Origin of the sequence: Variovorax sp. 679 (assembly GCF_003952185.1) — a bacterium.
Taxonomy (GTDB): Bacteria; Pseudomonadota; Gammaproteobacteria; order Burkholderiales; family Burkholderiaceae_C; genus Variovorax.
The window spans coordinates 110,297-220,948 of the sequence record NZ_RXFS01000005.1 but is presented as its reverse complement, the minus strand read 5'-3'; the positions used below and the strand labels follow the sequence as shown (position 1 = coordinate 220,948).

General features: G+C 67.2%; 106 protein-coding genes and 2 tRNA genes (1 of these 108 running past the window's edge). 58 read left to right on the top strand and 50 right to left on the bottom strand.

Annotated elements, in window-relative coordinates:
• Positions 1-90: 90 nt before the first annotated feature.
• The gene (gene frc / locus EJO71_RS14280) at positions 91-1,368 is read right to left on the bottom strand and encodes a formyl-CoA transferase (protein WP_125949435.1); all 1,278 of its coding nucleotides are present in this window, start codon (positions 1,366-1,368) and stop codon (positions 91-93) included.
• A gap of 32 nt (positions 1,369-1,400) precedes the next feature.
• Positions 1,401-3,230, bottom strand: coding sequence for an oxalyl-CoA decarboxylase (oxc, locus tag EJO71_RS14275; protein ID WP_125949436.1), 1,830 nt, complete (start codon positions 3,228-3,230; stop codon positions 1,401-1,403).
• A 155-nt stretch (positions 3,231-3,385) separates the two neighbouring features.
• On the opposite strand from oxc, the gene EJO71_RS14270 reads away from it, so the two are divergent.
• A complete protein-coding gene (locus EJO71_RS14270; protein WP_125949437.1) occupies positions 3,386-3,994 on the top strand; it encodes a Crp/Fnr family transcriptional regulator in 609 nt (202 codons plus the stop codon).
• Positions 3,995-4,041: 47 nt separating this feature from the next.
• On the opposite strand, the gene EJO71_RS14265 is transcribed toward EJO71_RS14270, so the two are convergent.
• The 4 genes from EJO71_RS14265 to EJO71_RS14250 all read right to left on the bottom strand — a co-directional run bounded on the left by EJO71_RS14265 (position 4,042) and on the right by EJO71_RS14250 (position 8,109).
• Entirely contained in the window at positions 4,042-4,878 is an 837-nt protein-coding gene (locus EJO71_RS14265; RefSeq protein WP_125949438.1) for a cytidylate kinase family protein, read from the bottom strand.
• Positions 4,879-4,895: 17 nt separating this feature from the next.
• Positions 4,896-6,428 (bottom strand): tripartite tricarboxylate transporter permease, encoded by a 1,533-nt coding sequence (locus tag EJO71_RS14260; protein ID WP_125949439.1) that lies wholly within the window; start codon positions 6,426-6,428, stop codon positions 4,896-4,898.
• Positions 6,429-6,459: 31 nt separating this feature from the next.
• The gene (locus EJO71_RS14255) at positions 6,460-6,981 is read right to left on the bottom strand and encodes a tripartite tricarboxylate transporter TctB family protein (protein WP_125949440.1); all 522 of its coding nucleotides are present in this window, start codon (positions 6,979-6,981) and stop codon (positions 6,460-6,462) included.
• 105 nt (positions 6,982-7,086) lie between these two features.
• Positions 7,087-8,109, bottom strand: a complete 1,023-nt coding sequence (locus tag EJO71_RS14250) for a tripartite tricarboxylate transporter substrate-binding protein (RefSeq protein WP_125949441.1) — start codon at positions 8,107-8,109, stop codon at positions 7,087-7,089.
• Positions 8,110-8,363: 254 nt separating this feature from the next.
• Here EJO71_RS14250 and EJO71_RS14245 point away from each other — a divergent pair.
• From EJO71_RS14245 to EJO71_RS14235, 3 genes are all read left to right on the top strand, one after another.
• Positions 8,364-8,438 (top strand) — tRNA-Arg (locus EJO71_RS14245).
• A gap of 174 nt (positions 8,439-8,612) precedes the next feature.
• Positions 8,613-9,833, top strand: coding sequence for an integrase arm-type DNA-binding domain-containing protein (locus EJO71_RS14240; protein WP_125949442.1), 1,221 nt, complete (start codon positions 8,613-8,615; stop codon positions 9,831-9,833).
• 75 nt (positions 9,834-9,908) lie between these two features.
• Positions 9,909-10,724 (top strand): hypothetical protein, encoded by an 816-nt coding sequence (locus EJO71_RS14235; protein WP_125949443.1) that lies wholly within the window; start codon positions 9,909-9,911, stop codon positions 10,722-10,724.
• 95 nt (positions 10,725-10,819) lie between these two features.
• Here the strand turns inward: EJO71_RS14235 and EJO71_RS14230 are convergent, their stop codons facing one another.
• The gene (locus EJO71_RS14230) at positions 10,820-11,311 is read right to left on the bottom strand and encodes a hypothetical protein (protein ID WP_125949444.1); all 492 of its coding nucleotides are present in this window, start codon (positions 11,309-11,311) and stop codon (positions 10,820-10,822) included.
• A 732-nt stretch (positions 11,312-12,043) separates the two neighbouring features.
• Between EJO71_RS14230 and EJO71_RS14220 the strand changes: the two genes are divergently transcribed.
• The 7 genes from EJO71_RS14220 (at position 12,044) to EJO71_RS34335 (ending at position 17,034) form a co-directional block, all read left to right on the top strand.
• A complete protein-coding gene (locus EJO71_RS14220) occupies positions 12,044-12,361 on the top strand; it encodes a hypothetical protein (protein ID WP_125949445.1) in 318 nt (105 codons plus the stop codon).
• 12 nt (positions 12,362-12,373) lie between these two features.
• A complete protein-coding gene (locus EJO71_RS14215; protein WP_164546830.1) occupies positions 12,374-12,682 on the top strand; it encodes a S24 family peptidase in 309 nt (102 codons plus the stop codon).
• Between the two features lie 42 nt (positions 12,683-12,724).
• Entirely contained in the window at positions 12,725-14,410 is a 1,686-nt protein-coding gene (locus tag EJO71_RS14210) for a hypothetical protein (RefSeq protein WP_125949447.1), read from the top strand.
• Between the two features lie 114 nt (positions 14,411-14,524).
• The gene (locus EJO71_RS14205) at positions 14,525-14,731 is read left to right on the top strand and encodes an AlpA family phage regulatory protein (RefSeq protein ID WP_125949448.1); all 207 of its coding nucleotides are present in this window, start codon (positions 14,525-14,527) and stop codon (positions 14,729-14,731) included.
• Positions 14,728-15,054, top strand: coding sequence for a helix-turn-helix domain-containing protein (locus tag EJO71_RS14200; RefSeq protein ID WP_125949449.1), 327 nt, complete (start codon positions 14,728-14,730; stop codon positions 15,052-15,054). Before EJO71_RS14205 ends, EJO71_RS14200 begins: the two co-directional genes overlap by 4 nt.
• A 566-nt stretch (positions 15,055-15,620) precedes the next feature.
• Positions 15,621-16,355, top strand: coding sequence for an aspartyl/asparaginyl beta-hydroxylase domain-containing protein (locus EJO71_RS14190; RefSeq protein ID WP_125949451.1), 735 nt, complete (start codon positions 15,621-15,623; stop codon positions 16,353-16,355).
• Positions 16,348-17,034, top strand: a complete 687-nt coding sequence (locus EJO71_RS34335) for a hypothetical protein (RefSeq protein WP_164546831.1) — start codon at positions 16,348-16,350, stop codon at positions 17,032-17,034. Before EJO71_RS14190 ends, EJO71_RS34335 begins: the two co-directional genes overlap by 8 nt.
• A gap of 192 nt (positions 17,035-17,226) precedes the next feature.
• Here EJO71_RS34335 and EJO71_RS14180 read toward each other — a convergent pair whose 3' ends face one another.
• A complete protein-coding gene (locus EJO71_RS14180; RefSeq protein WP_137860828.1) occupies positions 17,227-17,928 on the bottom strand; it encodes a hypothetical protein in 702 nt (233 codons plus the stop codon).
• A 380-nt stretch (positions 17,929-18,308) separates the two neighbouring features.
• Positions 18,309-18,734 (bottom strand): phage protein NinX family protein, encoded by a 426-nt coding sequence (locus EJO71_RS14175; protein WP_125949454.1) that lies wholly within the window; start codon positions 18,732-18,734, stop codon positions 18,309-18,311.
• Between the two features lie 392 nt (positions 18,735-19,126).
• On the opposite strand from EJO71_RS14175, the gene EJO71_RS14170 reads away from it, so the two are divergent.
• On the top strand, positions 19,127-22,225 hold the full coding sequence (locus tag EJO71_RS14170) for a hypothetical protein (protein ID WP_125949455.1): 3,099 nt from the start codon (positions 19,127-19,129) through the stop codon (positions 22,223-22,225).
• Between the two features lie 349 nt (positions 22,226-22,574).
• Positions 22,575-24,245: a methyl-accepting chemotaxis protein gene (locus EJO71_RS14165; protein ID WP_240651399.1), complete on the top strand. Its 1,671-nt coding sequence runs from the start codon at positions 22,575-22,577 to the stop codon at positions 24,243-24,245.
• 31 nt (positions 24,246-24,276) lie between these two features.
• On the opposite strand, the gene EJO71_RS14160 is transcribed toward EJO71_RS14165, so the two are convergent.
• Entirely contained in the window at positions 24,277-24,597 is a 321-nt protein-coding gene (locus tag EJO71_RS14160) for a hypothetical protein (RefSeq protein ID WP_125949456.1), read from the bottom strand.
• Positions 24,598-24,795: 198 nt separating this feature from the next.
• On the opposite strand from EJO71_RS14160, the gene EJO71_RS14155 reads away from it, so the two are divergent.
• Positions 24,796-26,304 carry a hypothetical protein gene (locus tag EJO71_RS14155; protein WP_125949457.1) on the top strand — a complete coding sequence of 503 codons (1,509 nt, stop codon included), beginning with the start codon at positions 24,796-24,798 and terminating at the stop codon, positions 26,302-26,304.
• Between the two features lie 77 nt (positions 26,305-26,381).
• On the opposite strand, the gene EJO71_RS14150 is transcribed toward EJO71_RS14155, so the two are convergent.
• The 6 genes from EJO71_RS14150 to EJO71_RS14125 form a co-directional block, all read right to left on the bottom strand.
• Positions 26,382-27,128: a lysophospholipid acyltransferase family protein gene (locus EJO71_RS14150; RefSeq protein ID WP_125949458.1), complete on the bottom strand. Its 747-nt coding sequence runs from the start codon at positions 27,126-27,128 to the stop codon at positions 26,382-26,384.
• Between the two features lie 142 nt (positions 27,129-27,270).
• Positions 27,271-28,557, bottom strand: a complete 1,287-nt coding sequence (locus EJO71_RS14145; RefSeq protein WP_125949459.1) for a dihydroorotase — start codon at positions 28,555-28,557, stop codon at positions 27,271-27,273.
• Between the two features lie 139 nt (positions 28,558-28,696).
• Positions 28,697-29,659 (bottom strand): aspartate carbamoyltransferase catalytic subunit, encoded by a 963-nt coding sequence (locus tag EJO71_RS14140; RefSeq protein WP_019656265.1) that lies wholly within the window; start codon positions 29,657-29,659, stop codon positions 28,697-28,699.
• Complete coding sequence (pyrR, locus tag EJO71_RS14135; RefSeq protein ID WP_125949460.1) at positions 29,659-30,156, bottom strand: bifunctional pyr operon transcriptional regulator/uracil phosphoribosyltransferase PyrR; 498 nt, start codon at positions 30,154-30,156, stop codon at positions 29,659-29,661. The genes EJO71_RS14140 and pyrR overlap by 1 nt, the downstream gene beginning before the upstream one ends.
• On the bottom strand, positions 30,153-30,596 hold the full coding sequence (ruvX, locus tag EJO71_RS14130; RefSeq protein WP_125949641.1) for a Holliday junction resolvase RuvX: 444 nt from the start codon (positions 30,594-30,596) through the stop codon (positions 30,153-30,155). The genes pyrR and ruvX overlap by 4 nt, the downstream gene beginning before the upstream one ends.
• A gap of 11 nt (positions 30,597-30,607) precedes the next feature.
• Complete coding sequence (locus EJO71_RS14125) at positions 30,608-31,207, bottom strand: YqgE/AlgH family protein (protein ID WP_125949461.1); 600 nt, start codon at positions 31,205-31,207, stop codon at positions 30,608-30,610.
• On the opposite strand from EJO71_RS14125, the gene EJO71_RS14120 reads away from it, so the two are divergent.
• Complete coding sequence (locus EJO71_RS14120) at positions 31,208-32,707, top strand: deoxyribodipyrimidine photo-lyase (RefSeq protein ID WP_125949462.1); 1,500 nt, start codon at positions 31,208-31,210, stop codon at positions 32,705-32,707. It abuts the gene before it with no gap.
• Positions 32,708-32,764: 57 nt separating this feature from the next.
• On the opposite strand, the gene EJO71_RS14115 is transcribed toward EJO71_RS14120, so the two are convergent.
• The 6 genes from EJO71_RS14115 to EJO71_RS14090 form a co-directional block, all read right to left on the bottom strand.
• A complete protein-coding gene (locus EJO71_RS14115) occupies positions 32,765-38,860 on the bottom strand; it encodes an Hpt domain-containing protein (RefSeq protein WP_125949463.1) in 6,096 nt (2,031 codons plus the stop codon).
• Positions 38,861-38,892: 32 nt separating this feature from the next.
• Positions 38,893-41,202: a methyl-accepting chemotaxis protein gene (locus tag EJO71_RS14110; protein WP_125949464.1), complete on the bottom strand. Its 2,310-nt coding sequence runs from the start codon at positions 41,200-41,202 to the stop codon at positions 38,893-38,895.
• 45 nt (positions 41,203-41,247) lie between these two features.
• Positions 41,248-41,781, bottom strand: a complete 534-nt coding sequence (locus EJO71_RS14105; protein WP_125949465.1) for a chemotaxis protein CheW — start codon at positions 41,779-41,781, stop codon at positions 41,248-41,250.
• A 19-nt stretch (positions 41,782-41,800) separates the two neighbouring features.
• The gene (locus EJO71_RS14100; RefSeq protein ID WP_081271090.1) at positions 41,801-42,166 is read right to left on the bottom strand and encodes a response regulator; all 366 of its coding nucleotides are present in this window, start codon (positions 42,164-42,166) and stop codon (positions 41,801-41,803) included.
• Positions 42,166-42,564: a response regulator gene (locus EJO71_RS14095; protein WP_019656274.1), complete on the bottom strand. Its 399-nt coding sequence runs from the start codon at positions 42,562-42,564 to the stop codon at positions 42,166-42,168. The genes EJO71_RS14100 and EJO71_RS14095 overlap by 1 nt, the downstream gene beginning before the upstream one ends.
• 84 nt (positions 42,565-42,648) lie before the next feature.
• Positions 42,649-42,819: a rubredoxin gene (locus tag EJO71_RS14090; RefSeq protein ID WP_007838397.1), complete on the bottom strand. Its 171-nt coding sequence runs from the start codon at positions 42,817-42,819 to the stop codon at positions 42,649-42,651.
• A gap of 111 nt (positions 42,820-42,930) precedes the next feature.
• Between EJO71_RS14090 and EJO71_RS14085 the strand changes: the two genes are divergently transcribed.
• From EJO71_RS14085 to EJO71_RS14075, 3 genes are all read left to right on the top strand, one after another.
• The gene (locus EJO71_RS14085) at positions 42,931-43,893 is read left to right on the top strand and encodes a bifunctional hydroxymethylpyrimidine kinase/phosphomethylpyrimidine kinase (RefSeq protein ID WP_125949466.1); all 963 of its coding nucleotides are present in this window, start codon (positions 42,931-42,933) and stop codon (positions 43,891-43,893) included.
• A 123-nt stretch (positions 43,894-44,016) separates the two neighbouring features.
• Positions 44,017-45,303 carry a glutamate-1-semialdehyde 2,1-aminomutase gene (gene hemL / locus EJO71_RS14080; RefSeq protein WP_125949467.1) on the top strand — a complete coding sequence of 429 codons (1,287 nt, stop codon included), beginning with the start codon at positions 44,017-44,019 and terminating at the stop codon, positions 45,301-45,303.
• Positions 45,304-45,306: 3 nt separating this feature from the next.
• Complete coding sequence (locus EJO71_RS14075; protein WP_125949468.1) at positions 45,307-45,789, top strand: hypothetical protein; 483 nt, start codon at positions 45,307-45,309, stop codon at positions 45,787-45,789.
• An 18-nt stretch (positions 45,790-45,807) separates the two neighbouring features.
• Here the strand turns inward: EJO71_RS14075 and EJO71_RS14070 are convergent, their stop codons facing one another.
• Complete coding sequence (locus EJO71_RS14070; RefSeq protein WP_125949469.1) at positions 45,808-46,251, bottom strand: hypothetical protein; 444 nt, start codon at positions 46,249-46,251, stop codon at positions 45,808-45,810.
• A gap of 131 nt (positions 46,252-46,382) precedes the next feature.
• Here EJO71_RS14070 and EJO71_RS14065 point away from each other — a divergent pair, with 131 nt between their 5' ends.
• Positions 46,383-47,099 carry a TetR/AcrR family transcriptional regulator gene (locus EJO71_RS14065; RefSeq protein ID WP_125949470.1) on the top strand — a complete coding sequence of 239 codons (717 nt, stop codon included), beginning with the start codon at positions 46,383-46,385 and terminating at the stop codon, positions 47,097-47,099.
• Between the two features lie 36 nt (positions 47,100-47,135).
• Here the strand turns inward: EJO71_RS14065 and purH are convergent, their stop codons facing one another.
• The 3 genes from purH to dusB are packed head-to-tail and all read right to left on the bottom strand — an operon-like array spanning position 47,136 to position 50,078.
• Complete coding sequence (gene purH, locus EJO71_RS14060) at positions 47,136-48,743, bottom strand: bifunctional phosphoribosylaminoimidazolecarboxamide formyltransferase/IMP cyclohydrolase (protein WP_125949471.1); 1,608 nt, start codon at positions 48,741-48,743, stop codon at positions 47,136-47,138.
• A gap of 16 nt (positions 48,744-48,759) precedes the next feature.
• The gene (locus EJO71_RS14055) at positions 48,760-48,996 is read right to left on the bottom strand and encodes a Fis family transcriptional regulator (RefSeq protein ID WP_007838304.1); all 237 of its coding nucleotides are present in this window, start codon (positions 48,994-48,996) and stop codon (positions 48,760-48,762) included.
• Between the two features lie 17 nt (positions 48,997-49,013).
• Positions 49,014-50,078 (bottom strand): tRNA dihydrouridine synthase DusB, encoded by a 1,065-nt coding sequence (gene dusB, locus EJO71_RS14050; protein WP_125949472.1) that lies wholly within the window; start codon positions 50,076-50,078, stop codon positions 49,014-49,016.
• Between the two features lie 175 nt (positions 50,079-50,253).
• Between dusB and EJO71_RS14045 the strand changes: the two genes are divergently transcribed.
• Positions 50,254-50,724: a YqaA family protein gene (locus tag EJO71_RS14045; protein ID WP_125949473.1), complete on the top strand. Its 471-nt coding sequence runs from the start codon at positions 50,254-50,256 to the stop codon at positions 50,722-50,724.
• 18 nt (positions 50,725-50,742) lie between these two features.
• Here the strand turns inward: EJO71_RS14045 and EJO71_RS14040 are convergent, their stop codons facing one another.
• From EJO71_RS14040 to ychF, 4 genes are all read right to left on the bottom strand, one after another.
• On the bottom strand, positions 50,743-51,417 hold the full coding sequence (locus EJO71_RS14040; RefSeq protein ID WP_125949474.1) for a glutathione S-transferase: 675 nt from the start codon (positions 51,415-51,417) through the stop codon (positions 50,743-50,745).
• A 97-nt stretch (positions 51,418-51,514) separates the two neighbouring features.
• Complete coding sequence (locus EJO71_RS14035; protein ID WP_125949475.1) at positions 51,515-51,700, bottom strand: hypothetical protein; 186 nt, start codon at positions 51,698-51,700, stop codon at positions 51,515-51,517.
• On the bottom strand, positions 51,697-52,218 hold the full coding sequence (locus tag EJO71_RS14030; protein ID WP_125949476.1) for a zeta toxin family protein: 522 nt from the start codon (positions 52,216-52,218) through the stop codon (positions 51,697-51,699). Before EJO71_RS14030 ends, EJO71_RS14035 begins: the two co-directional genes overlap by 4 nt.
• A gap of 25 nt (positions 52,219-52,243) precedes the next feature.
• Positions 52,244-53,335 (bottom strand): redox-regulated ATPase YchF, encoded by a 1,092-nt coding sequence (ychF, locus tag EJO71_RS14025; protein WP_125949477.1) that lies wholly within the window; start codon positions 53,333-53,335, stop codon positions 52,244-52,246.
• 211 nt (positions 53,336-53,546) lie between these two features.
• Between ychF and EJO71_RS14020 the strand changes: the two genes are divergently transcribed.
• The 6 genes from EJO71_RS14020 to rbsD all read left to right on the top strand — a co-directional run bounded on the left by EJO71_RS14020 (position 53,547) and on the right by rbsD (position 59,684).
• Positions 53,547-54,500, top strand: coding sequence for a sugar ABC transporter substrate-binding protein (locus tag EJO71_RS14020; protein WP_125949478.1), 954 nt, complete (start codon positions 53,547-53,549; stop codon positions 54,498-54,500).
• A gap of 119 nt (positions 54,501-54,619) precedes the next feature.
• On the top strand, positions 54,620-56,215 hold the full coding sequence (locus tag EJO71_RS14015; protein ID WP_125949479.1) for a sugar ABC transporter ATP-binding protein: 1,596 nt from the start codon (positions 54,620-54,622) through the stop codon (positions 56,213-56,215).
• Positions 56,212-57,207, top strand: coding sequence for an ABC transporter permease (locus EJO71_RS14010; RefSeq protein ID WP_125949480.1), 996 nt, complete (start codon positions 56,212-56,214; stop codon positions 57,205-57,207). Before EJO71_RS14015 ends, EJO71_RS14010 begins: the two co-directional genes overlap by 4 nt.
• A 31-nt stretch (positions 57,208-57,238) precedes the next feature.
• Positions 57,239-58,330 carry a substrate-binding domain-containing protein gene (locus tag EJO71_RS14005; RefSeq protein ID WP_125949481.1) on the top strand — a complete coding sequence of 364 codons (1,092 nt, stop codon included), beginning with the start codon at positions 57,239-57,241 and terminating at the stop codon, positions 58,328-58,330.
• On the top strand, positions 58,327-59,292 hold the full coding sequence (gene rbsK, locus EJO71_RS14000; RefSeq protein ID WP_125949482.1) for a ribokinase: 966 nt from the start codon (positions 58,327-58,329) through the stop codon (positions 59,290-59,292). Before EJO71_RS14005 ends, rbsK begins: the two co-directional genes overlap by 4 nt.
• On the top strand, positions 59,289-59,684 hold the full coding sequence (gene rbsD, locus EJO71_RS13995) for a D-ribose pyranase (RefSeq protein WP_125949483.1): 396 nt from the start codon (positions 59,289-59,291) through the stop codon (positions 59,682-59,684). Before rbsK ends, rbsD begins: the two co-directional genes overlap by 4 nt.
• Positions 59,685-59,706: 22 nt before the next feature.
• Here the strand turns inward: rbsD and EJO71_RS13990 are convergent, their stop codons facing one another.
• The gene (locus EJO71_RS13990) at positions 59,707-60,588 is read right to left on the bottom strand and encodes an MOSC N-terminal beta barrel domain-containing protein (protein ID WP_125949484.1); all 882 of its coding nucleotides are present in this window, start codon (positions 60,586-60,588) and stop codon (positions 59,707-59,709) included.
• A 181-nt stretch (positions 60,589-60,769) separates the two neighbouring features.
• Between EJO71_RS13990 and EJO71_RS13985 the strand changes: the two genes are divergently transcribed.
• Genes EJO71_RS13985 through EJO71_RS13975 form a run of 3 tightly spaced genes read left to right on the top strand, consistent with a single transcriptional unit; the run spans position 60,770 to position 64,496 of the window.
• Positions 60,770-61,897 (top strand): FAD-dependent monooxygenase, encoded by a 1,128-nt coding sequence (locus tag EJO71_RS13985; protein WP_125949485.1) that lies wholly within the window; start codon positions 60,770-60,772, stop codon positions 61,895-61,897.
• A gap of 50 nt (positions 61,898-61,947) precedes the next feature.
• A complete protein-coding gene (locus EJO71_RS13980; protein WP_125949486.1) occupies positions 61,948-62,670 on the top strand; it encodes a DsbC family protein in 723 nt (240 codons plus the stop codon).
• Positions 62,670-64,496: a M61 family metallopeptidase gene (locus tag EJO71_RS13975; RefSeq protein ID WP_125949487.1), complete on the top strand. Its 1,827-nt coding sequence runs from the start codon at positions 62,670-62,672 to the stop codon at positions 64,494-64,496. Before EJO71_RS13980 ends, EJO71_RS13975 begins: the two co-directional genes overlap by 1 nt.
• Here EJO71_RS13975 and EJO71_RS13970 read toward each other — a convergent pair.
• Complete coding sequence (locus tag EJO71_RS13970; protein ID WP_125949488.1) at positions 64,493-65,083, bottom strand: DUF2325 domain-containing protein; 591 nt, start codon at positions 65,081-65,083, stop codon at positions 64,493-64,495. The two genes, EJO71_RS13975 and EJO71_RS13970, sit on opposite strands and share 4 nt — an antisense overlap.
• Before the next feature lie 65 nt (positions 65,084-65,148).
• Positions 65,149-65,484 (bottom strand): SMR family transporter, encoded by a 336-nt coding sequence (locus EJO71_RS13965; protein WP_125949489.1) that lies wholly within the window; start codon positions 65,482-65,484, stop codon positions 65,149-65,151.
• Positions 65,485-65,581: 97 nt separating this feature from the next.
• Here EJO71_RS13965 and EJO71_RS13960 point away from each other — a divergent pair, with 97 nt between their 5' ends.
• Complete coding sequence (locus EJO71_RS13960; protein WP_125949490.1) at positions 65,582-66,361, top strand: enoyl-CoA hydratase; 780 nt, start codon at positions 65,582-65,584, stop codon at positions 66,359-66,361.
• A gap of 16 nt (positions 66,362-66,377) precedes the next feature.
• Here the strand turns inward: EJO71_RS13960 and EJO71_RS13955 are convergent, their stop codons facing one another.
• Entirely contained in the window at positions 66,378-67,754 is a 1,377-nt protein-coding gene (locus EJO71_RS13955; protein WP_125949491.1) for a hypothetical protein, read from the bottom strand.
• Entirely contained in the window at positions 67,751-68,422 is a 672-nt protein-coding gene (locus tag EJO71_RS13950; protein WP_125949492.1) for a sigma-70 family RNA polymerase sigma factor, read from the bottom strand. The genes EJO71_RS13955 and EJO71_RS13950 overlap by 4 nt, the downstream gene beginning before the upstream one ends.
• 135 nt (positions 68,423-68,557) lie before the next feature.
• Here EJO71_RS13950 and EJO71_RS13945 point away from each other — a divergent pair, with 135 nt between their 5' ends.
• From EJO71_RS13945 to EJO71_RS13920, 6 genes are all read left to right on the top strand, one after another.
• Positions 68,558-70,063 carry a VWA domain-containing protein gene (locus tag EJO71_RS13945; protein ID WP_125949493.1) on the top strand — a complete coding sequence of 502 codons (1,506 nt, stop codon included), beginning with the start codon at positions 68,558-68,560 and terminating at the stop codon, positions 70,061-70,063.
• Between the two features lie 55 nt (positions 70,064-70,118).
• Positions 70,119-70,195 (top strand) — tRNA-Met (locus EJO71_RS13940).
• Between the two features lie 81 nt (positions 70,196-70,276).
• The gene (locus EJO71_RS13935) at positions 70,277-70,672 is read left to right on the top strand and encodes a DUF2946 family protein (protein ID WP_125949494.1); all 396 of its coding nucleotides are present in this window, start codon (positions 70,277-70,279) and stop codon (positions 70,670-70,672) included.
• A 127-nt stretch (positions 70,673-70,799) separates the two neighbouring features.
• Positions 70,800-71,411 (top strand): SCO family protein, encoded by a 612-nt coding sequence (locus EJO71_RS13930; protein ID WP_171022516.1) that lies wholly within the window; start codon positions 70,800-70,802, stop codon positions 71,409-71,411.
• A 33-nt stretch (positions 71,412-71,444) separates the two neighbouring features.
• Positions 71,445-71,924, top strand: coding sequence for a copper chaperone PCu(A)C (locus tag EJO71_RS13925; RefSeq protein ID WP_164546833.1), 480 nt, complete (start codon positions 71,445-71,447; stop codon positions 71,922-71,924).
• A gap of 267 nt (positions 71,925-72,191) precedes the next feature.
• Entirely contained in the window at positions 72,192-72,695 is a 504-nt protein-coding gene (locus tag EJO71_RS13920) for a hypothetical protein (RefSeq protein ID WP_240651853.1), read from the top strand.
• A 63-nt stretch (positions 72,696-72,758) separates the two neighbouring features.
• Here the strand turns inward: EJO71_RS13920 and EJO71_RS13915 are convergent, their stop codons facing one another.
• Both EJO71_RS13915 and EJO71_RS13910 read right to left on the bottom strand, forming a co-directional pair.
• Entirely contained in the window at positions 72,759-73,073 is a 315-nt protein-coding gene (locus EJO71_RS13915; protein ID WP_125949496.1) for a hypothetical protein, read from the bottom strand.
• A gap of 464 nt (positions 73,074-73,537) precedes the next feature.
• Positions 73,538-75,178 carry a 3-(methylthio)propionyl-CoA ligase gene (locus EJO71_RS13910; protein WP_125949497.1) on the bottom strand — a complete coding sequence of 547 codons (1,641 nt, stop codon included), beginning with the start codon at positions 75,176-75,178 and terminating at the stop codon, positions 73,538-73,540.
• A gap of 122 nt (positions 75,179-75,300) precedes the next feature.
• On the opposite strand from EJO71_RS13910, the gene EJO71_RS13905 reads away from it, so the two are divergent.
• From EJO71_RS13905 to EJO71_RS13885, 5 genes are all read left to right on the top strand, one after another.
• Positions 75,301-75,972 (top strand): nitroreductase, encoded by a 672-nt coding sequence (locus EJO71_RS13905; protein ID WP_125949498.1) that lies wholly within the window; start codon positions 75,301-75,303, stop codon positions 75,970-75,972.
• Between the two features lie 57 nt (positions 75,973-76,029).
• Positions 76,030-76,824: a phosphodiesterase gene (locus EJO71_RS13900; RefSeq protein ID WP_125949499.1), complete on the top strand. Its 795-nt coding sequence runs from the start codon at positions 76,030-76,032 to the stop codon at positions 76,822-76,824.
• A 73-nt stretch (positions 76,825-76,897) separates the two neighbouring features.
• Positions 76,898-77,143, top strand: coding sequence for a hypothetical protein (locus tag EJO71_RS13895; RefSeq protein ID WP_125949500.1), 246 nt, complete (start codon positions 76,898-76,900; stop codon positions 77,141-77,143).
• Between the two features lie 32 nt (positions 77,144-77,175).
• On the top strand, positions 77,176-77,973 hold the full coding sequence (locus EJO71_RS13890) for an AraC family transcriptional regulator (protein WP_125949501.1): 798 nt from the start codon (positions 77,176-77,178) through the stop codon (positions 77,971-77,973).
• Between the two features lie 36 nt (positions 77,974-78,009).
• Positions 78,010-78,888 (top strand): DMT family transporter, encoded by an 879-nt coding sequence (locus tag EJO71_RS13885; RefSeq protein ID WP_125949502.1) that lies wholly within the window; start codon positions 78,010-78,012, stop codon positions 78,886-78,888.
• Between the two features lie 9 nt (positions 78,889-78,897).
• Here EJO71_RS13885 and EJO71_RS13880 read toward each other — a convergent pair whose 3' ends face one another.
• The 4 genes from EJO71_RS13880 to EJO71_RS13865 form a co-directional block, all read right to left on the bottom strand.
• Positions 78,898-80,067, bottom strand: coding sequence for a GGDEF domain-containing protein (locus EJO71_RS13880; protein WP_125949503.1), 1,170 nt, complete (start codon positions 80,065-80,067; stop codon positions 78,898-78,900).
• Positions 80,068-80,133: 66 nt separating this feature from the next.
• Positions 80,134-80,955, bottom strand: a complete 822-nt coding sequence (locus EJO71_RS13875) for an enoyl-CoA hydratase-related protein (protein ID WP_125949504.1) — start codon at positions 80,953-80,955, stop codon at positions 80,134-80,136.
• Positions 80,956-80,957: 2 nt separating this feature from the next.
• A complete protein-coding gene (locus tag EJO71_RS13870; RefSeq protein WP_125949505.1) occupies positions 80,958-82,136 on the bottom strand; it encodes an acetyl-CoA C-acetyltransferase in 1,179 nt (392 codons plus the stop codon).
• Between the two features lie 47 nt (positions 82,137-82,183).
• A complete protein-coding gene (locus EJO71_RS13865) occupies positions 82,184-82,966 on the bottom strand; it encodes an SDR family NAD(P)-dependent oxidoreductase (RefSeq protein WP_125949506.1) in 783 nt (260 codons plus the stop codon).
• 102 nt (positions 82,967-83,068) lie between these two features.
• Between EJO71_RS13865 and EJO71_RS13860 the strand changes: the two genes are divergently transcribed.
• The 4 genes from EJO71_RS13860 to EJO71_RS13845 all read left to right on the top strand — a co-directional run bounded on the left by EJO71_RS13860 (position 83,069) and on the right by EJO71_RS13845 (position 88,295).
• Positions 83,069-85,741 (top strand): LuxR C-terminal-related transcriptional regulator, encoded by a 2,673-nt coding sequence (locus EJO71_RS13860; protein WP_125949507.1) that lies wholly within the window; start codon positions 83,069-83,071, stop codon positions 85,739-85,741.
• A 226-nt stretch (positions 85,742-85,967) separates the two neighbouring features.
• Positions 85,968-86,783, top strand: coding sequence for an AP2 domain-containing protein (locus tag EJO71_RS13855; protein WP_240651400.1), 816 nt, complete (start codon positions 85,968-85,970; stop codon positions 86,781-86,783).
• 221 nt (positions 86,784-87,004) lie between these two features.
• A complete protein-coding gene (locus tag EJO71_RS13850) occupies positions 87,005-87,832 on the top strand; it encodes an AP2 domain-containing protein (protein WP_240651401.1) in 828 nt (275 codons plus the stop codon).
• Between the two features lie 85 nt (positions 87,833-87,917).
• Positions 87,918-88,295, top strand: a complete 378-nt coding sequence (locus EJO71_RS13845; protein ID WP_125949508.1) for a hypothetical protein — start codon at positions 87,918-87,920, stop codon at positions 88,293-88,295.
• A gap of 15 nt (positions 88,296-88,310) precedes the next feature.
• Here the strand turns inward: EJO71_RS13845 and EJO71_RS13840 are convergent, their stop codons facing one another.
• From EJO71_RS13840 to EJO71_RS13820, 5 genes are all read right to left on the bottom strand, one after another.
• Positions 88,311-89,459, bottom strand: coding sequence for an acyl-CoA dehydrogenase family protein (locus EJO71_RS13840; RefSeq protein ID WP_125949509.1), 1,149 nt, complete (start codon positions 89,457-89,459; stop codon positions 88,311-88,313).
• A gap of 41 nt (positions 89,460-89,500) precedes the next feature.
• Positions 89,501-91,120, bottom strand: a complete 1,620-nt coding sequence (locus EJO71_RS13835; RefSeq protein WP_125949510.1) for a long-chain-fatty-acid--CoA ligase — start codon at positions 91,118-91,120, stop codon at positions 89,501-89,503.
• Positions 91,074-92,204, bottom strand: a complete 1,131-nt coding sequence (locus tag EJO71_RS13830; protein ID WP_125949511.1) for a CaiB/BaiF CoA-transferase family protein — start codon at positions 92,202-92,204, stop codon at positions 91,074-91,076. The genes EJO71_RS13835 and EJO71_RS13830 overlap by 47 nt, the downstream gene beginning before the upstream one ends.
• Positions 92,205-92,283: 79 nt before the next feature.
• Entirely contained in the window at positions 92,284-93,423 is a 1,140-nt protein-coding gene (locus EJO71_RS13825; RefSeq protein WP_125949512.1) for an acyl-CoA dehydrogenase family protein, read from the bottom strand.
• A gap of 9 nt (positions 93,424-93,432) precedes the next feature.
• Complete coding sequence (locus EJO71_RS13820; protein ID WP_125949513.1) at positions 93,433-94,632, bottom strand: acyl-CoA dehydrogenase family protein; 1,200 nt, start codon at positions 94,630-94,632, stop codon at positions 93,433-93,435.
• Positions 94,633-94,875: 243 nt separating this feature from the next.
• Here EJO71_RS13820 and EJO71_RS13815 point away from each other — a divergent pair, with 243 nt between their 5' ends.
• Positions 94,876-95,121 (top strand): hypothetical protein, encoded by a 246-nt coding sequence (locus EJO71_RS13815; protein ID WP_125949514.1) that lies wholly within the window; start codon positions 94,876-94,878, stop codon positions 95,119-95,121.
• Positions 95,122-95,142: 21 nt separating this feature from the next.
• On the opposite strand, the gene EJO71_RS13810 is transcribed toward EJO71_RS13815, so the two are convergent.
• Entirely contained in the window at positions 95,143-96,012 is an 870-nt protein-coding gene (locus tag EJO71_RS13810) for a UDP-2,3-diacylglucosamine diphosphatase (protein ID WP_125949515.1), read from the bottom strand.
• A gap of 94 nt (positions 96,013-96,106) precedes the next feature.
• Between EJO71_RS13810 and EJO71_RS13805 the strand changes: the two genes are divergently transcribed.
• On the top strand, positions 96,107-97,864 hold the full coding sequence (locus EJO71_RS13805) for a lysoplasmalogenase family protein (RefSeq protein ID WP_125949516.1): 1,758 nt from the start codon (positions 96,107-96,109) through the stop codon (positions 97,862-97,864).
• Here EJO71_RS13805 and dmeF read toward each other — a convergent pair.
• Positions 97,861-98,820, bottom strand: coding sequence for a CDF family Co(II)/Ni(II) efflux transporter DmeF (gene dmeF, locus EJO71_RS13800; RefSeq protein WP_125949517.1), 960 nt, complete (start codon positions 98,818-98,820; stop codon positions 97,861-97,863). The genes EJO71_RS13805 and dmeF overlap by 4 nt on opposite strands.
• Before the next feature lie 6 nt (positions 98,821-98,826).
• Positions 98,827-99,891, bottom strand: a complete 1,065-nt coding sequence (ruvB, locus tag EJO71_RS13795; protein ID WP_125949518.1) for a Holliday junction branch migration DNA helicase RuvB — start codon at positions 99,889-99,891, stop codon at positions 98,827-98,829.
• Between the two features lie 88 nt (positions 99,892-99,979).
• On the opposite strand from ruvB, the gene EJO71_RS13790 reads away from it, so the two are divergent.
• The 7 genes from EJO71_RS13790 to EJO71_RS13760 are packed head-to-tail and all read left to right on the top strand — an operon-like array spanning position 99,980 to position 106,460.
• The gene (locus tag EJO71_RS13790) at positions 99,980-100,603 is read left to right on the top strand and encodes a CDP-alcohol phosphatidyltransferase family protein (RefSeq protein ID WP_125949519.1); all 624 of its coding nucleotides are present in this window, start codon (positions 99,980-99,982) and stop codon (positions 100,601-100,603) included.
• Positions 100,600-102,366, top strand: coding sequence for a bifunctional alpha/beta hydrolase/class I SAM-dependent methyltransferase (locus EJO71_RS13785; RefSeq protein ID WP_125949520.1), 1,767 nt, complete (start codon positions 100,600-100,602; stop codon positions 102,364-102,366). The genes EJO71_RS13790 and EJO71_RS13785 overlap by 4 nt, the downstream gene beginning before the upstream one ends.
• 31 nt (positions 102,367-102,397) lie before the next feature.
• Positions 102,398-103,747: a phosphatase PAP2/dual specificity phosphatase family protein gene (locus EJO71_RS13780; RefSeq protein WP_125949521.1), complete on the top strand. Its 1,350-nt coding sequence runs from the start codon at positions 102,398-102,400 to the stop codon at positions 103,745-103,747.
• Entirely contained in the window at positions 103,737-104,183 is a 447-nt protein-coding gene (locus tag EJO71_RS13775; protein WP_125949522.1) for a hypothetical protein, read from the top strand. Before EJO71_RS13780 ends, EJO71_RS13775 begins: the two co-directional genes overlap by 11 nt.
• A 47-nt stretch (positions 104,184-104,230) precedes the next feature.
• Positions 104,231-104,917, top strand: a complete 687-nt coding sequence (locus EJO71_RS13770) for a lysophospholipid acyltransferase family protein (protein WP_125949645.1) — start codon at positions 104,231-104,233, stop codon at positions 104,915-104,917.
• Positions 104,914-105,870 (top strand): phosphatidate cytidylyltransferase, encoded by a 957-nt coding sequence (locus EJO71_RS13765; RefSeq protein WP_125949523.1) that lies wholly within the window; start codon positions 104,914-104,916, stop codon positions 105,868-105,870. Before EJO71_RS13770 ends, EJO71_RS13765 begins: the two co-directional genes overlap by 4 nt.
• Complete coding sequence (locus EJO71_RS13760; RefSeq protein WP_125949524.1) at positions 105,867-106,460, top strand: YdeI/OmpD-associated family protein; 594 nt, start codon at positions 105,867-105,869, stop codon at positions 106,458-106,460. Before EJO71_RS13765 ends, EJO71_RS13760 begins: the two co-directional genes overlap by 4 nt.
• Positions 106,461-106,469: 9 nt before the next feature.
• On the opposite strand, the gene EJO71_RS13755 is transcribed toward EJO71_RS13760, so the two are convergent.
• Positions 106,470-107,084 carry a Crp/Fnr family transcriptional regulator gene (locus tag EJO71_RS13755; protein ID WP_125949646.1) on the bottom strand — a complete coding sequence of 205 codons (615 nt, stop codon included), beginning with the start codon at positions 107,082-107,084 and terminating at the stop codon, positions 106,470-106,472.
• On the opposite strand from EJO71_RS13755, the gene EJO71_RS34330 reads away from it, so the two are divergent.
• The 4 genes from EJO71_RS34330 to EJO71_RS13740 all read left to right on the top strand — a co-directional run.
• Positions 107,083-107,238 carry a hypothetical protein gene (locus tag EJO71_RS34330; protein ID WP_164546834.1) on the top strand — a complete coding sequence of 52 codons (156 nt, stop codon included), beginning with the start codon at positions 107,083-107,085 and terminating at the stop codon, positions 107,236-107,238. The genes EJO71_RS13755 and EJO71_RS34330 overlap by 2 nt on opposite strands.
• 138 nt (positions 107,239-107,376) lie before the next feature.
• Entirely contained in the window at positions 107,377-108,441 is a 1,065-nt protein-coding gene (locus EJO71_RS13750; RefSeq protein WP_125949525.1) for a porin, read from the top strand.
• Positions 108,442-108,460: 19 nt separating this feature from the next.
• Positions 108,461-110,572 carry an acetate--CoA ligase family protein gene (locus tag EJO71_RS13745; protein WP_125949526.1) on the top strand — a complete coding sequence of 704 codons (2,112 nt, stop codon included), beginning with the start codon at positions 108,461-108,463 and terminating at the stop codon, positions 110,570-110,572.
• A 67-nt stretch (positions 110,573-110,639) separates the two neighbouring features.
• Positions 110,640-110,652, top strand: partial view of a tripartite tricarboxylate transporter substrate binding protein gene (locus tag EJO71_RS13740; RefSeq protein ID WP_240651412.1) — the 5' end (the start) only. 932 nt of this gene lie beyond the right edge of the window; 13 of the gene's 945 nt are visible here — the first part of the coding sequence; its start codon is at positions 110,640-110,642; the stop codon falls past the right edge of the window.

Sequence of the window (110,652 nt, the reverse complement as noted above, 5' to 3'; positions counted from 1 at the left end):
GCGGAACCGGCTCCGCCGGGCCGCAGGTGTCGCCCCCTCGAAGGGGGGAGGCGCTGCCACACGAAGTGGGCAAGCCTGGGGGTGAGCCTTTTACACGGCCTTGGCTTCGCGCAGGTTGGAGATCTGGTCCTTGCTGTAGCCCAGCTCCGCCAGCACTTCTTCGGTGTGCTCGCCCAGGAGCGGCGAAGCGGTCACTTCGGGCTTGAGGTCCGAGAACTTGATCGGGCTGCCGATGGTCCAGTAGCTGCCGCGCTCCTTGTGCGGGACTTCGACGATCGATCCGCTCTTGCGCAGCGACTCGTCGTGCAGCAGTTCCTTCATCGACAGCACCGGGGCGCAGGGAATGTCGTACTTGCGGAAGATGTCCACCGCCTCGAACTTGGTCTTGTCCTTGATGAAGTCTTCGATGGTGGCGAAGATCTGCTCGATGTGCGGCTGGCGGGCCTTGGCCGTCATGTAGTCGGGATCGGTCTTCCACTCGGGCTTGCCCAGCGCCTCGCAGATCGGCTCCCAGGCGTGGCCCTGAACCGTGAAGTAGATGTACGCGTTCGGGTCGGTCTGCCAGCCCTTGCACTTCAGGATCCAGCCGGGCTGGCCGCCGCCGCCGGCGTTGCCACCGCGCGGCACGACCTTGTCGGCGAATGCGCCCATGTCGTGCGGGTACTGCGGGTATTCCTCGAGGTAGCCCACGCTGTCCAGGCGCTGCTGGTCGCGCATCTTCACGCGGCACAGGTTGAGCACCGCGTCCTGCATCGAGCAGGCCACCTTCTGGCCCTTGCCGGTCTGCTGGCGGCCGATGATGGCCGTCAGGATGCCGATGGCGAGGTGCATGCCGGTGTTGGAGTCGCCCAGCGCGGCCGCCGAGATCGTCGGGACGGAGTTCTCGCCCTTCCACCAGCCGGTGGTGGAGGCGGAGCCGCCGGCGCACTGCGCCACGTTCTCGTACACCTTCAGGTCCTCGTAGTGGTGGCCTTCGCTGAAGCCCTTTACCGACGCGACGATCATCTTGGGATTCAGCTCCTGCAGGCGCTCCCAGGTGAAGCCCATGCGGTCCAGCGCGCCGGGGCCGAAGTTTTCCACCAGCACGTCGGATTCGCGGATCAGCTTTTCCAGCACGATCTTGCCCTCGGGCTTCTTCGTGTCCAGCGTGATCGAGCGCTTGTTGCTGTTGAGCATGGTGAAGTACAGGGCGTCGACATTCGGGATGTCGCGCAGCTGGCTGCGGGTGACGTCGCCGGCGCCCGGGCGCTCGACCTTGATCACGTCGGCGCCGAACCAGGCCAGCATCTGCGTGCACGCGGGACCGGCCTGCACGTGCGTGAAGTCGATGATCTTGATGCCGCTGAGTGGTTTGTTGTTGCTGCTCATTTGGGTATCTCCTTGAATGATGGAAACGCGGGTTACTTCTTCTTCGCCGTGGCGGGGTTCAGGCTCGTGATGCGCCCGCTCTCGGTGCCGGCGGTCTCGTCGATGACGGCGTTGATCAGGGTCGGGCGGCCCGAGGCGACGGCCTCGGCCAGGGCCTTCTGCAGTTCGTCGGCGGTGGTGGCGTGCACGCCTACGCCGCCGAAGGCTTCCATGAGCTTGTCGTAGCGCGCGTTCTTGACGAACACCGTGGGCGCCACGTCGCTCGTGCCGCTCGAGTTCACGTCGGTGCCGCGGTACACGCCGTTGTTGTTGAAGACGATGACGCAGACTGGCAGGTTGTAGCGGCAGATGGTCTCGACCTCCATGCCGCTGAAGCCGAAGGCGCTGTCGCCCTCGATGGCGATCACCGGCTTGCCGGTGACCACGGCCGCGGCCACCGAGAAGCCCATGCCGATGCCCATGATTCCCCAGGTGCCCACGTCGAGGCGTTTGCGCGGCTCGTACATGTCGACGATGCTGCGCGCGAAGTCGAGCGTGTTGGCGCCCTCGTTGACGACGATGGCATCGGGCCGCGCCTTCACCTGGTCGCGAATCACGCTGAGCGCGCTGTGGAAGTTCATCGGCGAAGGCCGCGCGGCCAGCGTGGCGGCCATCTTCGACAGATTCTTGTCCTTGCGGTCGGCGATCGCGCCGGTCCAGTCGGCCGGCGGCTTGGCCCACTTGGCGTCGATGCCGCCCAGCAGCGCGGCAACGCAGGAGCCGATGTCGCCGATCACCGGCGCCTCGATGGCGACGTTGCTGTCGATCTCGGTCGGCGCGATGTCGATCTGGATGAAGCGCTTGGCGCCTTTCTCCTGCGCCCAGGTCTTGCCCTTGCCGTGCGAGAGCAGCCAGTTGAGGCGCGCGCCGATCAGCACCACCACGTCGGCTTCCTGCAGCACGTAGGAGCGCGCCGCCGCCGCCGACTGCGCGTGCGTGTCGGGCAAGAGGCCCTTGGCCATCGACATCGGCAGGTAGGGAATACCCGTCTTCTCGACCAGCGCGCGGATGTCGGCATCGGCCTGCGCGTAGGCGGCGCCCTTGCCGAGCAGGATCAGCGGGCGCTTGGCGTCCTTGAGGATGTCGAGCGCGCGCTTGACGGCATCGGGGGCGGGGATCTGGCGCGGTGCCGGGTCGATCACCTTGATGAGCGACTTCCTGCCGGCAGCCGCATCCATGGTCTGCGCGAAGAGCTTGGCGGGCAGGTCGAGGTAGACGCCACCGGGGCGGCCCGACAGCGCGGAGCGGATGGCGCGCGCGATGCCCACGCCGATGTCTTCGGCGTGCAGCACGCGGAAGGCGGCCTTGCACAGCGGCTTGGCGATGGCGAGCTGGTCCATCTCCTCGTAGTCGCCCTGCTGCAGGTCGACGATCTCGCGCTCGCTGGAGCCGCTGATGAGGATCATCGGGAAGCAGTTGGTGGTGGCGTTGGCCAGCGCAGTGAGGCCGTTGAGGAAGCCCGGGGCCGACACTGTCAGGCAGATGCCGGGCTTCTGCGTAAGGAAGCCGGCTGCGGCGGCCGCGTTGCCGGCGTGCTGCTCGTGGCGGAAGGAGATGACGCGCAGGCCTTCTGCCTGGGCCATGCGCGTGAGGTCGGTGATCGGGATGCCGGGCAGGCCGAAGATGGTGTCGATGTCGTTCAGCTTGAGGGCATCGATGACGAGATGGAAGCCGTCGATGGTCTCGGCTGCCGGCGTGTCTTCCGCCAGGTTCTTGATGGCGCGGACCACCGATTCGCCACCATCGGCATCACGGCTTTTCGCAGGCTTGAGGGCTTCGTCCAGCGTGGTGGTTGCCTCTTTCTCTGTTCTGACTGAAGACATGTCTCTCCTTCTGCATGGGTGAATGGCCAAGGCCCGAGCCAAGACTATGATTCGGGCTCAAGCTTTCGGCCGTTGACCTCGGTCAACTTTCCCGAAAACGGCGCCACCCCCGATGACCACCGGCGCTGGCAGCGAAATCGAGCAAGACGGTGACCATGACGTTGTTGGAAAACCATCCGGAGAAGAACATCATTCGCGCCCAGCTCCGGCAGAACGTCCTGCTCAAGGACCTGAGCGAAGCGGACCGCGCCGAACTGGAAGCCCACCTGGTGATCGTGGACGGCAACAAGGGCGAGTTCCTGTTGCACCAGGGGGTGCGGGAGATGGAGCAGTACTTCATCCTCGACGGCATCCTCAAGCGGGTGGTGAGCAACCCGGAGGGCAAGGAAATGATCCTCCGCTTCGCCGACGAGAACGACATGGAGACGAGCTATGCCGCGCTGCGGCTGGGCACGCCGACGCCCTACGGCATCGTCTGCGTGACGAAGGCAAGGGTCGCGAGCCTGCCGCTGAAGGAGTGGATCGCCTTCCTGAACAAGCATCCGCAGACGAAGGAGCTGTTCGAGTTCCTGGTGATGCGCGGGATGAGCGAGATCATGGCGCACACGATCACGCTGCACCTGCTCGATGCGGCCGGGCGCGTGCATCGGTTCATGCGCAAGCACCCGGAGTTGGAAGACCGGATTCCGAGCAAGGAGCTGGCGTCCTATCTGAATCTGTCAGCGGAAACCCTTAGTCGGCTTCGCAAGCGCGGGAAGATCTAGCGCTCCTGTTTGCCCGCGGCGTTTGGCCGGGTGCGTGCGAACGAAACCTACGTCTGCTTGGCAGAAGCAAAGCGCCGAGTACTGGCCATCAACCTCAGCTGGTTGTGGACGCCGCTGACACCGGACACCTCCGCCGCAACCGCCTCGGTCTGCGCCCTCTCGTCGGAGTTGAGCACGATGCCGCGCAGCAGCACCTCGCCATGGTTCGCGGCGATCGTCACGTTGATGTCCCGCGTCGCCTCGTGCTCCTTCAGTGCCGCGCGCACGCGCGCCTCCAGCGCCATGTTGGCAAGCAGCGCGCGTGACGCCGGTGTCTCTGCGAACTCGGGGCAGTTCACCATCAGCCGGATCTGCTCGACGCAACTCTCGACCGACAGGCGATCGGTGTTGAGCACAAGGTCGTAGAGCACCGGATCGCCCCACGTCACGCCGAACTGCGCATGCATGCGCGCTGCGTGCGCCTGGTCGCTGCGGCGGATCTCGGCTTCGGCGAAATCGGCGTCATCCGTTTCGAGATCGGCCATCAGCCACTCGACCCGCTTCTTCAGCGAGCGCGTGATGCGCACGCACACCACGTGCGGCACCGGCCGCAGCAGGCAGGTGGCGCCCCAGCCGCGCAGCACCACGTTGCCGCGGTCGGCGAGTGCGAACAGCTCCTCGGCCGTGTAGAGCGCCACGCTGCGCCTGTCGGTGGTCAGGCGCTCCACCAGCCCCGCCTTGCCGCTACGCAAACGGCCGATCAGGCTGGTGGAGACCTGCATGCGGTCGGCCACGTGCTCGATGACCTCGTGGCGCATCACGGCGAGGCCGAGGGTTTCGGCGAGCTTCAGCGAAACATCCTTCGCGAGGGAACCCATCTCCTGGGTCAGTGCGATCACTGGCATGTGCTTGCCTCCTTCCTTCAATCCACCGGCCGCTCGACCGCGAACTCGTCGGTCTTCTTCGGCTTTTTCACGAAGGCCAGGGCCTTGGAGATCAGCGGCCAGAAGAGCAGCACCAGCGCCAGCGTGGTGATGCTGCCGACCAGCGGGTTCGAGAACATCACCATCACGTCGCCCTGCGACACCAGCATGGCCTGGCGGAAGGAATCTTCCGCCTTGTCGCCGAGCACCAGCGCAAGCACCAGCGGAGCGAGCGGGAAGTCGAGCTTCTTGAACAGATAGCCCAGCACGCCGAAGCCGAGCATGAACCAGATGTCGAGCATCGCGTTGTGCACGGTGTAGGCGCCGATCGCGCAGATCACGATGATCACCGGCGCGATGATCGAGAACGGAATGCGAAGGATCGACGCGAACAGCGGCACGGTGCTGAGCACCACGATCAGCCCGACGATGTTGCCGAGGTACATGCTGGCGATGAGGCCCCAGACGAAGTCCTTCTGCTCGACGAAGAGCAGCGGCCCGGGCTGCAGGCCCCAGATCAGCAGGCCGCCCAGCAGCACCGCGGCGGTGGGCGATCCGGGGATGCCCAGCGCCAGCATCGGCAGCAGCGCGCTCGTGCCGGCCGCGTGCGCGGCGGTCTCGGGTGCGACCACGCCCTCGGGTTCGCCGGTGCCGAACTTGGCGCCCTTCTTAGACATCTTTTTGGCGAGGCCGTAGGCCATGAACGAGGCCGGCGTGGCACCGCCGGGCGTGATGCCCATCCAGATGCCGATGAGCGAGCTGCGCAGCGAGGTCACCCAGTACTTGGGCAACTGCTTCCACGTTTGCCACACCACCTTGGGATCGATCTTCGCGCTCTTGCCCGAGAACTTGAGGCCCTCTTCCATCGACAGCAGGATCTCGCCGATGCCGAACAGGCCGATCACCGCGATCAGGAAGTCGAAGCCGCGCATCAGCTCGGGCTGGCCGAAGGTCAGGCGCAGCTGGCCGGTGACGGTGTCCATGCCCACGCTCGCGAGCGCGAAGCCCAGCGCCATCGACGCGAGGATCTTGAAGGGCGAGCCCTTGCCCATGCCGACGAAGCTGCAGAAGGTCAGCAGGTACACCGCGAAGAACTCGGGCGAGCCGAACTTGAGCGCGAACTTCGCGACCAGCGGCGCAAGGAAGGTGATCATCACCACCGCGAGGAAGGCGCCCACGAACGAAGAGGTGAAGGCCGTCGTGAGCGCCGCGCCGGCCTGTCCGTTCTGCGCCATCGGGTAGCCGTCGAAGGTGGTGGCCACCGACCACGGCTCGCCCGGGATGTTGAACAGGATCGAGGTGATGGCCCCGCCGAAGAGCGCACCCCAGTAGATGCACGACAACATGATGATGGCCGAGGTCGGCGACATCGTGAATGTCAGCGGCAGCAGGATCGCGACGCCGTTGGCGCCGCCCAGTCCGGGCAGCACGCCGATCAGCACGCCGAGGATGATGCCGATGAACATCAGGCCGATGTTCATCGGCGAGAGGATCACCGAGAAGCCCTGCATCAGGGCACTGATTTCTTCCATTTCGCTTGTGCTCCGTGAGTGTTGGGTTCGGTCAGTAGCCGAGGAACCGAAGCGGATCGAGCGCGCCCTTGAAGAGCGGCACCTTGAACCAGACTTCGAACATGCAGAAGAAGAGCGTGTTCACGGCCAGCGCGGCGAACACGCTCTTGAGCCACGCGTACTTGCCCAGAATCACCATGAAGAGCGCGATGTAGATCGCCGACGCCACGTAGATGCCGAGGATGGAGATCGCCAGCACGTAGACCGTGGCCGGCACCAGGACCGACAGCACGCGCTTGAGCTGCACCGAGTCGACGAAGACCGCGGTGTTGCGGTTCTTGCCTAGCAGCGACTGGTAGAGGATGCCGGCGCCCGAGATCGTGATGATCACGCCGATGAAGAACGGGAAGTAGCCGGCGCCGGGGCCGTCGGTGGTCCAGCCCGCGCCCAGCTTGCGTGCCTCGAAGACCACCACCAGGCCGATGACCAGCAGCGCCACCGCGACCGCTGCCTCTACGAGGTGGGTGGAGATGCCCGTGCGCGCCGGGCCCTCGGATGTTTCGTCGTGCTCCATGGAGCCCCCATCGTGGTTGTTTGGAAGAAGGAAATCGGAGTGCGCTCGCGGCGCACTCGCCCGCTGCCGCAGGGCGCGGCAGTCGGTCACCGGCGGTCTGCCGGCTTACTTGTTGCTCGCGAGGAAGCCCGCGTCGGACATCAGCGTGCGGTGCGTGGCCTCGGCCTCGGTGAGCCATTTCGCGAAGGCGTCACCGGTCATGAAGGTCGGGTTGAAGGCGCCCTTCTCCATGTACTCCTTCCACTCCGGCGTGGCGGCCACCTTGGTCAGCAGGTCCTTGTAGAAGGCGAGCTGGTCGGGCGTGACGCCGGGCGGCATGAAGATGCCGCGCAGCATCGTGTACTTCGTGGGCACGCCCGCTTCCTTGCAGGTGGGGATGTCGTTCCACGACTGGGTGTCGGTGACCTTGGCCTTGAACGGCATGCGCTCGTCGTCGAACACGCACAGCGCGCGCAGCTTGCCCGCGCGCCACTGCGCCACCGCCTCGATCGGGTTGTTGACCGTCGATTGAACGTGCCCGCCCACCAGCTGCACCGCTACCTCGCCGCCACCCTTGAAAGGCACGTAGATGAACTTGGTGCCGGTGGCTTTCTCGAGCGCGACCGTGATGATCTGGTCTTCCTGCTTCGAGCCGGTGCCGGCCATCTTGAACTTGTTCGGCCCCGCGGCCTTCACGGCGGTGACGTACTCGCCGGCGCTCTTGTAGGGCTCGGACGCGTTGGTCCACAGCACGAACTGGTCGAGCGCCAGCATCGCGACGGGCGTCATGTCCTTCCAGTTGAAGGGCACGCCCGTGGCCATCGGCGTGGTGAACAGGTTCGACAGCGAGATGACGATCTTGTGCGGATCGCCCTTCGCCTCCTTCACCGCCAGGAAGCCCTCGGCGCCCGCGCCGCCGGACTTGTTGACGACGATCAGCGGCTCCTTCATCAGCTTGTACTTGATGACGATGCCCTGCAGCAGGCGTCCCATCTGGTCGGCGCCGCCGCCGGTGCCGGCGGGAATCACGAACTCCACCGGCTTGGTGGGTTCCCATGCGAAGGCGGGCGCGGCAGTTGCTGCCAGCGCTAGAGCGGTCGCGGCAACGACCTTCGTTCTGCCCGGAAAGAGCGAGGCGATCTTCTTCATCAGGTTGTCTCCTGTGTAGTGTTTCGCTCTTTTTTGTTCTTGGATCTGAGCAGAGATACGAACGGGCACGATGGTGCGCGCCGCCGATTCGAGCGGGCTTGATCGCGGTCAACTTTTCGCGGATTTCGTATTCGGGTTAGCCCGCGCTGGCGATTGCTGCCGGCTTGTCCGCAGGCCCCGCGCGAACTGTCATCGCGAACCCTATAAAATCGCGGGCGCGCTGCAGGCCCCCCGCCTCCTGGCGCCTCCATCCGGTCTTCGTAGTTCAATGGATAGAACGGGGTCCTCCTAAGACTCAGATACAGGTTCGATTCCTGTCGAAGGCACCAAACACCAGCATTACAACGTCTCATCCAATCGCAAAACCCGCGTGCTTCCTGGGCACAGCGGGTTTTTCTTTGTCCTGCGGCCTCTCACGGCGTAGCATCCCATCTCACAGAAATACCGTTACTTTCGCCGGTATCTCAGAAGTTCCCGGTTCGGCATACCGTCAAGGAGTGAGGATGGCACTGACAGACACGTTCGTTCGGAAGGTGAAGGCTACAGAGAAGGCCATCGGCAACAAGTACGCGGACGGTGGCGGCATGTACCTGCTGGTGAAACCGGCTGGCAAGTACTGGCGAATGGACTATTCATTCAGCGGCAAGCGCAAGACGCTGGCGCTAGGTACGTATCCTGAAATCTCTCTTGCAGTGGCTCGGGATCGACGAGCTTCCGCCAGGAAACTGCTTGCGGAAGGTGGAGATCCGAGTGCGGCCAAGCGGGACGAAAAGAAGGCCCGGGTCGATGCTGCAGCCAACACCTTCGAAGCCGTGGCTCGCGAATGGTTGGCAAAGACTGCAGCCAAGCGAGCAGACGGCACGCAGCTCAAGGTCAAGACTTGGCTGGAAAAGGATGTGTTCCCTTTCATAGGCAAGATGCCCGTGTCCGCAATTGGCCCCCGAGATGTCCTGGAGCGAGTCGTGCGCAAGCTGGAAGCCCGGGGAGCCATCGATACCGCCCATCGAGTGAAGCAGCTTTGCGGGCAGGTGTTTCGCTTCGCCGTGGTGTCAGGGCTGGCAGAGCGGGACGTGACAGCCGACCTGAGCGAAGCCCTAGCCTCGAAATCGAGCAGGCACTTCGCTGCCATCACAGAACCGAAACAGGTTGGTGATTTGATCCGGTCAATCAGTGCCTACAGTGGCCATCCCGCCACCGTGGCGGCCCTAAAGCTTTCCCCCCTGCTATTTGTCCGACCAGGTGAGTTGCGCACGGCGGAATGGTCGGAGATCGACCTGGACGCGGCCGAGTGGCGCATCGACGGGTCAAAGATGAAGATGAAGGTCGATCACATCGTGCCCCTAGCGACTCAGGCCGTAGAGATATTGCGCAACCTCCATCCCATCACAGGCCACGGGCGCTTCGTCTTCCCCAGCATTCGCACGGGTGAGCGTCCGATGAGCGAAAACACGATCAATGCCGCACTACGGGGCATGGGCTACAGCGCAGAAGTCCACACGGCCCACGGCTTCAGGGCCACTGCACGGACCATCATGGATGAGGTGCTGGGTGAGCGGGTGGACTTCATCGAGCATCAGCTCGCTCACATGGTCAAAGATGCCAATGGTCGAGCCTACAACCGCACTGCACACCTGCCAGCTCGACGGGAAATGATGCAGCGTTGGGCTGACTACCTAGACAAACTTGCTGAAGGCGCCGAGATCATTCAACTCAGAGCGGCGTGACAGCGAGCCCCATTGCCGAAAGGCGCCAACCTATTGGCACATGCCTTTCGAGAAAACAATCGAGAGGAGAAGACAGTGCCAGTCCAAATCACCGAGCGGGACGACAAGGCCATCGAATGCGTCCTCGAAGATGGAACGAAGAGGACTTATTACCCGGGTTGGCGAGTCATCGTCGATGTCCATGACGTCCAGGAAGTCGTAGAGCTGGAGCACGACCCCGAACTAGGCCCGACTGTCAAACGCTTTCTTGCTGGCACCGCTGTGCTCCAAGATCGTGACGTCTCGATCATCGGCGAGCCCGAGAAGAAAACTAAGACGCTGCGCTTGGCAGTCTTCGACCGCGAAGTGCCGGTTACGAAGGATGGCGAAGCTTTTTGGCTCCATTCGCCGTTGGGCTTTGCAAACTTGGGCTTCAATCGTGCTGATTGGGAGAGCGGCACAGACGATCAGTGGTACGTGTCCCTCTACCTACCGAAAGCTGCTTTCGATCCGCTGCGAGGGCTGGTCGCAGAGGGCAAGGCAGCCAGCATGCGCTTGAGTCTGCATTTGGCGATCTACACAATGAATCACCCAATGGCGCCGACCGGCCGGCGGGAGAATCTATTTCTGCGGCCTGCCGCACCCGATGATTCGCTTGATTGGCCCAAACCCGCGAATGGACACATTATCAATGTGGCAATCACAAAAACAAAAGTTGATCTGGCTTCGGCGAATCCAGCCGCGCGCGAGGAGTCAGAACCCCCGGAAATACAGGCTTCTGCCTCGCCTTCTACCGATGCGGTAGCCAGTTCGATCGCAGCCTTGGCCAACAGCATGGAGAAACTGCTGACAACCATGAGGTGGGGTATCGGCATCATCGCCATGGTGCTGCTGCTGTTTGTCGGAAAGTGACAAATGCGGCCATCTTGATAGCGGTCTCATGACGGCTGCACACGTCGCTCTTTAGGCTGGGGACAATACTGACGCACCTTCAGGCCTGATGCGACTCAAGACTCAGCGCCCCCGTCATCTTCCCCTTCCACCAGCCTGCGACCTTCGTCGATAACTTCCTTAGGCGCTGTTAGATACACGATCTGATGAGCAATCAGCGTGAAATCCTCTCCATCAACGTCCGTGAACGTCACCTTTTCCAGGCCTAGTTCCAACTCCCAAAACAGCGTATAGACGTCCTTTGAATCTTCGCTAGGCCACTCTGAAATCACCTGTCTTCCGCGAAGTGCAATCCGCATGTGATCGTCAGCGCTGACCCGCGAATCCGGCGGTGCCGGCGCAACGTCCCACAGATACCTCGCGCCCTGGAGATATGCGAGGTTCACGAGCACGCTCCGGCCATCGATGGTATCGAACCAGAACATCAGATCGGCCCAATTTTCACCGGCAAGAATCCGCTTCAACCTGTCGGCCTCCGACTTTCGAACCTCATAGATGAGGTCGTCCTGTCCTTCCAAAAGCAGTCGCAGGTGAAACGTCTGAGCCATGTCTATCCGAAGTACGGTGGTAGTTCCAAGCAACTCTACACACAGTCTGGCGCCAAACAATCTGAGAGGGACGCTCGGCGCTCTTTATGCATTACATAAAGTCCTTGATCAGATCGACTTTACGCATTACATTTAGTCCCATGACGAAGCAAGAACGCGAAGCTCTGGCCAAGATGGGGCGACCGCCACTCCCAGAGGAAGAAAGAAAGGTGAACGGTTCGGTGCGTTTGACACCTGCTCGATGGGCGAAGCTTCGTCGCTTGGGAATGGGATGGCTGAGCAAGGCCGTTGACCGGGCCAAGGAGCCGGCAAAGGAATAGGCGCCGCGCGGCAGAGCGCATCACGGTCGCATCGCCCGGCCGTGAGGATCTGACGCACAAAAAGCGACGGCCCAAGGTGTTGGAGCACCAAGGACCGTCTATCCACAACGTGCTCACCTGAAAGGACTGCACATCATGGCTCTTCCCGATTCTAAGACTGATGGCGCCGGTCGAAATCACCCGTCCACTAGTTCCGAGTGGTCACTTGAGACCGCCATTTCCCGGCATGTAAGCCGTAGTGCGGACGGTCGATGGCGTGTCAAAGGAAAGATCGTCCGCTGCAGCCTAGGCGGCCATGAAAGCAAGGCGCGCTGCCAAGCGATGGCGCTCGCTTTGAGCGATCGCTTGAAGCAGATGAGCCCAGAGCAGCGCAGGTGCTTCATCGAGAAATTCAACCGTACCGGAGGAGACCATGACTAAGCGACTTGCTACCGTTGACCAGCACCGGAAGTACAGGTTGATTGGAAAAAGGCTTGCGTGGACCCTTTGGGGACTCGCCTCCGCAGAGGGCGGAAGTGACGCCCGGCGCCTGTTCAATCTGGAACTGAGCGAAGATGGCGCCAGGGAGCTTGGCGAAGCGATAAACAAGATCTGGTCGATCTTCGATCAGGATTCATTGCGCGAGGTATCGCCCATGCGGTCGGCAGCAATTGCCGCTGCGGAGGACAAGAGGTTTCAGGACTTTCTTGAGGCTCAATGCATTCCGCATTCGCCTCAAGTTACGAAATGAATGGAGGGTGCAATGAATTATCCGATCTCAATGTTTCGCGTCATTGATGCAAGCATGACCAGCCCCGATTCTGAAGCGCAATACTCGTTCCCGGAGGGAACGGTTCTCTTGGTCGATCCCAACCGATCTGTTGATCCTGGCGACTTTGTGATTGCCAAGGATGTAGACACCCAACAAGCCACCTTCAAGAGACTCGCATACGACGGTGGCCGCTGGTATCTTCGCCCTCTCAATCCGAACTTCAAGACGGTTGAGATCGACGACCCAAAGCTCCGGATCATTGGTCGAGTGACTGAGTATCAATGTGTAGGGAGGCTGTAGGGGCCATTTAGGCAGGATCACAAGATCGGAAGGCGCTAGGGGTTGCTCCCGAACATCCGTTTCCCTGACGGTCTGCGCCGGCCTTTTCTTTCGGGGCTGCACTTCGGGAGTGCTATGAGCTTGAGTAAGGAAAGTGCGGATGCAATGCGCGAGTGCATTCGCATCTTGGCGCCCTTATATGACGCCGCCAAACGCAAGCAAATGGCGTTGAATGCGGAGAGCTATATCCAGAAGGGGAAGTGGATACCAGCATTCACACGGAAGCAGATTCCTCCGCTTTTCTATCCTACCAACCAAGCAAAGGCCGATGCCCTTCGAGCGCTGATGGACGAAGCAATCAAGGCGGGCGAACTGCATGTCCTAGAGTCGAATGACGGTTTTCTTCCAAGCCATCTTGCTGGTTGGCCAGACTGCCCATCTGTTCCATTAGATTCTCCGCTCCGATTTTGGCTTCCGGAAAGCATGCACGAGCGTAGTCTAGGAAATGTCGATCAGGCGGTCACTCCAGCTATCGTCCGCTACCTGGAAGTCCATGAGGCAAGACCTATTCCTTTTGGAGAGCTTCCGCACATGATGGCGAATGCGATGTGGCCAGATCGTGGCAATGCCGACAACCGCATGTCCTATGGCGTTGCCCGCGTCAATCTTGAGGCGGAATTAAAGCAATCTGTTCTGGATGGAAGGCTCACTGTACGTAATGCCTCTACCTTAAAGAAAGAAGTGCAACTTTTCGGGGAAGGCCTCGAAAGGTCGGTGGTTCTGCCCATTGATGACTTGGCGCCCTTTCTCCGGGAGCGAGGAGGTATTGAGCTTCATCTCATCCCGTATGGGAGCGGCCCGACCCATTGGACGATTGAGAATGCGTCGTCTGCAATAGCAGAACAGGAGGGATGGCATGCGGGCTCGCGCGATGCACTGAAAAAGCGCATGACAAACGCCGCGATGAGTGGCGAGTTGACCGTTCGTGATCCGCAAACGGATTTGCCGTACCGTCCAGATCGCGTTCGTGACTTCTGGGATCTGGTTTCCCCGCTCGACGTTAACGCATGGCTTCAATCTCAAGGCGTGCTGTATCGATGGAATTTGAGAGCAAGGCTTGAAGCCAAAGATACCTTCCGTAAATTTGATCCGCTACAGCGGTATGCCGACGAAGCGTCGAACAACGAATACACATTGGCGTGGTGGGATCTCACGCTGAATGCATCAAGGTGGTGGGGGTACTCAAGCGTCAAACCCAAGGAAGCTGCCCTGCTTCTATGCGGGCTTGATCCACACGACCCGACGTCGAATGGCGAGTTGTTGGCGACCGAGGGCGAGCCCAATGCAATGGACTACAGAAGCATGCTTCGTGGCTTCGAAGATGCTGCGCTTGATGGCAATGCTCGCACTTTGCGGCAATGGGTGGATATCGCCGCTGGTCAACGGCTAAAACATCACAGCTGGATAGATGAGTGGATTGCTGCGGTGCCCCAAGGAGAAAGCGAGGCACCCTCCTCCGATCACACGAATATCGCAAAGCCCCTACAGCGAAGCGCCGCGCATGATTCCAACGTTCTCACCGCACTGCGTAGTTTGGGCTTTGATCCCAAGCGCCTACCAAAGGCACCGCCAGGAAAACCGTCGGAGGCCAAGACGGCCGCGAAGTCGGCGCTGCCGGGTATGAGCAATGAAGTCTTCAGAAAAACATGGCAACGCTTGCGGAATACCGGGGAGATCGCCGATGCGTGACCTTGCGCCATAGCCTTGCTCCAAACTGGCCCATGGCCCAACCTTGAATGGCCCAGGGCCAACCGCAGACATTACTCCCACGCCGTGCCACGGCGATTTACAAAGGAGTTGCAAATGTCAAAGCGAGTCATCAGGGTTGCCGAATTAGCAACCACCAAGGGCAAGGATGGCCTTTTGCCTGTCAGCCCGGCCACAGTGTGGCGATGGGTCCGTGAAGGGAAATTTCCCAAGCCTTTCAAGCTTGGCGATTCCGTCACAGTGTGGGATGCAGCGGCGGTGGAAGACTTCATCGCCAATAAAGCGGAGGCTCAAACACAATGACCTCCCAAAAGAAAACCCCATCGGTTGCAGCCGTGGGGTCTCTCAAGAAAACGCAGTCGAGCCTGAAGTTTAGCGACAAGAGCACCAAGACGGAAGCCCAACAACGCCGCATCATCGCCGCCCTTCGAAATGGCCCCAAGACCACCGACGAACTGCGAGCGCTGGGCTGCTATCAGACAAGTGCCAGGATCTGGGGATTGCGTGCCCAGGGCTTCAACATCATCACTGATCTGTTTGATGGGTACGCCGCCGACGGCTATTCCCATGCACGGATGGCTCGGTACACGTTGATTGAAGAGCCGGATGGCCAACAGCCGCAATAGCGGCAGGCGGGGCGATTCTGGGCGCGATTCTGGCGGATTCGTAGCCCTACCCTGGTCCGTGCTCGATAGCCCAGCCTACGCCGCTCTAAGCCATCCTGCGCGCTCCCTGCTGCTGGAGATCGCCAGGCAGTTCGTTCGCGACAACAACGGTCGATTGCTGGCCTCAGCCGCCTACCTCTCAAAAAGAGGATGGAAGAGTGCAGACGTGATCACCCGTGCCAAACGCGAACTGTTGGCGGCCGGCTTCATCCACGAAACCGTGATGGGCCACCGCCCCAACAAGGCCAGTTGGTACGCCGTTACGTGGCGCACGCTAGACCGCTTGCCCGGCTATGACGAGGGCGCGGCGAAGGCGTTTGTACGTGGTGCCTACCAAAACGCGGAGCTTAGACCGTCTCACGGCGTAGAGGGGCGCCCCATTGCACCGTCTCACGGCGCAGGGAAGGCACGCTCTATACCGTCTCACGGTGCTATCCGGCCCATTTTTCAGGGCCTCTCTACACCGTCTCGCGGAAACCATCTAGAGAAGCCATCTCCTGTGCTTGAGACCACGCATTGAGGTAGCCATGAATCAATCTCTCACACAGGCCGCTCCGCATCTGCAGATCGAAGCTCTGCTCAACCCCCATTTGAAAGTGAGTCCAATGAAGAACTTCTTGAAGATCGCCGAAGGCTGCGATGTCATGCCGTTGATGTGTGCCTTGGCGTATCGGCCGGACCTCTGGAACCAGAACACGCTGCGCACCGCCATCCCGGGCACACCTCATTCCCAGGTCTCCGACATCTGGCTACGTTTCAACGACATGGAACGAGCTAACAGGACGGGCGATGCGTCGTATGTTTTCGACGAGCACGAGTCCATTGATTACCCCGCCTTCGGCCAGTTGCCTCAAGCACGACCGCTCATCTTCGGCCTGATGGCGAGAGTTGGTGGCGAACGTTTGGGGCGTTGCTTGATCACCAAGCTTCCACCGGGTGGCCACATAACACCCCATGTTGACGGCGGATCGCATGCCGCCTACTACGAGCGCTTTCACATTGTCCTGAATGCCAAGGCAGGATCGCGATTCCGCGCCGGGGATGAAGTTGTCGAGATGAAGACTGGCGAAATCTATTGGTTCGACAACAGCCAGGAGCACGAGGTGTTGAACGCCAGCAGCGATGATCGGGTGCACCTGATCGTTGATGTGCGCTGCAAGACACCGGCAGTGGCTAGGAGCGCCGAGTCTTCCCACGTAATCACGCCGGATGGGCTGTGGTGGGTAGAAACATCCCCCGCTGAGCAGGGTTGCCATGGCTAAGACAAGCGTCAGCAAGGGCGTTTCCACGAGCACCGATCCAAAGACATTGCAGCTCGTCCGATCCCCGGAAGAGACGTTGCCGCAGGCGGTTGGTCGCATTGCTCCCGATCCTGCTGTCAACGCCGGCACAGTGATGCAGTCGTATGGCGGGCACCTCGGAAGGGAGGTGGACCTCATGAGCATGATCAACGCGATCCAAGGCACAACCCAGCGTGTCAAGGCCGGCGATTTGTCAGACTTGGAGGCAATGCTGGTCTCACAGGCAACGGCGCTCCAAACCATCTTCACGAACCTTGCACGGCGCGCGCAGGGTCAGGAGTACCAACGCAACTTCGAGGCCTTCCTTGGCTTGGCCTTGAAGGCGCAGGCGCAGAGCCGGTCCACCATCTCCGCGTTAGTTGAACTGAAGTATCCGAAGACCACGGTGATCGCCAAGCAAGCGAACGTCGCGAACGGCCCGCAGCAGGTGAACAACGGCAATTTCGAGACCAGTACGCCCGCCTGCGCGCACGCGGCAGAAAACCGGATCCAGAAATTCAAAGAATTGGAGGCAAGCGATGGCAAATGGCTGGACGCCCGAACGCAGGGCGCGGCAGGCGGAACTGATCCACATCTGGCGACCGTGGGAAAAGGCGACGGGACCAACGAGCCCCGAAGGAAAAGCCCGGGTCTCCCGTAATGCTTACACCGGCGGACATTGGCGAACGCTGCGGCAGATGACCAAGGCAATGAGGGAGATGCTGAAGGACCGAAACGAAGTCACCTAGGGGCCAGTTGCTGCGAACTTCGAGCACCTTTTGCGTGACCGCCCTCCGGAGGTGGCAGAACGAGAAGCCACTTAGAACGAGATAGATGATCGCGCCACCGGATTTCAGGCTGGATTCTCTTCTAGGAATCTAACGACATTTGCCCTGGCACTCTCGTCGCCAAACTCCTCCTGTTCTTCCCCCAGCACTTCCTCGCTGCGGCTGAATGTCTCCGGGTGGAGCTTGCGAATCCTGCGATCCCGTTGTACAGACTTCAGATCAAATTCTGCTTGCTCAAGGGTGCTTTCCGCGGAACCTTTTGCGTTCCACACATAGCCTAGACCCATGAACAGGCCCAGCATTCCGCCTGCAATTGCGCCCGATGTACCCTTGCTGTACTCGCCGACGCCAAAGCAAAGTAGCGCGATGAATGCGCCCGTACCCCATGGCAAACGTCGAAGGGCTACCTTTGCTTTGCTGACTTCTGACGCCGCCTCACCAACATCTCGGTCCAACAGACTTTGATGGGTAGCTTCCAATGTTCTTACCGTTTTGATTAGCTCTCGGCGTAACTCTGCATCCTGGACCGAGAAATACGCCAGCCGGATGCCACGCCGCGTGTAGTCGGCCTCATCAGCAAAGTACTCTTGCGGGTCAACCTTATCGCCATCGATGCCGAGAGGAAACATAGAGCCTTCGCGTGCTCGATCCGCCTGCTCCCCGATGCCTGCCTTCTGCTCAAGCTCAGCCAACTTGGTCCTATAGGGGTCGAGTACCTTATCAATCTCACTGAACAGCATGTTTAGCGCCCCGGCCAACTGTGCCAATGCGCGCGCCTAGATACCGCAGCCTGTGCACTTAAGCCCTTTGTGCCGCTCCTCTTCTCATCGGCCATAGCCTCTACTCCTCGTTCGGGTTCGAGTCTCCAAATGCTATCGCCCGTGTCGGCTGAAGGCATTAGCGGACCGCAAGATGATGAACCAGGCGTGGATCTGTCGCAAACGGACCACATCAACGAATTTGCCGGTACTTTTTCCGGTATCTTTCTCTCCTAAACTAAAAAAACTCAGTATTCATGCGGGTTACATAGGGGTTTTCGATTCCTGTCGAAGCACCAAAAAACAAAGCCGTTGAGTTCATCAACGGCTTTTTTTGTTTGTGCGCACGTGGCGCATGACGAGAATCCCCCGGCTTCAGGCCCTCGTGATCAGCACGAGCCTTCCCGGGCGAGCTTGACCGGGTGCAATTCCAGATCGCCGAACTGGTCGATCACGACGGCTCTCATTGCCGCGACAAGAAGAGTCTCGCCATTCGCCTCGACGGTTCTGAAGCCCTGCTTGACGGCGACACACCATCTGGTCGCTCCGGAGCCGGCCCATCGGAAGCTGATTCGCTCTCTGTCGATGATCGGGCCGCCATCGGCCCATGTCGAAGATGGAGCAAAGGAAAACGCTTCGCTCTTCGCAGGAATCACAAAGCACGACGGCCTGCCCTGTGGCCGCAGGATGGTCGGCATCATGCCAAGCGCACGCGCCACCCAGTAGTCAAGTTCCACCCCGTTTGTTTCTGAAATTCTCATGGCGAGCCATTCTTCCGGGAAAGACCACATGGCCGGCGCCAGGAACGCCTGCATTCGTGACGTTTTGCTTCGAATGCGCTGAAAGCTTCCTGCCTTTCCCCAGGCTGACGCAGAGAGAAGGTAAGGCCAAACGATTTCCTTCGACCTATACCCAACCTGGATCGCCGGGATGCAAAGCGCTTACAAATTTGCAGGTTCGCTTGCCGTCGCCAGCAACAGGTACCGGGGCCGGGACTGTTACGGGCAGGGCATGTAACAACGCTACGTAACAAGCGCCGAAGTGCGCTCGCTGGAGAGTCCTCTCGCAGACTCTGCCAACGCCTTGCCCATTGAAATAATCAATAAAATCAACAACTTGCACACACTCCAGTGCAACGCCGCAAGCTGCCCGAAAAAGCGGCACACAAGTTGCCCCGTCAGTCAGTCCCACCACCGAGGAGGCTGCCATGACGAATGCCAATGCATCGACTTCTTCGATCGCCGGAGGCGCCGACAGCGGTGCCGCGCCGGTGATCCTCGCGCAATCGACAGTGATGCCGATCGCCCCCATGGGCGCGGCGGCCGCCACGGTACCGCCTGCCGCGACAGCCGGTGTCGGATCGCTGTCCAACGCCACGCCCGGCACTGTCGTCATGCGCGACGGCGTCGCGATTCCTGTCTCGGGCAGCCAGACGCTGATGGCCGGCGACCGCGTGATCGTTCCGCAGGACGGCCACGCCAATGTTCTCTTTCCCGGATCGGCCACCAACAAGGCCCCGCTCGCCGGCGTGTTCACCGGCGGCACCGACGCCACCATCAGCTCGACCAAGCTGGCCACCGGGCTCGAACAGGTGAACGTGGATGTGGCCAAGGGCGACCTCGAAGTGACCGCGCCCGACAGCGACGCCGAAGCCGCCGCGCTCGCGGTGAGCAAGAAGACCGCCGCCGGCAGCGGCATCGGGCTGGGTGAATTCGCGCTCGGCGCCCTGGGCGCCGCCGGGCTCGCCGCGGCACTGGGCGGTGGCGGTGGCAGCGACAGCGCGGTTCCCTTCTTCATTCCCGGCATCGGCGAAAGCGACGCGGATGCCGATGCGGACGCAGATGCCGACGCCGATGCGGACGGCGATTCGGATGCGGACGCCGATGCCGACGCTGATTCGGATGCCGACTCGGATTCCGATGCGGACTCGGATGCAGACTCCGACGCCGATGCGGACGCCGACCATCTGCTCGATCCGGGTGACGGCGCCGTCGGCCATCTGGTCGGCGCCCTCGACAACCTGCTCGGCCTGGGTGGCGGCGGCGGTACGGCAGCAGCCGCCCGCAGCGCCGCGGTCACGCACTCCGCGGGCACGCTGGCGTCGCTGCTGCCCACGGTCGACGGCCTCACCGACCTGGTGGACAACGTGCTCTCCCCGGTCGCGGGCAACGAGTTCAGGCCCAACGATCCGAACGGGTTCGACCCGCTGGACAACACCGTCGGCAACATCACCACCGACCTCGGCGGCGTGCTCACCCCCGTGGTGGACGGCCTGCTGGGCAACGGACTGACCGACGCGCTCATCGGATCGCTGAACGGCCAGGTCGACTACCTGACCGACGCGCTCAACAACATCCTCGAGAACGTGCTCGGCAGCAACGGCCTGCTCGGCGGCGTGACCACCGGCCTGGGCATCGACGGCCTCGTGGACGGCCTGATCGGCAACGACGGCGTGGTCAGCCAGGTGCTCGAAGGCCTGCTGGGCGACGGCAGCCTGGTGGGCAGCGTGCTCGGCGAAGGCGGACTGGTCGGACAGTTGCTGGGTGATGGCGGGCTCCTCGGTGGCGTGCTGGGAGACGATGGCCTGCTGGGCGGTTTGCTCGGTGGCGACGGTGGCCTGCTCGGCGGTGTGTTGGGAGACAACGGCCTGCTGGGCGGCTTGCTCGGTGGCGACGGTGGCCTGCTCGGCGGAGTGCTGGGAGACGGCGGCCTTCTGGGCGGTGTGCTCGGTGGCGACGGTGGCCTGCTCGGCGGAGTGCTGGGAGACAACGGCCTGCTGGGCGGCTTGCTCGGTGGCGACGGCGGCCTGCTCGGTGGTGTGCTGGGAGACGGCGGCCTTCTGGGCGGCGTGCTCGGCGGCGACGGTGGCCTGCTCGGCGGTGTGCTGGGAGACGGCGGCCTTCTGGGCGGCGTGCTCGGCGGCGACGGTGGCCTCCTCGGCGGTGTGTTGGGAGACGGCGGCCTTCTGGGTGGTGTGCTCGGCGGCGACGGTGGCCTGCTCGGCGGCGTACTCGGTGGCAGCGGCTCGCTTGCCGGCCTGCTGGGCAGCGAAGGGCTTACCGGTGGCCTGCTCGGCGGGGACGGGCTGGTCGACAGCCTGCTCGGGCCTGATGGCGTGGTCGGTGGACTTCTGAGCGATGGGCCCCTGGCCGGTCTGCTTGGAGGTGAGAACGGGCTGCTCGGCGGTGTGCTGGGCGACAACGGCCTGGTCGGTGGCCTCCTCGGTGGGGACGGCCTGCTGGGTGGCGTCCTGGCTGACGATGGCCTCCTCGGTGCCGGAGGCCCGCTGGGTGGACTGCTCGGCGGTGACGGCGGCCTCCTGGGAGGTGTGCTGGGCGGCGACGGCCTGTTGGGTGGTCTGCTCGGTGGCGACGGCGGCCTGCTCGGCGGCGTGCTGGGTGACGACGGCCTGCTGGGAGGCGTACTTGGCGGTGACGGTGGACTGCTCGGCGGCGTGCTCGGCAGCGTAACGGGTGGCGACGCCGGCGGTCTGGTCGATGGTCTGCTCGGTGAGCATGGCATCGTCGGTGGCCTGCTCGGCGGCGTGACCGGTGGCGACGCCGGCGGCCTGGTCGATGGTTTGCTCGGCGAACATGGTCTCGTCGGCGGCCTGCTCGGCGGCGTGACTGGTGGCGACGCCGGCGGTCTGGTCGATGGCCTGCTCGGTGAGCATGGCATCGTCGGTGGCCTGCTCGGCGGCGTGACCGGTGGCGACGCCGGCGGTCTCGTCGATGGTCTGCTCGGTGAACATGGTCTCGTCGGTGGCCTGCTCGGCGGCGTGACCGGTGGCGACGCCGGCGGTCTCGTCGACGGCCTGCTCGGTGAGCATGGCATCGTCGGCGGACTGCTCGGCACCGTGACCGGTGGCGATGCCGGCGGTCTCGTCGATGGCCTGCTCGGTGAGCATGGCATCGTCGGCGGACTGCTCGGCACCGTGACCGGTGGCGATGCCGGCGGTCTGCTCGGTGGCGTACTGGGCGCGGACGGTCTCGTCGGCCGCCTGCTCGGCTCGCTGGGTGGCGACGGCCCCGTGGCCAACGTGCTGCAGTCGGCGACTAGCGATGCGGTCGCTCCCGCAGCCCATGCAGCCTCTGGCGCTGCAGCCCCGGCAACCGACATCCTGGCAGGCGCTGCCGGTACCGTGGCGCCTGTCGTCCAGACGGTGGCCCACGTGGTCGAGGGCACGGTCGGTGCCGCCGGCGCGGGCGTGAGCGAGGTCGTGGCGCCGATCACCAGCCAGGTCGAGCAGACGGTGAGCCATGTCGTGAGCCCGGTCACCAACATCCTGCACGGCCTGCTCGGCTGACCGAAACGACGGGCAGGCGGGTCCGGGTTGCTGCTGTAGGCAAGCGCCCACGCGCCCGGCCTGCCCTGTCCCGCAGTCACGGGCCGCGCACGCGGCCAATGTAGAGGCCTGAATGTCTTCGACGGAAGAAATTCCATTCTCCGAACGGACTTCGGTTCCTCCTCGCGGCGCTTTATCGCGTCGTTAAGCGCTCCCTCGAGGAGCGCTTTTTTTCGCCTTGCGTTTCGCGTTCGCGATGGAGCCTCGGCGCAGTCAATGCACCGTAACAAGGCGCCGATGTAATCAGGCTTGTAAACATCCCAAGCCCTCACCCTCCCCCGCCGAACACGGCGGGAGAAACCGATCTCCCGTGACCTCCGACCTCCACACTCCCCGCTCCACCAACGTCCTCGGCCGCCGCCTGCTCGCCACCTTCGGCGTCGTCCTGCTGCTGACGCTCGCCGGCTCCGGCATCGGCATCCGCTCGCTGTCCAAGGTGGACGAAGCCACGCGCGAAGCCATCCAGCAGCATGGCGTGTCCGAGCGCATGGTGGTGGACGCCTACCGCCTGCAGTCCATCAACGCCGAGCGCTACAAGGCGATGGCGTTGAGCTCCGAACCCGAAGTCGGCGAGATCCTGGCGGCGGACATCCAGGCGACCGAGTCGAAGTACGACGCGCTGCTGCAGCAGGTGTCGCAGCGCCTGCAAAGAGACTCCGACCGGGAGCTGCTCGAACGGACGCAGGCTGCCGGCAAGGACTTCAGGATCGCCGTCAAGGAACTCGTCGCGGCACGCGACTCCGGCCTCACCGAGCGCATCCGCACGGTCTACGCGCAGCGCTTCCAGCCCGGTTCGGCGGCCCTGCTGGAGGCGCTGTCCCGGCTGGCTTCGGCGCAGCGCGAAGCCATCGATGCAGCGGGCAGCCGCGTCGAGGCGCTGAGCGCCTCCGGCCGCCTGGCGCTGATTGTGTTCAGTGTGGCGGCCCTGCTGCTCGGCGCCGTGCTGGCGCAGTGGCTGGTGCGCAGCATCAGCCGGCCGATCCGCTCGGCCGGCGAAACGGCCCGCCGTGTCGCCAGCCTCGACCTGCGCCATGACATCGAAGGCCATTCGCGCGACGAGGCCGGACAGATGCTGCTGGCGCTGGGCGCGATGCAGGGCGCGTTGCGCGAGCTGGTCCTGCGCGTGCGCGAATCGGTGCAGAGCGTGCGCGTGGCGGCCAACGAGATCGCGCACGGCAATTCGGACCTGTCGGCGCGCACCGAGGAAGCCGCGTCCAGCCTGCAGCAGACCGCCGCGGCGCTCGAGCAGGTGATGCGCAACGTCGAGCAGTCGAGCCAGGCCGCGAACCGCGCCGAGCAGATGGCCGGCGCCGCGGCGGCCGTGGCGGCGCAGGGCGGAGAGGTGGTAACGCAGGTGGTCGGCACCATGCAGGACATCCACCGCGCCTCGCGCAAGGTGGCCGACATCACCGGCGTGATCGACGGCATCGCGTTCCAGACCAACATCCTCGCGCTCAATGCCGCCGTCGAGGCTGCGCGCGCCGGCGAGGCGGGACGGGGCTTCGCGGTCGTCGCGTCGGAAGTGCGGCAACTGGCCACGCGCTCGGCCTCGGCCGCGCGCGAGATCAAGGGGCTGATCGACGACTCGGTGCAGCGCATCGAAGCCGGCACCGTGCTGGCCGACGGCGCGGGCCAGACCATGGAGCGCATCGTGGCGTCGATCGGGCAGGTTGCCGACACCGTGGGCGCGATCACGGCGGCCACCCGCTCGCAGACGCACGACATCGCGCAGATCAACACCGCCGTCGCGGGCCTGGACCGGATGACGCAGCAGAACTCGGCACTGGTCGAGCAGTCGGCCGCGGCATCGGAAGGCCTGCGCGACCAGGCGCGCAGCCTCGATGCGCTGATCAGCCAGTTCGTGCTGCCGGGCGACGGGGAAATGACACAGGACGCGCGGCGGATGCCGGTGCCCGCGGAGCCTTCGGCCCGCGCGGTGCGGCTGGCCGCGACGTCGGCAGACCGCCTGCTGCCGGTCTGAATTAGCCGCCGCTCTGTTGCCCCGGTCCGCGTCAGCGGATCAGGCTCATAGGCGCGATCTGCGGCGAGACCTTCGCCTCGGTCGCGGTCAGCAACTGGCCGTTCGATTCCTTCCAGCACATGAGGTTGGTGATGCCCGAGCCCGCCGGACCCGGGGCCTGAATCGACACCGCCTTCCAGCCCTTGCACGCGCCGCCCACGGTGGTGGGCCGGTCGAGAAACACGTAGTCGGTGCCGGCGTCGATGCGCATCACGCCCACCACGCCGGGCGGGAAAGGCTTGCGCGTCTGGGCCGATACCGCGAATGCAGCGGCCGCCATGACGATGCCCAGGAAGAAGATGCTGCGCCCCATGCGTGCTGCTCCGGTGTTGCCGAGGGGCGATATTACTTTTGCGATTCCGGCCGGCGCCGCCGTGCGCGCAGGTCCTTCGATCTCCCCAATTTCGGTGATGGATGCCGGGCACCAAAGCCGCTCCAATCGGCGCCTCGTGGCCGCGATCGGCGCGCCGCGCTGGAACAGTCTTCAGAAGAATCAACGAGGAAATCGATCATGGACCGGAGAAGGTTTGCACTCACCGCGGTGAGCGTCGCGGTGCTGAGCGGGTGCGGCGGTGGCGGCAGCGGAGGCGGCGGATTCGCCTTCCCGCCGGTCGGCACGCCACCCGCCCCCGCTCCGGGCGAGCCTCCGGCGCCGCCTGCACCGCAGCCGCCGGCCCCGCCCGCGCCCAATCCACCGGCACCGGCTCCCAGCCCCGAGCTTGCGACGCCGACCTCGCTGCCGGCGGCGACGATCCTCACGCAGAGCATCGCCAACCAAGACAAGGGCATCAACGCGGCCGTGGGCCCTGGCCAGGCGAATTTCTGGGACCTCACGCCCGACTTCTCCATCGGGAACGGCTGGGACAACCAGTTCGCGGGTTCGGGTGTAGGCGCAGGTTCGGGCGCATTGACCTTGGGTGTGACCGTGGGTGGCGGCTTCGCGGGCTTCAAGGCCACCCAGACCTTTGCCGAACTGACGCCACTGGGCCCCGAGATGACGGAGGCCGACGGCCTGAAAGTGGTGTCGATCACGACCGACCCACAGTTCCAGTCGAACGGTGTCGCGGCGTTCCTGCACGCGGTGCCCGACGCAAGGCTGCAGCAGACCCTGGACCTGCGGCAGACCACCGGCCAGGTGAGCCTCGGGTGGACCGGCAAGCCGGGCGTGGAGCGCGGCAACTTCCGCGACGAACTGGCGTTCATGCAGGTGGTCGTGCGCGACACGAGTGGCGGGCTGCTCAGCACGCTGTTCAGGACCGACCGCAGCGGCCCGACGGGCACGTGGGGGTTCGCCTGGCTCACGTCCTTTTCCGGCCAGGTGGTCGTGCTGTCGTTCGAACAGTGCAACCGCGGCCAGGGCACGTCGATCGAGCTGGTGTCGGTGGACGACGATGTGCGCAGCTTCATCGTCAACGGCGACTTCAGCAAGGGACTGACAGGCTGGACCGTGTCGCAGACGCGCGGCGCGCAGAACATCCGATCCGGCGTCAGGACACTGCGCGGCCTCGAAGTGCAGCGCACCTTCTACGCGCAACCCAACCAGTCGTGGGGACGCATGACGGACACCTTCCACAACCCCTCGGCATCGCCCATCACGGCAAAGGTGACGTACGCCAGCTTCCTCGGCTCCTACGGCGCGGGCGTGATCTACCCGCCGGCAGGCGCGCCGCAGAAGGCGCTGGCGGTTTGGGACGGCCTGGGCAAGGGCCGCGACGCGGGCTTCGTCTTCGGCGCGGCGGACCACGTGGACTACGCCTCGACCTCGGCGCTCAACGCTTCGGACGGCAGCAACGTGGTGACGATGGATTTCGACATCACGGTGCCGGCCGGCGGCACGGTCACGCTGGCGAATTTCCTGATCCTGGCGGGTACGAACACCTGGATCGGCGCCGCGAGCACCGCGGCCCGCGCCACCGATGTGGACGCGCAGGCCGCTGCGATCGCCACGAACTTCCGCACCAATGTGCTGTACCAGCGCGGCCTGACGCAGCTGCAGCTCGACACGCTGAAGAACTTCTGAGCGCGGGGCAGCGCAGCCGCTTCAACAAGGAAAAAGGCGCTTCACGAAGCGCCTTTTCCTTTGGTTCCGGGGAACGGTCAGTGCGTCTCGCGGCGCAGCTGCTGCACGTCCTCATGCAGCGACTGCGCCCAATCGCGGCGATCGCGGCCGTGCGGATCCTGCGGCTCGCCGAAGCGCACGATGGCCAGCAGCGGGGGCGCGCGCAACGTGTTCCACAGCGACATGACGAGGCTGTCGTCGTCGATGTAGCGCGGTGCCTGGCTGGTCTCGCCGGTGGCGGCGTCGGCAAAGCGCAGCGCGGCGGGCAGCACGGGCGCGCCCGAGGAGATCGACGCCTGCAGCAGGTTCGCATGAAAGGGCAGCAGGCCGCGGCCATCGCTGGTCGTGCCTTCGGGGAACACGCCGATCAGGTCGCCGTTGCGCAGCGCCTCGGTCATGTGATGCACCACGCGCAGTGCGTCGCGGCGGCGTTCGCGCTCGATGTAGAGCGTGCCCGAGCCGTTGGACAGCGTGCCGATCAGCGGCCAGCTCTTCACGTCCGACTTCGAGACGAAGCGCACATGGCGCGCGGCATGGATGGTGGTGATGTCGAGCCACGAGAGGTGGTTGCAGATCAGCAGCACCGGCCCGCCCGGCGGCGGCGTGCCCTGCACCACGAGCGTGATGCCCATGAGCTCCAGCATGCGCCGGGACCATGCCTGCACGCGCGCGTTGCGCTCGGCCTGCGAGAGGCTCGGGAAGGTGAAGCGGATCGTCCACCAGCCCGAGGCCGCGTGCGCCACGGCACGCGACAGGCGCCAGCAGGCTTTCAGCGAATGAAGCATCGGACGAGCGCCCTTTCGGCTGCCCCGATGAATGTTCGCGGAACACCGCGGAACCGGCTTTGCCGGGCCGCCGGTGTTGCCCCCTGCAAGGGGGTTGGCGAAGCGACACGAAGTGCGCGAAGACTGGGGGTGTGCGTCATTTCTATCCGTGGACGACGCGACCAGCGACCAGCGTGTGGCGCGCGCGGCCCTGCAGCGGATAGCTTGCGAACGGCGTGTGCTTGCCCTGGCTCCTGAGCGCATCGGGCAGCACCTGCCATTCGAGCGCGGGGTCGGCAATGCACAGGTCGGCGACGCCGCCTTCCTGCAGGCGGCCGATGCCGGTGCCCGCGTCGGCGGCGCTCAGCAGGCGCGCGGGCGCGGAGGTGACGACCTCGATGGCGCGCGCAATGCCCGCGCCGCTGCGCTCGCCCCACTGCAGCGCGAGCGGCAGCAGCAGTTCGAGCCCGGTGGCGCCCGCCTCGCTCTCGGCGAAGGGCAGCGTCTTGGCGTCGGCCTCGACCGGCGTGTGGTCGGACACCAGCGCGTCGATGGTGCCGTCGGCCAGCGCGGCCGAGAGCGCGTCGCGGTCGCCCTGCTGGCGCAGCGGCGGGTTCAGGCGCGCGCGGCTGTCGAAGTAGCCGATGTCGGTGTCCGCCAGATGCAGCGAGTTGATGCTGACGTCGCAGGTCAGCGGCAGGCCCTGCGCCTTGGCTTCGCGCACCAGCGCCACGCCGCGCGCGCTGGAGATGCGACACAGGTGCACGCGCGCGCCGGTGGCCTTCATCAGCTCGACGATGGTGAAGATGGCGATGGTCTCGGCCAGCACGGGCACGCCCGCGAGGCCCAGCCGCGTGGCCAGCGGGCCGCTGGCGGCGACGCCCTTGCCGAGGTCGCGGTCCTGCGGACGCAGCCATACGGTGTAGCCGAAGGTGCTGGCGTACGACAGCGCGCGCTGCAGCACCTGCGTGTCGGCCAGCGGCACGTCGGCCTGGCCGAAGCCGATGCAGCCGGCCTCGGTGAGTTCGGCCATCTCGGTCAGCACGCCGCCGGCCAGGCCGCGCGTGAGCGCGCCCAGCGGGAACAGGCGTGCGGCCTGCAGCTTCTCGGCGCGGAACTTGAGCATCTCGACCAGGCCGGGCTCGTCGAGCACCGGATCGGTGTCGGGCGGGCACACGAGGCTGGTGACGCCGCCGGCGATGGCCGCGGCCATCTCGCTCTCGAGCATGCCTTCGTGCTCGTAGCCAGGTTCGCGCAAGCGTGCGGCCAGGTCGACGAGGCCTGGGACGACGATGCAGCCCGTGGCGTCGATGGTGCGCTCGGCCTTGAAGCCGGCGGGAATGCTGTTGCCGATGCCGGCGATCTTCCCGTCGGCGACGGCGATGTCGGCCTTCCTGTCGGTGCCCGACGCGGGATCGACGACGCGACCGTTGGTGATGTGGATGTTCATGCGTCTGTACTTCCAGTGACGGTCATGGCCTTTTCGGGAAACACCGTGGAACCGGCTGCGCCGGGCCACTGGTGTTGCCCCCGACAGGGGGTTGGCGAAGCGACACGAAGTGCGCGAAGACTGGGGGCGAGCAACATTTCTATGCTTCGTTACCTGCGACGATGCTCATCACCGCCATGCGGACGGCGATACCGAAAGTGACCTGCGGAAGGATCACGCTCTGCTTGCCGTCGACCACGGCGGAGTCGATCTCCACGCCACGGTTGATGGGGCCGGGGTGCATCACGATGGCGTCTGGCTTGGCCAGCTGCAGCTTTTCCTGCGTGAGGCCGAAGGTCTTGAAGAACTCCTGCGACGAAGGCAGCAGCGCGCCGCTCATGCGCTCGTTCTGCAGGCGCAGCATGATGACGACGTCGCAGTCCTTGATGCCTTCCTCGAGCGTGTGGCACACGCGCACGCCCATGCCGGCCATGTCGCCGGGCACCAGGGTCTTCGGGCCGACCACGCGCACTTCGGCGCAGCCCAGCGTGGTGAGCGCATGGATGTCGGAGCGCGCCACGCGCGAATGCAGCACGTCGCCGACGATGGCGACCGTGAGATTCGAGAAGTCCTTCTTGTAGTGGCGGATCGTGTACATGTCGAGCAGCCCCTGCGTCGGGTGCGCGTGGCGGCCGTCGCCGGCATTCACCACGTGCACGTGCGGCGCGACGTGCTGCGCGATCAGGTAGGGCGCGCCCGACTCGCTGTGGCGCACCACGAACAGGTCGGCGGCCATCGCGCTCAGGTTGGCGATGGTGTCGAGCAGCGACTCGCCCTTGGTGGCCGAGGAGCGCGCGATGTCGAGGTTGATGACGTCGGCGCTCAGGCGCTTGGCCGCGATCTCGAAGGTGGTGCGCGTGCGGGTGCTGTTCTCGAAGAACAGGTTGAACACGCTCTTGCCGCGCAAGAGCGGCACCTTCTTCACCTCGCGGTCGCTCACGCTCGTGAAGTTGGCGGCCGTGTCGAGGATGTGCGTGACGATGTCCTTGGGCAGGCCCTCGATCGACAGCAGGTGGATCAGCTCGCCGTTCTTGTTGAGCTGGGGGTTTCGCTTGTAGAGCATTACTTGCTTTCCTCCACCTTGAGGCTGAATGCGCCGTCGGCTGCGCGGGCCAGGGCCAGCAGCTGGGAATTCGGCAGCGTGAGCGTCGTCGCGGCGAAATCGGCGGCCACCGGCAGCTCGCGGCCGCCGCGGTCCACCAGCACCGCGAGGCGCACGCTGGCCGGGCGGCCGAAGTCGAACAGCTCGTTGAGCACCGCGCGGATGGTGCGGCCGGTGTAGAGCACGTCGTCGAGCAGCAGCACGTCGGCGCCGTTCACATCGAAGGGCAGCGCGGTCTGCGCGCTGGCCGAGAGGCCGCGGCGCGAGAAGTCGTCGCGGTGCATGGCCGAGGAGATGATGCCGGGCGCACCGGGCAGGCCCAGGTCTTTCTGGAGCCGCTCGACCAGCCAGGCGCCGCCGGAGGTGATGCCCACCAGCTTGGTCTCAGGGCGCATCAGCGGCCTTACGCCGGCCAGCAGCTTCGTGTAGAGCGCTTCGGCGTCGGGAATTGAACTCACGGAATACTCCTCAGGAATTGCTCCAGGATGATGCAGGCCGAAGCCGCGTCGGCGTCGCGCGCGCCCGAGGCCAGCGCCTCGGTGGTGCTGTAGCGCTCGTCGACCTCGAACACCTGGAGATTGAAACGGCCACGCAGCTGGCGCGCGAACTTCTGCGCGCGGCGGGTGTTCTCGTGCTCCGCGCCGTCGGGGTGGTACGGCACGCCGATCACCAGGGCGTCGGGCTGCCACTCCTTGATGCGCGCCCCGACCTGCGCGAAGCGCGCATCGCCCTCGGCCTTGATGGTGGGTTGCGGGGTGGCGGTGCGCAGCAGCCGGTTACCGCTGGCCACGCCCGTGCGCTTCAGGCCGAAATCGAAGGCCAGGAAGCTCTGGAAATGGGCGGGGACGGGAACGGCGGGAACGGGGGAAGAAACGGCGGGGGCAGGAGCGTCGGGCATGACGGCTGCGCTCATGCGTGGCCCGCGTCGGGCGACAGCTTCCAGGCCTCGAGGCCCAACAGCAGCAGCGCCTTGTCGTAGCGCTGCTCGATGGGGGTGTCGAAGATCACGGCCGGGTCGGCGCCGACGGTGAGCCAGCTGTTCTCGGCCAGTTCGGACTCGAGCTGGCCCTCGCCCCAGGCCGCGTAGCCCAGCGAGACCAGCACCTTGCGCGGGCCGGCACCGGTGGCCAGGGCCTCCAGCACGTCCTTGGACGTGGTCATCTCGAGCCCGCCGGGAATGGTCATGGTCGAGGCGTAGACCGATTCCTCGGGCTTCTCGGCCTGGGCGAAGACCGGCTCGTGCAGCACGAAGCCGCGCTCGGTCTGCACCGGGCCGCCCTGGAAGACGGGGGCCTCGCCCAGTTCGGGGCGGGCCAGGTGGAGTTCGATCTTCTCGAACAGCACCTTGAGGTTGATGTCGCTGGGCTTGTTGATCACAAGGCCGAGCGCACCGCGCTCGCTGTGTTCGCAGAGGTATACGACGCTGCGGTTGAAAGTTTTGTCTTCCATCCCGGGCATCGCTATCAAAAAGTGATGCGTGAGGTTCATCGGGGCAGAATCGGCGGCCATATGCCCCCGATTTTACTGGCCGTCGACAAGACCTATCCCAAAGGGCTCATGTGGTTCCGCCGCGACCTCCGCGTGGACGACAACGCCGCCCTCTACCGGGCGCTGCGGGCCTGCCGGCAGGTGCTCTGCGTCTTCGTGTTCGACAAGGCGATCCTGGACGCCCTGCCCACCGTCGACCGCCGGGTGGAATTCATCCGCGAATCGCTGGTGGAGCTGGAGGCCGAGCTGCGCGCACTGGGCGGCGGGCTGATCGTGCGGCACGCCGTGGCGGCGCAGGAAATCCCTGCCCTGGCGCGCGAGTTGGGCGTGCAGGCCGTGTTCGCCAACCGCGACGACGAACCCGACGCGCTGGAACGCGACGCCAAGGTGTTCGGCGCCCTGGCCAATGCCGGCGTGACCTTCCACACCTACAAGGACTCGACCGTCTTCGACCGCGACGAGGTCATGACCAAGACCGGCCAGCCCTACACAGTGTTCACGCCCTACAAGCGGGCCTGGCTGGCGAAGCTCGATTCGTTCTTCCTCAAGTCGTACCCGGTGCGCGGCCACGCCGAAGCGTTTGTGCCCCCGCCGCAGGCCTACGGTGAGCCGGTGCCGGCGCTGCGCGAGATCGGCTTCGAGAAAAGCAACCTGTCGACGCTCGAGATTCCCACCGGCACGAGCGGCGCGGGCCAGCTCTTCGAGGACTTCTTCGAGCGCATCGACCGCTACGACCAGGCGCGCGACTTCCCCGCCGTGCGCGGCCCCAGCTACATGGGCGTGCACCTGCGCTTCGGCACGGTGTCGATCCGGCAGATGGCGAGCCTGTCGCACCAGCTCTCGCTGCAGGGCAACACCGGCGCGGCGACCTGGTTGAGCGAGCTGATCTGGCGCGAGTTCTACTTCCAGATCCTGGCGCACTTCCCGCACGTGCACACCGGCGGCAAGTCGAAGAGCTTCCGGCCCGAGTACGACAAGATCGCCTGGCACCACGGCAAGCACGCCGACCAGCTGTTCGACGCCTGGTGCCAGGGCCGCACCGGCTATCCGCTGGTGGATGCGGCCATGCTGCAGATCAACCAGAGCGGCTACATGCACAACCGCCTGCGCATGGTGGTGGCGAGCTTCCTGAGCAAGGACCTGGGGCTGGACTGGCGCCGCGGCGAGGCCTATTTCGCGCTGCACCTCAACGACTTCGAGCTGGCGTCCAACAACGGCGGCTGGCAGTGGGCCAGCTCCAGCGGCTGCGACGCGCAACCCTACTTCCGCATCTTCAACCCGGTGACGCAGAGCGAGCGCTTCGACCCCGAGGGCAAGTTCATCCGCCGCTACCTGCCGCAGCTGGCGGGGCTGTCGAACGCGGCCATCCACGCGCCGTGGATGGCGTCGCCGGTGGAGCTGGAGGCGGCCGGCATCAAGCTCGGCGAGACGTACCCGAAGCCGGTGGTGGACCACGCGGAGGCACGCGAGAAGACGCTGCAGCGCTACGGGGTGGCGCGGGCGAAGGCGCTGCAGAAATAGGAAATGAGAAAGGGGCCCGAAGGCCCCTTTTTCCATCGCTACCCGGAAGCGAACGCGTCAGGCGGCAGCCGCCAGCGTCGGTTCGCTCGTGTACGCACGCACCAGGCGCAGCAGTTCCTCTTCCGAGTACGGCTTGCCCAGGTAGTGGTTCACGCCCAGCGTGCGCGCGTAGTCGCGGTGCTTCTCGGCGATGCGCGAGGTGATCATGATGATCGGCAGCTCGGCCAGCGCGGCGTCCGCGCGGATGTTGCGGGCCAGGTCGAAGCCGTCCATGCGCGGCATCTCGATGTCCGACAGCACCACCGCCGGGCGCTCCTGCTGAAGGCGCTCGAGCGCCTGCAGGCCGTCGGCCGCGAGCGACACGCGATAGCCTTCGCGCTGCAGCAGGCGCTGCGTGACGCGGCGCACGGTGATGGAGTCGTCCACCACCAGCACCAGCGGAATCTGCGGCGCCACAGGTGCCAGCACCTGCACCGGTTCCTGCGGTGCGCCGTGCTCCGCCGGGGCGCTCGCGGCAGGTGCCACCAGCGCAGCGGCCTGGCGCTCGCGCGCCTGTTCGCCGTGCACCGCGGCCAGTGCCACGGGGTTGTAGATCAGCGCCACCGCGCCCGAAGCCAGCACCGAGATACCGGCCAGGCCGGGCAGCCGCGCGAGCTGCGGGCCGAGGTTCTTCACCACGACTTCCTGGTTGCCCAGCACTTCGTCCACGTGCAGGGCCACGCGCTGCGCGGCGCTTCGCACGACGACGATGGTGTTGTTCTTGGCCGCCGCATGCTCGCTGCGGGTCGAGGACTGCAGCAATGCGCCGGCCCAGTAGAACGGCACCTGCTCGCTGCCGAAGGGATGGCTGTTGTGCAGGTAGGCCGCCTCGAGATCGGTCCCGCCCACGCGCTGCACCAGTTCGACCAGGTTCGACGGCACGCCGATGGACACCTCGCCCGCGCGCAGCATCACCACGTGCGTCACGGCGGTGGTCAACGGCAGCACCAGCTTGAAGGTGGTGCCCTCGCCCTGGGTGCTGTGCGTCTCGATGCGGCCGCCGAGCGCCGCGATCTGCGCGCGCACCACGTCCATGCCGATGCCGCGGCCGGCCAGTTCGGAGACCTGGCCCGCCGTCGAGAAGCCGGGCTTGAAGATCAGCTCGGTGGCCTCCTCGGCCGACAGTTCCTGGTCATGGCCCAGCAGGCCGAGGGCGCGGGCGCGCTCGGCGATGCGCTTGTTGTCCAGCCCGGCGCCGTCGTCGCGGAAGCTCACCGAGACGTCGTTGCCTTCATGATGCAGGTCGATGACGATCAGGCCGCTGGCGTCCTTGCCGGCCTTCTCGCGCACGGCCGCATCCTCGATGCCGTGGGCCACGCAGTTGCGCAGCAGATGCTCGAAGGCGGGCGTCATGCGGTCCAGCACGCCGCGGTCCATTTCGATGGAGCCGCCGACGATGTCCAGGCGCACCTGCTTGCCGGTGTCCTTCGAGGCCTGGCGCACCACGCGGTAGAGGCGGTCGGAGATGCCTTCGAACTCCACCATGCGCGTACGCAGCAGGCCGCGCTGCAGTTCGCGCGTCTGGCGCGCCTGCACGCTGAGGTCGTCTTCCGTCGCCTGCACCGTCTTCTGCAGCGTGCGCTGCACGGTGGCCACGTCGTTCACCGACTCGGCCATCATGCGCGTGAGTTCCTGCACGCGGGTGAAGCGGTCGAACTCCAGCGGGTCGAAGCTCTGCTGCGAGTCCTTGGCCTGCGCGAGGCGCGACTGCATCTGGCTTTCGGCCTGCACCTCGATGTCGCGCAGCTGCTGGCGCAGGCGGTCCAGGTTGCCCGTGAGGTCGGACAGCGAACCGCGCAGCTGGCCCAGCTCGGCCTCAAGGCGCGAACGCGTGATGATGACCTCGCCGGTCTGCGCGACCAGGCGGTCGAGCAGCTGGGTGCGGATGCGCACAGCCTGGCCCGTCGCGGCGCGCAGGGGCGTGAGCAGTGCGGGCGCGGGACGCGGCTGCAGCGTCGCGGGTGCGTCCGGTGCTGCTGCCGCTGCGTCGGGTTCGTCCACCAGGCTCGCCACGGGAGCGACGGTTTCGTCGTTCGCTGGCACACCGGCTTCGGGCGCCGCCTGCGACACCTGGATGACGGGCGATGTCGCGGTGGCCGCGGCCACGATCTGGGCCAGCTCGACCTGCGTGGCGTCGTCGGCCGCGCGCAGCGCGTCGAAGGTGGCCTGGAGCGCGTCGAGGCGAGTCAGCAGTTTCTCGATGTCGGAGCGCTCGGCCCCCTGGGAGCCCAGGATTTCGATCTCGGACTCCATGCGGTGCGCGCGCTCGCCCAGGCGCATGGCGCCGGCCAGCCGGGCGCTGCCCTTGAGCGTGTGCAGCGTGCGCAGCACCGAGGCGCGCGGCGCGCTGTCGTCGGGGTGGTGCGCCCACTGGCGCAGCGCCTCGCCGAGCTGGGGCAGCAGTTCGGCCGCCTCTTCCTCGAAGATCGGGAACAGGTCGACGTCGACCGCGTCGGCCAGGTCGATGGCGTCTTCGGAATCGTCCAGCGCCACGTCGGCGACGGGTTCGCTCACCACCACCTGCTGCAGCGGCCGGATTTCGGCACGCATGGCGACTTCGGTCGGCATCGGCGAGTTGGCGATGTCGCGCAACGCCTGCAGCGTGCCTTCGGCCGGATCGCGCAGGAAGCCGACCGCGAACTGGTGCAGCAGACGGCGCAGCTCGTCGGCGGCGGCCACCAGCACGGTGCCCTGCTCGCGCGTGCCGCTGCCCTGCATCTGCAGGTGCTGCAGCGCGGCCTCGAACAGGCGGGCCATGCCGGACAGGCTGTGGAAACCGACCGTGGCCGAGCTGCCGGCCAGCGAATGGGCCAGCGCAACGGTCGAGTCGGACAGGCGCTCATGCGACTCGAGTGCCCACTCGCCCACGTCGGTGGCGAGCTGGCGGGACCATTCATCGGCCTCGTTGAGATAGACGTTGTAGAGCTGGATGCCGATGCGCAGCGGGCCGATGACCTTGACCTGGTCCTCGGCGCTTTCCTGCGGCGCGGCGGCCTCGACCGGCTCGGGCTCGGCTGCCGTGGCGGGTTCTTCGGGCACGGCATCGGCGACGAGGATCTGCGCTTCGGCGGGCACGGCCGGCGCCTGGAAGATGGGCACGACCACTTCCTCGACGGCCACCGGGGCGGGCTCGGGCTCGGGCTCGGCGACCGGCTCTTCCACGTGCACCGCATGCAGCGGCTCCGGCGCGGCCTCGACCACTTCAGGTTCGGCGGCAGCCTGCACGGGCAGCGGTTCGGGCTCCCACTGCAGATCGGGCTCGCCGGCCGTGGTCGGCACGGTGGCGGGAATGGCTTCGGCGGCAGGAGCTGGCGGCTCCACAGGCTCCGACTTCAGCTCCACCACCGCGGGCGTTCTCGCGGGCGGCGCCAGGAAGTCGAACATCTCGCCACTCGGCAGCACCAGCGGCGGGGGTTCGTCGGTCTGCTTCGCCTCGAAATCGATGAAGTCGGTCGACGCGAAATCGTCGTCCTCCGGCGTCGCGGCCTTCACGGGCTCCGGCTCCTGCCAGGCCACGGTCTCGAGCGACGGCGCCTCGGGGGCAGCGACCGGTGCTGGTGCCGGTGCCGGTGCCGGCTCTTCCGTCGTCAGCGACAGATCCGGCAGGTCGGGCAGCTGCAGGGGCGGCAACTCGGCCGCCACCGGCGCAGGTGCAGCCACCTCGAGCGGCTCGGGTGCGTACGTCGGCGGCTCGGCCGCGATGTGGCGCGCGGCGACCGCCAGGGCCTCCGCATCGGCCACGCGCACCGGCGGAGGCACGGGCTCGCCCGCCAGCAGCGCGTTGGCCACGCTGCTGAACGGTGCGGACTTCCAGCCATGAGCGGAGCCGGCGGCGATGGCCTCGACCCACTCGCCGAACTCCTTCATCGTGCGCTCGGTGCCTGCCAGCAGTTCCGGCGTGGCGGCGCGCTGGTCGGCCAGCCAGGTGTTGAGCACCTGTTCGAGCGACCACGCGGCATCGCCGAACTCGGTGAGGCCGACCATGCGCGAGCTGCCCTTGAGCGTGTGGAACGCGCGGCGCAGGATCGTGAGCTCTTCGGTGTCGTCCGGGTAGCCGGCGAGTTCGGCAATGGCGGCCAGGCCGTTCTGAACCACCTCGCGGGCCTCGTCGAGGAAGATGTTCTGCAGGTCGTCTTCTTCGAGCTCGGTGACCTCGGTGTCGGGCAGCGCGGTCGGACCGGAGATCTTGTGGGTCCAGCTGTCGGCCTTGCTGCTGAATTCCTCGATCGGCGAGGGCTTGGTCTTGGGCGCGGCGAGCGCCGCGAGCTTCGAGGCGATCTGGGCGTCGACTTCCTCGATGCTGAGCACCGGGGCGGCCGGCGCCTGGCTGGGCGCTGCGCCCTCGGCGGCCGTGGCGTCGGCGGCCTGGCGGCCCATCAGCGGCTTGAGCTCGCCTGCATCGGCGTCGAACACGAACAGGCGCTTGGCCAGCGCAGGCTGGTAGCCCAGCATGTCGATCAGGAAGCCGAGCGCGCCGAGGTTGTTGCCGAGCGCGTCGAAGCCGGCCATTTCCTCGGCCGGCGAGGTGCTGACGAGCATCGCCTCGACGTCGTCGCGCATGCGCTGCACGGTGAGCGCGGCCTGGTCGAGGCCGAGCACGGAGAACACGCCGCGCATCTGCATGAGCTGCGTCGGCACGGTGCGCAGCAGGCCCTTTTCGGCCGGGCGGCGGAAATACTGGTCGAGCGACTTCTCGAGTTCGCTCAGGTGGCTGCGCAGCTCGTCGACCACGGTGCCCATGGTCTGGCGGTCGCTCACGCGGCGGTAGAGATCCTCCATCCACGGCTCGAGCGGCTCGGAATGGCCGCCGGCGCGAACGCGCTCGATGCGGCCCGCCAGCTGCAGCGTGCGGGCGGTGAGCTGGGGATCGCTCGGGTCGAGGTCTTCGAGGGCGGCTTCCAGGTAGAGCACCGAGGTGGCGACTTCCATCGCGAGTTCGGTGCCCGGCGCCTGGCCGGAACGCACGGAAGCTTCGACCGCATGGGTCAGGGCCTGCACCATCGGCAGGCTCGGCGGATGCAGCTTCTGCAGCGATTCGCCGAGCTGCGCGAAGGTGTCGGCCACCTGGCGCGTGCGGGTGATGTCGCCGCCCGAAAGCGCCGACCACATTTCCTTGGCGGTCTCGATGCGCTTGCGCGCCTGTTGCAGCACGAGCGGATCGAAACGGCCGAACTGCTCGGCGTTGTAGTCGATGCGCTGCTCGCCGGAGATGCCCCACGCGAGGCGCACGGTGCGCAGCGTGGCTGCGTCGTCGCCGGCGGCGGGTACGGCCTGCGCGCAGAAGAAGAGCAGGTCTTGCCCGAGGCGGTCGGACACGAGGCTGTCGCCGCGCGCAAGCGTGGCGTACTGCAGCAGCACGCGCGAGGCGGCGCGCTTGACGTAGGCGTCGGGCGTGATCAGCCCGGTGGCCAGGGCTTCGAAGAAGCCGGCGGCCAGGGTCCAGAAGCTGGCGACGCGGGGCAGCAGAGCGCCACGGCCGAGGCCCAGGCACAGCGCATGCAGCCGGCGCGCGGCCTGCGTGTCGCCGCTCTTGACCAGCTGCAGCACCTCGCGGTCGAGCCGGGAGCGCACGGCCGGGTCGTAGGCGACGGCCGCCTGCGTGACCGCCGGCTTGATCTCGACCCAGCGCCACGCGGTGCTCCAGAGGTCCGCCGGATGCACGCGCTCGTTGCCGACCAGTTCCAGCACGTCGCGGTACTGGGGAAAGAGCGCGACCGACGAGACCGGCTTGCCAGCCAGCAGCGCGCCGAGGAAATCGGTGACGGCAAAGCCGGCACGCTCGATCTTGTGCACCGCAGCCTCAGTGCAGCGCTGCGGCTCGGCGATGAAGCCTTGCACCGCGAATTCGATGGCGCCCAGCACCAGCGCCGGCGAGGAATGCCCCACCATCTGGAGCGCGCCGACGGCCTGGTGAAGTTGCTGGCGGGCCATCTGCAGCGGCCCGCTCTCGGGCTCGCTCGCGGCATCCACCTCGCGCACGAAGCGCCGCAACGACTTGCCTACACCATCAAGGGATTTCTGGATTTCTCCCAGCACCCAGGCCAGCGGCCCGAGGTCTTCGGTGACCGGCGTGTTGCCGGCGTGAGGGGCCGTGGCAGGGGTTTGAATCGACACGTTGGATGCTCGCCGTTCTTATCTATCTGTTGTCAGGCAATCTTGAAACGGGCCACCGAGCGGCGCAGTTCTTCGGCCATCTGCGACAGTTCGCGCACCTGCTGGGCCGTGGTACGCGTACCTTCTCCGGTCTGCTCCGTCACCGCAAAAATGTGCTGGATGTTCGCGGCCACCACGTTGGCCGAATCGGCTTCGCGGGAGGCGGATTGCGAAATCTGCTCGATCAGGTCGGCGAGTCGGCGCGACACGCGGTCGATCTCGGACAGCGCGGTACCCGCGTTGTCGGACAGCTTGGCCCCTTCGACCACACCCTGCGTGGAACGCTCCATGGCGCCCACCGCGTCCTGCGTGTCGGTCTGAATCGCCTTCACCAGCGCCGAGATCTGGCGCGTGGCGTCCGCGGAGCGTTCGGCCAGCCGCTGAACTTCTTCCGCCACCACCGAGAAGCCTCGGCCGGCTTCACCCGCGGACGCGGCCTGAATGGCAGCGTTCAGCGCCAGCACGTTCGTCTGTTCGGTAATGTCCGAGATCAGCTCCGTGATTTCACCGATCTCCTGCGAGGATTCGCCCAGGCGCTTGATCCGCTTGGAGGTTTCCTGGATCTGGTCGCGGATGGAGTTCATACCGCCGATGGCGTTCTGCACGGCCTGCAGGCCCGAGGATGCAGCCTGCAGCGACTGGCGCGCCACCGTGGCGGACTCTTGCGCCTGCGTGGACACGCCGTTGATTCGCTCGGCCATGGTCAGCACCGACTGGCCGGTTTCGCGAATCTCGCGCAGCTGTTCGGTGGATGCGGCGAGCAGTTCGGTCGAGGTGCTTTCCACCTGCGACGTCGTCTGTGCCACGCGGGTCGCCGTGTTCTGCACGTTGCCCACCAGCAGTCGCAGTTCTTCCACCGTGTAGTTCACCGAGTCGGCGATGGCGCCGGTGATGTCCTCGGTCACGGTGGCTTCCTGCGTCAGGTCGCCTTCGGCCACTGTCTGCAGTTCGTTCATCAGGCGAAGAATGGCGGCCTGGTTGGCGTTGTTCACGCGGCCAGCTTCGTCGGAAGCCTGTTCGGCAGCCAGACGCTCGCGTTCGGCGACGGCGGCACGTTCGCGGCCTTCGCGCACCTGCACGAAACCGATGGCGCCCGCGAGTGCCAGGGCGGCCAGCGACAGCACGAACAGCAGCACGATGGTGCCGGCGCCGAGACCGGTGCGGGCGGAGAGCTTTTCCTGCAGGTCGCCGAGCGACTTACGCAGCGGCTCGCTGTCGGTCAGGATCGAGGCCTGCGCTTCGCGCGCCGCCACCAGACCCTGCAGGTTGCCCAGAATGGCCGAAGCCTGCGTGCGCATCTGCTCGTAGGTCTTCAGGATGGCCTCGAGCTGCTGGCGCGTCTGCGGGTCCTTCGAGCCGGGGAAGCGCTGCTGCGCATTGCCGTCGAGCAGGCCGCGCGTGGTTTCCTGGAAGGTGTTCAGGTCCTTGCCCAGCAGGAACACGGCGTCGGGGTTCACACCCTCGACCGTGAAGAACTCGTTGGTCGACTTGCCGATGCGCTGCGTCAGCATCACGAGCTGGCCGGCGGCGGAGATCTCGGGCAGCGTGGCGTTCTGCTGCATCTTCAGCGAGGCGACAGTTTCCGTCATCTCGAGCAGCGTGGACGACTGCTGGTTGATGTCGCGCAGAGCGGCGCCCACCTGCGTCAGGATCTGGCGCTGGGCCAGCACGGACTTGGCACTGGCCTCGGCGCGGGTGACGAGGGGGTTGATCTTGTTCATTTCCTCGTCGTACTGGTTGCCGACGGCCTCCAGACGCAGGGAATCGTCACCGTTGGTCAGGCCCTGCACGCGGCGCGAGAGGTCGTCCGCGCTGTCCTTCACTTCGACGAACGCCGAGGGGCTGCCGACGAGGGCCTGCGAGATCGACTTGGCGAGACGCTGCGACTGCATCAGCGACTGGCCGGTGGCAGCCACCTGCTGCGCGAGGCGTTCGGCGCGAAGAATGGCGGAGCCGGCTACCAGCAGCAGCAACAGCACCACGATCGCCAGCATGATGGCCAGGATCCGCTGCTGCTTCGCGGGGCTGGAGCCCGCACGGCCGCCGCTAGCATCGGGCGCCGCTTCGGCCATTGCCGCGCCGGGCTCGTTGGCGGCATCGCCGCCACCGGGCAGGTCGACATCGCCGAAGCTGGTGTCGGCGGGCTCGGAGCCCTTCTTGGCGAGGCGCACGGTTTTCTCGTCCGGAACCTGGACGGTGTCGACATCGTCGATCGATATCGAACCGGAGCCATCGACGCGGGCCTTGTCGTTCCCGCTGTTCGCGGGGAGTAATTTCTTGAACTTGTCGGCGATCGAGCTCACGGTCGGTCCTTCAGGTGGTTTCCGGTACGGCGTGCGGGGGCACTGCTACGCACCAATACTCAAAAACTGGGGTTGCTGCGAAAGCGCCTGCAGGTTGACTTCCTGCCAGCGCTCCCCCGCCGCGTCGGTAAACAGATGCCCATGCCAGGCAGGTGCTTCTGCGCCAGGAGGCTCGGACGCCGTGAAGGCCTCCGCCCCCCGCAACCCCGCCAGTCGATCGACCAGCAATGCGCAGTTGACTTCGAGCAGCTCGTTGAATGCAACGAGCCGCGACTGGATGCGCGCCGCCTCGGTGGCGGCCAGCGCGACTGGAACGCCGGTGGCGAACGCCGAAAGCTGCACGACGCCGTAGAGGCCGCCGCGCAGGTTGGCAACGCCGAGGAACCACGGCTCCGTGTAGGGCACGGGCTGCGGCGGCGTCCAGGGAAAGATCTCGCCGGCGTGTCCCAGCGGAAAGAGGTATTTGCCCTCGCCCGCCTCGACCGCCAGCCACGTGGCGGCCACGCCCGTCGTACGAGCGGCCTGCAGGCGGCTCGCCAGCCGGGACTGGAAGGCTCTCAGAGCATCGCGATTCGCCATGGACTCGGCAGGCTTTCGCTCAGTTCAGCGCGCTGATCTTGGACATCAGGTCGGCTGCGTTGACCGGCTTCACGATGTAGTCGCGCGCGCCCTGGCGCATGCCCCACACGCGATCGGTTTCCTGGTTCTTGCTCGTGCACAGGATGATCGGGATGGCCGCGTACTTCGGGTCGCGGGCGATGGCGCGCGTGAGCTGGAAGCCGTTCTGGCCGGGCATCACGACGTCCATGAGGATGAGGTCGGGATGCTCTTCCTCGAGGCGGCGCATGGCGTCGTCGGCGTTTTCGGCCGTCTTGACGGCAAAGCCGTTCTTCTGGAGGAGGTCGGTGAGGAACACCAGTTCCGTCTTGGAGTCGTCGACGACGAGGATTTTTCGAATAGGCATTACTGCGCTTCCTGTTGAACGGTGCCAAACTGCTGCACGGCCTGCAGCAGCTGGTCTTTGGTGAAAGGCTTGGTCAGGTAGTCCTGGGAACCGACCATTCGGCCGCGTGCCTTGTCGAATACACCGTCTTTCGAAGACAGCATGACGACCGGGACGTTGGAAAAGTGGGCGTTGCGCTTGATGATGGCGCAGGTCTGATAACCGTCGAGGCGCGGCATCAGGATGTCGCAGAAAATCAGATGCGGCTTGTGGTCGTTAACCTTGGAGAGCGCGTCGAAGCCGTCTTCGGCAAGAAGAACCTCATGCCCACCCTGCTTCAGAAAAATCTCGGCACTGCGCCGGATGGTGTTGCTGTCGTCGATGACGAGCACCTTGTAACCTGATCCATTCGGGCCCATTGCAAACGCTCCTGCTCATGAGACTTGGAAGCCCGCCGCGCCGAACATCGACGCAGACCGCGTAGCTCTATCTATGCCATGCTTTCAGATTTCAACCATTTCGAAGTCTTCCTTGCGCGCACCGCACTCAGGACAGGTCCAGTTCATCGGCACATCGGCCCAGGCCGTGCCTGCCGCGATGCCGTCTTCCGGTACACCAACCGCTTCGTCATAGATCCACCCACAAATCAGGCACATCCAAGTTTTCGTATTCATCGGAGCTTAAAGTCCTTGTTCATTAAATGCAACGAGTGTATCTATGCGTATCTCACTGGCAGACCGTAAACGTCGCGCCTATGCCACCATCCAGGGGATTCCGCACGGCGTATGACCATCTACTTACTTCCAGCAGACAGCGCCCGCAAACCGGGCGATCTTAACGACCCCTCGCAGGACGACGGCGAACTGGCCGAACGCGACCTGAATCCCCCCTGCGTGCTGGTCTTCAATGCCAGCGATCCCAGCGGTGCGGGCGGCCTGGGGGCCGACGCCCTGGCCATGGGGTCGGTAGGCGCACACATCCTGCCGGTCGTCACGGGCGCATATGCCCGCGACACGGCAGAGATTTTCGACCACTTCCCCTTCGACGAGGAAGCCATTGCCGAGCAGGCGCGCTCGATCCTGGAGGACGTGGAAGTCCAGCTGATCAAGGTGGGCTTTGCCGGCACCACGGAGGCCCTGAGCACCATCGCGGAAACCGCCGCCGACTATCCGGAGGTGCCCGTGGTGGCCTACATGCCCAACCTGTCGTGGTGGGACGAGAACCTGATCGAGCCCTATCTGGACGCTTTCCGGGAGCTGGTTCTGCCCCAGACGACAGTGTTGGTTGGAAACCACAGCACCCTCTGGCGCTGGCTTCTTCCGGACTGGAACGGCGACCGCCCGCCCGGCGCGCGCGACATCGCCAAGGCCGCCGGCGAATTCGGCGTGCCCTACACGCTGGTAACCGGCTTGGTGCTGCCCGACCAGTTCATCGACAACGTGCTGGCCTCGCCGCAGTCGGTGCTCGCCAGCGAGAAGTACGAGCGGCTCGAGGCCGTCTTCGCCGGCGCCGGCGACACCCTGTCGGCCGCGCTGGCTGCCCTGCTCGCGAGCGGCACCGACCTCGTGGCCGCGACCACCGAGGCGCTGGCCTACATGGACCGCTGCCTCGACGCGGGCTTCCGCCCCGGCATGGGCCACGTGCTGCCCGACCGCCTGTTCTGGGCCGAGCCCGAGGACGACGAAGACGGCGAAGACCCCGACACCCCGCCCGATTTCGCCCTCCCCCCCCACGACACCCGACACTGAGATGTTTGCTCGCCCCCAGGCTACCCGCACTGCGTGTCGGTCCGCCTACCCCCTACCGGGGGCGGGCCGGCCGCTTCGGGCGGCCGTGCGCGGCGGCCCTCACTGAAAAAATCCTTGAACCTGATGCCACACACTGACCGCAACGACATTCTTTTCGAGCGCGCCCGCGCCGTGATCCCCGGGGGCGTCAACTCGCCCGTGCGCGCCTTCAAGGCGGTGGGAGGCACGCCCCGCTTCATCCAGCGCGCGCAGGGCGCCTACTTCTGGGACGCCAACGACAAGCGCTACATCGACTACATCGGCTCCTGGGGCCCGATGATCCTCGGCCACGGCCACCCCGCCGTGGTCGAGGCCGTGCAGAAGGCCGTGCTCGAGGGCTTCTCGTACGGCGCGCCGACCGAACGCGAGATCGAACTGGCCGAGGCCATCCTCGCCCTGGTGCCGTCGATGGAGATGGTGCGGCTCGTGAGCTCGGGCACCGAGGCCGCGATGAGCGCGCTGCGGCTGGCGCGCGGCGCCACCGGCCGCAAGAGCATCGTCAAGTTCGAGGGCTGCTACCACGGCCACGCCGACGCGCTGCTGGTGAAGGCCGGCTCCGGCCTCGCCACCTTCGGCAACCCGACCTCCGCCGGCGTGCCGCCCGAGGTGGTACAGCACACCATCGTGCTCGAGTACAACAACCTGCAGCAGCTCGAGGAAGCCTTCGCGCTGCACGGCAAGGACATCGCCTGCCTGATGATCGAAGCCATCGCCGGCAACATGAACTTCGTGCGCGCCACGCCCGAGTTCGCCAAGCGCTGCCGCGAGCTCTGCACGCAGCACGGCGCGCTGCTGGTGTTCGACGAGGTGATGACGGGCTTTCGCGTCGGCCTGCACGGCGCGCAAGGCGTGCTGGGCATCAAGCCCGACCTTACCGTGCTGGGCAAGGTCATCGGCGGCGGCATGCCGCTGGCGGCCTTCGGCGGCCCGCGCGCGATCATGGAACAGCTCGCGCCGCTGGGCCCGGTCTACCAGGCCGGCACGCTGTCGGGCAACCCGGTGGCCACCGCCTGCGGTCTCGCCACGCTGAAAGAGATAGCGAAACCCGGCTTCTACGAAGCGCTCGGCAAGAAGACGCGCTCGCTGGTCGACGGCCTGAAGGCCGCGGCGAAGGCCGAAGGCCGGCCCTTCAACGCCGACAGCGAAGGCGGCATGTTCGGCTTCTTCCTGATGAACGAGCTGCCGCAAAACTATGCCACCGTGATGACAACCGACAACGCGAAATTCAATGCGTTGTTTCACGGTTTGCTGGATCGCGGCGTGTATATTGCCCCCGCGCTTTACGAGGCAGGCTTCGTGAGCGCAGCCCACAGCGATGACGACATCGCCGCCACCATCGAAGCAGCACGACAAATCTTCAGGACACCCTAGCCCATGAACTCCCTGCGCACGTTGCCGGTCTTGAGCATCGCTCTCCTCATTCCCGGCTTCGCGGCAGCGCAGGAGTCCTTCGACCCGAATAACATCTGGATCAACCCGGGCTTCTATTCGGCTCACTTCGACGGCGGCAAGGGCCTGGAGAACGTCAACCAGGGGCTGGGCTTCGAGTACCCGCTGAACGACACCTTCCGTGTCACCGCGGGCACCTTCCGCAACAGCGATCGCCGGCAGTCGAACTACGTGGGCCTGTACGCGCTGCCCTTCGAGTTCTATGGCGTGAAGTTCGGTGCGGTGGTGGGCGGCTTCGACGGCTACCCGAACTACCGCAACGGCAACTGGTTCCCGGCCATCCTTCCGGTGGCGGCCATCGAAGGCAAGAACTGGGGCCTCAATATCGCCTACGTGCCGACGATCAAGAACCGGCTGTACGGTGCGGTCACCTTCCAGCTCAAATACCGCTTCGGCACGCACGAGTAAGCCCCAGCGGGCTGGCGCCTAGCGGGTCGTGACCTTCACGAGCCGCGTCACGGGCTTGCCGTCCACAAGGATCGGCCTGTGGTGATCATCGGCCAGCAGGATTCCGATCACGTGTTCCCCCGTCGGTGACGGGCACGGGCCGAAGCGCGCCTTGATCAGCTCTCCACCGAAATCGCTGTTCATGCTGTTGTAGGGACGGCCCGGCAGGTTGCAGGTGTCGCCCTCGGGATCGATCTTCATGTGGATGTGGCCGCAGCGCCTGTCGCTGCCGCACTGCCCGGCCGCCAGCAGCCTGTAGTTGCTCTGCACGACCACGCCGATGGCGCGCTCGGCATCGCTGCCCAGTTGCACGGTGGAGCCCTCGGGCGGCCAGACGATCTGCAATGTCGGCGCGGATTCCTGGGCCGATGCCGCACCTGCCCAGAGGGCCGCGGCGAACAGAAAAGCAAGACGGATGCGCATGGAAACTCCAGTCGAAATGATGAGTGAAGAAATCGGATTGCCGCATCATGTAATCAATGCATACATCGCGGCGAAGCGCAGTCTAGCGCAAAATAAGCATTGATTACATGGACTGATGCAAGCTCCACCGCATGGCCACCCGCTCTTCTTCTCCGCCCGCCCCCGAAACCCGCGCCTATCACCACGGCAACCTGCGTGAAGCTCTGATCGAAGCAGCCGTGGAGCTGATCGAACGCGACGGGCTCGACAAGCTCAGCGTGCGCGAGGCCGCCAAGCGCGCAGGCGTGTCGCCGGGCGCGCCCTTTCGGCACTTCGCCACCAAGACCGCGCTGCTGACGGCGGTGGCCGAGCAGGCGACCCAACGGCTGCGCGCGCATGTGGAAGAGGCTGTGGCGACCGCGGCCGACGCACCGCCGCTGGTGCTCTTCGGCGCCATAGGCCACGCCTACATCGAATGGGCGCGCACGAACCCGACGCACTTCCGTGTCATCAGCGAACGCTCGCTGATCGACTACGACAGCTCACCGAGCCTGCGCAGCGACAACGAAACGATCCGTGCGCAGATGCGCAAGCTGTTCGACGAAGCCTTCGCACAGAACGGCAATGCGTCGAGTGCCGATGCCGCGCATGCGCAGATCGCCGCGCGCGCGCTGGTCTACGGCCTGGCGCGCATGGCGGTGGATGGTCACTTTCCGGAATGGAGCCTGTCGCGCCAGTCGACCGCGAAGACGATGGCGGGCACGCTGGACTTCTTCATGTCGCTGCTGGCGGGCGCCGCGCAGGCTGGCGACGAGGCCGTACCGGCCAAGAAAAAAGCCGGGTCGCGTACGCCAGCGGCAAAACGCTAGCGAACGGCCCGGCCGCACCGCTTCAGCGGCGGGATCTCAATGGCGGAAGTGGCGCACGCCCGACAGCACCATCACCACGCCGCGCTCGTCGGCGGCGTCGATCACTTCCTGGTCTCGCATCGAGCCGCCCGGCTGAATCACGCAGCTCGCGCCCGCATCGACCACCACGTCGAGGCCGTCGCGGAACGGGAAGAAGGCGTCGCTGGCCACGGCCGTGTCCTTCAGCGACAGGCCTGCATGCTCGGCCTTGATGCTGGCGATGCGCGCCGAATCGAGGCGGCTCATCTGGCCCGCGCCCACGCCCATCGTCATGCCGTTGGCGCAGAACACGATCGCGTTGCTCTTCACGTACTTCGCGACCTTCCATGCGAACAGCAGGTCCTGCAGCTGCTGTGGTGTGGGCTGCTTCTTGCTGACCACCTTGAGGTCGCTCGCCGCGAGTTCGTGGTTGTCGGCCGTCTGGATCAGCAGGCCCGAGCCGACGCGCTTCACGTCCATCGCGTTGCGGCCGTTGTCCCAGTCGGTAGCTCCGCCCTTGGGCAGCGCGATCTCGAGCACGCGCACGTTGAGCTTGGCCTTGGTGGCCTGGAACACTTCGAGCGCCTCGGGCGTGTAGCCCGGCGCCATCAGCACTTCGACGAACTGCTTGGCGATTTCCTGCGCGGTCGCGCCGTCCACAGGGCGGTTGAAGGCGATGATGCCGCCGAAGGCCGAGGTCGGATCAGTCTTGAAAGCCTTCGAGTAAGCCTCGGCCGCATCCTTGCCGATGGCAACGCCGCAGGGATTGGCGTGCTTCACGATCACGCAGGCCGGCACGTCGAAGCTCTTCACGCATTCCCACGCCGCGTCGGCATCGGCGATGTTGTTGTAGCTCAGCTCCTTGCCTTGCAGCTGCTTCGCCGACACCAGCGAGCCGGGCGCCGGGTACAGGTCGCGGTAGAACGCGGCCTGCTGGTGCGGGTTCTCGCCGTAGCGCAGGTCCTGCACCTTCACGAAGCGGCCATTGCTCTGCGCCGGGAACAGCGAGCGCTTGGGCGCGGGCTGGCCGATGCTGGCGTCGAAGTCGATGGCAGAGAGGTAGTCGCTGATCGCACCGTCGTAGTCGGCGATGCGGTTGAACGCGGCCACCGAGAACGCGAACTTGGTCTTGTCGCTGAGCTTGCCGTCGGCCTTCAGTTCGGCCAGCGCCACCGCGTATTGCGACGCGTCGGTCAGCACGCCCACGTCCTTCCAGTTCTTGGCCGCGCTGCGCACCATGGCCGGACCGCCGATGTCGATGTTCTCGATCGCGTCTTCCAGCGTGCAGCCGGGCTTGGCCACGGTGGCCTCGAACGGATACAGGTTGACCACCAGAAGGTCGATGGTGTCGATGCCGTGTTCCTTGATGGCGGCCACGTGCGCGGGCAGGTCGCGGCGCGCGAGCAGGCCGCCGTGGATCTTCGGGTGCAGCGTCTTCACGCGGCCGTCGAGCATTTCGGGAAAGCCGGTGTGGTCGGCCACCTCGGTGACGGGCAGGCCGGCATCGGCCAGCAGCTTGGCGGTGCCGCCGGTGGACAGCAACTTGATGCCCAGCGCATGCAGCGCCTGGGCGAATTCGAGAATGCCGGTCTTGTCGGAAACGGAGATGAGTGCAGTCTGGGCCATTGGATATGCCGTGGAGTTATTTCAAAAGTTTGTGCTCGACCAATTTCTTGCGGAGCGTATTGCGATTCAGGCCCAACCACTGCGCGGCCTTCGACTGGTTGCCCTCGGCGCGCGTCATCACGACATCGAGCAAGGGTTTCTCGACCACGCGCACGAGCATTTCGTACATGCCGTCGGGTTCGGTGCCGCGCAGATCGCGAAAGTAGCTGTCCAGACTGGTGCGCACGCAGTCCTCGATATGTTTCTTGCTCATTGCTTCTTCTCTTTTTTTCAATCGACGGCGCAGGCCGCCTCCTCTTCACCCGGCGACGCCTCTTCGTCCGCCAGGTGCTGCACGGGCATGCGGTCCATGCGGTCCGCAAGCCCGTCGAAATAGTCGCCGACCGCGCGCAGCTGCTCGGCACAGTCCTCGATGAGATTCATGCGTGCGCGGAACGCTTCGCCGTCGGGCAGCGTGCGCACGTACCAGCCGATGTGCTTGCGCGCCGTGCGCACACCGCTGTAGTCGCCGTAGAGCGCATAGTGCTCCACGAGATGGTCGAGCAGCAAGCGGCGCACTTCCACCACCAGCGGTGGCGCGCGATGCGTGCCGGTTTCCAGGAAGTGCGCAATCTCGCGGAAGATCCACGGGCGGCCCTGCGCAGCGCGGCCGACCATCACGGCGTCGGCGCCGGTGGCCGCGAGCACGTCGCGCGCCTTCTCGGGCGAGCGGATGTCGCCGTTGGCCACCACCGGAATGCGCACCGCGGCCTTCACGGCGGCAATGGTTTCGTATTCGGCAAAGCCCTTGTAGCCCTGCTCGCGCGTGCGCCCATGCACGGTGAGCATCTGCACGCCGGCCGATTCGAAGTCGCGCGCGAGCTTCACCGCGTTGCGGTGTTCTTCGCTCCAGCCGGTGCGCATCTTGAGCGTGACCGGCACGCCGAAGGGCTGGGCGGCATCGACCACCGCCTGCACGATCTCGAGCGCCAGCGGCTCGTCGCGCATCAATGCAGAGCCCGCCCATTTGTTGCAGACCTTCTTGGCCGGGCAACCCATGTTGATGTCGATGATCTGCGCACCGCGCTCGATGTTGTAGACCGTAGCCTCGGCCATCATGGCCGCATCGGTGCCTGCGATCTGCACCGCAATGGGGCCTGGCTCGCCATCATGGTTCGCGCGGCGCGATGTCTTGAGCGAGCCCCAGAGCTCCTTGCGCGACGTGACCATCTCGCTGACCGCATAACCGGCGCCGAGCTCGCGGCACAGCATGCGGAAGGGCCGGTCCGTCACGCCGGCCATGGGCGCGACGAACAGGCGGTTTTCCAGCGTGTGGTTGCCGATCTGCAAGGTCATTTTGAAAGGGGAGCGTGCGCGTTCGGCTGCTGAAAAATGAGGCACGATTGTAGCCACGCCGCATTTCAGCGACTGAAACGATTTGCGCCCTGGGTACCCGTACAAACACCGGTGCGTTCCGGGGCTTTCTCCAGTGCGGTTGCAGCACCGCCGCTGCCTATACTGCGCCGACCTTATGGAAGCCTGGCTCGATTCACTCTTGGCGCTGCTGGCATTGCCGCAGTACGGTCTCTCGACCTTGTTCGTGGCGGCGTTCGTCTCGGCCACGCTTCTGCCGGTGGGCTCCGAGCCCTTTCTCTTCGGGTTGCTCAAGCTCAACCCCGAGATGTTCTGGCCAGCCATCGCAGTGGCGACCGTAGGCAACACGCTGGGCGGCGCAGTCGACTGGTGGATGGGCTACGGCGCGCACAAGGTGGCCGACAAATACTCGCACTCGAAACACCATGTGCGCGTTCTGGGCTGGCTCGAGAAGCTCGGCCCGAAGGCCTGCCTGCTGAGCTGGCTGCCGCTGGTGGGCGACCCGCTGTGCGCGGTGGCAGGCTGGCTCAAGCTGCCCTTCTGGCCTTGCGTGGCCTACATGGCCATCGGGAAGTTCCTGCGCTACGTCACGATGACGGTTGCGCTGCTGTACGTGTTCCCGTCCTGAGGCCCGGACTCCGGCCCCTCAGTTCAGCAGTTCGTAGGGCCCGCCACGTTCGAGTGCGCGCTTGTACGCGGGACGCGCATGGATGCGCTCCAGGTACGCCAGCAGCTTCGGCCGCTTCGCATCGAGCCCGCCGCGCGCCCGGGAGGCCTCGACCACGAAGCTCATCTGGATGTCCGCGCCGGTGAACGCGTCGCCCGCGAACCACTCGCTCTTGCCGAGCTCGGCTTCCATGTAGTTCAGGTGGCTCGCGATGTTCGGATTGATGAACGCCGACTTCGTCTTTGCCGCGATGGCCTTGGCGATCGGCTTCGCGAAGAAGGGCATCTTTGCAGTCTCGAGGCGATCGAACACCAGCTTGAGCAGCAGTGGCGACATCGCGGTGCCTTCGGCGAAATGCAGCCAGTAGCGATAGCGCAACGCGTCCGGCGAATCTGCTGCAGGTGCAAGGCGACCGTTACCGTAGCGCTCGATCAGCGTCTCGATGATCGCGCCCGATTCCGCGAGCGTCTGTCCGTCATCCGTCGTGACAACCGGTGACTTTCCCAGCGGATGAATGGCCCGCAGCGAAGCGGGCGCCAACATGGTTTGAGGATCGCGCTGGTAGTGAACGATCTCGTAGGGCAACTCCAGCTCTTCGAGCAGCCAGAGCACGCGCTGCGAGCGCGAGTTGTTGAGGTGGTGGACGGTGAGCATGTGTGTGGGACTGGCAAGGAAAGTCGGGGCGCGCGGAGTCTATCCAACAAACCGGCGCAGCCACCGGGCCAGCAACAGCAGGTGCCGGCGTCCCGGCCTACTTCACTCCGGCCTTGCGCAGTTCTTCGGCCGTGATGCGAACCGGCTTCTGGCCTCGCTGCACCACGATGGCAGTGTTGGTGCGCACCGCGGCTTCACGCGCCGCCCGCGCGGCACGCCGGATCGCGATCAGCGAAGCTGCCAGATCCTTGTCCTTTGCTTTCGCAAGTTGATCACTGATCACGATGCTTCTCCCCATTCGATGAGAGCCGGCTCTTCGCCGGCGTTGTCGTAGAGCGCCCACGCATCCACTGCGGCACGATAGCTGTCTTCGAAGTTGCGACGCCCCGCATCGAAGCGGCGACGAATCACATCTTCAGGGATGTGATGCCCGCCCTGCCGGACACGCTCCGCCACGCGCGCTATTGCGAATTCTGCAGTCGGGAGAGCCAGAAAGAAAAGGCTCACGTGATAGCCCGACGCCTTCCACGCACCGATGTGACGCAGATAGCTCAGACCCGCCAGCGTGGTCTCGAATGCAAAGCTCTCCCGGCGCCGGACGCACTCTGCGATCTCTTCCAGCATCAGGCGACCGGCCTTGATTGCTTCCGCTTCCGGAGCGAAAGGCGAAAGCCCCGCGGCAATGAGGTCGGCGTTGATGAAGCGCGAGACCTGCGCCTCCTGAGGAAGGAAGGCGCGGGCGAAGGTGGTCTTGCCCGCGCCGTTGGGGCCCGCAATGATGACGATCTTGGGACTGCTCATCAGCGGGGCATTCTCCCGGCGGGAATCAGGAGCTGAAAAGGAAGTTCATCACGTCGCCATCCTTGACGACGTATTCCTTGCCTTCCGAACGCATCTTCCCCGCGTCCTTCGCGCCCTGCTCGCCCTTGAAGGCGATGTAGTCCTCGAACGCGATGGTCTGGGCGCGGATGTAGCCCTTCTCGAAGTCGCCGTGGATCACGCCGGCGGCCTGCGGGCCGGTGTCGCCGATGTGGATGGTCCAGGCGCGCACTTCCTTCACGCCGGCGGTGAAGTAGGTCTGCAGGCCCAGCAGCTTGAAGGCGGCGCGGATCAGGCGGTTCAGGCCCGGTTCTTCCTGGCCGATTTCGGCGAGGAACATCTTCTTGTCCTCATCGTCCATCTCGGCCAGGTCGGCTTCGATCTTGGCGCAGATGGCGACCACGGGCGCGCCCTGCTTGGCCGCGTATTCGCGCAGGCGGTCGAGGTACGGGTTGTTCTCGAAGCCGTCTTCCGCCACGTTGCCCACGAACATCGCGGGCTTGGCGGTGATCAGCGTGAAGCTCTTGACCAGCGGCTGTTCTTCCTTGGTGAACTCGAGCGCGCGCACCGGCGTGTTCTCGTTCAGCGCGGCCTGGCAGCGTTCGAGCAGGCCGACGAGCTTCTGCGCGTCCTTGTCGCCCGAGCGGGCCACCTTGGTGTGGCGGTGCAGCGCCTTCTCGACCGTGGCCAGGTCGGCCAGGCACAGCTCGGTCTGGATCACTTCGATGTCGGAGATCGGGTCGACCTTGCCGGCCACGTGCACCACGTTCTCGTCGTCGAAGCAGCGCACCACGTTCACGGTGGCATCGGTCTCGCGGATGTGGGCCAGGAACTTGTTGCCCAGGCCTTCACCGGTGCTGGCGCCGGCCACCAGACCGGCGATGTCGACGAACTCGACGATGGCGGGCACCACGCGCTCGGGCTTGACGATCTCGGCGAGCTGGTCGAGGCGGGGGTCGGGCACTTCCACCACGCCCACGTTGGGCTCGATGGTGCAGAAGGGATAGTTTTCCGCCGCGATGCCGGCCTTGGTCAACGCATTGAAAAGGGTGGATTTACCGACATTGGGCAGGCCGACGATGCCGCATTGCAAACTCATGGGAGGTCCTCTTGGGTAACCCGCAATTTTAGGCGAGCATGTCTCCATGCCCGTTCGACAGGTCTTCGAGCCGCCGCAAACCGCCTTCGTCGATCAGGGTTAGCACCGACTGGCAAACGTTTGCGCAAACGTTTCCGTCAGTTAACATCGGCGCCCCGGCCAAGACCGGCGCACCGTTGTTCCGATCAACCAATCCCAGGAGACATTCACCATGAAGTTCACCCGCCGTACCCTGCAAAGCGCTGCCGCACTGACGCTGCTGGGCGCCATGGCCGGAACGCCCGCCTTCGCCCAGGACAAGCCCAAGGTCGCGCTGGTCATGAAGTCGCTGGCCAACGAGTTCTTCCGCACCATGGAAGACGGCGCCAAGGCGCACCAGAAGGCCAACGCCGCCCAATACACGCTGGTGGCCAACGGCATCAAGGACGAGACCGACACCGCCGCCCAGATCAAGATGGTCGAGCAGATGGTGGCGCAGAAGATCAACGCGCTGGTCATCGCGCCGGCCGATTCGAAGGCGCTGGTGCCGGTGGTCAAGGCGGCCATCGACAAGGGCATCCTGGTGGTCAACATCGACAACCAGTTCGACGCCGCGGCACTGAAGGAAAAGGGCATCCAGGTGCCTTTCGTCGGCCCCGACAACCGCGCCGGCGCCAAGCTGGTGGGCGACGCGCTCGCCAAGGAGCTGAAGGCCGGCGACAAGGTCGGCATCATCGAAGGCGTGTCGACCACCTTCAATGCGCAGCAGCGCACGCTGGGTTATCAAGATGCGATGAAGGCCGCTGGCGTGACGGTGGTGGGCGTGCAGTCGGGCCAGTGGGAAATCGACAAGGGCAACACGGTCGCCGCCGGCATGATGCGCGAGCACCCCGACCTGAAGGCGCTGCTCGCCGGCAACGACAGCATGGCGCTGGGCGCCGTGGCCGCGGTCAAGGCAGCCGGCAAGACCGGCAAGGTGCTGGTCGTTGGCTACGACAACATCGGCGCCATCAAGCCCATGCTGAAGGACGGCCGCGTGCTCGCCACGGCCGACCAGTTCGCCGCCAAGCAGGCCGTGTTCGGCATCGAGACCGCGCTGAAGGCCATCGCCGACAAGAAGAAGCAGTCGGAGATGCCCGCCGAGGTGAAGACCGACGTGGTGCTGGTCACCAAAGATTCGAAGTAGATGTTGCTCGCCCCCAGGCTTCGCGCACTTCGTGTCGCTTCGCCAACCCCCTACCGGGGGCAACACCAACGGCCCGGCAAAGCCGGTTCCGTGGTGTTTCTGGAATAAGGTTGCCATCGATGGCTAACAACAATCGCAGCGCGCCAGTGCTTTCGCTCACCAACATCGGCAAGGACTATGCGGCGCCGGTGCTGGACGACGTCTCGCTCGTGCTCAACGCTGGCGAAGTGCTGGCCCTCACGGGCGAGAACGGCGCCGGCAAGAGCACGCTGTCGAAGATCGTCTGCGGCCTGGTGCAGCCCACGCGCGGCCAGATGCTGCTCGACGGCAAGCCTTTTGCGCCCGGCTCGCGCCGCGATGCCGAGCGGCTGGGCGTGCGCATGGTCATGCAGGAGCTCGGCCTCGTCACCACGCTGTCGGTGGCCGAGAACCTGCTGCTCGACCGCCTGCCCAACAAGACCGGCTGGATCCGCCGCGCCAAGCTGCACGAGCTGGCCGCGCGCCAGCTCGCGAAGATCGGCATGGAGAACATCGACCCGGCCACGCCCGTGGCGCGGCTGGGCATCGGCCAGCAGCAGATGGTGGAGATCGCGCGCAACCTGCTGGACGACACGCGCGTGCTGGTGCTCGACGAGCCCACCGCCATGCTCACCCCGCGCGAAACCTCGCACCTGTTCGAGCAGATCGACCTGCTGAAGGCGCGCGGCGTGGCCATCGTCTACGTTTCTCACCGCCTCGAAGAGCTTCAGCGCATCGCCGACCGCGTGGCGGTGCTGCGCGACGGCCGGCTGGTGGACGTGCGCGCCATGGCCGGCGTGCGCGAATCCGAGCTGGTGCAGCGCATGGTCGGCCGCGAGGTGCACGAGCACGAGGGCCGCGACCGCCGCGTGGCGGGCCCCCTGCTGCTGAGTGCGCGCGGCATCGGTCGGGCGCAGGTCGTGCGCGACGTCGACATCGACCTGCACGCGGGCGAAGTCATGGGCCTGGCCGGCCTGGTCGGCTCGGGCCGGACCGAGCTTGTACGGCTGCTGTTCGGCGCCGACCGCGCCGATCGCGGCGAGATCACGCTCCATGAAAACAACCAGCCCGTGCAGCACGCGCGCAAGGGCTGGCGCTCGCCGATGCAGGCCATCCGCGCCGGCATCGGCCTGGTCACCGAAGACCGCAAGTCGCAGGGCCTGCTGCTGCCGCAATCGATCCGCGTCAACGCCACGCTGAGCGACCTGGGCGCGATCTCGCACGCAGGCTGGCTGCAGCGCGCAAAGGAACGCGGCATCGCGCAGAAGCTGGTGGAACTGCTGCGCATCCGCTCGCGCAGCATCGAGCAGCCGGTTTCCACGCTCAGCGGTGGCAACCAGCAGAAGGTGGTTTTCGCGCGCTGGCTGCATCGCGAATGCAAGGTGCTGCTGCTCGACGAACCCACGCGCGGCGTGGACGTGGGCGCACGCGCCGACCTGTATGCCGAACTCGACCGCATGACCGACGCCGGCAAGGCCCTGCTGATGGTGTCGAGCGACCTGCGCGAGCTGATGGCCATGTGCGACCGCATCGGCGTGATGAGCGCCGGCCGCCTCGTCGCCGTGTTCGAGCGCGGCGAGTGGACCGAGCAATCGCTGCTAGCCGCAGCATTCAGCGACGCGACAGGACGCGCCGCCAACCCGCCGACGGTATCTCCCGTTTCCGTTCCGACCCCGGTCACCGCCGACACACCATGAACGCTGCCGCCCCCCCAACCTCCACCCCGAAGCCCTCGCCTTCCGCGCTCAAGGGCCAGCTCGGCACCTACCTGGGCCTGACGGTCGTGCTCGTGGGCATGATCGCGCTCTTCGGATCGCTCAGCGAATACTTCCTGACGCGCGAGACCTTCGTCTCCATCGCGAACGAGATTCCCGCGTTGGCCGTCATGGCGGTCGGCATGACCTTCGTGCTGATCATCGCGGGCATCGACCTGTCGGTGGGCTCGGTGCTGGCGCTGAGCGCGGCCGTCACGGCGGCCGCCATCCTCGAATGGAAGCTCTCGGTGCCGCTGGCCGCGGCGCTCGGCCTGGCCACCGGGCTGGTCTGCGGCACGGTCACCGGCGCGGTGTCGGTGGCGTGGCGGCTGCCGAGCTTCATCGTGTCGCTGGGCATGCTCGAGGCGGTGCGCGGCGGCGCCTACCTCGTGACCGATTCGCGCACGCAGTACGTGGGCGACGCCATCTCGGGCCTGGCCGCGCCGTGGGTCGGCGGCATCTCGGCGGCCTTCGTGCTGGCGGTGCTGCTGGTGATCGCCGGGCAGATGGTGCTCACGCGCACCGTGTTCGGCCGCCACGTGGTGGGCATCGGCACCAATGAAGAAGCGATGCGCCTGGCGGGCGTCGACCCGCGCCCGATCCGCATCATCGTGTTCGCCGTCACCGGGCTGCTGGCCGGGCTCGCGGGCCTGATGCAGTCGGCGCGCCTCGAGGCCGCCGACCCGAACGCCGGCGTCGGCATCGAGCTGCAGGTGATCGCGGCCGTGGTCATCGGCGGAACCAGCCTGATGGGCGGGCGCGGCTCGGTCATCAACACCTTCTTCGGCGTGCTGATCATCGCGGTGCTGGAAGCAGGCCTTGCGCAAGTCGGGGCGAGCGAACCGAGCAAACGCATCATCACCGGCGCGGTGATCGTCGTGGCCGTCATCATCGACACGCTGCGCCAGCGCCGCGCGGAACGCCGGCTGGCCTGACGACGCCCCTCATCCAGGAACAGGAAAGAACATGGCCACCATCAAGGACGTCGCGCTGAAGGCGGAGGTGTCGGTCACCACCGTCTCGCACGTGGTCAACGACACCCGCCACGTGAGCGCCAAGGTGCGCGAGCGCGTGGAGCTCGCCATCCGCGAACTGGGCTACGTGCCCAACGCAATGGCCCGCAGCCTGAAGAGCAACACCACCTCGACGCTGGGCATGCTGATTCCCAACAGCTCGAACCCCTACTTCGCCGAGATCGTGCGCATCGTGGAAGACCGCTGCTTCGGCGCCGGCTACACGCTGGTGCTGTGCAACACCGACGACGAGCCCCACCGCCAGAGCGTGTACCTGCAGGTGCTGGCCGAGCGCCGCATCGACGGGCTCATCGTGGTGTCGACCGGCACCGGCGACGAAGACTCCCTGATGAAGCAGCTGCGCGGCCTGCGCATGCCGACCGTGCTGGTCGACCGCGAGATTGCCGACACGGCCTGCGACCTGGTGGAAACCGCGCACATGCAAGGCGGCCTGCTCGCAGTGCGGCACCTGCTGTCGCTGGGCCACAAGCGTATCGCCTGCATCGGCGGTCCGGTGGGCGTGATGCCCAGCGAGCAGCGCATCGAAGGCTGGCGCATGGCGCTGGCCGAGGCCGGCGCCGCGCCCGGCATCGCCAATACCGATACGCTGCTGTGGCGCGGCGGCTTCACCAGCCAGGGCGGCTACGAGGCGATGCACGCCATCCTGCGCACCGAACAGAAGCCCTCCGCCGTCTTCGTCTGCAACGACCTGATGGCCATCGGCGCACTGCGCGCCGCGCATGAAAGCGGCGTGCGCGTGCCCGACGAGCTCTCTATCGTCGGCTTCGACGACATCGAACTCTCGGCCTACACCAGCCCTGCGCTCACCACCGTGGCGCAGCCCAAGGAACGCATCGGCGCGCTGGCGGTCGACATGCTGCTCGAGCGCGTCGGCGGCAAGCGCCGCGACGCGCGCAAGGTGGTTCTGCAGCCCGAGCTGTGCGTGCGCGCTTCGACCGCGCGGCACGCGAGCTTCCGCGAGCCCGCCGCCCCTGCCCCGACCGAAACGCCGTCCACGCAAACCCGAAAGTCCCGCACCCCGTGAGCCTGAAGCCTTCCTCCAGCAGCCCAGCCCAGGCACCGCGCATCGTGGTGCTCGGCAGCCTCAACATGGACCTGGTGCTGCGCGTGCCGCATGCGCCGGCCGCTGGCGAAACCCTGCTGGGCCACTCGATCGCCACCATTCCCGGCGGCAAGGGCGCCAACCAGGCCGTGAGCTGCGCGCGCGAAGGCGGCCGGGTCCGGATGATCGGCTGCGTAGGCGACGACGCGCACGGCACGGCCCTGCGCGATGCGCTGCAGCGCGACGGCATCGACACCGCCGCGCTGCGCACCGTGGCCGGCGAGCCCACCGGCACGGCGCTGATCCTCGTGGAGGACGGCGGCCAGAACCGCATCGTGATGATCCCCGGCGCCAATGCCCGGGTAGAGGTCGACGAAGCCTCGCTGAGGCAGCAGGTGCAGGGCGCCGCCTTTCTCGTGGCGCAGTTCGAGACGCCCATGGAGCAGGTCGCGCGCGCCATCGCCGTGGCGCACGGCGCGGGCTGCAAGGTGCTGCTGAACCCGTCGCCCGTGCAGGCGATTGCCGAGCCGCTGTGGCCGCTGATCGACACGCTGGTCGTCAACGAGATCGAGGCGCAGACGCTGTGCGGTCAGTCCGCCGACAGCCCGCAGGAGGCGGCGCAGGCCGGCCAGGCGCTGCGCGCCAAGGGCATCGCGCGCGTGGTGGTCACGCTCGGCTCGCGCGGCGCGGTGGCGGTCGATGCCGACGGCGCGCGCCATCATCCCGCGCCGAAGGTGCAGGCGGTCGACACCACGGCCGCCGGCGACACCTTCCTGGGCGCGCTCGCGGTTGCGCTGGGCGAAGGCCAGTCCTTCGACGAGGCCGTGCGCCTCGGCATACGCGCCGCCGCGCTGTGCATCCAGCAGCCCGGTGCCCAGCCATCCATTCCGCAGCGCGACGCCGTTCTGCGCAGCCCCATGCCTCCCGACTGGATCAAGCTGTGAAACGCTCTCCCCTGCTGCACGCGGAACTGTCCCACGTGATCGCCTCGCTGGGCCACGGCGACATGCTCGTGCTCGGCGACGCCGGCCTGCCCATTCCCGACGGCCCGCGACGCATCGACCTTGCGGTGGCGCGCGGCGTGCCGCTGCTGAACGACGTGCTGCAGGCCGTGCTGTCGGAAATGCAGGTGGAAGGCATCGTCGTGGCCGACGAAGCACTGGGTGGCGATACGAAGAAGCTGCCGGACTGGTATCCGCAGTCGCTGGGCATCGAGCCGCAGACGGTGTCGCACGAGGAATTCAAGCGCCGCACGGCCAAGGCACGCGCCATGGTGCGCACGGGCGAGTGCACGCCCTACGCGAACATCATCCTGGTCGCTGGGGTGAAGTTCTGAGGCGCCGGCAGGGCGCCGCCGATCATTCGAACTTGTAGTTCGCGCCCACGGACTGCCCCACCTTGAGCGTGTGCTCCACGCCCTGGATCACGATGCAGTTCATGCCGAAGGTGATGCCGCCATCCACCCGCGCGTCGGCGCGGTAGGTGCGCAGCGTGTTGCCGACCTCGGGGCTGCTGAGAGCCGTGGCCGGGTCGATATCGGGAATCGGGCAGCGCGTGCAGGGCTTGACGGGGCGAAGCTCGGCCCCGCCTTCGCCGGTGGAGATGTGCAACGCGTCGACCCGGTCCTCGTCGTGCGACTCGATGCCGGCCAGCACGATGTTGGGACGGAAGCGCTCGATGCCCACGGCGCCATGGCCCTGCGCGGCGAGGCGGTCGTTGAGCTCCGCCAGCGAGCCTTCGCTTGCCACCAGCAGCGGGTAGCCGTCGGCGAACTGGTTTTCCGCCTCGACGCCGTCGGTCCACTTCATGCTCGACAGGCGCTTCTGCTCGGGGTCGAAGCGCACGAGGCGCAGGGTCTGCGGCTTGCCTGGCTCCGAGAGGAAGTCACTGAACCACTGCGCGGCGATGTCGCCCATGTCGTAGGCGGCCACCTCGTCCTTCCACACGCGCACCCGCACCGGCTTCTCGACGCGGTCGAAGGCCAGGTGCAGCGCCAGCATGCCGGGCGCGCGCAGCACCACTTCCGTGTGCTTCATCTGCGGCTTGATGAGCACCATGCGCGGCAGCTGCCGCTGCGTGACGAATTCACCCTGCGCGTCGACCACCATCCAGGCCCGGTCGAACTCCAGCCCCGTCTCGGTCAGCAGCATTTCGGGGAGCTCGACGCCGGCGCAGGACTTGACCGGATAGACGAACAGGCGCGAGATGGTGGCTTCGAGGTCGAAAGCAGGCTGGGACACGGTGGGGGTTCCTTGGAATTCGGCCGCGATTGTCCCGCAGCTTTCGAAAATACCCGGTTCCTTCCAGGGATGCCGCGGAACCGGCTTCGCCGGGCCGCTGGTATCGCCCCCGTGAGGGGGTTGGCGAAGCGACACGAAGTGCGCGCAGCCTGGGGGTGGGCGTAATCCATACAATCCTTCGATGGCCCTCCCCCCAGAAGTTTGCATTCGCGGCGCCGGCATCGTAGGCCGCACGCTGGCCCTGCTGCTCGCACGCGAACGCGTGCGCGTCGCGCTGGTGGTGCCGCCGGCCACGCAGGGCAAGGAAGACATCCGCGCCTACGCGCTCAACACCGCCTCCCGCACGCTGCTCGAATCGCTGCGCGCCTGGCCCGACGCGGCCCACGCCACGGCCGTGCGAGAAATGCTCGTGCATGGCGACGAAGGCGGTCGGGTCCAGTTCAGCGCCGTGCGCCAGAAGGTCGAGGCGCTGGCCTGGATCGTCGACGTGCCCGCGCTCGAGCGGCAACTGGCGGACGCGGTGCGCTTCCAGCCGCTCATCGAAGTGGTGGCCGAGCCCGTGGCCGCCCCGCTCACCGTGGTGTGCGAAGGCAAGGCCAGCACCACGCGCGAGACCCTCGGCGTGAGCTACGAAGTCACGCGCTATCCGCAGCATGCGATCGCGGCGCGAATGGAAGCCGCGCAGACGCACGACGGCATCGCGCGCCAGTGGTTCAACGACAAGGGCGAGGTGCTCGCGCTGCTGCCGCTCGACGGCACGCATGGCAAGACGGTCGCGCTGGTGTGGTCGGTCGACCAGCTGCGCGCGCCCGAGCTGCTCGCGCAGGGCGCCGACGAATTCGGCGCCGCGATCACCGAAGCCAGCCACAACTCGCTCGGCGCGCTCAAGCTCGTCAGCGAGCGCGGCGCCTGGCCGCTGGCCCGCGCCATCGCCGACCGATGGACCGGCGCCATGCCCGGACAGCCCAACCGCTCCTGGGCGCTGGCCGGCGATGCGGCCCACACGGTGCACCCGCTGGCCGGCCAGGGCCTGAACCTGGGCCTGGCCGATGCCGCCGAGCTGGCCGACGTGATCAAGAACCGCGACTACTGGCGCAGCGTGGGCGATGCACGCCTGCTGCGCCGCTACGAACGCGCCCGTCGCGCCGACGTGCTGCAGATGAGCCTCGCGACCGACGGATTGCAGCAACTCTTCGCGCACAACCTGGGCCCGCTGCCCGCGTTGCGCAACTGGGGCATGCGCGGCTTCGACCGCACGCGCCTCGTCAAGCGCTGGATCACGGCCCAGGCCATGGGCCTGAAAGCCTGATGCCTGCGCCGCATTTCTCTATCTTCAGAACCGGACCAACGGATCTCCCGATGACACTCGTACGCAACCTTCTACTCGCCGCCTGCACGCTGGGCGCGGTCGTGGCCGCCACCGCCGGCGAAGCCGAGATCCGCAAGAACCTGCCCTCGCGCATTCCGCAGTTCCCCGCCATCGACGAAGTGTCGAAGTCGCCGATTCCGGGCGTCTATGAAGTGCGCGTGAACGGCTCGCAGATCTTCTATACCGACGAGCAGGGCAACTACCTCATCCAGGGCAACATGATCGACGTGAAGGCGCGCAAGAACCTGACCGAGGAGCGCATCGAGAAGCTCAGCGCCGTCGCCTTCGACCAGCTGCCGCTGAAGGACTCGATCAAGATCGTGCGCGGCAACGGCAAGCGCAAGCTCGCGGTGTTCGAAGACCCGAACTGCGGCTACTGCAAGCGCTTCGAGAAGGACATGAAGACGGTCGACAACGTCACCGTGTACCTGTTCCTGTACCCGGTGCTCGGCCCCGATTCGAACGTCAAGTCGCGCGACATCTGGTGCAGCAAGGACAAGGGCAAGGCCTGGAGCGACTGGATGGAAGCCAGTACCAAGCCGGCCACCGCGCCGGGCAGCTGCGACGTGACCGCGCTGCAGCGCAACGTCGAATTCGGCCGCAAGTACAACATCACCGGCACGCCCACGCTGATCTTCAGCGACGGCACGCGCACGCCGGGTGCCATTCCCGCGGAGCAGGTCGAGAAGCAACTCGCGGCTTCGTCCAGCTGATGGCGACGAAGGCTCCAACGCAGCACGTGGCGGGCGTGCGCTACCGCGTCGAATGCGCCGATCCGCATGCGCACCTGTTCGCCGTCACGCTCACCATCGACGCGCCCGCCGCACAGCAGCGCGTGTCGCTGCCGGTGTGGATTCCGGGCAGCTACCTGGTGCGCGAGTTCGCCAAGAACCTGCAGGGCCTGCGCGCCACCCAGGGCCGCCGCAAGCCGGCGCTGACGCAGCTCGACAAGTGCAGCTGGCTCGTCGAATGCACGCCCGGCCAGCCGCTGGTGCTGAACTACCAGGTCTGCGCGTACGACAACTCGGTGCGCACCGCCTGGCTCGATGCCGAGCGCGGTTTCTTCAACGGCACCAGCGTGTGCCTGCGCGTCGAGGGCCAGACCGAGACGCCGCATGCGCTGGAGATCGTCGCGCCCGCGCTGGCCGACGACGCCGCGCGCTGGTCGTGCGCCACCGCGCTCGCGCCGCTGAAGGCCGACAGGCACGGCTTCGGCAGCTACCAGGCCTCGGGCTACGACGAGCTGGCCGACAGCCCGGTCGAGATGGGCGCCTTCTGGAGCGCCGAATTCGAAGCCTGCGGCGTGCCGCACCGCTTCGTGGTCGCAGGCGCCGCGGCCTCGTTCGACGGCGACAGGCTCATCGCCGACACCAAGGCCATCTGCGAAGCCGAGATGCGCTTCTGGCACGGAGACAAGGTCGGCAAGCGCGGCGGGCCGAAGCCGCCGATCGACCGCTACGTGTTCATGCTCAACGCGGTCGACGACGGCTACGGCGGGCTCGAACACCGCCACTCCACCGCGCTGATCTGCAACCGCCGCGACCTGCCCCAGCGCGGCGAAAAGAAGAAGCAGCCCGACGGCTACATCACGCTGATGGGCCTCATCAGCCACGAGTACTTCCACACCTGGAACGTCAAGCGCATGCGGCCGGCCGAGTTCGCGCGCTACGACTACAGCCAGGAGAACTACACGCAGCTGCTGTGGTTCTTCGAGGGCTTCACCAGCTACTACGACGACCTGCTGCTGCGGCGCGCCGGTCGCATCGACGACACGGCCTACCTGCGCCTGCTGAACAAGACCATCAACCAGGTCATGCAGACGCCGGGCCGGCTGGTGCAGCCGGTGGCCGACGCGAGCTTCGACGCCTGGGTCAAGTACTACCGCCAGGACGAGCAGACGCCCAACAGCACGGTGAGCTACTACACCAAGGGTGCATTGGTGGCGCTGTGCTTCGACCTCACGCTGCGCCATGAAGGCAAGGGCTCGCTCGACGACGTGATGCGCCGGCTGTGGACGAAGAGCGACGGCGGGCCCATCTCCGAGGACGACGTCGCCGCCGCGCTCGAAGCCATGGGCGGCCGCTCCTACGCGCTGGAACTGGCGCGCTGGGTTCATTCGACCGAGGAGCTTCCGCTCTCGCAACTGCTGCGCGTGCATGGCGTGGCCACGCTCGAAGACCCGTCGCAGCAGGCGCAGGCTCTCGGCCTGCGCGTGGCCGAGGCCAACGGCGGCGTACAGGTGAAGGTGGTGCTGCGCGGCGGCGCGGCCGAGAAGGCCGGTTTTTCCGCGAACGACGAGTGGATCGGCATCGAGCTGCCCGCCGCCGGCAAGAAGGGCCAGCAGCGGCCTGCGCAGGCATGGCGGATCACCAAGCTCGACGACCTGGCGCTCTACCTGGGCGACGCGACGAAGTGCACGGCCATCGTCGCGCGCGACCGCAAGCTGATCAGGCTGCCGCTGGTGCTGCCGACCGGTGCGACCACCTGGCGCCTGTTCTCGCACGACGCAGGCAAAGTGACGAACTGGCTGGCCGGCTAGGCGTTTTCCGCTGCCGCGGCCGGATGCCGCACAAAAAGCATCGGCTGCGGCTCGCCCACCAGCACGCAGGGCTTGCCGGTGCGCCGGCAGTGGTCCTGCACGCGCCAGTAGGCGTCGTGGCTCACGCAGCCGGTCTGGCAGATCACGAGGTCGGCCGCGCGCAGGCTGGCTTCCAGCGCGGGATCGTCCGCATCGTCGCCGCCGTCGTGGTGCAGGTAGCGGCCGCCGGCAATCTCGACCAGCTGGCGCGCGAGCGAAGGCGCTTCTTCTTCATGGCCGACGCACAGCACGGCCTTCTCGCGCAGGTCAGCAGTCGCCTGCGACTGCGGCGGGATCGCCAGATGACGCCTGCTGCCCGGCGACAGCAGCGCACTCAGCCGCTTGGGCAGCGCACCGCCCGCCGAGGCGCGGGCGGCAAGCTCCTCGCGCACGATGGCAATGGCCGAATCTCGCGCCACCAGCGCACCGCGCAAACGCACGATCTGCGCTTCGAGCCTTTCGACGAGCGCGGCCTGTTCGACCAGCAGGCGCGAGCAGCGCTCCTGCACGCGGGCATAGGCCCGCAGCAACACGGCATGTTCTTGCATCGGGAACTCCATGGCGGGCATTCTAGATGAGAGCAATTCTCAACTTGAGCACCCACCCTTGCCGCTCAGTGGGAAACCGACTTCGAGAACACGTTCACCACCACCACGCCCGCGATGATCAGCCCAAGCCCCGCGATGGCCGGCGCGTCGAGCTTCTGGCCGAACCAGAGCCAGCTCACCAGCGAGATCAGCACGATGCCCACGCCGGACCAGATCGCGTAGGCGATGCCGGTGGGAATCGTGCGCAGCGTCAGCGAGAGAAAGTAGAACGCAGTGACGTAGCCCGCCACCGAAGCCAGCGTGGGCCACAGCCGCGTGAAGCCTTCGGAGCTCTTGAGGAAACTGGTGGCGATCACCTCGGCCACGATGGCGACGAACAGGAAGCCGTAGTTGGAGTTCATGGCGGGCACTCTATGGGAACCCGCAATGCCCCCGCACCCGCGGCGGCCATGCTGGGTATAGTGAAGCGCGTTTTTCTTCCCCTTCCCCGGAGACACCATGAGCTACGAAAACATCGAAGTGCGGACCGAAGCAGGCAAGGTCGGCATCATCACCCTCAACCGCCCGAAGGCACTGAACGCGCTCAACGACGCGCTCATGACCGAGCTGGGCCAGGCGCTCAAGGCCTTCGATGCCGACGACGCCATCGGCTGCATCATCCTCACGGGCAGCGAGCGCGCCTTCGCGGCCGGCGCCGACATCGCCGCGATGGCCAAGTACAGCTTCATCGACACCTACAGGGGCGACTACATCACGCGCAACTGGGAAACCATCCGCTCGATCCGCAAACCGGTGATCGGCGCCGTGGCCGGCTTCGCGCTGGGCGGCGGCTGCGAGCTGGCGATGATGTGCGACTTCATCATCGCGGCCGACAACGCCAAGTTCGGCCAGCCCGAGATCAAGATCGGCGTGATCCCCGGCGCCGGCGGCACGCAGCGCCTGCCGCGCGCGGTGGGCAAGAGCAAGGCCATGGACATGGTGCTCACGGCCCGCATGATGGACGCGGCCGAAGCCGAGCGCGCCGGCCTCGTGAGCCGCGTGGTGCCCTTCGAGAAGCTCGCCGACGAGGCACTGGGCGCGGCGCTGATCATCTGCGGCTTCTCGCAGATCTCGGTGATCGCGGCGAAGGAGTCGGTCAACCGCGCCTTCGAGAGCGGCCTGAGCGACGGCGTGATGTTCGAGCGCCGCCTGTTCCACGCTCTGTTCGCCACGCAGGACCAGAAGGAAGGCATGGACGCCTTCCTGACCAAGCGCCAGCCCGACTTCAAGAACGCCTGACCGGATCGGTCTGCCGTCAGCGCTGCAGCAGCGAACGCAGCGCGTCGAGCGCCTGGGCCGGCGGGGTGCCGACCACCGATGTGCCTCCGGGCAGCGAAGTCCAGCGCACCTGGGCGCCGGCAATTTCCAGCACGGCGACCGGTGTCTTGCCCCGGTAGAGCTCCAGTCGCGCCTCGACGGGCGCGGCCAGGGGCTCGTCGGGTGTGGTGGCCGAGCGCGCCACGGTGCTCATCAATGCCGGCAGGCCTTCGATGTCATCGCGCTCGTGGCGCACGCTGGTGCCTGCGCGCGCGAAGCTGAAGGAAGTCCAGCGATCCAGCGCCGTGAAGGATGCTGCTGTCGTGCTTCGCAGCCTTGCGACCTTGGCTGAGGCCGCGCCCGGCGCGCTCGGGCGCAAGGCGCCTGAGGCAGCTTCGGCGCTGGCGTTGTCCTGATTGGCGAGAGCTGGCGCGGAGTCTTGCTGAAGCTCGCGATGCGGCGGCGCCGCAGCCGGAGCTGGAGCCACCGCCGGTGCCGGCAAAGGTGCAGGGGCTGCCGCGACGGCTGGTGCCGGTGGAACCGGTGCGACCGTGGCAGGAGCCCCCGCTGCATACGCGCGGCGTTGCTGTTGTTCGTCTCTCGCATACGCCTCGCGACGCTCGTCGCGCGTGACGGGCGCCGGCGCGGCCTGCTCGGCCACGATCGGCGGCGCCGCTGACGCAGCGGCTGGAGCAACCGGCTCAGCGGGCGCGGCAGGGGCAGCCGGAGCAGCCAGCCCGGCTGATGGCGCCGGCTTTGCAGCTTGCCGGACGACGTCCGTATTCGCGGCCTTGGCGGTCTTCTCGGATTCCGTTGCGGACAAGGAAGAAGAATCGCGCGAAGCCCTGGCGCGCTGCTCTGCCTCCGGCGGCACCGCAGGCGCTCGTGCGACAGCCGACGGTGTCGGCGCTGCGGCAGGCGCCTGCGCCACAGCCGGCGGAGCGGCCTCCACGGAAGGCTGTGCGGGCGCCGATGCAGGTGCCGGCGGCGCGGTCGGCGCTGGCGCAGTCGTCGCTCCACCCACCCGCGCCTCGCCGTCGAGCCGCGCATCGGGCACGGGCTCGCGATGCCAGAGCACCGTCACGAAAGCGGCCACCAGCACCGTGGCGAATGCTGCGTTCCACGGCATGCGCGCACGCGGTTCGCCGCCGCCGAACAGGCGTCGCCACCAGGGCAGCGCATTCGCGTTGTTGGCGGCCTGGCTCGCAGCAGCCTGCACGGGCGCGAGGTTGTGCGCCATCTTCAGGATCGCCTCGCGGGTGCGCGGATGCGGCGTAGCCTCGCTGTCAGGCGCGTGGTCGAGCGCGCGACGCAGCGCCGGGTCGCGCAGGTCGTCGCGGTCGTCGCCGTATGCGGTGGTGTCGTTGCCGCTCATGCCTGCTTCTCCAGCACCGACAGGTAGCGCTCCATGCAGCCGCGCAGCTTCTGCAAGCCGTAGCGCAGCCGGCTGCGCACGGTCTCGAAGCCGATCTCCAGGCTCGTGGCCAACGCTTCGACGGTCAGGCCGTCTTCGTGATGCAGCAGGAACGCCGCGCGCTGCTCGGCCGGCAATTCGTCGAGGCAGGCCAGCAGGCGACGGCCCGCGGCACGCCAGAACGCGAGCTCTTCGGCGGACGGATGCGCCGCCGCATCGGCAGCGGCCCCACGCACGCCGCGTTCGAGCGTGGGCACGGGATCGCTGTCGTCGTCGTTCGCATGCGCGTCGAGCGCCACTTCGCGCCCGCTCACGCGCAGGCGGTCCATCGCAAGGTTGTGCGCGATGGTGAAGGCCCAGGTGCGCCACGTCGCGCCCTGCGGCGAAAAGCTCTCGCGCGCCGAGATGATGCGTACCCAGGTGTCCTGGAACACCTCGTCGGCCTGAGCCACCAGCCGTGCGCCCAGCAGCCGCTTGACGAAGCGGAACAGCCCGCCTTCGTGGCGCGCATAGAGCACGTCGAACGCGGCTGCGTCGCCCTGCGCGTAGGCCAGCATCAACTGGTCGTCGGGCATGGCCTGGCGCTCGGGGGCGTTCTTGGCTGAAGGGGCGCGGGGAAGCGCGGACATCGGAGGATTTTCACCCGAGCTTGTACGGGCGACGAACCGCATCGGGGTTCGGGGCGGCAAAAAAGTTACACGACTCAAACCCCGCTGGCGGCGCCCGGCCGTATCAGCCTGCACCCAACCACCCGGAGTGCTTCCATGACCCAGCCTTTCGTCCCCCGGTTCCGCCGCCCGCTCGTCGCACTGCTGTGCGCCCAACTGCTGCTGTCCGCCTGCGGCGCCACCGAAATAGCAGCCACTGGCAGTTCAGTGTGCTGGCCGACACCCGCGCCCGACAACCTCGTGCAGGCAGCGCAGACGATGCCGAACTTCGAAGCACCCTCAGCCACGAACTGCGCGAGGCCGGTCCGAACCTATGAGACGCCGGGCATGCCGCGCGTCGCCGATGCCCGACGCGAACTCTCGAGCTCCGACGCATTGAAGGACTATTCGCTGCGCCGGCCCGTGGCGCCCTCGGTCGCGGCGGCGAAGTCCGTGCCGGCGACTCCCGCCATGGAGGCCCGCGCCGACTCTGCCATCGCGGAAGCCCCGCCGGTGACGGCCTCGCCCGCGCCACGCGTGAGCGGCGGGCTCCAGCCGCCCGCCCAGGCCCCGCGCCCTGCCAACGAACCCGTCACCGCCGGCATGGTCGACGACAACGCCGACTTCAGCGAATACCTGGCTTTCCACGGCCGCACGCAGGTCGTGCACCGCGAGCGCGACATCAGCGCGCGCTACCTGCTGCAGGTGCGCGACGCGCGCGGCGCCGTCGTTCCCGACGCCGAAGTGGCCGTGCAGGCCGCCAACGGCGCCGCCATGTGGGCGCGCACCGATGCGGGCGGACGCGCCTGGCTGCACCCGAACGCCTTCGACAAGGCGCAGAGCCCGGTGTACGAAGTGACGGTGCGCAAGAACGGCCGCCAGAGCACCGTCTTCCTGCAGCGCGGCCAGAAGAACGCGGTCGACGTGGTGCTCGGCGGCAAACCCGGCGCCGTACCCGCACGTGCCAGGCTCGACCTGGTCTTCCTGATCGACGCCACCGGCTCGATGGACGACGAGATCGCCAAGCTCAAGGCCACCCTGCGCACCATTGCCGACCAGGTCGCAAGGCTGCCGAGCCGTCCCGACACCTGCTTCGGACTCGTGGCCTATCGCGACCGTGGCGACGAGTTCCTGGTGCGCCGCCACGACTTCACCAACGACCTCAACGCCTTCCAGGGCGTGCTCGACGCGCTGCGCGCCGCGGGCGGCGGCGACTACCCCGAGGCGATGAACGAGGCGCTGAACGAAACCGTCCACAAGCTGAGCTGGCGCGGCAACGACACCACGCGCCTCGTGGTGCTGTTGGCCGACGCGCCACCGCACCTCGACTACGGCGGCCCGCAGTACGACGACGACATGGTCGCCGCGCTGGGCAAGGGCATCAAGGTGTTCAGCGTGGGCGCCTCGGGGCTCGACAAGCAGGGCGAATACATCCAGCGCCAGATCGCGCAGTACACGGGCGGGCGCTTCGTGTTCCTGACCTACAAGGAGGCGACGAACCCGGCGAGCGGCCCGGGAACGCAGACGGTGCACGACGTCGGCAACTACTCGGTGCAGACGCTGGACAAGCTGATCGTGCGGCTCGTTTCCGAAGAATTGGGCAAGTTGCCGTCGGGTGGTTGAGCAACGCGTTCGGAGTGGGCTATAATCTTGGGCTCGGTGTGCAACGCCACCGAACGGCTCTTTAGCTCAGTCGGTTAGAGCGATGGAATCATAATCCACAGGTCCGCGGTTCGAGTCCGTGAAGAGCCACCAACAAAACGAAAAAGCCTTGCAGGTCAACGACTTGCAAGGCTTTTTTCTTTGTGGCGCGAGGCTGGCCGATAATCGCCGCCGATGCCCGCACCGTCCCACGCCACCCCGAATCGGCCCGCCGGCCTGCGGCGTCCGGGCGTGAGCCTGATCCGCTGGGTGCTGCTGTGGTTTGCGCTGTCGCTCGGCGTGGCCGTCGCTTCGCCGGTCGTGCATCCACAGACGGTGGAACTGGTCTGCTCGAACGCCGGTTCGGTGAAAGCCATCGTCCACACCGACGATGGTGCGCAGGAACTGGGCGCGGGCCACATGGACTGCCCGCTTTGCGTGCTCAACGCAGCCCCGCCTGCGACGACGCCGGCCGTCGAACTGCCGGTGCTGGTGCCGCTGGCGCGCGCGGTCCAGTCGATTCCGTCTACGCGCATCACCGTAGCCACCGCCGCGCCTTTGCCGGCACGCGGGCCTCCCCCGCTCATCTGACGCTTCTTCTTCAGCTTCCGCGCGCGTGACGCATGCGGCCTCCAGGCGAGGCTCGTTTGCCGCGTGCGCTCCTGCAGCAATGAATCGGCATCCGCCTGCACCGGTGCCGGAAAGAGAGATTCTTCAGATGAACCGCATTCCCCATCCAACCCGGCGCCGCCTGCTGCTGTCCGGCGGCAGCATCGCCGCGCTCTCGGCACTCGCAGCCTGCGACAAGGTGCTGCCCGCCAGCTTCAACGGCGTCGACATCACCGGCGCCAACTACGCGAACGACTTCCGCCTGACCGACGCCGACGGCCGCGAACGCACGCTGGCCGACTTCAAGGGCAAGGCCGTGATGATGTTTTTCGGCTTCACGCAATGCCCCGACGTGTGCCCCACCGCGCTCGTACGCGCGGCCGAGATCAAGCGGCTGCTAGGCGCGGACGGCGATCGCCTGCAGGTGATCTTCGTCACCGTCGACCCAGAGCGCGATTCGCCCGTCGTGCTCAAGGCCTACACGCAAGCCTTCGACCCGAGCTTCATCGGCCTCTACGGCGACATGCAGCGAACCAGCGAGACGGCGAAGGACTTCAAGGTGTTCTACAAGAAGGTGCCGACCGGCTCCTCGTACACCATGGATCATTCGGCCTTCAGCTACGTGTTCGACCCCAAGGGCAAGATCCGTCTCGTGCTGCGCCATGAACAGGGCGCGCAGGAATGCGCCGAAGACCTCCGCAAGATCCTGCAGTCCGCCTGAGCTTCATCGTTCCAACCCAAGGAGATTCCATTCATGAAAAACCGTATCGCACACATCCTCGCCATCACCAGCGCCGCATTGCTCACCGCGCACGCCGCGAACGCGCAGGTCACCGTCAAGGACGCATGGGTGCGCGCCACCGTGCCCCAGCAGAAGGCCACCGGCGCGTTCATGCAGCTCAGCGCCGCGAAGGACACGAAGCTGGTCTCGGCCAGTTCGCCGGTCACGCCGCTGGTCGAAGTGCACGAGATGGCCATGCAGGACAACGTGATGCGCATGCGGCAGGTTCCCGCGCTCGACCTGCCCGCCGGCAAGACCGTCGAGCTCAAGCCCGGCGGCTATCACGTGATGCTGCTCGACCTCAAGCAGCAGGTGAAGGAAGGCGACACCGTGCCGCTCACGCTCGTGTTCGAAGGCAAGGACGGCAAGCGCGAAACGGTCGAGGTGAAGGCGCCAGTGCGGGCGCTGAACGCCTCGGCGCAGCCTGCGGGGCATGGCGGCCACAAGCACTGAGCGCCCCGAAGCCGCCCCCTCCGCGCGACTGAAACTGGCCGGAGGAAATACCCTGTTTCGGTGATGGCGCCGGTCCCCCGGACCCACAAGAATTGTTGACAAACATTCACAATTCATCCCCTCCCCGGCCGGCCCGTTCATGGAACGGATCGCACCGGGGCTCATGAGTTGTCCAGGAAGCCGGAAGGCGTTCTCGCCGTTCCGGCTCCGGCTGGGTAGCTCTGCGCGGCATCGACGGCCGAGGGAGGTGCACACAGGGGTTTTTCGGTGCCGCTCAGTTACCTCCTCCATCTGGAGCACGCTCGCCTGCCGATGCACGTGACCGACGCGCCGGACGTGCGACGTGTCTCCGTCCTGAAGGCAACCGGCCTCATCGAGGCCTCCATCGACCCGGCCTACGACACCGGGCACGGCAGCTACAGACTGGCGCAGGCCGCGCTGGTGGTCTGCATCACCGAGGAGGGGCACGCCGAGATCGACCGGCTGCGCGGCCGCGACGGCATCGATGCGTCATCGAGGAAAGCATCGAAGGCGAAGAACCTCGAGCCGCTCGACTACCTGCGCGGCATAGAACGTTCGTCGTTCCCTCTTCGCGTGGAAGACCGGCAGGAGATCGGCTGTGTCGAGGCGCTGAAGCAGGCCGGTTTCGTCGACGCGGCCATCAGCCCCGCGCTGGCACGCAAGGGCGGTGGCGAGCCGCAGGAGCTGGCGGTGATCCGCCGCATCACGCCATTCGGACGAGCGCAGCTTGCGCGCGGCGCCACCAGGTAATTCCGCGGCATCTGGAATTTCCATGGACCGGCCCCACGACCGGGCCCGTTCCGCAACGCCCGCCTACTGCCGCGCCATGTCGAGCGCTTCGCACTGCCCTTCGATGCCGGCGTGCAGCATGCCCAGCGAAGCAATCAGCAGGCGCTGGATCGACGCGCGATGAACTTCGTCGAGCAGCGGCTGCGTTGCATCGCGGCGCTCTTCGTCCCATGCGAGCAGTTGCATCAGCGTGTGCGCGCCGTCGATCACGTCGCGCGCGTCGTTGAGGAACAAGGCACGCCGTCGCTCCTCGGGATCGAGCCCGTGAACGGAATTCCAGGCGAACGGCTTGAACTCCGCGCTTGTTGTTTGCGCGGTACTTGATGATGAATCGGCCATGTCGGCCCTCCCTGTCGGTTCAGCTTTGCTGCAACCGTCGCATCCGCTGTCAAACGAAGGCGGCGGCTCGAACAGGTTGACAGACCGGGAACCGCTAGGCGAAACCGGCAGGGCGCGAGCCCTCCCATCCGAGCCGCCTGAAAAGGGAAGCCGGAATGGCAAAAGCCGCAAACCAATTGCGGTATGCGGCTTTCACCGCGGTTCTTTCAGGCTGTCAAACCCGGCCTCGCTGGTCGCGAAGCGGTCTGGAATGTAGCCGTCCGTTCTACCCCCGTCAATCGACGCCGACGGACCTGTGCCCGGCCCGGTTTGTATACATTTGCGCCCGACTCCATCCTGTGCGAGCCGCTGCCTATTCAACAGGCAACGTGGTGGGAAGCCACGCCAGTTCTCGCTCTGCCTCCCTGCCTCCCCCTACAACTCACAGAGTTGTCCACAGAAAAATCGAACAAGTCATCAAAACGTCAAACAGATGTCGTCGCAACGTAACCTTTGAACTGTTCGCGCAGCTTTGTCTTCAGCAACTTGCCGGTGGCTGTATGCGGCAGGCTGTCGACGAAGACCACGTCTTCCGGTAGCCACCATTTCACGACGCGCTCCGCGAGGAATGTGAGCAGTTCCTCGCGCGTCGCTTCCATGCCCGCACGCTTCACCACGATGAGCAGCGGCCGCTCCTGCCACTTGGGATGCGCGATGCCTATCACCGCCGCTTCGGCCACTGCAGGGTGCAGGCTCGCCGTGTTCTCGAGGTCGATGGAAGAAATCCATTCGCCGCCCGACTTGATGACGTCCTTCGCGCGATCGACCAGTTGCACATAGCCGTCCTCGTCGATGTTGGCCACGTCGCCCGTCGGAAAGAAACCTTCCGCATCGAGCACCGGGCCACCCTCGCTCTTGAAGTAACCGCTCGCGATCCACGGCCCGCGCACGTGCAGGTGGCCGAACGCCTTGCCGTCGTGCGGCAGGCGCTGGCCGTCTTCGCCGACGATCTTCAGCTCCACGCCCCAAACGCCACGGCCCTGGCGCATCTTCACGCGCAGCTGCTCTTCCTTCGGCATCGACAGGTGCTTGGGCAGCAGGTTGCCGATCACGCCGATGGGGCTGGTCTCGGTCATACCCCAGCCCTGCACGAAGTCGGCGCCGAAGTCGCGCTCGAAGCGCTCGATCATGCTGCGCGGCGTGGCCGCGCCGCCCACGCCGATACGCTTGAGGCCTATGGCGCGCGTGTCGATCTCGGGATGCGCATCGAAGTACTGGAACAGCATCAGCCAGATGGTGGGCACGGCCTGCGAGAAGCCGACCTTCTCGTCGCGCATCAGCTCGTAGAGGCTCTGGCCGTCCATGTGCGGGCCGGGCATGACGAGCTTCATGCCGGTCATCGCGGCCGCATACGGCATGCCCCATGCGTTGGCGTGGAACATCGGCACCGCGAGCAGCAGCGTCATCTGCGAGTTGACGCCGAAGGTGTCGGGCGCGCACTCCATCAGCGAATGCAGCACGGTGGAGCGATGCGAATACAACACGCCCTTCGGATTGCCCGTGGTGCCCGACGTGTAGCAGAGCGACGAGGCGGTGCGCTCGTCGAACTCGGGCCACTCGTACTGCTCGCTCTGCGAGCCAACGAGCTCGTCGAAGCACAGCAGGTTGGGCACGTCGATGGCCGGCATGTGCGCGCGATCGGTCATCGCGATGAACGCGCGCACCGACTTCAATCCGGGCGCGAGCTTCTCGACCAGCGGCGCGAAGGTGGTGTCGAAGAACAGCACCTTGTCTTCGGCGTGGTTGACGATGTAGTCGATCTGCTCAGGAAAGAGCCGTGGGTTCACCGTGTGCAGCACCGCGCCCGAACCCGACACGCCGAAGTACAGCGCGAGGTGGCGGTATGTGTTCCACGCGAGCGTGCCCACGCGGTCGCCGGGCTCGATGCCGAGCGTCTTCAACGCATTGGCCACCTGCTTCGCGTGGCGCTGGACCTCGGCGTAGCTGGTGCGGTGCACCGGCCCCTCCACCGTTCGGCCCACGATCTCCGCGCGCGGGTGGAAGGTGGCCGCGTAGTCGATGAGCGACGAGATCAGCAGCGGGCGGTCTTGCATCAATCCGAACATGTCTTGTCTCCTGTACGCTGGCCGGATGCTAGGCAGCGGCCATGCTCCGCGGCATCGTCGGAACGGACGATTGAGGCCACCCGAGGGTTGCCCCTAGCATCAATCCCCAAGAGGACTTTTGCATGAACGTTCAGGACGCCATCGCCACCCGCCGCTCGGTGCGCGAATTTCTCGACACACCCGTGCCTGGCGACGTCATCCGCCGCGTGCTCGCGCAGGCGCTGCGCGCGCCCTCCGGCGGCAACCTGCAGCCGTGGCACCTGCATGTGGTGGGCGGGGAAAAGCTCGCCGAACTCAAGGCGATCATGCGCACGCGCGTGCAGGAAGCACCCACCGGCGAAGGCAGCGAGTACGACATCTACCCGCGCGAACTCGTCGCGCCGTACCGCGACCGCCGCTTCGCCGTGGGTGAGGCGATGTATGCGCGCCTGGGCATTCCGCGCGAGGACAAGGCCGCGCGCCGCGAATGGTTTGCGCGCAACTACCAGTTCTTCGGCGCGCCGCTTGCGCTCTTCTGCACTGTCGACCGCCGCATGGGCCCGCCGCAGTGGTCCGACCTCGGCATGGTGCTGCAGAACGTGATGCTGCTGCTGCGCGGCGAAGGGCTCGACAGCTGCCCGCAAGAGTGCTGGGCGATCTACCCGCAGACCATCGGCCGGTTCATTGCGCTGCCGCCCGAGCGCATGCTGTTCACGGGCATGTCCATCGGCTATGCCGACCGCAGCCGGCCCCTCGATGCGCTGGTGACCGAGCGCGCGCCGTTGTCGGAAGTGGCGGAGTTCTCCGGCATCTGACGGCGCGGCGGAACGGATCGTGCTTGCTGCCGTGGCAGCAGCAACCACAGGCCACGCATGCTCATCGCACAGATCTCCGACCCTCACATCCGCCCCGCCGGCCAGCTCTACCAGGGCGTGGCCGACTCGAATCGCATGTTCGAGGAAGCCATCGACCACCTCCACGCACTCGACCGCCGCCCCGACCTCGTGTTGCTGACGGGCGACCTCGTCGATGAAGGGCGGCCCGAGGAATACGCACAGGTACGGCACCTGCTCGCAAAGCTGGAGATTCCGTACCTCGTGATCCCCGGCAACCACGACCATCGCGAGAACTTCCGCGCGGCCTTCGCGGACCACGCCTACCTGCCGGCCGAAGGCGGGCTGCACTACTGCATCGACGACCATCCGGTGCGCGTCGTTGCACTGGACTCATGCATTCCGGGGTTGCATCACGGCGATGTCGACGCGCAGGGCCTCGCATGGCTGCAACGCACTCTGGAAGCTGATCGCATCAAGCCGACGCTGCTGATGCTCCATCACCCGCCATTCGTCAGCGGCATTCCCTACATGGACACGTACCGCTACATGGACACGACCCCGCTCGAAGCCATCGTGCGCGACGCACCCAACATCGAGCTGGTGCTGTGCGGCCATGTGCATCGCACCATGCTGCGGCGCTGGGCGGGCACGGTCGTTTGCTCGTGCCCGAGCAGCACGACAGAGATCGCCCTGCAGCTCGCGGCCGGCGCGGCGCCGGCCTCCTTCATGGGCCGACCGGGCTGCATGCTCCATCTGTGGAGCGAGGCGCACGGCATGGTGAGCCATGTGAGCCACATCGGGAAGATGGAAGGGCCCTATCCGTTCGCGTGAGACAGGGGCTCAGCATCTCTTCAGACGAAGCGGACAGAATCCGGGACTCGATGTCGATCGACGAGGAGATGCAATGCAGAAGCAGCCCTACTGGTTTCCCGCCAAGCGCTACGGCTGGGGCTGGGGTCCACCCACGTGCTGGCAAGGCTGGGCGGTGGTCGTCGTGTACGCCGTGCTGGTGGCGGCGGCGGTGCTCACGTTGCACCCCGAGCGGAAGCCGCTGCTGTTCTTCGCGGCCATCTCGGGACTGAGCGCGTTGCTTGTCGTGGTCTGCTGGATCAAGGGCGAGCCGCCGCGCTGGCGCTGGGGCGGGAAGTAGCCGGCGTTCACAGGCACGCGCAGAATCCCGCCATGCCCCAGGAACGCACCCTGCTCTACGCCGGCCGCGAGTTCACGGTGGAGCATGTGCGCTCGCTTGCGCATCACGGCCCCGGCTGGAGCGGGCCCTACACGCTGGAGTCGCGGCGCATCATCTTCCCGGTCGGACGCACGGTGCTCGATGTGCGTTCGGGTAGCGGCACCTGGCTGGTCGACGGCCTGACCGCCATGCAGTTCGACGACGCCATGGTCTATCAGCTGCGTCCCTCGACGCATGCGGTGCGGCGCAGCGTGGTCGTCCGACCGCATCACCACCCCTCTCGCTCGGACACTGCTCCGGCCTTCTGCCTGCTGTCGCCACGGTCGCTGTACCGGGTTCATGCCGCGCAACGGCACCTGCTTGCAGGCGATGCCGGAGCCGATGCGGCCATCGCCGGGCTGGTCGATGAACTCGGCACCATCCGACGCCAGGTGCCGCTCACCGGCACGGTCGCACGCGCAAGACGGCTGCTCGCCCAGACCGCCGACCGCGAAGCGAGGCTGTCGATGCACGAGGTGGCCGATGCAGTCTCGCGCTCACCGTTCCATCTGGCGCGCAGCTTCCGGCACGAGACCGGCCTGAGCCTTCATCAGTACCGCCAGCACCTACGGCTCGCGGCAGCCATGGAACGGCTGGCCGACGGCGACGGCGATCTCGCCGGCATCGCTCACGACCTCGGCTACTGCAGCCAGAGCCACCTGGGCGCGGTGTTCCGGCGCGAAACGGGCGTGACGCTCGGCGAAGCCCGCCGCGTGCTGGCGGGCACCAGCAGCACCAGCGCACGAATTTGATAGCCGTATCGCGGCGCGGTCGCGAGACTCGCCGCGATGCCCGATCGCAATCTCCTCGCCGGCCTGCTTGCCGCGCTCGCCGCCGCTTTCATCGGCAGCGCATGGCAACTCGTCTCGCGCCACGGCGTGACCACCACGCTCGGGCCGCTGGACCTCGCGCTGATGCGCTACGGCATTCCCGCGCTGCTGCTCGCGCCCCTATGGTTCGGCAGCAAGCGCATCGCGCCGAAAGCCTCGCGGCTGGTGCTCGCGCTGCTCGTCGTCGGCGGCGGCCTGCCCTTCGGCTTGCTGGTGCTGGCCGGCGCTCAATGGGCACCCGCGAGCCACATGGGCATCTTCATGGCGGGCAGCCTGCCGCTCTTCACGGCCATCGGCGCGTGGCTTCAGAAGGGTCAGCGAATCGAAGGCATCAGGCTGGCGGGACTGGCCTGCATCGCCATCGGCATGGCGCTGTTCGCCGTGGGGAGCATTCGCAGCGGCTCGCTCGACTGGCGCGGCGACCTGCTCTTTCTTGCGGCGGCCATGCTGTGGGCCGTGCACTCGCTCGCGTTCGCGCATTGCGGCCTCACACCATGGCAGGGCGCGGCGTTCGTGAACGGATGGTCGGCGCTGATGCTGCTGCCCCTGCTGCCGATCGCCGGCACACCGCGATTGCTCGGCGCACCGTGGCCCGATATCGCACTGCAGGCAACGACGCAAGGCGTGGTCGCCGGGCTGCTCGGACTGGTGGTCTACATGGTGGCTGTCGCCCGGCTGGGCGCGCCGCGCGCATCGCTTTCCGCAGCGCTGGTGCCGGTGCTGACCACGTTGGGCGCGGCGGCATGGATGAACGAGCCGGTCACCGGCGCGGTGCTGCTGGCCCTGGCGCTTGTGGTGCCGGGGATCGTGCTGGCGAGCGGTGTGGTGCGACGCTGACAACGGCCCTCAAGCCGCCGCAATCACCCGATCCCGCCCCATCTCCTTCGCCCGGTACAGCGCCGCATCGGCCAGCGCCAGCACTTCGTCGATGTCCGCTCCGCCGGTGCTGTCCTCGCCGGCCGCCACGCCGATGCTCACCGCCATCGAGCCGACGGCGGCCATCGGCGAATCGGACGGGAAGGGCTCGCCGACGGCCTGCCTGAGGCGGGCCGCGATTTCCATCGCCTCGGCCTTGCCGGCGTCGGGCAGCAGCACCACGAACTCTTCTCCGCCGTAGCGCCCGAGCAAGCCCGTGTCGCCGACGGCGCGCTGCATGCGGCCGACCGCCTCGCGCAGGACGGCGTCGCCCATCTGGTGGCCGAAGCGGTCGTTGATGCGCTTGAAGTGGTCCAGGTCCACCATCAGCAGCGCGCCGCGGCGCTCGCCGGAGGCGAACGCGCCATGGCAGGCGTCGAGCAGCGCACGGCGGTTGAGCGCGCCGGTGAGCGGATCGCGCGTGGCCAGGTATTCGAACTCGGTGTGCACGCGGTCGGTGGCCATCAGGATGACGGCGATGGACAGCAGCAGCACGGTGAACGTGTACATGCTGATGTAGAGCGACTGGATCCAGCTGCCCTCCATGAGCCCGCTGCCCGCAAGCCCCGCGACCACCGACACGAAGCGCAGCCCCGCCACCAGCGCCTGCGCCAGCAGCAGCCCGATCATCAGCCGCTTGCCGAACACAGGGCCCGCGTGGCGCATGTACAGCAGCGCGTGCCGGAAGAACAGCACGGACACCGCCAGCGTGACGAACAGCAGGCGCGTCTCGAAATCGGGCCTCACGATGCCGAACCAGAACATCGCCAGTGCCAGGGCGCCGTTGAGCGCCGTCCAGCCCCGGGTGTCGCTGTGGCCGAGCAGGAACTTCTGGCTGCCGGCGTAGTACAGGATGCAGGCCTGGAACAGCACGAAGTTGGCGACCACGATGGTCAGGAAGTCGGGGAAGAACCCGCGCGCCGCGAAGAGCAGCGTGCTCGCGAACGCCACCAGCGGCGCCCGTGCCCACTCCCCCAGGCCCTGGATGCTGCGCGGATAGCTGCGCTGCATGAAGAACACCACGAGCGCCATCATGACGCCCATGATGCCGGCGAGCAGGATGACGGAACGGGGATCGAGGATGGATGGCGAAGCGCCCATGGAGCCCGATTATGTTGGCATCCGCCGGGCTGCGCCCTCCCGGGAAAGAGCTATGGACGAAGCAGCTCAGTCCCGGCGGAACACCGGCTCGCGCTTCTCCATGAACGCCTTCACGCCCTCGGCGAACTCGGGCCGGTCCAGCAGCTCGCGCTGGCGCGCGGCCTCGTGGCTCATCTGCGCGACCAGCGACTGGCTCGCGGCCGACTCGTACACCGCGCGAATCTCGCGGGCCGCGTGCGCAGGCAGCCGCGCCAGGCGGTGCGCCACAGACACGGCCTGCGCGCGCAGTTCGGCATCGTCCACGCAGGCCCACACCAGGCCCCACTGCGCGGCCTGCTCGGCCGGAAGCCGCTCGCCGAGCAGCGACATGCCCACGGCCCGGGCTCGGCCCACCAGCCGTTCGAGAAACCAGGTGGTTCCCAGGTCGGGCACCACGCCCAGCCGGGGCATGAAGGGCAGATAGAAATAGGCAGAGCGCGCCGCGATCACGATGTCGGCAGCCAGCGCCAACCCCACGCCGGCACCCGCCGCCGGCCCGTTGATGGCGTTCACCACCGGAAAGGGCATGCCGCGCAAATCCTCGACGAGCCGGTTCGACAGCGACTCCATGGCGTCCGCTGTGCGCTGGCCCACGCTGCCGCCGGAGTCTCCGGAGGGGCCCATGCTCGAAAGGTCGGCCCCCACGCAGAAGGATTTGCCGACACCGGTCAGGACCAGCGCGCGCACGGTGCCCGCCTCGGCTTCCTCGCGCAGCTGCGCGAGCCTTGCGCGCAGGGCCTGCTGAAGCTCCACCGTCAGCGGATTGAGCCGCCTCGGAATGTTGAAGCTGAGGATCTCGACGTCGCCGTCGCGCTCGCACAGCAGCGGATCTTCGTCAGCGCCGCTCATGCTCACAGCCGCTCGACGATGGTCACGTTGGCCATGCCGCCGCCCTCGCACATGGTCTGCAGGCCGTAGCGCTTGCCGCGCTGGCCGAGCGCGTGCACGAGCGTGGTCATCAGTTTGGTGCCCGACGCGCCCAGCGGATGGCCCAGCGCGATCGCGCCGCCGTTCACGTTGAGCCGCGCCGGGTCGGCATCGAGCGTCTGCAGCCAGGCCAGCGGCACGGGCGCGAAGGCCTCGTTGACTTCGTACAGGTCGATGTCGGAGATCTTCATGCCCACCTTCTTCAGCGCGCGCTGCGTAGCGGGGAGCGGAGCCTCCAGCATGATCACGGGGTCGTGCCCCATCACGCTCAGGTGGTGAATGCGCGCGAGCGGCTCCACGCCCAGCGCCTTCAGGCCGCGCTCGTTCACCACCATCAGTCCGCTCGCGCCGTCGCAGATCTGGCTGGCGGTGGCGGCAGTGCAGCGCCCGCCCTCGGCGATGAGCTTCACGGCAGCGATGCTCTCCAGCGTGGCGTCGAAGCGGATGCCTTCGTCCACGGTGTGCTGCTCGCCGGGCTCCGTGCCGTCGGCCATGCGCACGGTCACCGGCACGATCTCGCGCTCGAAATGGCCGGCCTGCGTGGCGGCGATGGCGCGCTTGTGGCTTTCGAGCGCGTAGCGGTCGAGCTCGTCTTTTTCAATGCCGTAGTTCCTTGCGATCATCTCGGCGCCGGTGAACTGGCTGAACTGCACATCGGGATAACGCTTGGCCATGAGCGGGCTCACGTAGAAGCCCAGCCCGTTCTTCAGCGGCAGCGTGACGGGCATGCCCATGGGCACGCGCGTCATGCTTTCCACGCCGGCGGCGATCACGATGTCCATGGTGCCCGACATCACCGCTTGCGCCGCGAAGTGCAACGCCTGCTGCGACGAGCCGCACTGCCGGTCGACCGAGGTGGCCGGCACCGATTCGGGCAGCTTCGACGCCAGCACTGCGTTGCGCGCGATGTTGGAAGACTGCTCGCCGGCCTGGTCGACGCAGCCCATGATGACGTCCTCGACCAGTGCGGGGTCGGCGCCGGTGCGCTCCACCAGGGCGTTCAGCACCTGCGCGGCGAGGTCGGCCGGGTGCCAGCCGGCGAGGCGGCCGTTGCGGCGGCCGCCGGCGGTGCGCGCGGCGGCGACGATGAAGGCTTCGGGCATGGGGTTCTCCTGTCTGTTCCGTGTCTGTGTGGGTGCGAGGGTTCGTGTCAGCGCGGCGCCATGCGGATGGCCCCGTCGAGCCGCACGCTCTCGCCGTTGAAGTAGCCGTTGGTGATCATCAGCTCCGCCAGCGTCGCGTACTCCGCCGGGTTGCCCAGCCGCTTCGGAAACGGCACCGACGCCGCCAGCGCGGCCTTCACGTTGTCGGGTGCTCCCTGCAGCAGCGGCGTGTCGAAGATGCCCGGCAGGATGGTGTTCACGCGGATGCCCTCGCTCATGAGGTCGCGCGCAATCGGCAGCGTCATGCCGACGATGCCGGCCTTCGAGGCGGTGTAGGCCGCCTGGCCCATCTGCCCATCCTGCGCAGCCACCGAGGCGGTGTTGACGATGGCGCCGCGCTCGCCGTCCTGCAGCATGTCGAGCGTGAGCATGCCGGCGGCCGACTTGGCGATGCAGCGGAAGGTGCCGACCAGGTTGATCTGGATGATGCGGTCGAAATTCGCGAGCGGAAAGTGCTTGATCTCGCCGGTGGCCTTGTCGCGGCTCGCGGTCTTCACCGCGCTGCCGGTACCGGCGCAGTTGACCAGCACGCGCTCCTGCCCGTGCGCCGCGCGCGCCTTCGCGAAGGCCGCGTCCACCTGTTCCTCGGAGGTGACGTCGACCTTGCAGAAGACGCCGCCCAGCTCTTTCGCCAAAGCCTCGCCCTGCTCGGCGTTGAGGTCGAACAGCGCGACTTTCACGCCATGGCCCGCGAGGCGGCGCGCGGTGGCGGCGCCGAGGCCCGATGCGCCGCCGGTGACGACGGCCGCAATGCTGGAATCGAGTTGCATCTGCTGGTGTCCTTGAGGTGTCTTGAGTGGTTTGTCCACATCCAGTTTAGGAAGCAGAATCGGCCGCACACATCGTCGGAAACGACGGGATTTCAGCGCCGCATGCAGTCCCCCACACCCCGGATCCTCGAAACCAAGCTCAATCCCCCGGCCTTCGTCGCCACGCAGGTGCCGCGCACCGCGATTCGGGAAGAGGTCGCCGCGGCGGCCGTGAAGCTGGTGCTCGTGCGCGCTCCGGCCGGCTTCGGCAAGACCACCGCCATGGCGCAGATCCGCGAGCGCATGGAGGCCCAGGGCATCGCCACCGCGTGGCTCACGCTGGACCGCGCCGACAACGACGTCTCTCGCTTCCTCGACTGCCTGGCCGAGGCCGTGCAGCGCCTGGGCGTGGAAGACCCGCGCGGCAACAACGGCCCGTTCGACGCGGTGGCTGCGCTGGCCGCGCACGAATCGCCCTTCACGCTGTTCCTCGACGACTTCGAGCGGGTGCAGGAGCCGGCCGTGCTGGGGCTGATGCGCGAGATCGTCGAGCACCTGCCGCGCCGGGGGCAGATCGTGATCGGCTCGCGCAGCCTGCCCGACCTGGGCCTGGGCCGGCTGCGCGCACGCGGGCAGCTGACCGAGATCGACACCGACCGGCTGCGCTTCAGCCTCGAGGAAACCAGCGCCTTCCTCGGCCTGCGCCAGCCGCAGGCGGCCCAGGCGCTGCCGGCCGACACGCTTTCGCTGCTGCACCGCAAGACCGAGGGCTGGGTGGCCGCGATCTGGCTCGCCTCGATGGCGCTGGAGCGCCACGGCAGCGCCTCCGGTTTCGTCGAGCGCTTCTCGGGTTCCGACCGCGCTGTGGCCGACTACCTGGCCGAGGACGTGCTCGCGCACCAGCCGAAGGAGATCCGCGACTTCCTGCTGCGCACCAGCATCCTGCGGCAGCTCGACGCGTCGGTGTGCCAGGCGCTGTGCCCGCGCGTGGACTGCGCGGCCATCCTCGAGCGGCTGGCCACGTCGAACCTGTTCCTCACGCCGGTGAGCGGCGATGGCGATGCGTGGCGATACCACAGCCTCTTTGCCGACTTCCTCCGCGCGCAGCTCGCGCGTGAACTTCCCGGCGAGCCGGAACGACTGCACCTCGCGGCCTCGGGCTGGTACGAATCGCACGGCCGCCCGGTGCCCGCCATCGACCATGCCATCGAGGGCGGCGACCATCCGCATGCACTGACCCTGCTCGACAGCCACGCCGCGCAGTTCCTCGAAGAGGGCCGCATGCGCATGCTGGCGCGCTGGTTCTCGGCCATTCCCGAGCACCAGTTGCGCGAGCATCCGTTCCTGCAGCCGATCTCGCTGTGGGCCACCTGCTTCACCCACGGCCCGTGGGATGCGATGCGGCAGCTCAATGAATCGGGCTGCCTCGACAGCCCCATCGCCGAGGTGCGCGCGAGCGCCCACACGCTGGTGCCGCTGCTGCTGGCCATGCAGGACCGGCACGACGAGGCTTACGAAGCCGGCCGCCTGAGCCTGGCGCGCCTGCCCACCGGCCTGGCCTTTGCCGACAGCGTGCTGCTCAACGCCATGGCGCACATCCTCGCGGTGCGCGGCGACCAGCACGAGGCGCGGCGCCTGCTCGACGCGGCGCGGCGCCAGCAGGGCAACAGTGCATTCAACCGCATGTACACCGAGTCGCTGGCCGGCCTGTTCGACCTGCACGAAGGCCGGCTGCGGCAGGCCACCGCGCGGCTGCGCATGGCGGTCGATTCGACGCACGCCGTGTCGTACAACCACAGCCACGGCAACGCATGGGCCGGCGTGCTGTACGCAGGCGCCGTGTACGAGACCAACCAGCTCGCGCAAGCCGAGCGCCTGCTGAACGTGTACCTGCCGCTGGCGCGCGACGTGGGCCTGCCCGATCACATGATCTTGAGCCACGTGATGCGCTCTCGGCTGGCCTTCCACGCGGGCGACATCGACGCCGCCTTCCAGGCGCTGACCGAGCTCGAATACCTGGGCCACGCGCGCCAGCTGCCGCGCGTGGTGGCGGGCGCCAAGCTGGAGCGCTCGCGCATGCTGCTGCTGCAGGGCAACGGCCCCGCATCGCATGACGAGCTGCTGCGCGCCGACGACCCTGCGCTGTGGGAGCGCGAACTGCGCCAGCGCCTGCCCGCGCACGACCTCGACTATCTCGCGCTCGCGAAGGCGCGCTGGGAAATCGCCTTCGGCGACGCGCGCTCGGCGCTGGGCGTGCTCGACGCGGAACTGCACGCCGCGCTGGCAGTGGCCCGCAACCGGCGGGCCCTCAAGCTCAGGGTGCTGCGCGCGCTGGCGCTGCAGCGTGCCGGCGACGTGGCCGCCGCCGTCGAACAGTTCGGCGAAGTACTGCAGGCGGCCAGCCAGGAAGGCTTCATGCGGCTGATCCTCGACGAAGGGCCCGCCGTTGGAACACTGGTGCACCGCTGCGCGGCGGCGATGCAGGAGAGCGCCAGCACCGACCCGATCCTCGCGGACCACCTGCAGCGCCTGCTGCAGGCCGTGGGCCCGATGGCGACGGCAACCGAGGCGGAAGCGCCAGCCGGCGGCGACGCAATGAAGGAGCCGCTCACCCGCAAGGAAATCCGCGTGCTGCAGCTGCTGGCCGAGGGCTACTCGAACAACGCGATGGCCGAGAAGCTCTTCGTGTCGGACAGCACGGTGCGCACGCACCTGCGCAACATCAACATGAAGCTGGATGCGAAGAGCAGGACGCAGGCTGTGGCAATTGCGCGCAGGCTGGGTGTGATCCGCTGACCCGCCGCCCTCGCCGCGAACCGCTCATGCTTTTGCGAACTTTGGTTCGCATCCGGTGGACTCGAACTACGGATTTCGGTGATACCCCACCGCTGCCCGCGTCCCTAGCATTCCCTTGAGCGTTCCAACTGCCGCGATAGCGCAAGCAGCGCGGCGGCATCGAAGGCCACGCGCCCGGCCCAGGGATCCACCGCAAGCAACAGAGAGCGACGCAAGCCGAAGCACCATGCCCAAAGGAATCCCCAATCCCGCCGCCATGTATGGCATCTACCCCCGCAGCTGGGGCTACGAGGTGTCGATCGTGCGCAACGGCACGCGCTACTTCAGGCAGTTCGGCCGTGCCAGCTACGGCGGCGACCAGCAGGCGCTGCGCCAGGCGCAGGACTGGCGCGACGGCGTGGTGCGCAGCGTGCCGCCGATCCCGCGGCGCGACCGGGCCGAGAAGCTGCGGGTCAACAACACCACCGGCGTGTCGGGCGTGTTCTGCCAGGTCGCCCCGGGCGGCAAGGTGAGGGCCTGGGTCGCCAAGACCTACATCGGGCAGGACGAGATCCTGCGCACCGACTTCCCCGTGAACACGGTGGGCGAGTCGGCGCAGGCGCTGGCCATCGAGGAGCGCGCGCGCCAGCTCGACCGCATGGACGGACTGGCCAAGCTGCACCCGGCCGAGGAGACGATCCGCACGAGCCCCCCGGCCTTTTCCCCGGAACTGCTGTCGCCCAAGCGCTCGAAATCGGAAATCAAGCGCAGCACCAATTCCAGCGGGGTGAGCGGCGTGCACTTCAAGGCGCCGAACCCGGGCCATCCGGGCTACTGGCTCGCCATCACCTACACCGCCGGCAAGGGCAGTGTCAGCAAGGCTTTCTCCATCAAGGAACACGGGGCGGAGAAGGCGAAGCTGCTGGCCATCGAGGAGCGCGAGCGCCAGCTCGAGCAGAAGCTCCTGCACATGCGGCAAGCCGCAGCCGACACGCTCGTTGCCATTCCCTACCTGCGGGAAGCCAGGCAGGGCCTCGCCGCCGAAGCAAGGCCGCGGCAGTGAACGCACCGTTCACCGGGGCCGGCCCCGTTCGCGCGGCGGCCGGCGGATGCTCGCGTCCCCGGGTCGATGATATTTTTTCAGGCACGGCCGCACGCGCGGATTTGCCATGGTGCTTCGGCCAAAATAGCCGCGAAATTCGCGCGCCAAAGAGCCGCGGGCAAGTCGGGGAGCCCATCGGAATCAGCAATGCTGAGTACGAAAGTAGCAGCATCAATTCGAGAATGCCCAAAGGTATCCCGAACCCGGCAGCCATGTACGGCATCTACTCCAGATCCTGGGGTTTCGAAGTTTCCATCGTCCGCAACGGCGTTCGCCATCACAGGCTGTTCGGCAAGGCCAGCTACGGCGGCGCGGAGCAGGCACTGCTCCACGCGCAGGACTGGCGCGACCACATCGTGCGCAGCGTGCCGCCGCAGACGCGCAGCGCGCGCGCCGAGAAGCAGCGGACCAACAACAGCACCGGCGTGACGGGCGTGTTCCACCATCTCGCGCCGAACGGCCGGGTGCGCGCCTGGATGGCCAAGACCTACATCGCGCACGACGAGATCCTGCGCACCGACTTCTCCGTGGCCGACCTGGGCGACGACGCGCAGGCGCTGGCCATCCAGGAACGCGCGCGGCAGCTCAAACTCATGACCGGACTGGCACGCATCCATCCGGCCGAGGAAGCAATCCGCATGGGGCTGTCGGCGCATCCGGCGGGCCCGCGCACGCCCAAGCGCTCGAAGTCGGAGATCACCCGGCGCAACAACACCAGCGGGGTGAGCGGCGTGCACTTCAAGACGCCCAACCCCAGCCATCCCGGTTACTGGTTGGCCATCACCTACACCGCCGGCAAGGGCAGCGTGAGCAAGGCCTTCTCGGTGAAGACACACGGCGCAGATATGGCCAAGAGCCTGGCCGTCGCGGAGCGTGCGAGCCAGCTCGCCGACAAGCTGCGAACGGAAGAACAGGCCGAAGCAGCGGGCCGGGAGGCCGCGCCGCCCCCGCGGCGCCAGCCGCGCGGGCAGGCGGCAACGGTATCCGGAGCCAAGCGGAACAACGGATGAGTTCATTGCAAGGAAGCGGCTTCGCTGAAGCGGCGAAGCCAGAAAGCGGTCGCCTGCACGGAGCGAACCGCCCATGAAGCCCCCTATGACATACAGGCATCTCCACCAGCTGCTGCGCGTGGCATCGCATCTGCTGGACCAGGCAGCGACCGACGTGCGCACCACCGACCTCGAACCCGTGGACGAGAACATCCAGCGCATCGGCCGCGCGCTGATCGAAGTGATCGAGGTGCAGCGGCAGATCTACGCCGCGCAACCCGAGCTGCAGCCGAAGACGCTGGCCGCCACCCCGCGCGAGCACGACGCCAACCGGCTCTTCACCCAGTTCACGCTGGAGGCACTGGAGCTGGAAGACGCGGGCCACACCGACGCGGCGCGCGAGAAGTACACGCAGTTCATCGGCCTGTCGCCGTCGTACCACCACCGCGAGATCGCGCGGGCGGAGATCCGGCGGCTGTCCTGAGCCGCCAGGGCCTGTTCACAACGCCCTGGCGATCACCTCTTTCATGATCTCGTTGGTGCCGCCGTAGATGCGCTGCACCCGCGCGTCGGCGTACATGCGCGCCACCATGTACTCGTTCATGAAGCCGTAGCCGCCGAAGAGCTGCAGGCATTCGTCGATCACGCGGCCCTGGGCCTCCGAGCCCCAGAGCTTGGCCATGGAGGCGGTGGCGGTGTCGAGCTTGCCGGCCACGAGGTCTTCCACGCAGCGGTCGATGAAGGCCCGGCCTACCTTGATCTGCGTGGCGATCTCGGCCAGCTTGAATTTCGTGTTCTGGAACTCTGCAACCGGCTTGCCGAAGGCCTTGCGGTCGCGCACGTAGTCGAGCGTGGCCTGATAGGCGCCTTCCATGGTGGCCAGCGCGCTCAGGCCGATGATGGTGCGCTCGTAGGGCAGGTCGCTCATGAGCTGGAAGAAGCCCTGGCCCTCCACGCCGCCCAGCAGCGCATCGGCGCCCACGCGCACGTCGTCGAAGAAGAGCTCGGAGGTGTCCTGCGCCTTCATGCCGATCTTGTCGAGCACGCGGCCCACGCGGAAGCCCTTGCAGCCTTCCGTCTCCACGATGAGGATCGACGTGCCCTTGGCGCCCTGCGTGGGGTCGGTCTTGGCCACCACCAGCACCACGCCGGCGAGGAAGCCGTTGGTGATGAAGGTCTTGGAACCGTTGACGACATAGCCGCCGTCCTTCTTCTCGGCGCGGGTGCGCACGCCCTGCAGGTCGGAGCCCGCGCCGGGCTCCGTCATGGCGATGGCGCCCACCAGCTCGCCGCGCGCCATGCGCGGCAGGTAGTTGCGCTTCTGCTCCTCGGTGCCGTGGTTCAGAAAGTAGTGCGCCACGATGCTGTGCACCGAGGTCGCCATGCCGGTGAGCGCGCGGCGCGACATCTCCTCGTAGAACACCGCCTCGTGGCGGAAGTCGCCGCCCGCGCCGCCGTACTCCTCGGGAATGTCGGCGCACAGCAGGCCGAGCGCGCCGGCCTTGCGCCACACCTCGTGCCCCACGTGGCCGCGCTTGCGGGCTTCCTCGTCGTGCGGGAGCACTTCGGTCTCGATGAAGCGCACCACGTTGTCGCGGTACAGCTCCAGGTCTTCGTCGCTCCAGGAGCGGCGGAAATCGATGGCCATGTTGTCTTCCTTTGCTTTCTTTCTCGTCGTATCCAAAGAGTTCAGCCGACGCGGCGCTCCCTGCCGGCCCAGAAAGGCTCGCGCAATTGGAACTTCTGCAGCTTGCCCGCAGCCGAGAGCGGCAGCGCATCGCGGAACTCCACGCTGCGCGGGCACTTGTAGCTGGCGATGTGCTCACGGCAGTGGGCGATGACGGCTTCGGCCTCCAGCACCATGCCTTCGCGCCGCACGATCACCGCGTGCACGCGCTCGCCCCACTTGTCGTCGGGTATGCCGATCACGGCGGACATCAGCACCTGCGGCATCTGCGCGATGGCGTTCTCGACCTCGGCCGAATACACGTTCTCGCCGCCGCTCACGATCATGTCCTTCATGCGGTCGACCACGAACACGAAGCCCTGGTCGTCCATGTAGCCGCCGTCGCCGGTGTGCATCCATCCACCGCGCAGCGCGGCCTCGGTCTGCTCCGGCTTGTTCCAGTAGCCCTTCATGACCATGGGGCCGCGCGCGACGATCTCGCCGACCTGGCCGGGCGGCAGCTCCCTGTCTTCGCCGTCGACGATGCGCACCTCGGCGATGGGCACCGGCGTTCCCGCCGAACGCAGCAGGCGGTCGCGGTCCGGGCCAGGCAGGTGGCAATGCGGCGCCAGCGCGGTGACCACGGGCGACAGCTCCGTCATGCCGTAGACCTGCGCGAAGGATGCCTTCGGTATCGCGCGCATCGCCTGGTCGAGCAGCGCGGCGTCGATGGGCGCGGCGCCGTAGAACAGCAGCTGCAGGCTCGACAGGTCGAACCCGTCGAAACGCGGATGCTCGATCACGCGCTTGATCATGGTCGGCACCATGAACATCTCGGTGATGCGCGCGGACTGCACTGCCTGCAGCACCGCCAGCTCGTCGAACATCGGCAGCACGTGCATGGGCATCAGCCGCAGCATGTTCTGGATCGAGGCGCCGCAGCCCGCCACGTGGAACATGGGCGCCGCGACGAGCGACACCGCATGCTGCGCATCGCGCGGCAGCGCGGCGACCGTGCTCAGCGCGTTGATGCAGAGGCTGCCGTGCGTGAGCATCACGCCCTTGGGCTGGCCGGTGGTGCCGCCGGTGTACATGATGGCCGCGAGCTCGTCGGTGCCGTGCGGCACATCTTCGGCGGGCTCGGCCTTTGCCAGCAGCGCCTCGTACCCGACCATGCCCTCGGGCACCGCGCCCTCGCCGCAATAGACCACCGTGCGCAGCGACGCCGAGAGCTGCCGCAGCGCGGGAACCATCGGCACGAACAGGTCGTCGACCAGCAGGATGCGGGTGTCGCAATCGTCCAGCGAGTAGGCGACCTCCTTCGGGTTCCAGCGGATGTTGACCGGGTTGATGACGCCGCCGCCCCACCAGGTGCCGAAGAAGTATTCGACGAAGCGATGCGAGTTGAGGCTCAGCATGCCGACGCGATCGCCGCTCGCCATGCCGAGCTGCTTCAGCACGGTGGCCAGGCGCGCGACGCGGTCGGTGAAGGTGGCGAAATCGAGGCTGGTGCCGCCGCAGACGATGGCGGTGGCCTTCGCCTTCTCGCGGCGGCCCTTGTGCAGGGGTTGGGTGAGGAACACGAGGTCGTCTCCTTCAGGCACTGCCAAGAGGCGCGAGAGGCGCAAGAGGCGCGATCGCATCCGCCGCCACGCCCCAGCGGCGCAGCACGGCAGGGCCGTCGTCGCGCGCGGTTGCCTGCGGCAGCACCGGCGCGGTGCGGCTGAAGCGCGGCGCGGGCGCGGGCTGCACCACGCCGCCCACGTTGGCGAAGGTGCCGCGTGCCACGTTGTGCGGATGCTCCGGGGCCTCGTCCCAGTCGAGCACGGGCGCGAAGCAGGCGTCGCTGCCTTCGAGCAGCACGCACCACTCGTCGCGCGTGCGCGTGCGGAACACGTCGGCCATGCGCAGCTTGAGCAGCGGCCAGCGGTCGGCGTCCATCTGCGCGTCGAAGGCGGTGTCGTCGGCGATGCCGCAGCGTTCGCGCATGAGCGCGTAGAACTGCGGCTCGATGGCGCCCACGGCCACGTACTTGCCGTCGGCGCAGGCGTAGGTGTCGTAGAAGTGCGCGCCGCCGTCGAGCATGTTCTCGCCGCGCTGGTTGCTCCATTGCCCCGCCGACTTGAAGCCGTACATCATGGCCGACAGCAGCGCCGCGCCGTCGGTCATGGCGGCGTCGACCACCTGGCCCTGGCCGGAGTTCTTCGCCTCGTGCAGCGCGGCGAGGATGCCGAAGGCCAGCAGCATCGCGCCGCCGCCGAAGTCGCCCACGTAGTTGAGCGGCGGCACCGGCGGCTCGCCCGCGCGGCCGATGGCGTGCAACGCGCCGCTGATGGCGATGTAGTTGATGTCGTGCCCCGCCGCATGCGCGAGCGGCCCGTGCTGGCCCCAGCCGGTCATGCGGCCGTACACCAGCCGCGGGTTGCGTGCGTGGCATTCGGCGGGGCCCAGCCCCAGCCGCTCCATCACGCCGGGGCGGAAGCCCTCGATGAGCACGTCGGCTTTCTCGATGGCATCGAGCACGGATTGCGCAGCGCCTTCAGCGCGCAGGTCGACCTGCAGCGTGCTGCGACCGCGCGCGAGGATGTCGTGCGGCGCGGTGCGAGTGCCGGGGCGCTCGATGCGGATCACCTCCGCGCCCATGTCGGCGAACAGCATCGCGCAGAACGGACCGGGGCCGATGCCCGCCATTTCGATCACCCGAAGGCCTTGCAGTGGACCAGCCATGGTCTGTCTCCTGTGTGTGGAGGCATCTTGGCGCCGGCCCCACGGCGCCGCATCGTCGAAAGCGACGAATGCGCTACGCCTATGCTTGAACCGGGGCGGCGCGCAGCTTCGCCACGCGGCGCAGGTGCCAGGACGGCGGACCGAACTGCCCCTCGATGAGCGTGGCGCGGCGCACGTAATGACCCACCGCCAGCTCTTCGGTCATGCCCATGCCGCCGTGCAGCTGCACCGCGCCCTGCCCGACGGCCTTGCAGGCCTTCGCGGCAGCCACCTTGGCGGACGAGACCGCGCGTGCGCGTTCGGCGGGCGATGCATCGTCGACGACCTCGCCCACGCTGGCGGTGAGCGCCGCGGCCTGCTCCAGCGCCATGTGCATGTCGGCAAGGCGGTGCTGCAGCACCTGGAAGCTGGAGATCGGAACGCCGAACTGCTTGCGCTGGCGCACGTAGTCGAGCGTGTCGCGCATCAGGCGGCGCATGACGCCGACGGATTCGGCGCAGACGGCGAGCGTGGCCTCGTCGAGCGCCCGCTCGATCTGCGGCAACGCGCTGCCCTCGGCGCCGAGCAGTGCGTCGGCTGGCAGGCGCACGTCGTCGAAGGCGATGTCGGCTGCGCGGCCGCCGTCGCGTGTCGAATAGGCACGCAGGCGCACGCCGGTCGCATCCCTGGGAACGACGAGCAGCGAGAGGCCGGTGCCGCTGCGCGCGCTCACGATCAGGTGGCTGGCCCATGGCGCGGCATGCACCACGGCCTTGCGGCCATTCAGGCGGAAGCCGTCACCGTCGCGCGCGAGTGTTGCCTGCACATCGGCGCGGTCGTGCCGGCCCTGCGGCTCGCCGTGCGCGAAGGCGAGAACGGCCTGCCCCGCGACGACGCGCTTCAGCAGCGCTTCGGCCCGCGCGCCCGGATGGCGCTGCAGCAGGCCCGCGCCGATCACCATCGTCGAGAGGTACGGCTCGGCAGCGAGCGCGCCGCCCAGCGTTTCCATCATCGCGAGGTGCGCGGCCATGCCTCCACCGAGGCCGCCCTGCGATTCGGGCAGCGCCGCGCCCAGCAGGTCGAGCTCGCCGGCGAGGCCCTGCCAGAACGGCGGTGGCGCATCGTCGGCCTTGCGCAGCGTGTACAGCCGCTGCTCGAAGCCGTGGTTGTCGTCGAGGTAGCGCGCGAGGCTGTCGCGCAGCATGGCGAGGGTGTCGTCCCGTTCGGTGAAGGTGCTCATGGATGGACCTCAGTTCGCCAGCAGGTGGGCCGCGACGATGTTGCGCTGCACTTCGTTGGAGCCCGCGTAGATCGAAGCCGCGCGGTCGTTGAGGTAGGCCGACATCGAGAACACCGCATCCTCGGGAACCGGCAGCGCGTTGCCCTGCAGGCCGTCATCCAGCGGCAGGTCGGCGGCGGCGTAGTGGGCGGCGATTTCGACGCCGAGTTCGGTCAGCCGCTGGCGCAGCTCGGAGCCCAGCACCTTGCCCATCGACGGACGGATGCCGGGCGGCTCGCCGCGGGCCTGCGCGCGCAGCGACTGCAGCTCGGTGGCTTCGAGCGCATCGATGGCGCATTCGGCTTCGGCGAGGCGCAGGGACATATCGCCGGCTTCGTGCGCGTCATGCGCCGCCGTCGCGAAGGCTGCATCGGCGGCCGCCTGGAGCCGGCGAAGGCGCGCACGCAGCATCGGCGCCCATGCGCCGCCGCGCTCGTGCTGCAGCAGGTACTTGGCGATGGTCCAGCCCTGGTTCTCCTCGCCGATGAGGCCGTCGGCAGGCACGCGCACGTCGTCGAAGAACACCTGGTTGAGCTCGTGGTCACCCGAGATGCTGATGATCGGCCGGATGGTGATGCCCGGCGCGGGAATGTCGAAGCACAGGAAGCTGATGCCCTGCTGCGGCTTGCCACCCGAGGTCGTGCGCACGAGGCAGAACATGCGGTTGGCGTACTGCGCGTGAGTGGTCCAGATCTTGGTGCCGTTGATGACGTAGTCGGATCCGTCGCGCACGGCCTTGCACTGCAGCGAGGCCAGGTCGGAGCCCGACTGCGGCTCCGAGTAGCCCTGGCACCAGTAGTCCTCGCCCGAGCGGATGCCGGGCAGCCACGCGCGCTTCTGCGCCTCGGTGCCGAAGGCGATGATCACCGGCGCGACCATGCCCGGCCCCATGGGCGCGCGCGGCGGTGCGTCGGCTGCCGCCAGCTCGGCCGAGAAGATGTAGTGCTGCATCGGCGACCAGCCCGTGCCGCCGTGCTCCACCGGCCAGTGCGGCACGCTCCAGCCGCGCTTCGCGAGGATGCAGTGCCAGCGGTTGCCGAATTCGTAGTCGCTGAAGATGCCGGAGCAGCGCCGGCCAGCGGCGCGAAGCTCGGGCGTCAGTTCGCGCGCGAGGAAATCGCGCACTTCGTCTCGGAATGCGGTCTCCGCCGCCGTGAGTGCCCAGGCCATGGTGTTCGTTGTCTCCTGTCGGAATGCCCCGCCCGAGTGTGATGCCGGCGGGGCCGGCCGGCATCGTCGGATCGGACGAACATGGCCCGCGCGCCGTGGCCGCCAAGGCCCACGGATTTCCGTGGACTTTTGTTTTCATTCGGGATAGTCCGATACGGCGACGCGCCGGTTCCTGCTTCAATCGCTCCGGGGAGTTGTTCCGGGCGGCAGAGAAGAAAGCGCCGCCCTCGAAGGAGCACGGCAGTGAGCACTGTCATTCCCGGCTTTTCGCACAGCAGCGTCGAGCGCCTGTGCGACTACGAGTTGCCGGAACAACCTGACGTCACGCTTTCCCGGAACTCACCGGAACCCGACGGTCCGGAGAACCTCGCGCTGGCATGGTGGCTGTGGATGGACGAGCTGGGCAAGAGCATGCTCAGGCACTACGACGCCTGGCGCGAGCAGCTCGATCACACGACGAAAGCGAACAGCCGCGACCGGAAGGGCTGAGCGCAGCCCCGCTTCTTTTCTTCAGGCGGCGACCGCTTCGCGCTGCGGCGTTGCCTTCGACGGCACGGGCATGTGCTGCGCCCAGTCGATGATTTCCAGCCGGCCGTCGGCATGCTCGGCCAGCGCCGTCAGGCTCTCGACCCAGTCGCCATCGTTGCAGTAGAGGATGCCGTCGATGTCGCGCATCTCGGCGTGGTGGATGTGCCCGCAGACCACGCCCTGTGCGCCGCGGTTGCGGGCCTCGCGGGCCACGGCCGCCTCGAAGTCGCCCACGTAGCTCACGGCCCGCTTGACCTTGCCCTTGAGGTACTTGGACAGCGACCAGTAAGGCAGCCCCATGCGCGCGCGCAGCGAGTTGAGGTGGCGGTTGAGCTTGAGCGTGAATTCGTAGAGCGAATCGCCCACGTAGGCGAGCCACTTGGCGCACTGGATCACGCCGTCGAACAGGTCGCCGTGGATGATCCAGAGCTTGCGGCCGTCGGCGGTCTCGTGGATCCATTCCTCGGCCACGTCGATGCCGCCGAAATTGTGGTGGAGGTACTTGCGGGCGAACTCGTCGTGGTTGCCCGGGATGAAGATCACGCGCGTGCCCTTGCGCGCCTTGCGCAGCAGCTTCTGGATCACGTCGTTGTGCGCCTGCGGCCAGTACCAGTGGCGCTTGAGCTGCCAGCCGTCGATGATGTCGCCGACCAGGAACAGCGTCTCGCACTCGGTGTGCTTGAGGAAGTCGAGCAGCGCGCGGGCCTGGCAGCCGGGCGTGCCCAGGTGCAGGTCGGAGATCCAGAGGGTGCGGAATTGCAGGGGTGGGCGTGCGCGATCTTCGTCCTCGGGGTCGGGGGCCCGGGTTGCGGTGTCGCGCCATGCGCGAAGGAAAGCGTCGTCGCGTTGCATGGACGGGCAGGTTCCCATCGCACGATGACCACGCGATGGCACACCCGTGACATCCCGGTGACGCGTTGCCGCGCGACAACGCCACAATCCCGCGATGCGCCCTGGCCAGATCATCGTTCTCGCAACCCCTGTCTTCTTTCTTCTTATCGCGATCGAATTCGCGGTCGGCCGCGCACGCGCGCGCCGCGGCACCGGGCAGGACACCTACCGCCTCGCCGACACCGTGAACAGCCTCGGGCTGGGCATCCTGAGCCAGATCAGCGCGGTGCTCACCGGGCTGCTGCGCATCGGCATCTACACGGCCGTGTATTCGGCGGTAGCGCTGTTTCCGCAGGAGGCGGCAAAGGAGTTCTGGACGACGTGGTACGGCTGGCTGCTGGCGCTGCTGTTCTACGACTTCTGCTACTACTGGCTGCACCGCATGGGCCACGAGTCGGCCGTGTTGTGGGCGGCGCACGTGGTGCATCACCAGAGCCAGCACTACAACCTGTCGACGGCGCTGCGGCAGACCTCTAGCGGCGCTCTGCTCGGCTGGATCTTCTACATGCCCATGGCAGTGGCGGGCGTGCCGCCGGTGGTGTTCGCGGTGGTGTCGCTCGTCGACCTGCTCTACCAGTTCTGGGTGCACACCGAGCAGGTGGGCAAGCTGGGCTGGTTCGACCGCTGGTTCTGCTCGCCCTCGAACCACCGCGTGCACCACGCGGTGAACGACAGGTACCTGGACCGCAACTACGGCGGCATCCTGATCGTGTGGGACCGCATGTTCGGCACCTTCCGCGAGGAGGACGAGCGCTGCGTCTACGGCACGCGCGGCGAACTGCGCAGCTGGGACCCGCTGTGGGCCAACGCCGAGGTGTACTCGGCGCTCGCGAAGGATTCATGGCACGCACGCAGTTGGGCCGACAAGCTGCGCGTGTGGTTCAAGCCGCCGGGCTGGCGACCGGCCGACGTGGCGGCGCGCTTTCCGAAGCCGGCCTTCGACATCGCCAAGGTGACGCGCTACGAGCCGGCGGTGAGCCCCGGCGTGCAATGGTTCGCCGGCGTGCAGTTCGTGCTGCTGATCGGGTTCGCCGTGGTGTTCCTGTGGTTCTCCGACGAGATGCCGCTGGCGAAATCCGCCGTGTGGCTGGCCGCGCTGACGGCCATGCTGTGGGCCATCGGCGGCGCGCTGCAGGGGCGGCTGACCGTCACCGAGGTGCTGCTGGTCGAGGCTGCGGCCTTGGCCACGGCCAGCGCGGCGCTGGGCATCGGCTGGCTGCATTTCGTCTTCAAGCCACTGGCGCTGTCGATCGCGATCTTCTTCGCGGCCCGCCGTGCAATGGCGGCGGGCACGGTGACCGGCTTCGACGGCCTGCTGCTGGCCGGGCTGGTGGCCTCGCTGGCGGGCGACGTGCTGCTGATGGGGCCGAACCGGATGTTCGTTCCCGGCCTCGTGTGCTTCCTGCTCGCACACCTGGCCTACATCGCGCTCTTCCGCATCGGCGTCGGCATGTTTCCGCGCCGCGGGGCATTGGTGGCGACGCTGCTGATCGGTGCCGGCATGTACGCCTTCCTCTGGCAGGGCGGCCTGCCGGCGGCATTGCGGATTCCGGTCGGCGCCTATGTGGTGGTGATCGCATGCATGGCGGCGCAGGCCATCGGGCGTGCCGCCGTGCTGCGGGACACGGACCCGTCGGCCGCCTGGGTGGCGGTGGGCTCGTGTTTCTTCATGCTGAGCGATTCGCTGCTGGCCACCAACCAGTTCGTGTCGCCGCTACCGCTCGCGCCGCTGTGGGTGCTGTCGACCTACTACGCGGCGCAGATGCTGATCGTGCGCCACGCACGGCCCTCAAGGAAAACCGGCGGCAGCTAGTCGACGCAGCGCTGGATTTCCACCGTGGAGTGGCGGATTTCCTCGTGCATCGAGAAGCAGGCACGCACCTGGTCGGCCGTGAGCGTCGGCGAGTGCGTCACCACGGTGAGCGCGCAGGCGTAGGCATCGCGCCCCACGCGCCACACGTGCAGGTCGGCCACGCGGGTTTCGGAGTCGGCCAGCATGGTCTCGACGCCTTCGCGGATTTCCTCGGTGACGGGGTGGTCCATCTCGCGGTCGAGCAGCACCTTGCCGGTTTCCTTCAGCAGCCCCTTGGCCCAGACCGCCACCAGCACCGCGCCGACGATGCCCATCGCCGGGTCGAGCCAGGCCCAGCCGTAGAACCAGCCGCCCAGCAGCGCCGCGATGGCGAGCACCGAGGTCGCGGCATCGGCCACGACGTGCAGGTAGGCCGAGCGCAGGTTCAGGTCGTGGCCATGCCCATGGTCGTGGTGATCGTGATGGTCGTGCGCGTGTCCGTGGTCATGCCCGTGATGGTGATGCGCCCCGCCCAGCAGCCGCGCGCAGACGAGGTTGACCACCAGCCCCAGCACCGCCACCGTGATGGCTTCGGGATAGTGGATCGCCGCCGGCGACCACAGCCGCTCCAGCGAGCCGAACACCATCAGCGCCGCCACGCCCAGCAGCGCCAGCGCGCTCGCGAAACCGCCGAGCACCTCGATCTTCCAGGTACCGAAGGCGAAGCGCGGGTCGCGCGCATAGCGGCGCGCAGCCGCGTAGGCAAAAGCGCTCAGGCCGATGGCCAGCGCGTGCGAACTCATGTGCCAGCCGTCGGCCAGCAGCGCCATCGAGTTGAACCACCAGCCGGCGCCGATCTCGACGACCATCATCGCGAAGGTGATCCACATCACGAGGCGCGTGCTGCGCTCCGCGGAAGAGGTGTCCGCGCCGAAATGGTGGTCGTGCTGCCAGGCGCTCAGGTCATGGGTGTGCATCGGGAATCAGGCTCCAAAGAGATCGGGGCCGTCGGCACGGCCGGAAGGCGGGGCCACGCCGAGATGGCGGTACGCGGCCAACGTGGCGATGCGCCCGCGCGGCGTGCGCTGCAGGTAGCCCTGCTGGATGAGGTAGGGCTCGATCACGTCCTCGATGGTGTCGCGCTCCTCGCCGATGCTGGCGGCCACGTTGTCCAGGCCGACCGGGCCGCCGTCGAAGCGGTGGATGACGGCCTCGAGCAGCTTGCGGTCCATCAGGTCGAAGCCCTGCGGATCGACGTCGAGCATGGCCAGCGCCCGGTGCGCGATGTCTTCCGTGATGCGGCCGTTGCCCTTCACGTCGGCGTAGTCGCGCACGCGGCGCAGCAGGCGGTTGGCGATGCGGGGCGTGCCGCGCGAGCGGCGGGCGATCTCGAAGCCGCCGGCCTCGTCGGCCTCCACCTTGAGCAGGCCGGCGCTGCGGTGCACGATCAGCGCGAGTTCTTCCGCTGTGTAGAACTCCAGCCGCGCGACGATGCCGAAGCGGTCGCGCAGCGGGTTGGTCAGCATGCCGGCGCGGGTGGTGGCGCCCACCAGCGTGAAGGGCTGCAGGTCGAGCTTGATGCTGCGCGCCGCGGGGCCCTCGCCGATCATGATGTCGATCTGGTAGTCCTCCAGCGCCGGATACAGGATTTCCTCGACGACCGGGCTCAGGCGGTGGATCTCGTCGATGAAGAGCACGTCGTTGGGCTCCAGGTTGGTCAGCAGCGCCGCCAGGTCCTTGGGCTTCTCGAGCACGGGGCCGGAGGTCTGGCGCAGGTTGACGCCCAGCTCGGCCGCGACGATGTGCGACAGCGTGGTCTTGCCCAGGCCCGGCGGGCCGAACAACAGGACGTGGTCGAGGGCTTCCTTCCGCTTGCGCGCGGCGCCGATGAAGATCTCGAGCTGCTCGCGCACCTTGGCCTGGCCGACGTACTCGTCGAGCAGCTTGGGGCGCAGGGCCCGTTCGATGGCCTCCTCGTTGGGGGAGGCCGGAGCGGCGGACACCACGCGTTGGGGGGCGGGCGCGAAATCGTCTGTCTGGATGGTCATTGGCTGGGGGTGTGCGCCGATGAGTTTAGTGCCTGCCACACACTGGCAGAATGCTTCGGCCATATAACGAACGAGGGGAAGCCAGCACGTGTCGATCTACGAACTGAAGCCGCGTTTCCAGGCCCTGCTGCGGCCGCTGGTGGTCCGCCTGCATGCGATGGGCGTCACGGCCAACCAGGTCACGCTGGCGGCATGCGTGGTTTCGGTCGTGCTCGGGCTCTGGCTCTTCTTCGCGGCGCCTTCGCTGGCCGCCTTCGGGCTCATCCCTCTGTGGATGTTCCTGCGCATGGCCTTCAACGCCATCGACGGCATGCTGGCGCGCGAGCACAACCAGCAGAGCAAGCTGGGCGCCTTCCTCAACGAACTGACCGACGTGGTCTCCGACGCGGCGCTGTACCTGCCCTTCGCGCTGGTGCTGCCCTTCAGCGGCTTCTGGGTCGGCACGGTGATCGTGCTGGCCGGGCTGAGCGAATTCGCCGGCGCGCTGGGGCCCACCGTGGGCGCCTCGCGCCGCTACGACGGCCCGCTGGGCAAGAGCGACCGGGCCTTCGTGTTCGGCGCGCTCGGCCTCTACGTGGCGCTGGGCCTGCCGCTGCCGGGCTGGACGGCCTGGCTGATGCCGCTGCTGGCGGCATTGGTGGCCTGGACCATCGTCAACCGCATCCGCCGCGCACTGGCGGAGGCCGATGAAAATTCCACAGGGACTCAATGACCAACACGACTTCTCGCATCGCCGAAGAACTCCATTTCCAGACGCACGACGGCGAATCGCTTTTCTACCGCCGCTGGCCCGCCACGGGCGCCGCGCGGCGCGGCGCCGTGCTGCTGTTCCACCGCGGCCACGAGCACGGCGCGCGCATGGCGCATCTCGTCGACGAACTCGACCTGCCCGATTTCGACTTCTACGCCTGGGACGCCCGCGGCCACGGCCGCTCGCCCGGCCAGCGCGGCTACAGCCCCAGCTTCGGCACCTCGGTGCGCGACGTGCAGACCTTCGTGCAGCACATCGGCGCCGTCCACGGCGTGCCCGAGCAGGACATCCACGTGGTCGCGCAGAGCGTGGGCGCGGTGCTGATCGCCACCTGGGCGCACGACTACGCCCCCAAGGTGCGCGGCCTCACGCTCGCCTCGCCGGCCTTCAAGGTCAAGCTCTACGTGCCCTTCGCGCGCGCGGGGCTCGGGCTGATGCACAAGCTGCGCGGCCTGTTCTTCGTCAACAGCTACGTGAAGGCGAAGTTCCTCACGCACGACCCGGAGCGCATCGCCAGCTACGAGAGCGATCCGCTGATCTCGCGGCCCATCGCGGTCAACATCCTGCTGGGCCTGTACGAGGCCGCCGACCGCGTGGTAGCCGACGCCAACGCGATCACGCTGCCGGTACAGCTTCTCATCTCGGGCGCCGACTGGGTGGTGCACCACAAGCCGCAGCACCAGTTCTTCGAGCGGCTGGGCAGCGCGGTCAAAACCAAGACCGAGCTGCCGGGCTTCTTCCACGACACGCTGGGTGAGAAAGACCGCGCGCCGGCCGTGGCGCAGATCCGCGAATTCATCCTCCAGCGCTTCGACGAACCCGCCGTGCCGGTGGACCGCCGCGAGGCGCACCTGAGCGGCGACACGGCCGACGAGTCGCGCGCGCTGGCCGAACCGCTCTCGCCCCTGTCTCCGCGCGGCGCCTACTGGGCCATGACGCGCGCCGGGCTGAAGCTGGGCGGCACCATGTCCGAGGGCATCAAGCTCGGCCACGACACCGGCTTCGACTCGGGCAGCACGCTCGACTACGTCTACCGCAACCATCCTCAGGGCAGCTCGTTCATCGGCCGCTCCATCGACAAGACCTACCTGGAGTCGATCGGCTGGCGTGGCATCCGCCAGCGCAAGATCCACGTCGAGGAACTGCTGCGCATCGCGATGGAGCGGCTGGCCGAGATGCACCGCGAGGTGCGCCTGATGGATATCGCCGCCGGCCACGGCCGCTACGTGCTCGACGCGGTGCTGGCGAGCCCGGTCAAGGCCAGCTCGATCCTGCTGCGCGACTACAGCGACATCAACGTGCGCGACGGCCGCGCGCTCATCGCCGAGAAGGGCCTGGAAGACGTCGCTCAGTTCGTGCAGGCCGACGCCTTCGACCGCATGAGCCTCGCGAGCGTGGTGCCGCGGCCCACGCTGGCCGTGGTGTCGGGCCTGTACGAACTGTTCCCCGACAACGAGATGGTTCGCCGCTCGCTCGCGGGCGTGGGCGACGCGGTGGAAGACCGGGGCTACCTCGTCTACACCGGCCAGCCCTGGCATCCGCAGCTGGAGATGATCGCGCGCGCCCTCACCAGCCACCGCCAGGGCGAAGCCTGGGTGATGCGCCGCCGCACCCAGTATGAGATGGACCAGCTGGTGGAGGAAGCGGGCTTCCGCAAGATCGACCAGCGGGTGGACGAGTGGGGCATCTTCACGGTGTCGCTGGCGGTGCGCACCGAGCGATGAGCGCAGCGGCGCGCAGCACCGAGGCCCTGCAATGAGCGCCCCGCTGGCACGACGGCCATGGAAGCGCGCCGCCGCCTGGCTGGTGTTCCTGGGGCCGTTGTTCTACGCGACCTACGGCTTCGCCAACTGGTGGGCGACCACGCGCGCCAACGTGCCGTCGATGGCCTTCGAGTGGGAGCGCCACGTGCCGTTCTGGCCGTGGACCATCTTCCCGTACTGGACGATCAACGTCTTCTACGCGCTGTCGCTTTTCCTCGCGCGCAGCCGGCACACGCTCGACCGGCATGCGCTGCGGCTGGTGACGGCCACGCTCATTGCCTGCACCTGCTTCATCCTCTGGCCGCTGCACTTCAGCTTCGGGCAGCCGCCGGTCGACGGAGCTCCGGCCTTCCTGTTCAACGCGCTGCGCGGCTTCGACCAGCCCTTCAACCAGGCGCCCTCGCTGCACATCGCGCTGGCGGTGATCCTGTGGGACTGGTACCGGCAGTTCATCCGGCCGCTGTGGGCGCGGCTGGTGCTGCACGTCTGGGCCTTCGCCATCTGCGCCTCGGTGCTCACGACATGGCAGCACCACTTCATCGACATTCCGACCGGCGCGCTGCTCGGCCTGTTCTGCGTGTGGCTGTGGCCGCTGGAGCGCGTGGTGTCGATGCCGCGCGCATGGCGCACCACCCGCGATCCGCAGCGCTGGAAGCTGGCGGGCTTCTACGCCGTGGGCGCGGCGCTGTTCCTGGCGGCCGCGCTCTACGGCGGCGGCATCGCGCTGTGGCTCGCATGGCCGGCCGCCTCGCTCACGCTGGTGGCGCTCAACTACGCGGGCTTCGGCGCACGCGGCTTCCAGATGGACAGCCGCGGCCGCATGGGCTGGGCGACGCGCTGGATGCTGGCGCCCTACCGGCTCGGCGCAGCCGTCAATGCCTGGCTCTGGACCCGCAAGCTCCCGGCCTCGGTCGAGGTGGTGCCGGGCCTGCGGCTGGGGCGCCGGCCGACGCATGCCGAATGGCTCGCCGCCGGGCAGCCCCGGCTGGTGAGCCTGTGCGCCGAGCTGCAGATGCCGGCCGGCGTGCCGCATGCGCGCTGCGTGCCGGTGCTCGACCTGACGGTGCCGCCCACCGTACGCCTGCAGCGCGCGGCGGCCGTCATCGAAGGCCAGCGCCGAAGCGCGGACGGTGCCACAGTGTGGGTCTGCTGCGCGCTCGGTTTCTCGCGCAGCGCGGCGGCGGTGATCGCCTGGCTGGGCCGCTACGGGGCGGCCGGCGGCGTCGCCCAGGCCGAGGACACGGTGCGTCGGGCGCGGCCGCAGATCGTGCTGCGGGACGCCTGGCGGATGTCGCTGGAGCCGATCAAGCCCTTGCAGGAGGTGCCGCGCCATGACCGATGACAACGACAGGACCACCTGCGCCGCGCTCGCGGCGCTGCTGCGCGCGATGGCGCTGCTGGCCCTCTGGGGCTTCGCGCTCACCTGCATCTCGGCGCTGGTGCTCGCGCTGACGCTGCGCTCGCTCTCGACCACCGCCACCATGGGCTTCGGCGCCGTGGTGATCCTCGGGGCGCTGGAGCGCTACTTCGCGTTCCGGCTGCGCTTCGACGAGGCGCTGTTCGACGGCCTTGCGCGCAACACCGTGGCCTCGCTCGACGCGCTCGACCGCGCGCTCTCCTCCCTCGGACTGCGCGAGCCGCCGCCCTCGCAGCACGCGCCCCGCCCGCTCGACGACCGCGTGCAGGGCACCCGCCAGCTCATGCAGCGCCACGCCATCGTGGTGGCCTGCCAGAGCGCCATGTTCCTACTTGCCTTGATGACACAGGACATCTCTTGAACGCAGAAGAAGACAACAAGAACAGAGACGACAAGCCCGAAAGCACCGTGCTGCGGCGCGGCCTCGCCGTGGTGGCGGGCAAGCTCATCATCGGCGCGGCCGGGCTGCTGACAGGGGTGCGCGCCATCTGGTCGGGTACCACGCCCAAGGCGGAGCAGACGCTGTACTTCGCCAACCACACGAGCCACGGCGACTTCGTGCTGCTGTGGGCCACGCTGCCGCCCGACCTGCGCGCGCTCACTCGGCCGGTGGCGGGGCAGGACTACTGGATGGCCTCGAAGACGCGGCAGTTCATCGGCATCGACGTGTTCAACGCGCTGATGATCCGCCGCGACGGCTCGGGCCAGGGCGAGAACCCGGTCGAGCAGATGAAGCAGGCGCTGGACGCCGGCGACTCGCTCATCATGTTCCCCGAGGGCACGCGCAACACCGGCGACGAGATCCTGCTGCCGCTCAAGAGCGGCCTCTTCCACCTGGCGCGCGCCTGCCCCAACGTGCGGCTGGTGCCCGTGTGGATCGAGAACCTCAAGCGCGTGCTGCCCAAGGGCACGCTGGTGCCGATCCCGCTGGCCTGCACGGTGCGCTACGGCGCGCCGATCTCGCTGGCCGAGGGCGAGGACAAGAACAGCTTCATCGCCCGCGCACGCGCGGCGATGCTCGACCTGCGTCCCGAATACGACAGGATCGAAGAGAACGGACAAGCCGGAAAGAACAACGGAGGGGCCGCGGCATGATCGAGCTTTCCCCCTTCGCATGGACCACGCTCAAGCTCTTCGGCGGCGTGGCCGGCGTGCTGATACTGGCCTCGGCCATCGGCGCGCTGCTCAAGTGGCGGGTTGCGCACGGCCAGCCGCACTCGGTGATCGACAACCTCAACTCGCGCGTCAACGCATGGTGGGTGATGGTGGCGGTGATCGGCATCGCCTTCGCCTTCGGCAAGGGCGGCGTGATCGTGCTGTTCTACCTGATCTCGTTCTATGCGCTGCGCGAGTTCATCAGCCTGGCCTACACGCGACGCGGCGACCATGCGCCGATCGCGCTGGCCTTCTACCTCGCGCTGCCGGGGCAGTACTTCCTGATCTGGATCGACTGGTACGGGCTCTACGCGATCTACATCCCGGTCTATGCCTTCCTGCTGCTGCCCATCCTGGCGGCTGTCAGCGGCGACACGCGGCGCTTCCTGGAACGCACCTCGAAGATCCAGTGGGGGCTGATGGTGTGCGTGTTCTGCATCAGCCACGTGCCCGCGCTGCTCACGCTGCAGATCCCGGGCTTCGAGGGCCGCAACCTGCTGCTGATCGCCTTCCTCGTGATCGTGGTGCAGGGCAGCGATGTGCTGCAGTACGTGTGGGGCAAGCTCTTCGGCAAGCGCAAGGTGGCGCCCGAGCTGTCGCCTTCCAAGACCTGGGAAGGCCTGATCGGCGGCGTGGCGAGCGCCACCGCGCTGGGCGCGGCGCTGTACTGGGCCACGCCCTTCAACCCGTGGCAGGCGGCGCTGATGGCGCTCACCATCTGCCTCATGGGCTTCTTCGGCGGCCTCGTGATGTCGGCCATCAAGCGCGACCGCGGTGTGAAGGACTGGGGCTCGATGATCGAAGGCCACGGCGGCATGCTCGACCGGCTCGATTCGGTGATCTTCGCGGCGCCCATCTACTTCCACGCGCTGCGCTACTGGTGGGTGCCATGAGCAAGACAGAAGAGCGCGTCGTGCACGACACGCCCGTCGAGTGCACCAACGCGGCCTCGTGGGCACGCTGGCTCAAGCGCCACCATGCCAGCGCCGCCGGCGTGTGGCTGCGCATCGCGAAGAAGGACAGCGGCATCGCCTCCGTCGACTACGCCGCGGCGCTCGAAGAAGCGCTGTGCTGGGGCTGGATCGACGGCCAGCGCAAGAGCGACGACGCGCAGTACTTCCAGCAGCGCTTCACGCCGCGCACCAAGCGCAGCATGTGGTCGCAGATCAACCGCGACAAGGTGCTGAAGCTCATCGACGAAGGCCGCATGCAGCCGGCCGGCCATGCCGAGATCGAACGCGCGAAAGCCGATGGCCGCTGGGACGCGGCCTACGAGGGCGTCGCCGTGGCCACCGTGCCACCCGACCTTCAGGCCGCATTGGACGCCAACAAGAAGGCCGCGAAGTTCTTCGCCACGCTCGACTCGCGCAACCGCTTCGCCGTGCTCTTCCGCACCCAGAGCGCGAAGAAGCCCGAGACCCGCGCGCGCCGCATCGCGCAGTTCGTCGAGATGCTGGCCAAGGGCGAGAAGATCCACCCCTGAGCGTCTAGCTCAGGTGCCCACGGCAATGCGCGCCAGCCGCTCGGCATCGACGATGCGGATGCGCTTGTAGCGCATGTCGATGGCGCCCTCTTCCACCAGGCGCCCGAGCTCCTTGTTGATGGTCTGGCGCGACAGGCCGAGCATGGCCGCCAGGTCGTTCTGCGACAGGCGCACCAGCGGGCCGGCATCGTCGCCTTCTCCCGCGCCCGGCCCCTGCCCGTTGTAGAAGTGGACCAGGCTCATCAGCGTCGCGGCCACGCGCCCGTGGATCGAGTTGAGCATCTGGTTCTGCAGCAGCACGATGCTCAGCCGCTGGCGCTGCAGGCCGAGCTTGGCCACGTCGCGCCACAGCACGGGCTCGGCGTCGAGCACCGCGATCACGGCATCGCTGGGCAGGTGGACGATCACCGAATCCTCGTGCGCGTGGTAGTCGTAGGCCAGCGGAACGTCTTCCAGCAGGCGCACCAGCGGCGCCACCTGGCCCGGCCCCAGCAGCGCGTTGACGTACTTGCGGCCGTTGCTGCTCATGCTGCTGATCTCGAGGCAGCCCGACACCACCACCAGCAGTTCGCGCCGGTGGCGGTCGTGCGCCAGCACCTGCGTGCGCCGCCTGTAGCGCTCCATGCGCGCCGACTTCATCAGCTCCGCCCGGCGCGCGTCGGGCCAGCGCGAGAACAGCTCGTTCCAGCGCAGCGCCCGCTCGAGGAGCGCGGCGCTCTCCTCGGCGTTGCGGGGGGTGGAAGGGGTCGATCGGGCCAGCGGGTTCTCCCTGCAGTGATGTTCATGAATCTGTCAAAGCGTTGACAGATTCGGGAGCCCGTCATTTCTATCGTAAGCACCGGACATCGACAAGCACACAAGCGGCACCGCCATGCATCACCCGCATGCGGCAAGCCCTACCGGAGACAGACAACACATGAAGAAGACAGCCGCCGCCGGCCTCGCGCTGGCGGCCTATTCCTCGCTCGCGCTGGCGCAGAGCAGCGTGACCATCTACGGCACGGTCGACCTCTACATGGGCTTCGCCAAGTCGGGCAAGACATCGTCGACGCGGCTGGAGGACGGCGGCCAGACCGCCTCGCGCCTTGGCTTTCGCGGCGTCGAAGACCTCGGCGGCGGGCTCAGCGCGCACTTCACGCTGGAGAGCGGCTTCGCGCCCGACACCGGCAACGGCACGCTGCCCGGGCCCGCCATGTCGTTCAGCCGGCAGTCCTTCGTCGGCCTGTCGGGGCCATGGGGGCAGATCGACGCGGGCCGCATGTACACGCCGATGTTCTACACGCTGTTCAAGGCCGACCCGTACGGCGTGAACTCCGTGTTCTCTCCGATCAACCTGGTGGCCGCCACAGACGCGCAGCCGGGGCTCACGCCTTTCGCGGCCCGCGCCAGCAACATGATTCGCTACCGCACGCCGGCCAGCAGCGATTTCTTCGCGGACATCGCCTACGCGCCCGGCGAATCGAGCGCGCCCAGCCACCAGAGCGGCAACTTCTACGGCGGCAGCGCGGGCTGGTCGCGCAAGCCCTACTACATCGCCTATGCGTTCCAGCGTGCACGCTCCGGCTCGGCCGCGGCGCCCGTGGCCGACCCGGCCACCACCACCTACCAGGCGCTGAGCGGCGCGTACGAGCTGCCTGACATCGGGCTGCAGTTCTACGCCAACTACGTGCGCAACAGCTCGAGCCTGCCGCGCGTTCCCACGGCGAAGCTCGCGAGCCTGGGCGTCACCTACAACGTGACGCCGACGTCGAACCTGATGTTCGAAGCCATGCAGCGCAAGGTGGACGACACCGGCCGCTCGCAGCTCGCCTGGACGCTGGGCTACGACTACTACCTGAGCAAGCGCACGGTGCTGTACGCGCGCTGGCTGCGCCTGCTCAACCGCAACGGCGCCTCGGCCTCGCTCGCGACCATCACGGTCGCGCCGGACAGCGGCAACGGCGTGCGCGTGCTCGCCACCGGCATCCGCCACAACTTCTGAAACCTCTACGCCACGCTCCATGGATTTCTTCAGTTCCCAGGCCGAATCGCTCTCGGCCCTGTTCGCGCCACGCTCCATCGCGGTGGTCGGCGCCTCGTCCAACCCGCAGAAGATCGGCGGCATTCCGGTCGACTACCAGCGCCGCTTCGGCTTCGACGGCGCGCTCTACCCGGTCAACCCCAACGCCGACCGCATCCAGGAGCTGCAGGCATGGCCCAGCCTGCGCGCCATCGGCCAGCCGGTGGACCTGGCCATCCTCGCCGTGCCAGCCGCGCTGGTCGACGGCGCGCTCGACGACGCCATCGCCGCGAAGGTGAAGGGCGTGGTGCTGTTCTCGTCAGGCTTCGCCGAGACCGGCGCCGAGGGCACGGCCGCGCAGACACGGCTCGGCGACAAGGCGCGTGCGGCCGGCGTGCGGCTCATCGGCCCGAACTGCCTGGGGTTCATGAACATCGCGCGCAATGTCTACGCGACCTTCTCGCCGGCGCCCGGCGTGGGCCGGGTGGCGGCGGGGCGCATCGGGCTGGTGAGCCAGTCGGGCGCGTTCGGCGCGTACGCCTACTCGATGGCACGGGCGCGCGGCGTCGGCCTGTCGCTGTGGGCCACCACCGGCAACGAGGCCGACGTGCAGTTCGCCGACTGCCTGGCCTGGCTCGCGCAGGACCCGGCCACCGACGTGATCATGGGCTACATGGAAGGCTGCCGAGACGGCCCCCGGCTGCGCGCCGCGCTGGCCCTCGCGCAGGCGAACGGCAAGCCGGTGGTGATGGTCAAGGTCGGCAGCACGGCGCTGGGCGCGCAGGCTGCCGCCTCGCACACGGCCGCGCTCGCGGGCGACGACGCGGTGTACGACGCGGTGTTCCGCCAGTACGGCGTGCTGCGCGCGCGCAACCTCACCGAGTTCTTCGACCTGGCCCACAGCGCGGCCGTGGCCGGCCGGCCGCGCGACCGCTCTATCGGGCTGTTCACGCTCTCGGGCGGTGTGGGCGCGCTGATGGCCGACGAAGCTTCGGCGCAAGGCCTCGACGTGCAGCCGCTGAGCGAGGCCGCGCAGGACACGCTGCGCAGCTGGGTTCCCTTCGCGGCGCCGCGCAACCCGGTCGACATCACGGGGCAGGTCACGAACGACATGAGCCTGCTGGAGCGCAGCGCGCGCGTGATGCTCGACGACCGCGGCTTCGCGTCGTGGATGGGCTTCCTGGCGGCGGCCGGTGCGTCGGATGCGTTCTGGCCTGTGCTGCGCGAACTGGTGGGCTCGCTGCGCGCGGCGTATCCCGACACGCTGCTGGCCATCAGCACCCTGCTGGCGCCCGAGCGCCGCGCCGAGTTGGAGGCGATGCGCTGCCTGGTTTTCGCCGATCCGTCGGACGGCATCCGCACGATTGCCGCGCTGGCCGGGTTGAAGACCGGTGCGGCGCCTGCGGCGGACTCGGCTCCTGCCTCGAATCCGCTGAAGCTCGCACCCGGCACCATGTCCGAACCCGACGCCCTGGCGCTGCTCGCCGAAGCCGGCGTGCCCGTGGTCGAGCACCGCGTGGTGCGCAGCGCCGATGAGGCCACTGCCGCCGCCGAAGCCATCGGCGACGCGGTGGTGGTGAAGATCGTGAGCGCGGACATCCCGCACAAGTCGGACGTCGGCGGCGTGGCGCTCGGCCTGCGCGGCGCGGCGCAGGCACGCGCGGCCTTCGAGCGCACGCGCGACCACGCGCTCACCGCCCGGCCCGATGCGCGGCTCGACGGCGCGCTGGTGGCGCGCATGCTGGGCGGCGGCGTCGAATGCATCGCCGGCGTGCACCGCGACCCGGTGTTCGGCCCGGTGCTGATGTTCGGCCTGGGTGGCATCCACGTCGAGACGCTGCGCGACGTGTCGCTGCGCGCGCTGCCGATCACGCGCGACGACGCACTGGCCATGGTGCGCGAGCTGCGCGCCTTCGCGATCCTCGACGGCGCGCGCGGCCGTGCGCCTGTCGACCTCGAATCGATCGCCGATGCGCTGTGCGCGCTGGCCGGTTTCGCGCTGCGCTGCGGCGATTCGCTCGACAGCGCCGAGATCAACCCGCTGATCGCGCGGCCTCGTGCCGATGGCGGCTGCGTGGCGGTCGACGCGCTGGTCGTCGGACGCGCCGGATGAACAACAACCGGAGACAGATCGCATGACGACATCGAAGAGACAACGTGCCGCACTCGGCATCGGCGCCATGCTGGCCCTCG

What these genes read in the sequence shown, in the direction of transcription:
- frc (WP_125949435.1), bottom strand. Translation starts at nt 1,368, where the DNA reads ATGAGCAGCAACAACAAACCACTCAGCGGCATCAAGATCATCGACTTC.
- oxc (WP_125949436.1), bottom strand. Translation starts at nt 3,230, where the DNA reads ATGTCTTCAGTCAGAACAGAGAAAGAGGCAACCACCACGCTGGACGAA.
- EJO71_RS14270 (WP_125949437.1), top strand. Translation starts at nt 3,386, where the DNA reads ATGACGTTGTTGGAAAACCATCCGGAGAAGAACATCATTCGCGCCCAG.
- EJO71_RS14265 (WP_125949438.1), bottom strand. Translation starts at nt 4,878, where the DNA reads ATGCCAGTGATCGCACTGACCCAGGAGATGGGTTCCCTCGCGAAGGAT.
- EJO71_RS14260 (WP_125949439.1), bottom strand. Translation starts at nt 6,428, where the DNA reads ATGGAAGAAATCAGTGCCCTGATGCAGGGCTTCTCGGTGATCCTCTCG.
- EJO71_RS14255 (WP_125949440.1), bottom strand. Translation starts at nt 6,981, where the DNA reads ATGGAGCACGACGAAACATCCGAGGGCCCGGCGCGCACGGGCATCTCC.
- EJO71_RS14250 (WP_125949441.1), bottom strand. Translation starts at nt 8,109, where the DNA reads ATGAAGAAGATCGCCTCGCTCTTTCCGGGCAGAACGAAGGTCGTTGCC.
- EJO71_RS14240 (WP_125949442.1), top strand. Translation starts at nt 8,613, where the DNA reads ATGGCACTGACAGACACGTTCGTTCGGAAGGTGAAGGCTACAGAGAAG.
- EJO71_RS14230 (WP_125949444.1), bottom strand. Translation starts at nt 11,311, where the DNA reads ATGGCTCAGACGTTTCACCTGCGACTGCTTTTGGAAGGACAGGACGAC.
- EJO71_RS14220 (WP_125949445.1), top strand. Translation starts at nt 12,044, where the DNA reads ATGACTAAGCGACTTGCTACCGTTGACCAGCACCGGAAGTACAGGTTG.
- EJO71_RS14215 (WP_164546830.1), top strand. Translation starts at nt 12,374, where the DNA reads ATGAATTATCCGATCTCAATGTTTCGCGTCATTGATGCAAGCATGACC.
- EJO71_RS14205 (WP_125949448.1), top strand. Translation starts at nt 14,525, where the DNA reads ATGTCAAAGCGAGTCATCAGGGTTGCCGAATTAGCAACCACCAAGGGC.
- EJO71_RS14200 (WP_125949449.1), top strand. Translation starts at nt 14,728, where the DNA reads ATGACCTCCCAAAAGAAAACCCCATCGGTTGCAGCCGTGGGGTCTCTC.
- EJO71_RS14190 (WP_125949451.1), top strand. Translation starts at nt 15,621, where the DNA reads ATGAATCAATCTCTCACACAGGCCGCTCCGCATCTGCAGATCGAAGCT.
- EJO71_RS34335 (WP_164546831.1), top strand. Translation starts at nt 16,348, where the DNA reads ATGGCTAAGACAAGCGTCAGCAAGGGCGTTTCCACGAGCACCGATCCA.
- EJO71_RS14175 (WP_125949454.1), bottom strand. Translation starts at nt 18,734, where the DNA reads ATGCAGGCGTTCCTGGCGCCGGCCATGTGGTCTTTCCCGGAAGAATGG.
- EJO71_RS14170 (WP_125949455.1), top strand. Translation starts at nt 19,127, where the DNA reads ATGACGAATGCCAATGCATCGACTTCTTCGATCGCCGGAGGCGCCGAC.
- EJO71_RS14160 (WP_125949456.1), bottom strand. Translation starts at nt 24,597, where the DNA reads ATGGGGCGCAGCATCTTCTTCCTGGGCATCGTCATGGCGGCCGCTGCA.
- EJO71_RS14155 (WP_125949457.1), top strand. Translation starts at nt 24,796, where the DNA reads ATGGACCGGAGAAGGTTTGCACTCACCGCGGTGAGCGTCGCGGTGCTG.
- EJO71_RS14150 (WP_125949458.1), bottom strand. Translation starts at nt 27,128, where the DNA reads ATGCTTCATTCGCTGAAAGCCTGCTGGCGCCTGTCGCGTGCCGTGGCG.
- EJO71_RS14145 (WP_125949459.1), bottom strand. Translation starts at nt 28,557, where the DNA reads ATGAACATCCACATCACCAACGGTCGCGTCGTCGATCCCGCGTCGGGC.
- EJO71_RS14140 (WP_019656265.1), bottom strand. Translation starts at nt 29,659, where the DNA reads ATGCTCTACAAGCGAAACCCCCAGCTCAACAAGAACGGCGAGCTGATC.
- ruvX (WP_125949641.1), bottom strand. Translation starts at nt 30,596, where the DNA reads ATGCCCGACGCTCCTGCCCCCGCCGTTTCTTCCCCCGTTCCCGCCGTT.
- EJO71_RS14125 (WP_125949461.1), bottom strand. Translation starts at nt 31,207, where the DNA reads ATGGCCGCCGATTCTGCCCCGATGAACCTCACGCATCACTTTTTGATA.
- EJO71_RS14120 (WP_125949462.1), top strand. Translation starts at nt 31,208, where the DNA reads ATGCCCCCGATTTTACTGGCCGTCGACAAGACCTATCCCAAAGGGCTC.
- EJO71_RS14105 (WP_125949465.1), bottom strand. Translation starts at nt 41,781, where the DNA reads ATGGCGAATCGCGATGCTCTGAGAGCCTTCCAGTCCCGGCTGGCGAGC.
- EJO71_RS14100 (WP_081271090.1), bottom strand. Translation starts at nt 42,166, where the DNA reads ATGCCTATTCGAAAAATCCTCGTCGTCGACGACTCCAAGACGGAACTG.
- EJO71_RS14095 (WP_019656274.1), bottom strand. Translation starts at nt 42,564, where the DNA reads ATGGGCCCGAATGGATCAGGTTACAAGGTGCTCGTCATCGACGACAGC.
- EJO71_RS14090 (WP_007838397.1), bottom strand. Translation starts at nt 42,819, where the DNA reads ATGAATACGAAAACTTGGATGTGCCTGATTTGTGGGTGGATCTATGAC.
- EJO71_RS14085 (WP_125949466.1), top strand. Translation starts at nt 42,931, where the DNA reads ATGACCATCTACTTACTTCCAGCAGACAGCGCCCGCAAACCGGGCGAT.
- hemL (WP_125949467.1), top strand. Translation starts at nt 44,017, where the DNA reads ATGCCACACACTGACCGCAACGACATTCTTTTCGAGCGCGCCCGCGCC.
- EJO71_RS14075 (WP_125949468.1), top strand. Translation starts at nt 45,307, where the DNA reads ATGAACTCCCTGCGCACGTTGCCGGTCTTGAGCATCGCTCTCCTCATT.
- EJO71_RS14070 (WP_125949469.1), bottom strand. Translation starts at nt 46,251, where the DNA reads ATGCGCATCCGTCTTGCTTTTCTGTTCGCCGCGGCCCTCTGGGCAGGT.
- EJO71_RS14065 (WP_125949470.1), top strand. Translation starts at nt 46,383, where the DNA reads ATGGCCACCCGCTCTTCTTCTCCGCCCGCCCCCGAAACCCGCGCCTAT.
- purH (WP_125949471.1), bottom strand. Translation starts at nt 48,743, where the DNA reads ATGGCCCAGACTGCACTCATCTCCGTTTCCGACAAGACCGGCATTCTC.
- EJO71_RS14055 (WP_007838304.1), bottom strand. Translation starts at nt 48,996, where the DNA reads ATGAGCAAGAAACATATCGAGGACTGCGTGCGCACCAGTCTGGACAGC.
- dusB (WP_125949472.1), bottom strand. Translation starts at nt 50,078, where the DNA reads ATGACCTTGCAGATCGGCAACCACACGCTGGAAAACCGCCTGTTCGTC.
- EJO71_RS14045 (WP_125949473.1), top strand. Translation starts at nt 50,254, where the DNA reads ATGGAAGCCTGGCTCGATTCACTCTTGGCGCTGCTGGCATTGCCGCAG.
- EJO71_RS14040 (WP_125949474.1), bottom strand. Translation starts at nt 51,417, where the DNA reads ATGCTCACCGTCCACCACCTCAACAACTCGCGCTCGCAGCGCGTGCTC.
- EJO71_RS14030 (WP_125949476.1), bottom strand. Translation starts at nt 52,218, where the DNA reads ATGAGCAGTCCCAAGATCGTCATCATTGCGGGCCCCAACGGCGCGGGC.
- ychF (WP_125949477.1), bottom strand. Translation starts at nt 53,335, where the DNA reads ATGAGTTTGCAATGCGGCATCGTCGGCCTGCCCAATGTCGGTAAATCC.
- EJO71_RS14020 (WP_125949478.1), top strand. Translation starts at nt 53,547, where the DNA reads ATGAAGTTCACCCGCCGTACCCTGCAAAGCGCTGCCGCACTGACGCTG.
- EJO71_RS14015 (WP_125949479.1), top strand. Translation starts at nt 54,620, where the DNA reads ATGGCTAACAACAATCGCAGCGCGCCAGTGCTTTCGCTCACCAACATC.
- EJO71_RS14010 (WP_125949480.1), top strand. Translation starts at nt 56,212, where the DNA reads ATGAACGCTGCCGCCCCCCCAACCTCCACCCCGAAGCCCTCGCCTTCC.
- EJO71_RS14005 (WP_125949481.1), top strand. Translation starts at nt 57,239, where the DNA reads ATGGCCACCATCAAGGACGTCGCGCTGAAGGCGGAGGTGTCGGTCACC.
- EJO71_RS13985 (WP_125949485.1), top strand. Translation starts at nt 60,770, where the DNA reads ATGGCCCTCCCCCCAGAAGTTTGCATTCGCGGCGCCGGCATCGTAGGC.
- EJO71_RS13980 (WP_125949486.1), top strand. Translation starts at nt 61,948, where the DNA reads ATGACACTCGTACGCAACCTTCTACTCGCCGCCTGCACGCTGGGCGCG.
- EJO71_RS13975 (WP_125949487.1), top strand. Translation starts at nt 62,670, where the DNA reads ATGGCGACGAAGGCTCCAACGCAGCACGTGGCGGGCGTGCGCTACCGC.
- EJO71_RS13970 (WP_125949488.1), bottom strand. Translation starts at nt 65,083, where the DNA reads ATGCAAGAACATGCCGTGTTGCTGCGGGCCTATGCCCGCGTGCAGGAG.
- EJO71_RS13965 (WP_125949489.1), bottom strand. Translation starts at nt 65,484, where the DNA reads ATGAACTCCAACTACGGCTTCCTGTTCGTCGCCATCGTGGCCGAGGTG.
- EJO71_RS13960 (WP_125949490.1), top strand. Translation starts at nt 65,582, where the DNA reads ATGAGCTACGAAAACATCGAAGTGCGGACCGAAGCAGGCAAGGTCGGC.
- EJO71_RS13955 (WP_125949491.1), bottom strand. Translation starts at nt 67,754, where the DNA reads ATGAGCGGCAACGACACCACCGCATACGGCGACGACCGCGACGACCTG.
- EJO71_RS13950 (WP_125949492.1), bottom strand. Translation starts at nt 68,422, where the DNA reads ATGTCCGCGCTTCCCCGCGCCCCTTCAGCCAAGAACGCCCCCGAGCGC.
- EJO71_RS13945 (WP_125949493.1), top strand. Translation starts at nt 68,558, where the DNA reads ATGACCCAGCCTTTCGTCCCCCGGTTCCGCCGCCCGCTCGTCGCACTG.
- EJO71_RS13935 (WP_125949494.1), top strand. Translation starts at nt 70,277, where the DNA reads ATGCCCGCACCGTCCCACGCCACCCCGAATCGGCCCGCCGGCCTGCGG.
- EJO71_RS13930 (WP_171022516.1), top strand. Translation starts at nt 70,800, where the DNA reads ATGAACCGCATTCCCCATCCAACCCGGCGCCGCCTGCTGCTGTCCGGC.
- EJO71_RS13925 (WP_164546833.1), top strand. Translation starts at nt 71,445, where the DNA reads ATGAAAAACCGTATCGCACACATCCTCGCCATCACCAGCGCCGCATTG.
- EJO71_RS13915 (WP_125949496.1), bottom strand. Translation starts at nt 73,073, where the DNA reads ATGGCCGATTCATCATCAAGTACCGCGCAAACAACAAGCGCGGAGTTC.
- EJO71_RS13910 (WP_125949497.1), bottom strand. Translation starts at nt 75,178, where the DNA reads ATGTTCGGATTGATGCAAGACCGCCCGCTGCTGATCTCGTCGCTCATC.
- EJO71_RS13905 (WP_125949498.1), top strand. Translation starts at nt 75,301, where the DNA reads ATGAACGTTCAGGACGCCATCGCCACCCGCCGCTCGGTGCGCGAATTT.
- EJO71_RS13900 (WP_125949499.1), top strand. Translation starts at nt 76,030, where the DNA reads ATGCTCATCGCACAGATCTCCGACCCTCACATCCGCCCCGCCGGCCAG.
- EJO71_RS13895 (WP_125949500.1), top strand. Translation starts at nt 76,898, where the DNA reads ATGCAGAAGCAGCCCTACTGGTTTCCCGCCAAGCGCTACGGCTGGGGC.
- EJO71_RS13890 (WP_125949501.1), top strand. Translation starts at nt 77,176, where the DNA reads ATGCCCCAGGAACGCACCCTGCTCTACGCCGGCCGCGAGTTCACGGTG.
- EJO71_RS13885 (WP_125949502.1), top strand. Translation starts at nt 78,010, where the DNA reads ATGCCCGATCGCAATCTCCTCGCCGGCCTGCTTGCCGCGCTCGCCGCC.
- EJO71_RS13880 (WP_125949503.1), bottom strand. Translation starts at nt 80,067, where the DNA reads ATGGGCGCTTCGCCATCCATCCTCGATCCCCGTTCCGTCATCCTGCTC.
- EJO71_RS13875 (WP_125949504.1), bottom strand. Translation starts at nt 80,955, where the DNA reads ATGAGCGGCGCTGACGAAGATCCGCTGCTGTGCGAGCGCGACGGCGAC.
- EJO71_RS13870 (WP_125949505.1), bottom strand. Translation starts at nt 82,136, where the DNA reads ATGCCCGAAGCCTTCATCGTCGCCGCCGCGCGCACCGCCGGCGGCCGC.
- EJO71_RS13865 (WP_125949506.1), bottom strand. Translation starts at nt 82,966, where the DNA reads ATGCAACTCGATTCCAGCATTGCGGCCGTCGTCACCGGCGGCGCATCG.
- EJO71_RS13860 (WP_125949507.1), top strand. Translation starts at nt 83,069, where the DNA reads ATGCAGTCCCCCACACCCCGGATCCTCGAAACCAAGCTCAATCCCCCG.
- EJO71_RS13855 (WP_240651400.1), top strand. Translation starts at nt 85,968, where the DNA reads ATGCCCAAAGGAATCCCCAATCCCGCCGCCATGTATGGCATCTACCCC.
- EJO71_RS13850 (WP_240651401.1), top strand. Translation starts at nt 87,005, where the DNA reads ATGCCCAAAGGTATCCCGAACCCGGCAGCCATGTACGGCATCTACTCC.
- EJO71_RS13845 (WP_125949508.1), top strand. Translation starts at nt 87,918, where the DNA reads ATGACATACAGGCATCTCCACCAGCTGCTGCGCGTGGCATCGCATCTG.
- EJO71_RS13840 (WP_125949509.1), bottom strand. Translation starts at nt 89,459, where the DNA reads ATGGCCATCGATTTCCGCCGCTCCTGGAGCGACGAAGACCTGGAGCTG.
- EJO71_RS13835 (WP_125949510.1), bottom strand. Translation starts at nt 91,120, where the DNA reads ATGCGATCGCGCCTCTTGCGCCTCTCGCGCCTCTTGGCAGTGCCTGAA.
- EJO71_RS13830 (WP_125949511.1), bottom strand. Translation starts at nt 92,204, where the DNA reads ATGGCTGGTCCACTGCAAGGCCTTCGGGTGATCGAAATGGCGGGCATC.
- EJO71_RS13825 (WP_125949512.1), bottom strand. Translation starts at nt 93,423, where the DNA reads ATGAGCACCTTCACCGAACGGGACGACACCCTCGCCATGCTGCGCGAC.
- EJO71_RS13820 (WP_125949513.1), bottom strand. Translation starts at nt 94,632, where the DNA reads ATGGCCTGGGCACTCACGGCGGCGGAGACCGCATTCCGAGACGAAGTG.
- EJO71_RS13810 (WP_125949515.1), bottom strand. Translation starts at nt 96,012, where the DNA reads ATGCAACGCGACGACGCTTTCCTTCGCGCATGGCGCGACACCGCAACC.
- EJO71_RS13805 (WP_125949516.1), top strand. Translation starts at nt 96,107, where the DNA reads ATGCGCCCTGGCCAGATCATCGTTCTCGCAACCCCTGTCTTCTTTCTT.
- dmeF (WP_125949517.1), bottom strand. Translation starts at nt 98,820, where the DNA reads ATGCACACCCATGACCTGAGCGCCTGGCAGCACGACCACCATTTCGGC.
- ruvB (WP_125949518.1), bottom strand. Translation starts at nt 99,891, where the DNA reads ATGACCATCCAGACAGACGATTTCGCGCCCGCCCCCCAACGCGTGGTG.
- EJO71_RS13785 (WP_125949520.1), top strand. Translation starts at nt 100,600, where the DNA reads ATGACCAACACGACTTCTCGCATCGCCGAAGAACTCCATTTCCAGACG.
- EJO71_RS13780 (WP_125949521.1), top strand. Translation starts at nt 102,398, where the DNA reads ATGAGCGCCCCGCTGGCACGACGGCCATGGAAGCGCGCCGCCGCCTGG.
- EJO71_RS13775 (WP_125949522.1), top strand. Translation starts at nt 103,737, where the DNA reads ATGACCGATGACAACGACAGGACCACCTGCGCCGCGCTCGCGGCGCTG.
- EJO71_RS13765 (WP_125949523.1), top strand. Translation starts at nt 104,914, where the DNA reads ATGATCGAGCTTTCCCCCTTCGCATGGACCACGCTCAAGCTCTTCGGC.
- EJO71_RS13760 (WP_125949524.1), top strand. Translation starts at nt 105,867, where the DNA reads ATGAGCAAGACAGAAGAGCGCGTCGTGCACGACACGCCCGTCGAGTGC.
- EJO71_RS34330 (WP_164546834.1), top strand. Translation starts at nt 107,083, where the DNA reads ATGCGCGCCGACTTCATCAGCTCCGCCCGGCGCGCGTCGGGCCAGCGC.
- EJO71_RS13755 (WP_125949646.1), bottom strand. Translation starts at nt 107,084, where the DNA reads ATGGAGCGCTACAGGCGGCGCACGCAGGTGCTGGCGCACGACCGCCAC.
- EJO71_RS13750 (WP_125949525.1), top strand. Translation starts at nt 107,377, where the DNA reads ATGAAGAAGACAGCCGCCGCCGGCCTCGCGCTGGCGGCCTATTCCTCG.
- EJO71_RS13745 (WP_125949526.1), top strand. Translation starts at nt 108,461, where the DNA reads ATGGATTTCTTCAGTTCCCAGGCCGAATCGCTCTCGGCCCTGTTCGCG.